The 112312-nt window shown below is 66.5% G+C and carries 107 protein-coding genes (2 of these 107 cut by a window edge); 61 read left to right on the forward strand and 46 right to left on the reverse strand.

Annotation, left to right across the window (positions count from 1 at the left end):
- Positions 1-313, forward strand: partial view of a GTP cyclohydrolase II gene (gene ribA, locus HWX14_RS10880; protein WP_006480964.1) — the end only. The gene continues 338 nt to the left of window position 1, outside the view; 313 of the gene's 651 nt are visible here — the last part of the coding sequence; its start codon lies off the left edge, out of view; the stop codon is at positions 311-313.
- 282 nt (positions 314-595) lie between these two features.
- On the opposite strand, the gene HWX14_RS10885 is transcribed toward ribA, so the two are convergent.
- On the reverse strand, positions 596-982 hold the full coding sequence (locus HWX14_RS10885) for a VOC family protein (protein ID WP_175882722.1): 387 nt from the start codon (positions 980-982) through the stop codon (positions 596-598).
- Positions 983-1286: 304 nt separating this feature from the next.
- Between HWX14_RS10885 and HWX14_RS10890 the strand changes: the two genes are divergently transcribed.
- On the forward strand, positions 1287-1577 hold the full coding sequence (locus HWX14_RS10890; RefSeq protein WP_175882723.1) for a hypothetical protein: 291 nt from the start codon (positions 1287-1289) through the stop codon (positions 1575-1577).
- Between the two features lie 204 nt (positions 1578-1781).
- On the opposite strand, the gene HWX14_RS10895 is transcribed toward HWX14_RS10890, so the two are convergent.
- The 3 genes from HWX14_RS10895 to HWX14_RS10905 form a co-directional block, all read right to left on the reverse strand.
- A complete protein-coding gene (locus HWX14_RS10895) occupies positions 1782-2537 on the reverse strand; it encodes a hypothetical protein (protein ID WP_175882724.1) in 756 nt (251 codons plus the stop codon).
- Between the two features lie 51 nt (positions 2538-2588).
- Complete coding sequence (locus HWX14_RS10900) at positions 2589-3197, reverse strand: acyl-homoserine-lactone synthase (protein WP_175882725.1); 609 nt, start codon at positions 3195-3197, stop codon at positions 2589-2591.
- A gap of 210 nt (positions 3198-3407) precedes the next feature.
- Positions 3408-3851 (reverse strand): DUF4902 domain-containing protein, encoded by a 444-nt coding sequence (locus HWX14_RS10905; protein WP_175882726.1) that lies wholly within the window; start codon positions 3849-3851, stop codon positions 3408-3410.
- 73 nt (positions 3852-3924) lie between these two features.
- Here HWX14_RS10905 and HWX14_RS10910 point away from each other — a divergent pair, with 73 nt between their 5' ends.
- Positions 3925-4644 (forward strand): autoinducer binding domain-containing protein, encoded by a 720-nt coding sequence (locus tag HWX14_RS10910; protein WP_175882727.1) that lies wholly within the window; start codon positions 3925-3927, stop codon positions 4642-4644.
- Between the two features lie 52 nt (positions 4645-4696).
- Here the strand turns inward: HWX14_RS10910 and HWX14_RS10915 are convergent, their stop codons facing one another.
- From HWX14_RS10915 to HWX14_RS10940, 6 genes are all read right to left on the reverse strand, one after another.
- On the reverse strand, positions 4697-5404 hold the full coding sequence (locus tag HWX14_RS10915) for an MgtC/SapB family protein (RefSeq protein ID WP_010089673.1): 708 nt from the start codon (positions 5402-5404) through the stop codon (positions 4697-4699).
- Between the two features lie 304 nt (positions 5405-5708).
- Complete coding sequence (locus tag HWX14_RS10920; RefSeq protein ID WP_175882728.1) at positions 5709-7253, reverse strand: TolC family protein; 1545 nt, start codon at positions 7251-7253, stop codon at positions 5709-5711.
- A complete protein-coding gene (locus tag HWX14_RS10925; protein ID WP_175882729.1) occupies positions 7240-9315 on the reverse strand; it encodes an FUSC family protein in 2076 nt (691 codons plus the stop codon). The genes HWX14_RS10920 and HWX14_RS10925 overlap by 14 nt, the downstream gene beginning before the upstream one ends.
- Positions 9296-10345 (reverse strand): multidrug transporter subunit MdtN, encoded by a 1050-nt coding sequence (mdtN, locus tag HWX14_RS10930; protein ID WP_175882730.1) that lies wholly within the window; start codon positions 10343-10345, stop codon positions 9296-9298. Before mdtN ends, HWX14_RS10925 begins: the two co-directional genes overlap by 20 nt.
- A complete protein-coding gene (locus HWX14_RS10935; RefSeq protein WP_011547413.1) occupies positions 10342-10635 on the reverse strand; it encodes a hypothetical protein in 294 nt (97 codons plus the stop codon). The genes mdtN and HWX14_RS10935 overlap by 4 nt, the downstream gene beginning before the upstream one ends.
- A gap of 298 nt (positions 10636-10933) precedes the next feature.
- A complete protein-coding gene (locus HWX14_RS10940) occupies positions 10934-11431 on the reverse strand; it encodes a LysR substrate-binding domain-containing protein (protein WP_175882731.1) in 498 nt (165 codons plus the stop codon).
- Positions 11432-11686: 255 nt separating this feature from the next.
- Here HWX14_RS10940 and HWX14_RS10945 point away from each other — a divergent pair, with 255 nt between their 5' ends.
- The 5 genes from HWX14_RS10945 (at position 11687) to HWX14_RS10965 (ending at position 16059) form a co-directional block, all read left to right on the forward strand.
- Positions 11687-12835, forward strand: coding sequence for a metallophosphoesterase (locus HWX14_RS10945; protein WP_175882732.1), 1149 nt, complete (start codon positions 11687-11689; stop codon positions 12833-12835).
- Between the two features lie 164 nt (positions 12836-12999).
- A complete protein-coding gene (locus tag HWX14_RS10950) occupies positions 13000-13599 on the forward strand; it encodes an alpha-ketoglutarate-dependent dioxygenase AlkB (protein WP_244130200.1) in 600 nt (199 codons plus the stop codon).
- Between the two features lie 304 nt (positions 13600-13903).
- A complete protein-coding gene (locus HWX14_RS10955; RefSeq protein ID WP_034204546.1) occupies positions 13904-14110 on the forward strand; it encodes a hypothetical protein in 207 nt (68 codons plus the stop codon).
- 285 nt (positions 14111-14395) lie between these two features.
- Entirely contained in the window at positions 14396-14875 is a 480-nt protein-coding gene (gene tecA, locus HWX14_RS10960; protein WP_175882734.1) for a type 6 secretion system effector deamidase TecA, read from the forward strand.
- 290 nt (positions 14876-15165) lie between these two features.
- Positions 15166-16059, forward strand: a complete 894-nt coding sequence (locus HWX14_RS10965; protein ID WP_175882735.1) for an IclR family transcriptional regulator — start codon at positions 15166-15168, stop codon at positions 16057-16059.
- A 105-nt stretch (positions 16060-16164) separates the two neighbouring features.
- Here the strand turns inward: HWX14_RS10965 and HWX14_RS10970 are convergent, their stop codons facing one another.
- Positions 16165-17244, reverse strand: a complete 1080-nt coding sequence (locus HWX14_RS10970) for a porin (RefSeq protein WP_175882736.1) — start codon at positions 17242-17244, stop codon at positions 16165-16167.
- 443 nt (positions 17245-17687) lie between these two features.
- Here HWX14_RS10970 and HWX14_RS10975 point away from each other — a divergent pair, with 443 nt between their 5' ends.
- From HWX14_RS10975 to HWX14_RS11030, 12 genes are all read left to right on the forward strand, one after another.
- A complete protein-coding gene (locus HWX14_RS10975; protein ID WP_175882737.1) occupies positions 17688-18005 on the forward strand; it encodes a non-heme iron oxygenase ferredoxin subunit in 318 nt (105 codons plus the stop codon).
- Position 18006: 1 nt separating this feature from the next.
- Positions 18007-18318 carry a recombinase-like helix-turn-helix domain-containing protein gene (locus HWX14_RS10980; RefSeq protein WP_175882738.1) on the forward strand — a complete coding sequence of 104 codons (312 nt, stop codon included), beginning with the start codon at positions 18007-18009 and terminating at the stop codon, positions 18316-18318.
- A gap of 65 nt (positions 18319-18383) precedes the next feature.
- A complete protein-coding gene (locus HWX14_RS10985) occupies positions 18384-19454 on the forward strand; it encodes an aromatic ring-hydroxylating dioxygenase subunit alpha (protein WP_175882739.1) in 1071 nt (356 codons plus the stop codon).
- Positions 19447-20217 carry an SDR family oxidoreductase gene (locus HWX14_RS10990; protein ID WP_175882740.1) on the forward strand — a complete coding sequence of 257 codons (771 nt, stop codon included), beginning with the start codon at positions 19447-19449 and terminating at the stop codon, positions 20215-20217. Before HWX14_RS10985 ends, HWX14_RS10990 begins: the two co-directional genes overlap by 8 nt.
- A gap of 34 nt (positions 20218-20251) precedes the next feature.
- On the forward strand, positions 20252-20779 hold the full coding sequence (locus HWX14_RS10995; RefSeq protein WP_011547424.1) for a cupin domain-containing protein: 528 nt from the start codon (positions 20252-20254) through the stop codon (positions 20777-20779).
- An 18-nt stretch (positions 20780-20797) separates the two neighbouring features.
- A complete protein-coding gene (locus HWX14_RS11000; protein ID WP_175882741.1) occupies positions 20798-21694 on the forward strand; it encodes an alpha/beta hydrolase in 897 nt (298 codons plus the stop codon).
- On the forward strand, positions 21691-22548 hold the full coding sequence (locus HWX14_RS11005; protein WP_175882742.1) for an IclR family transcriptional regulator: 858 nt from the start codon (positions 21691-21693) through the stop codon (positions 22546-22548). Before HWX14_RS11000 ends, HWX14_RS11005 begins: the two co-directional genes overlap by 4 nt.
- Before the next feature lie 79 nt (positions 22549-22627).
- Complete coding sequence (locus HWX14_RS11010) at positions 22628-23425, forward strand: SDR family oxidoreductase (protein ID WP_175882743.1); 798 nt, start codon at positions 22628-22630, stop codon at positions 23423-23425.
- A complete protein-coding gene (locus HWX14_RS11015) occupies positions 23418-25085 on the forward strand; it encodes a thiamine pyrophosphate-binding protein (protein ID WP_175882744.1) in 1668 nt (555 codons plus the stop codon). Before HWX14_RS11010 ends, HWX14_RS11015 begins: the two co-directional genes overlap by 8 nt.
- Entirely contained in the window at positions 25078-25899 is an 822-nt protein-coding gene (locus HWX14_RS11020) for an aspartate dehydrogenase (protein ID WP_175882745.1), read from the forward strand. Before HWX14_RS11015 ends, HWX14_RS11020 begins: the two co-directional genes overlap by 8 nt.
- A gap of 72 nt (positions 25900-25971) precedes the next feature.
- Positions 25972-27462 (forward strand): aldehyde dehydrogenase, encoded by a 1491-nt coding sequence (locus HWX14_RS11025; RefSeq protein ID WP_175882746.1) that lies wholly within the window; start codon positions 25972-25974, stop codon positions 27460-27462.
- Between the two features lie 18 nt (positions 27463-27480).
- On the forward strand, positions 27481-28443 hold the full coding sequence (locus tag HWX14_RS11030; RefSeq protein ID WP_175882747.1) for a VOC family protein: 963 nt from the start codon (positions 27481-27483) through the stop codon (positions 28441-28443).
- A gap of 13 nt (positions 28444-28456) precedes the next feature.
- Here HWX14_RS11030 and HWX14_RS11035 read toward each other — a convergent pair whose 3' ends face one another.
- Positions 28457-29509: an RNA-guided endonuclease TnpB family protein gene (locus HWX14_RS11035; protein WP_175882748.1), complete on the reverse strand. Its 1053-nt coding sequence runs from the start codon at positions 29507-29509 to the stop codon at positions 28457-28459.
- Positions 29510-29601: 92 nt separating this feature from the next.
- Between HWX14_RS11035 and HWX14_RS11040 the strand changes: the two genes are divergently transcribed.
- The 4 genes from HWX14_RS11040 to HWX14_RS11055 all read left to right on the forward strand — a co-directional run bounded on the left by HWX14_RS11040 (position 29602) and on the right by HWX14_RS11055 (position 33479).
- Positions 29602-30846: an FAD-dependent oxidoreductase gene (locus HWX14_RS11040; RefSeq protein WP_175882749.1), complete on the forward strand. Its 1245-nt coding sequence runs from the start codon at positions 29602-29604 to the stop codon at positions 30844-30846.
- Between the two features lie 23 nt (positions 30847-30869).
- Positions 30870-32270, forward strand: coding sequence for an MFS transporter (locus tag HWX14_RS11045; protein WP_175882750.1), 1401 nt, complete (start codon positions 30870-30872; stop codon positions 32268-32270).
- Between the two features lie 169 nt (positions 32271-32439).
- The gene (locus HWX14_RS11050; RefSeq protein ID WP_175882751.1) at positions 32440-32991 is read left to right on the forward strand and encodes a GNAT family N-acetyltransferase; all 552 of its coding nucleotides are present in this window, start codon (positions 32440-32442) and stop codon (positions 32989-32991) included.
- A 74-nt stretch (positions 32992-33065) separates the two neighbouring features.
- Positions 33066-33479 (forward strand): PPC domain-containing DNA-binding protein, encoded by a 414-nt coding sequence (locus tag HWX14_RS11055; RefSeq protein ID WP_175882752.1) that lies wholly within the window; start codon positions 33066-33068, stop codon positions 33477-33479.
- A gap of 125 nt (positions 33480-33604) precedes the next feature.
- On the opposite strand, the gene acnB is transcribed toward HWX14_RS11055, so the two are convergent.
- Entirely contained in the window at positions 33605-36190 is a 2586-nt protein-coding gene (gene acnB, locus HWX14_RS11060; protein ID WP_175882753.1) for a bifunctional aconitate hydratase 2/2-methylisocitrate dehydratase, read from the reverse strand.
- A 438-nt stretch (positions 36191-36628) separates the two neighbouring features.
- On the opposite strand from acnB, the gene HWX14_RS11065 reads away from it, so the two are divergent.
- A complete protein-coding gene (locus HWX14_RS11065; RefSeq protein WP_244130201.1) occupies positions 36629-37363 on the forward strand; it encodes a BPL-N domain-containing protein in 735 nt (244 codons plus the stop codon).
- 22 nt (positions 37364-37385) lie between these two features.
- Here the strand turns inward: HWX14_RS11065 and HWX14_RS11070 are convergent, their stop codons facing one another.
- From HWX14_RS11070 to HWX14_RS11080, 3 genes are all read right to left on the reverse strand, one after another.
- Complete coding sequence (locus tag HWX14_RS11070) at positions 37386-37859, reverse strand: nuclear transport factor 2 family protein (protein ID WP_175882754.1); 474 nt, start codon at positions 37857-37859, stop codon at positions 37386-37388.
- Between the two features lie 131 nt (positions 37860-37990).
- A complete protein-coding gene (locus tag HWX14_RS11075; RefSeq protein WP_126369257.1) occupies positions 37991-38239 on the reverse strand; it encodes an adhesin in 249 nt (82 codons plus the stop codon).
- Between the two features lie 478 nt (positions 38240-38717).
- Positions 38718-39152 (reverse strand): universal stress protein, encoded by a 435-nt coding sequence (locus HWX14_RS11080; RefSeq protein WP_175882755.1) that lies wholly within the window; start codon positions 39150-39152, stop codon positions 38718-38720.
- Positions 39153-39531: 379 nt separating this feature from the next.
- Between HWX14_RS11080 and HWX14_RS11085 the strand changes: the two genes are divergently transcribed.
- From HWX14_RS11085 to HWX14_RS11110, 6 genes are all read left to right on the forward strand, one after another.
- Positions 39532-41016, forward strand: a complete 1485-nt coding sequence (locus HWX14_RS11085) for an amidase (protein WP_175882756.1) — start codon at positions 39532-39534, stop codon at positions 41014-41016.
- Positions 41017-41371: 355 nt separating this feature from the next.
- Positions 41372-42058 carry a hypothetical protein gene (locus tag HWX14_RS11090; RefSeq protein WP_175882757.1) on the forward strand — a complete coding sequence of 229 codons (687 nt, stop codon included), beginning with the start codon at positions 41372-41374 and terminating at the stop codon, positions 42056-42058.
- Positions 42059-42184: 126 nt separating this feature from the next.
- The gene (locus tag HWX14_RS11095) at positions 42185-43015 is read left to right on the forward strand and encodes an arylamine N-acetyltransferase (RefSeq protein ID WP_175882758.1); all 831 of its coding nucleotides are present in this window, start codon (positions 42185-42187) and stop codon (positions 43013-43015) included.
- Between the two features lie 113 nt (positions 43016-43128).
- On the forward strand, positions 43129-43305 hold the full coding sequence (locus tag HWX14_RS11100) for a ribbon-helix-helix domain-containing protein (protein WP_175882759.1): 177 nt from the start codon (positions 43129-43131) through the stop codon (positions 43303-43305).
- Between the two features lies 1 nt (position 43306).
- On the forward strand, positions 43307-43657 hold the full coding sequence (locus HWX14_RS11105) for a VOC family protein (RefSeq protein ID WP_175882760.1): 351 nt from the start codon (positions 43307-43309) through the stop codon (positions 43655-43657).
- Positions 43658-43664: 7 nt separating this feature from the next.
- Positions 43665-44528 (forward strand): class I SAM-dependent methyltransferase, encoded by an 864-nt coding sequence (locus tag HWX14_RS11110; RefSeq protein WP_175882761.1) that lies wholly within the window; start codon positions 43665-43667, stop codon positions 44526-44528.
- Positions 44529-44550: 22 nt separating this feature from the next.
- On the opposite strand, the gene HWX14_RS11115 is transcribed toward HWX14_RS11110, so the two are convergent.
- The 4 genes from HWX14_RS11115 to HWX14_RS11130 all read right to left on the reverse strand — a co-directional run bounded on the left by HWX14_RS11115 (position 44551) and on the right by HWX14_RS11130 (position 51477).
- The gene (locus HWX14_RS11115) at positions 44551-49392 is read right to left on the reverse strand and encodes an NAD-glutamate dehydrogenase (protein WP_175882762.1); all 4842 of its coding nucleotides are present in this window, start codon (positions 49390-49392) and stop codon (positions 44551-44553) included.
- A 189-nt stretch (positions 49393-49581) separates the two neighbouring features.
- Positions 49582-49770: a 4-oxalocrotonate tautomerase gene (locus HWX14_RS11120; RefSeq protein WP_059500251.1), complete on the reverse strand. Its 189-nt coding sequence runs from the start codon at positions 49768-49770 to the stop codon at positions 49582-49584.
- Positions 49771-49835: 65 nt separating this feature from the next.
- Complete coding sequence (locus tag HWX14_RS11125; RefSeq protein ID WP_175882763.1) at positions 49836-50609, reverse strand: class II aldolase/adducin family protein; 774 nt, start codon at positions 50607-50609, stop codon at positions 49836-49838.
- Complete coding sequence (locus HWX14_RS11130) at positions 50587-51477, reverse strand: urea transporter (protein WP_175882764.1); 891 nt, start codon at positions 51475-51477, stop codon at positions 50587-50589. The genes HWX14_RS11125 and HWX14_RS11130 overlap by 23 nt, the downstream gene beginning before the upstream one ends.
- Before the next feature lie 363 nt (positions 51478-51840).
- Here HWX14_RS11130 and HWX14_RS11135 point away from each other — a divergent pair, with 363 nt between their 5' ends.
- Positions 51841-52395, forward strand: a complete 555-nt coding sequence (locus HWX14_RS11135) for a putative glycolipid-binding domain-containing protein (RefSeq protein ID WP_175882765.1) — start codon at positions 51841-51843, stop codon at positions 52393-52395.
- Here the strand turns inward: HWX14_RS11135 and HWX14_RS11140 are convergent.
- From HWX14_RS11140 to HWX14_RS11160, 5 genes are all read right to left on the reverse strand, one after another.
- A complete protein-coding gene (locus HWX14_RS11140) occupies positions 52356-53294 on the reverse strand; it encodes an alpha/beta fold hydrolase (RefSeq protein WP_175882766.1) in 939 nt (312 codons plus the stop codon). The two genes, HWX14_RS11135 and HWX14_RS11140, sit on opposite strands and share 40 nt — an antisense overlap.
- Positions 53295-53298: 4 nt before the next feature.
- Entirely contained in the window at positions 53299-54204 is a 906-nt protein-coding gene (locus tag HWX14_RS11145; protein ID WP_175882767.1) for a metal-dependent hydrolase, read from the reverse strand.
- Complete coding sequence (locus HWX14_RS11150) at positions 54201-55130, reverse strand: SDR family oxidoreductase (RefSeq protein ID WP_175882768.1); 930 nt, start codon at positions 55128-55130, stop codon at positions 54201-54203. The genes HWX14_RS11145 and HWX14_RS11150 overlap by 4 nt, the downstream gene beginning before the upstream one ends.
- A gap of 21 nt (positions 55131-55151) precedes the next feature.
- A complete protein-coding gene (locus tag HWX14_RS11155; RefSeq protein ID WP_175882769.1) occupies positions 55152-56732 on the reverse strand; it encodes an NAD(P)/FAD-dependent oxidoreductase in 1581 nt (526 codons plus the stop codon).
- Between the two features lie 245 nt (positions 56733-56977).
- The gene (locus tag HWX14_RS11160; protein ID WP_175882770.1) at positions 56978-57649 is read right to left on the reverse strand and encodes a lysoplasmalogenase; all 672 of its coding nucleotides are present in this window, start codon (positions 57647-57649) and stop codon (positions 56978-56980) included.
- A gap of 354 nt (positions 57650-58003) precedes the next feature.
- On the opposite strand from HWX14_RS11160, the gene speB reads away from it, so the two are divergent.
- The gene (gene speB / locus HWX14_RS11165; protein ID WP_175882771.1) at positions 58004-58972 is read left to right on the forward strand and encodes an agmatinase; all 969 of its coding nucleotides are present in this window, start codon (positions 58004-58006) and stop codon (positions 58970-58972) included.
- A gap of 79 nt (positions 58973-59051) precedes the next feature.
- Here speB and HWX14_RS11170 read toward each other — a convergent pair whose 3' ends face one another.
- The 6 genes from HWX14_RS11170 to HWX14_RS11195 form a co-directional block, all read right to left on the reverse strand.
- Complete coding sequence (locus HWX14_RS11170) at positions 59052-60032, reverse strand: sulfonate ABC transporter substrate-binding protein (RefSeq protein ID WP_175882772.1); 981 nt, start codon at positions 60030-60032, stop codon at positions 59052-59054.
- Between the two features lie 280 nt (positions 60033-60312).
- Positions 60313-60537, reverse strand: a complete 225-nt coding sequence (locus HWX14_RS11175) for a hypothetical protein (RefSeq protein WP_175882773.1) — start codon at positions 60535-60537, stop codon at positions 60313-60315.
- A gap of 280 nt (positions 60538-60817) precedes the next feature.
- Positions 60818-61021 (reverse strand): cold-shock protein, encoded by a 204-nt coding sequence (locus tag HWX14_RS11180; RefSeq protein ID WP_006485974.1) that lies wholly within the window; start codon positions 61019-61021, stop codon positions 60818-60820.
- Positions 61022-61412: 391 nt separating this feature from the next.
- Positions 61413-62258, reverse strand: a complete 846-nt coding sequence (locus HWX14_RS11185; protein WP_175882774.1) for a MerR family transcriptional regulator — start codon at positions 62256-62258, stop codon at positions 61413-61415.
- A 9-nt stretch (positions 62259-62267) separates the two neighbouring features.
- The gene (locus HWX14_RS11190; protein ID WP_175882775.1) at positions 62268-62828 is read right to left on the reverse strand and encodes a GNAT family N-acetyltransferase; all 561 of its coding nucleotides are present in this window, start codon (positions 62826-62828) and stop codon (positions 62268-62270) included.
- Between the two features lie 86 nt (positions 62829-62914).
- Positions 62915-63787 carry a LysR family transcriptional regulator gene (locus HWX14_RS11195; protein ID WP_175882776.1) on the reverse strand — a complete coding sequence of 291 codons (873 nt, stop codon included), beginning with the start codon at positions 63785-63787 and terminating at the stop codon, positions 62915-62917.
- Positions 63788-63924: 137 nt separating this feature from the next.
- Here HWX14_RS11195 and HWX14_RS11200 point away from each other — a divergent pair, with 137 nt between their 5' ends.
- Positions 63925-64923, forward strand: coding sequence for a quinone oxidoreductase (locus HWX14_RS11200; protein WP_175882777.1), 999 nt, complete (start codon positions 63925-63927; stop codon positions 64921-64923).
- A 63-nt stretch (positions 64924-64986) separates the two neighbouring features.
- Here the strand turns inward: HWX14_RS11200 and HWX14_RS11205 are convergent, their stop codons facing one another.
- A complete protein-coding gene (locus HWX14_RS11205; protein WP_175882778.1) occupies positions 64987-66501 on the reverse strand; it encodes an MDR family MFS transporter in 1515 nt (504 codons plus the stop codon).
- 232 nt (positions 66502-66733) lie between these two features.
- On the opposite strand from HWX14_RS11205, the gene HWX14_RS11210 reads away from it, so the two are divergent.
- Complete coding sequence (locus HWX14_RS11210; protein ID WP_175882779.1) at positions 66734-68293, forward strand: methyl-accepting chemotaxis protein; 1560 nt, start codon at positions 66734-66736, stop codon at positions 68291-68293.
- Positions 68294-68453: 160 nt separating this feature from the next.
- Here the strand turns inward: HWX14_RS11210 and HWX14_RS11215 are convergent, their stop codons facing one another.
- From HWX14_RS11215 to HWX14_RS11230, 4 genes are all read right to left on the reverse strand, one after another.
- Positions 68454-68825, reverse strand: a complete 372-nt coding sequence (locus HWX14_RS11215) for a hypothetical protein (protein ID WP_244130202.1) — start codon at positions 68823-68825, stop codon at positions 68454-68456.
- A gap of 26 nt (positions 68826-68851) precedes the next feature.
- Positions 68852-70069, reverse strand: coding sequence for a DUF6402 family protein (locus HWX14_RS11220; RefSeq protein ID WP_175882780.1), 1218 nt, complete (start codon positions 70067-70069; stop codon positions 68852-68854).
- Positions 70070-70261: 192 nt separating this feature from the next.
- Positions 70262-71935 (reverse strand): ATP-dependent helicase, encoded by a 1674-nt coding sequence (locus HWX14_RS11225; protein ID WP_175882781.1) that lies wholly within the window; start codon positions 71933-71935, stop codon positions 70262-70264.
- 126 nt (positions 71936-72061) lie between these two features.
- Entirely contained in the window at positions 72062-72916 is an 855-nt protein-coding gene (locus tag HWX14_RS11230) for a helix-turn-helix domain-containing protein (protein WP_006485970.1), read from the reverse strand.
- A 485-nt stretch (positions 72917-73401) separates the two neighbouring features.
- Here HWX14_RS11230 and HWX14_RS11235 point away from each other — a divergent pair, with 485 nt between their 5' ends.
- Entirely contained in the window at positions 73402-73611 is a 210-nt protein-coding gene (locus HWX14_RS11235) for a hypothetical protein (RefSeq protein WP_175882782.1), read from the forward strand.
- A gap of 176 nt (positions 73612-73787) precedes the next feature.
- Positions 73788-74063 (forward strand): hypothetical protein, encoded by a 276-nt coding sequence (locus HWX14_RS11240; protein ID WP_175882783.1) that lies wholly within the window; start codon positions 73788-73790, stop codon positions 74061-74063.
- 118 nt (positions 74064-74181) lie between these two features.
- Here HWX14_RS11240 and HWX14_RS11245 read toward each other — a convergent pair whose 3' ends face one another.
- Positions 74182-74829 carry a hypothetical protein gene (locus HWX14_RS11245; RefSeq protein WP_175882784.1) on the reverse strand — a complete coding sequence of 216 codons (648 nt, stop codon included), beginning with the start codon at positions 74827-74829 and terminating at the stop codon, positions 74182-74184.
- A 419-nt stretch (positions 74830-75248) separates the two neighbouring features.
- Between HWX14_RS11245 and HWX14_RS11250 the strand changes: the two genes are divergently transcribed.
- The 3 genes from HWX14_RS11250 to HWX14_RS11260 all read left to right on the forward strand — a co-directional run bounded on the left by HWX14_RS11250 (position 75249) and on the right by HWX14_RS11260 (position 77998).
- Entirely contained in the window at positions 75249-75425 is a 177-nt protein-coding gene (locus HWX14_RS11250; RefSeq protein WP_175882785.1) for a hypothetical protein, read from the forward strand.
- Between the two features lie 83 nt (positions 75426-75508).
- Positions 75509-76843, forward strand: a complete 1335-nt coding sequence (locus HWX14_RS11255; protein WP_175882786.1) for an FAD-binding oxidoreductase — start codon at positions 75509-75511, stop codon at positions 76841-76843.
- A gap of 60 nt (positions 76844-76903) precedes the next feature.
- Positions 76904-77998 carry a potassium channel family protein gene (locus HWX14_RS11260; protein ID WP_175882787.1) on the forward strand — a complete coding sequence of 365 codons (1095 nt, stop codon included), beginning with the start codon at positions 76904-76906 and terminating at the stop codon, positions 77996-77998.
- Positions 77999-78416: 418 nt separating this feature from the next.
- Here the strand turns inward: HWX14_RS11260 and HWX14_RS11265 are convergent, their stop codons facing one another.
- Positions 78417-79325, reverse strand: a complete 909-nt coding sequence (locus HWX14_RS11265) for a LysR family transcriptional regulator (protein ID WP_175882788.1) — start codon at positions 79323-79325, stop codon at positions 78417-78419.
- Positions 79326-79468: 143 nt separating this feature from the next.
- On the opposite strand from HWX14_RS11265, the gene HWX14_RS11270 reads away from it, so the two are divergent.
- The 5 genes from HWX14_RS11270 to HWX14_RS11290 all read left to right on the forward strand — a co-directional run bounded on the left by HWX14_RS11270 (position 79469) and on the right by HWX14_RS11290 (position 85826).
- Positions 79469-80341, forward strand: a complete 873-nt coding sequence (locus tag HWX14_RS11270; RefSeq protein WP_175882789.1) for an NAD(P)-dependent oxidoreductase — start codon at positions 79469-79471, stop codon at positions 80339-80341.
- 54 nt (positions 80342-80395) lie between these two features.
- On the forward strand, positions 80396-81913 hold the full coding sequence (locus HWX14_RS11275) for an aldehyde dehydrogenase family protein (protein WP_175882790.1): 1518 nt from the start codon (positions 80396-80398) through the stop codon (positions 81911-81913).
- Between the two features lie 48 nt (positions 81914-81961).
- Entirely contained in the window at positions 81962-83296 is a 1335-nt protein-coding gene (locus HWX14_RS11280) for a DUF3100 domain-containing protein (RefSeq protein ID WP_011547471.1), read from the forward strand.
- A 79-nt stretch (positions 83297-83375) separates the two neighbouring features.
- A complete protein-coding gene (locus HWX14_RS11285; protein ID WP_175882791.1) occupies positions 83376-84566 on the forward strand; it encodes a M20 aminoacylase family protein in 1191 nt (396 codons plus the stop codon).
- 57 nt (positions 84567-84623) lie between these two features.
- Entirely contained in the window at positions 84624-85826 is a 1203-nt protein-coding gene (locus tag HWX14_RS11290) for an MFS transporter (protein WP_175883556.1), read from the forward strand.
- Between the two features lie 241 nt (positions 85827-86067).
- On the opposite strand, the gene HWX14_RS11295 is transcribed toward HWX14_RS11290, so the two are convergent.
- The gene (locus tag HWX14_RS11295; RefSeq protein ID WP_208456183.1) at positions 86068-86526 is read right to left on the reverse strand and encodes an Lrp/AsnC family transcriptional regulator; all 459 of its coding nucleotides are present in this window, start codon (positions 86524-86526) and stop codon (positions 86068-86070) included.
- Positions 86527-86709: 183 nt separating this feature from the next.
- On the opposite strand from HWX14_RS11295, the gene HWX14_RS11300 reads away from it, so the two are divergent.
- Both HWX14_RS11300 and HWX14_RS11305 read left to right on the forward strand, forming a co-directional pair.
- Positions 86710-87807: a branched-chain amino acid aminotransferase gene (locus HWX14_RS11300; RefSeq protein ID WP_175882793.1), complete on the forward strand. Its 1098-nt coding sequence runs from the start codon at positions 86710-86712 to the stop codon at positions 87805-87807.
- A gap of 101 nt (positions 87808-87908) precedes the next feature.
- Positions 87909-89870, forward strand: coding sequence for an FUSC family protein (locus HWX14_RS11305; RefSeq protein WP_244130203.1), 1962 nt, complete (start codon positions 87909-87911; stop codon positions 89868-89870).
- A gap of 96 nt (positions 89871-89966) precedes the next feature.
- Here the strand turns inward: HWX14_RS11305 and HWX14_RS11310 are convergent, their stop codons facing one another.
- A complete protein-coding gene (locus HWX14_RS11310; protein ID WP_175883557.1) occupies positions 89967-90905 on the reverse strand; it encodes a response regulator transcription factor in 939 nt (312 codons plus the stop codon).
- Positions 90906-90972: 67 nt separating this feature from the next.
- The gene (locus tag HWX14_RS11315; RefSeq protein ID WP_175882794.1) at positions 90973-94410 is read right to left on the reverse strand and encodes an ATP-binding protein; all 3438 of its coding nucleotides are present in this window, start codon (positions 94408-94410) and stop codon (positions 90973-90975) included.
- A 224-nt stretch (positions 94411-94634) separates the two neighbouring features.
- Between HWX14_RS11315 and urtA the strand changes: the two genes are divergently transcribed.
- The 8 genes from urtA to HWX14_RS11355 all read left to right on the forward strand — a co-directional run bounded on the left by urtA (position 94635) and on the right by HWX14_RS11355 (position 102378).
- Positions 94635-95909: an urea ABC transporter substrate-binding protein gene (gene urtA / locus HWX14_RS11320; RefSeq protein ID WP_175882795.1), complete on the forward strand. Its 1275-nt coding sequence runs from the start codon at positions 94635-94637 to the stop codon at positions 95907-95909.
- Between the two features lie 55 nt (positions 95910-95964).
- Positions 95965-96882 carry an urea ABC transporter permease subunit UrtB gene (urtB, locus tag HWX14_RS11325; protein ID WP_089470593.1) on the forward strand — a complete coding sequence of 306 codons (918 nt, stop codon included), beginning with the start codon at positions 95965-95967 and terminating at the stop codon, positions 96880-96882.
- 71 nt (positions 96883-96953) lie between these two features.
- Entirely contained in the window at positions 96954-98123 is a 1170-nt protein-coding gene (gene urtC / locus HWX14_RS11330) for an urea ABC transporter permease subunit UrtC (protein WP_175882796.1), read from the forward strand.
- A 3-nt stretch (positions 98124-98126) separates the two neighbouring features.
- Complete coding sequence (gene urtD, locus HWX14_RS11335) at positions 98127-98870, forward strand: urea ABC transporter ATP-binding protein UrtD (RefSeq protein ID WP_175882797.1); 744 nt, start codon at positions 98127-98129, stop codon at positions 98868-98870.
- Positions 98871-98904: 34 nt separating this feature from the next.
- Positions 98905-99594: an urea ABC transporter ATP-binding subunit UrtE gene (urtE, locus tag HWX14_RS11340; RefSeq protein ID WP_175882798.1), complete on the forward strand. Its 690-nt coding sequence runs from the start codon at positions 98905-98907 to the stop codon at positions 99592-99594.
- A gap of 61 nt (positions 99595-99655) precedes the next feature.
- Positions 99656-100894, forward strand: a complete 1239-nt coding sequence (gene fmdA, locus HWX14_RS11345; protein ID WP_175882799.1) for a formamidase — start codon at positions 99656-99658, stop codon at positions 100892-100894.
- 37 nt (positions 100895-100931) lie between these two features.
- The gene (locus tag HWX14_RS11350; RefSeq protein ID WP_175882800.1) at positions 100932-101267 is read left to right on the forward strand and encodes a zinc ribbon domain-containing protein; all 336 of its coding nucleotides are present in this window, start codon (positions 100932-100934) and stop codon (positions 101265-101267) included.
- Positions 101268-101352: 85 nt separating this feature from the next.
- Positions 101353-102378: an aliphatic amidase gene (locus HWX14_RS11355; RefSeq protein WP_175882801.1), complete on the forward strand. Its 1026-nt coding sequence runs from the start codon at positions 101353-101355 to the stop codon at positions 102376-102378.
- A gap of 26 nt (positions 102379-102404) precedes the next feature.
- On the opposite strand, the gene HWX14_RS11360 is transcribed toward HWX14_RS11355, so the two are convergent.
- Positions 102405-103214, reverse strand: coding sequence for an alpha/beta hydrolase (locus tag HWX14_RS11360; protein ID WP_175882802.1), 810 nt, complete (start codon positions 103212-103214; stop codon positions 102405-102407).
- 117 nt (positions 103215-103331) lie between these two features.
- Here HWX14_RS11360 and HWX14_RS11365 point away from each other — a divergent pair, with 117 nt between their 5' ends.
- Complete coding sequence (locus HWX14_RS11365) at positions 103332-104249, forward strand: LysR family transcriptional regulator (RefSeq protein ID WP_175882803.1); 918 nt, start codon at positions 103332-103334, stop codon at positions 104247-104249.
- A gap of 39 nt (positions 104250-104288) precedes the next feature.
- On the opposite strand, the gene HWX14_RS11370 is transcribed toward HWX14_RS11365, so the two are convergent.
- Positions 104289-105182 carry a LysR family transcriptional regulator gene (locus tag HWX14_RS11370; protein ID WP_175882804.1) on the reverse strand — a complete coding sequence of 298 codons (894 nt, stop codon included), beginning with the start codon at positions 105180-105182 and terminating at the stop codon, positions 104289-104291.
- Positions 105183-105317: 135 nt separating this feature from the next.
- On the opposite strand from HWX14_RS11370, the gene HWX14_RS11375 reads away from it, so the two are divergent.
- The gene (locus HWX14_RS11375; RefSeq protein WP_175882805.1) at positions 105318-106319 is read left to right on the forward strand and encodes a zinc-binding dehydrogenase; all 1002 of its coding nucleotides are present in this window, start codon (positions 105318-105320) and stop codon (positions 106317-106319) included.
- Between the two features lie 165 nt (positions 106320-106484).
- Here HWX14_RS11375 and HWX14_RS11380 read toward each other — a convergent pair whose 3' ends face one another.
- Positions 106485-107357, reverse strand: a complete 873-nt coding sequence (locus HWX14_RS11380) for a LysR family transcriptional regulator (protein WP_175882806.1) — start codon at positions 107355-107357, stop codon at positions 106485-106487.
- Between the two features lie 96 nt (positions 107358-107453).
- Here HWX14_RS11380 and HWX14_RS11385 point away from each other — a divergent pair, with 96 nt between their 5' ends.
- The 3 genes from HWX14_RS11385 to HWX14_RS11395 all read left to right on the forward strand — a co-directional run bounded on the left by HWX14_RS11385 (position 107454) and on the right by HWX14_RS11395 (position 110816).
- Positions 107454-108854: an MFS transporter gene (locus tag HWX14_RS11385; RefSeq protein ID WP_175882807.1), complete on the forward strand. Its 1401-nt coding sequence runs from the start codon at positions 107454-107456 to the stop codon at positions 108852-108854.
- Between the two features lie 112 nt (positions 108855-108966).
- A complete protein-coding gene (locus tag HWX14_RS11390) occupies positions 108967-110169 on the forward strand; it encodes a hypothetical protein (protein WP_175882808.1) in 1203 nt (400 codons plus the stop codon).
- Between the two features lie 11 nt (positions 110170-110180).
- The gene (locus HWX14_RS11395) at positions 110181-110816 is read left to right on the forward strand and encodes an ABC transporter ATP-binding protein (RefSeq protein WP_175883558.1); all 636 of its coding nucleotides are present in this window, start codon (positions 110181-110183) and stop codon (positions 110814-110816) included.
- 221 nt (positions 110817-111037) lie between these two features.
- Here HWX14_RS11395 and HWX14_RS11400 read toward each other — a convergent pair whose 3' ends face one another.
- Positions 111038-111343 carry a DUF4148 domain-containing protein gene (locus HWX14_RS11400; RefSeq protein ID WP_175882809.1) on the reverse strand — a complete coding sequence of 102 codons (306 nt, stop codon included), beginning with the start codon at positions 111341-111343 and terminating at the stop codon, positions 111038-111040.
- A gap of 139 nt (positions 111344-111482) precedes the next feature.
- Between HWX14_RS11400 and HWX14_RS36425 the strand changes: the two genes are divergently transcribed.
- Positions 111483-111830 (forward strand): hypothetical protein, encoded by a 348-nt coding sequence (locus HWX14_RS36425; RefSeq protein WP_244130204.1) that lies wholly within the window; start codon positions 111483-111485, stop codon positions 111828-111830.
- A gap of 382 nt (positions 111831-112212) precedes the next feature.
- On the opposite strand, the gene HWX14_RS11410 is transcribed toward HWX14_RS36425, so the two are convergent.
- Positions 112213-112312: the end of a DUF4148 domain-containing protein gene (locus HWX14_RS11410; protein ID WP_175882810.1), read on the reverse strand. It continues 173 nt past the right edge of the window; 100 of the gene's 273 nt are visible here — the last part of the coding sequence; its start codon lies beyond the right edge, outside the window — the gene reads right to left on this strand; its stop codon occupies positions 112213-112215.

The following is a 112312-nucleotide window of genomic DNA, read 5'->3' on the forward strand; positions in this document are numbered from 1 at the left end:
CATCGGCCTGAGCAACAAGATCCGCGCGTACGCGCTGCAGGAGCAGGGGCGCGACACCGTCGAGGCGAATCTCGATCTCGGCCTGCCCGACGACGCCCGCGAATATGATTCGGCCGCTGCGATCCTGCGCATCCTCGGCGTGACGTCGGTGCGGCTGATGAGCAACAACCCGAAGAAGTTCGATACGCTCGTGAAGCACGGCATTCCCGTTTGCGAGCGCGTGGCGCTCGCGGTGCCCGTGCGCGAGGAAAACGAGCGGTATATCCGCACGAAGCAGACGAAGTTCGGGCATTACTTCGAAGAGAACGAGTAACAGGAGCGGGCGCGCTAGCGCCCGTTTCTCGTCATCTGTTGTCCCGATCGTGGCAGGTACACGCGACGATCGCGATCGTCTCCCCCTCATGCGTTCCAGTACCGGGCTTGTGACGTCAGCTGCGTTGCGCGCGGCGTCCGTCCGTTCCGTACTCGCGTAACGATCGCGCCGTCGAATCGAAACCGAATGCGTGGACGCTGCGTCGCTGACGACCGGCGGATGCACAGGCACGAACGCTCCGACGGCCACGCCGACGTGTAACCGCTCACGCGCGTCAGCCCGTCAGCGCCACGTACCGTTCTGCAACACGATCCGGTAGCCGTCCGCATCCTCGAAGGTCTGGCCTGATATTTCCCAGTACGGATTGAACGACGTCACGGGCATGAAGCCGTGCGCGGTCGCGCGCTCGCAGGCGGCTTCCCATTCCGGGCGATCGGGCAGGTAGAACACGATCAGATCCTCGGGCGTCGGCGACGGCGCGATCGGATGGTCGGGGCAGTGCGTGAACTCGAAGTGATAGTCGAGGCCTTCGCGTCCGAGCATCACGCCGGAAAAGCCGTCGTGATTCTCGAAGCGCGCCAGTACCGACAGATCGAGGCCGTCGCGATACATGCGTTCGGTGCGGGCGAGGTTGTTGACCGGGCGGGCAATGCGCAGATGGGCGTGCAAGATGACCTCGGCGGGAAGTGGCGGGCCGGTCAATGATAAGCCGGCCGATCAGGATTGCGCGACGCGAGCGCATCGTGTTTCGGGCGATACTCGCCGTATCGGACGATATCGATTCGCTCCGGCTAAAACGAATCGAACCGTCGAGCCTCGTCTCGTGAAAGAAGAAACATGACGCTTCTCGATCCAGTAGTGTGTGCACTCCGCGTCGCAGCGGTCACCCATCTGCAAGACCTTCGAATTCATGCGTTCGGCTGCGCCTGCCGCACGACGTGCCGAGACGCGCATACCTGGCGGGAGACGACGAATGGGTAAGCCGGATCTTCGTCGACCGGTTGCCGGACCTTATCGTCAGTCGCGATGGGCGGCGGGACTCGAGGCCGCTTTCGGATGGGTGGCAAAGGGAACGTTGGTACTGGCCGGACTGGCGATGGTCGCGTTGGCGGCGCTGACGGGCGACGTCGGTGCGCTGACGGACGTGCCGACGACCCGGAAAGGTTGGCTGTACCTGCTGCTGGCGCTTGTCGTGGCGGTCGCGCTGATATTTGCGGTGCACCACTACTGGTTGCGACCGACCGGGGTACGTCCACCGGGCTAGCCAGACGGGGCGCGTGATTTGGCCCCGAAAACCGTTCAGGCAATAAAAAAGCCCGCTGCTTGAGCGGGCTGAATCCATGTTTGGAGACATGGAGGAGACAGACGTAAATTTAAGGGAAAACCCGGACGTTTGTAAGCCCTCGTTGTATCCGCACAACTTGCCGCCGCGCACGCCGCGTTGCGGCGGCGCGCGGCACGGCCTCATTCATATGCCGGCGGCGCGTGCGGGCGCCGCAAACGCGCCGAACCGCTCCTGCGCGACGGGCAGCGCGTATTTGCTGCGCATCTCCGTCTCGATCCATGCACACGCCTCGCGCGCGCAGTCGGTCAATGCGTGCCGCGTCGCGTGCCCGTCGATGTCGTAGACGAAACGCACGCCGACTTCATCATCGTCGACCTGTCGTTCGAGCTGATTGAGCTGCAGTTGCGGCCCGTGCTGTTGCGACAGCGCGCGCAATTCGTCGAAGTGATATTCGAGCCAGTCCGCGAAGAACAGCGCGTCGCTGTGGCTGGGCAGGCGGAACGCCGCGCTGCGCGACGGGCGCGCCGCGATTTCGCCGGCCGCCGCCGCATGCGGTTCGCGGTCGGAGGCGACCGGCGAGAGCGGGTGCCGAATCTGCCGATACGGTTCGCGGTCGCGCAGCGCGTGCCACAGCAATTCGTCGCCGGCGGCGCCGGATGGCTGCATCGTCAGGTCGTGCCGGCCGTCGCCGGTCGCGGCGACGTCGCGGATTACGAGGCGCAGCGAGCACAGCGGCTCGTCCGCGACCAGCAGGGTTGCCGGGCGGGGCAGCCCGCACACGAGCGGCGCGGCGCCGGCCGCACGAAACACGAGCCCGCGGCGGTCGAGCCGCACGAGCGGCAACGGCCTGGGAAACGACGGGTAGGCGACCGTGATGCGGGCGCCGCCGGCGCTCGTCAACCCCGGCATCATCGCGCGAAAGACCTGGGACTGGTCCACGTTGGTTCTCCTTCGTTACGATGCCGCCCGGACGGAAACGTGCGTTCCGGCTCAGGCGGCGATAGCTTGCCGGGCGGCTTGCCCCGGCTCGATTCCTAGCGCAGCAAACGTTTGCGGATCGATGTCGATCCAGCACGCGACCACCAGGCGTCCGTCTACCTGCTTCGGCGGGCCTGCGCGGTGCGCGTGTATGCCGATCCGGCGGAACAGCCGCTCCATGCTCGCGAACGTCACGCCGATCAGCTGCCGCGCGCCGAGCTGCGCCGCGCATTCGACGACGGCCGCGAGCATCGGGCGCACGGCCCATTCGGCATTGCCCGGGCCGCCTTCGTCGTCGGTCGCCGCGAAGCGGGACAGTTCCCAGACGGCGGCCGATTGCGGCAGCGGCATGTCCTCGGCGACCAGGTCGGCGAACAGCGACTTCAGCAGGTACGGGCGCGTCGTCGGCAGCAGGCGCGCACATCCGCACATGTCGCCGGCGGCGTTTCGCGCGAACACGTAGACGGTATCGTCGCGATCGAACTGGTCACGCTCGAAACTCTCGTTCGCCGACGGAAGCGCCCAACCGAGCTGTTCGACGAATACGCGGCGCCGGTAGCGCCCGAGATCCGCCGCGAGTGCGTGCGGCAACCGCCCTTCCTCGTGAACGAAGGTCTGCATGGATGTCCTCGGATCTGTGCTTTTGTATGCACGCATTACAGCGCGCGGCACGAGGAGCCTGTAACTGGTAACTCTTACAGGGTGGCGGCGTAAAGACGCCATTTGCGGGGTGGTAACGGTTTCTTGATCGACGGGATTGAAAACCGGCCGGCTTTTGCTTATAAAGAGCGCCAGTCTTGCAAAATCGTCAGAGGAATGCGCGGCCAGTTGTCACTGGAGCGTGGGACCGGCATGATAGGCGTCGTTGTGCCCGAGCAGGGCGGACACGACCGCGGCGGGCCAGTCGATGGCGGCGAGCCGCGCGGCGAGCGCGGCGGCCGTGCGGAACATGCCGATGTCGGCGCCCTTGGCGTCGATGGCCATCACGTTGCTGCGGACGTCGCCGCCCGCGATCACGAACGTGCCGGTCGCGCGTTCGAGGTACCAGTCCCAGCCGACCGTCACGTAGGCGACGCCGGCACCGGCCGCGCGATGCCATTCGGTATAGCCGGCGAGGCGGGCGTCGATCGCGTTGTCGCGCAGTTCGGCCAGCAGCGAGGGATCGAGGCCGCTCGCGACATGGTCGAGCACGAGTGCGGCCAGTGCGCCTTCTGACAGGCGTACGTAGCCGTCCGGGGACGGGCCGGGGACAGGGTGCAGCAAGGGTGAAGTCATGCGCGGAATGTATCAGCCTCGAACGGGTGCTGGAACCTGACAAGTATGACAGCGTGACGTTGTCGGAGAAAGAATGGAACTGCGCTGGCAGGATGCCTACCAACAATTCAGCGCCGCGGAAGACGAGCAGCAGCTCTTCCAGCGGATCGCCGCCTATTCCAGGCGGCTGGGATTCGAATATTGCTGTTACGGCATTCGCGTACCGCTGCCCGTTTCGAAGCCGGCGGTCGCCATCTTCAATACCTATCCGGACGGCTGGATGGCGCACTATCAGGCGCAGAACTACATCGAGATCGACTCGACGGTTCGCGACGGCGCGCTCAGCACCAACATGATCGTCTGGCCGGACGTCGACAACATCGACCCGTGCCCGCTGTGGCAGGACGCGCGCGATTTCGGGCTGTCGGTGGGTGTCGCGCAGTCGAGCTGGGCCGCGCGCGGCGCGTTCGGCCTGCTGAGCATCGCCCGTCATGCCGACCGGCTGACGCCGGCCGAGATCAACATGCTGACGCTGCAGACGAACTGGCTCGCGAACCTGTCGCACTCGCTGATGAGCCGCTTCATGGTGCCGAAGCTGTCGCCCGCGGCGGGCGTCACGCTGACCGCGCGCGAGCGCGAGGTGCTGTGCTGGACGGCCGAGGGCAAGACCGCGTGCGAAATCGGCCAGATCCTCAGCATCTCGGAGCGCACGGTCAACTTCCACGTGAACAACATCCTCGAGAAGCTCGGCGCGACCAACAAGGTCCAGGCGGTCGTCAAGGCGATCTCGGCCGGGCTCATCGAAGCGCCCTGACGTTACGCGACGGCGGCGCGGGCGGTGCCGGATGCGGCGGCCGCGTCGCCGTTCATTCCATCAGCGGTTCCGCTTCCTTCGCGGTCCAGCTCACGCTGGAAATGCTTTTCTCCATGCTCATCCGGCTCGCGATCTGTTCGAGCTTCTGCTGATCCTTCGGATGCAGCTTCAGCGTCGCGGTCACCTTCAGCCGGTCCGGCTGGTCGGGCACGTCCTCGCTCGTGAGGCTCTGGAACGACAGCGGCTTCGCATACATCGAATTCGACAGCAGCGTGCGGATGTGCACTTCGTCGGCGGCGAGGCAGATCACGGTGATCTGGTATTCGCGCACGAGATCGGCATTCGAGACGGGCGTCGCGTTGATGGCCTGGCTGACGCCGCGCAGTACCGTATTGGTGAGCAGCACGACGCCGGTGCCGGCGAGCGCGGGTACGTAGTGGCCGGAGCCGGACAGCACGCCGACGGCGGCCGAGCACCACAGCGTCGCGGCCGTGTTGATGCCCTGGATCGAGCCCTTGTCGCGCATGATCACGCCGCCGCCGAGAAAGCCGACGCCCGACACGACGTACGCGGCGATCTGCGTGACGCCCGCGACGCCGTTGCCGGTCAGCACGCCGAGCGTGACGAACAGGCATGCGCCGCTCGCGACGAGCGTGATGGTGCGCAGGCCGGCCGTGCGCTGGCGCATCTGTCGCTCGAGGCCGATGGCGACGCCGCAGGCGAACGCGGTGAAAAGACGGAGTGCGAAATCGAAAGTCATGGGTTGTCCTGCCGTGCAAGAAGCGCATGCCGGCTCGCGTCGCCGCGGCGCAAGGCCGGAGGCGACGCGGCGCTAGCCGTCATCGCGCGGTACTGTACCGCGCGAATGCGTCATTCAGTGTGAAACGGATGGCGTGCGGCCCGCGGAACGCGAGCCGGGGCAGGAGAACTGCGGCGGACAGGCGTTCAGGCGGCAAGCGGCGCACGCAACGGAGTGCTGCAACTGTCCACGATGGTTCCTGAAGGAAGAATGGGCGGCATTCTAGTGGGCGGCGCGCGCCCGCGTCAACCGCGTCGCGGCGGCGCTACTGCGCCGAGCCGATCGTCCCCGTCGCGAGTGCGAGCGCGGCGGCGGCCGACAACGCGCCGGCATAGCTGTCGACTTCCGCGTTCCGCGCGGCGAGCAACTGGCTTTGCGCGATCGTCGCGTCAGTGACCGAGCCGACGCCGTTGCGGTACGCGGTCAGCGCCGCGTCGTAGCTCGTTTGCGCGGCCTCGACGAGCGCCTTCGCGGCGTCGTGCGACGCGAGGCTCGTCTGCACCGCGTTCTGCGCGGCGACGACCTGGCGCACCGCTTCTTCCTTGGTCCGCGTGAGGCGCGCGGATGCGCTTTCCGCGTCGTTGCGCGCCTGCATCAGCACGGCCGAGCGCAGGCCGCCGTCGTACAGCGGAATCGTCACGCCGAGGAACACGCCGCCGCCGTAGCGGCTGCCGTTCAGGTTGACGGTCGGCGCCTGGTCGCCGATCGCGGGCAGCGCGGAGATGGACGTGCCGCCGCTCGCATACGACGTCGACGCGGACAGGAAAACCTTCGGCATGAACGCGGCTTCCGCCGCCTTGATCTTCGCGCGATTGGCCTTTTCGACCGCGAATGCGCCCTGCAGATCGGGGCGGCGCGCGATCGCGTCCGACACGATCGCGTCGACCGACGAGCCGAGCGCGGGCGGCAGCGGCCGCTTCGGCAGCGCGGCGATCGTCGGCTTCGACAGCGGCGAGATGCCGAGCGCGGAGACGAGGGCGAGGTAGCTGTCGCTCTCGGCGCCGTTCGCCTGCACGAGCGCGAGGTTCGCTTGCGCGCGGTTCTGCGTCGCCTGCGCGAGCTCGACGACCGTGCCGACGCCGTGCTTGAGCCGCGCGCGGGACGCCGCGAGGATCGCATCCGCGTTCGTGAGGCCCTGTTGCGCGCTGAGCGCGCGCGAGCGTGCGGCTTCGTAGCGGTAGTACGAGACCGTCACGTCGTGGATCACCTGCTGGTGCACGGCCGTGAACGCGACGTTCGACGCGATCGACGCCTGTTCGGCCGCCTCGACGCGCGCCGCTCGGCCGCCGAAATCGAACAGCAGCCACTGCAGCGACAGCGCCGAAATCGTCCCGTGCGCGGTCGTGTTGCTGGACGAATCGCCGAGGATCGTCGACGTCGAGCCGTGGTTCGCCTGGTACGCGCCCATTGCCGTCGCCGACAGGCGCGGCAGATAGGCGGACTTCGCGAGGCCGACCGCGAGCGCCGCGTTGCGCGCGTCGTTCCATGCGATGCGGGTCAGCGGGTTCGCGGATTCCGCGAGATCGATCAGTTCGGGCAGCGTGTACGCATGCGCGGCATCGAGCGCGGCCGGCGGCGACACCGACGCGAGCGCCGGCGACGCAGGCAGCGTGTAGTCGTGTGCACCTTGCGCGGACGCGCGCGGCGGCGCCGCCACGATCTCGCCCGCGGCCGACGTTTGCGGCTGCCACGGGCGGTCGGACGCCTCCGGCGCCAGATCGATCGACGACGTCGCGCAGCCGGCCAGCGCGACGGCGGTCGCGAGCGCGGCGGCGGCGATCGACGCGGCCGGCGGTTCAGGTGGGCGCATGAGGGGCAGGCTCCTTCGGTGTGGCTTGACGGGCGGCGTCGGCGAGATGGGCGAGCCGCGCGTCGATCAGGTTCAGCAGCGCGTCGCGCGCGGGGTCGATGGGCGCGGCCCCCGACGGTGGTGTCGGCGCATTCGCGCGGCGCGCGGTTTCGTCATCGGCCGGTTCGGTCACGCGCGCGAGCTGCGCGCCGATCGCCGCGTCGCCCGGATTGCGTTCGGCGAGCAGGAACAGCGGGCCTTCGAGCGCACCGAGTTCCGCGAGTGCGCGCCGTCGCGTGGCCAGCCACGTCGCGGCCGGCCGCACCCACGACGGTTCGTAATGGACCAGCCCGAGTTCCTGCGAAATCGCCCCGTGACGCGCGAACGCGTCGGCGGCGAGCGCGCGCCGTTCGGCCGGCTGCGCGATCTGCGCGATGCGTCGCCACTGGTCGAGCAGCGCGGCGAACGCGACGTCGATCTGCTTGCCGATGCTGACGGGCCAGATGCGTGTGAACACGAGATACACGACGACGTTGCCGAGCAGGATGCCGATCGTGCGGTCGCGCGCGATCGTCAGGTCGAAGCCGGGGTCGGCGCCCTGGATCACGCACAGGAAAAACGCGAACGCGATCTGGAAGCCGGCATACGCGATGCGCGGCGAGCCGAACGCGACCCACGCGGACAGCCACGCGCCCGCGAACACCAGCGCCATCAGGTGGCCGACCGACGACAGCGCCGGCACGACGAACACGAGCGCGGCCGTGCCGAGCAATGCGCCGATCATGCAGCCGAAGATCCGCAGCGTGAGCTTCTCGACCGTTTCGGCCGTCGAGCCGAGCGACACGATGTAGCAGGTGACGACGCAGGTATGGATGCCCGACCAGTCGAGCTGCGAGTACAGCAGGTAACAGAAGATCGCCGCGGCGGTCGTCTTCAGCGCATAGCGGATGTGGTCGGGATTGGTGCGTGCGTCGGGCAGGAAGAAGCCGCCGCGTGGGGCCGGTGCCGGCGCGGCGACAGGTGCTTCGGGCGTGGCTGCAGCGGCGGCGGGCGTTGCGTCGGCCGAAGCCTGCGCCGCTGCATCGGCCGTCGGGGCCGTCGGCGCTGTCGCGCCCGGCTCTGCGAAATGGGTGATCGCTGCCTGGAGATCGGTCGCGGCGATGCGCGCGAGCGGCGGCAGCGCGTTGGCGGGCGGCAGCGCGAGCGTCACGTCGACCGGGTAGCCGCCGCGTTCGAGAATGGCGGCCATGTCGTCGAGCGTCGCGGCGATCGGCGTGGCGAACGCATCGGGCAGCCGCGCGTCCGGCTCGCGATCGGCCAGCGCGACGCCGACCATCAGCGCGGTGCTCGACGCGATGGCCTGGCGCAGCGCCGCGACGTCGGCGGCGCTCGACGAGCCTTCGAGCTTCGACAGCTTCAGCCACGTGAGCAACGGCTTGTCGCCTTCGCGCAGGCTCGCGTCGAACGCGGCACGCGCATCGTCGTCGCCGCGCAGTCGCCGTGCGGCGAGCCGCAGCCGCTTCGCGAGCTGCGCGTGCGCAAGCTTGCGCGGCGACGGCGCGATCAGCAGGTTGACGACGATCGCCACGCCGACGGGGATCGCGATCGTCAGCCAGATGTACAGCAGCGCGCGGGTGGCGGCTTCGCCGAACGGCGCGAGGCCGAGCTGGTCGAGCCCGAAGCCGACGATCATCGCGAGGATCGCGCCCACCGGGCGCAGCTTGCTGGCGGAAGTCAGGTACAGCAGGGCGACCGACAGCACGGCCATGCACGCGACCCGCAGGATCGAATAGTCGATGCTGAAGATCGCGATGCCGAGCACGAGCCCGATCACGATGGTGACGATCAGCAGCAGCGCGGCCGCGAGCACGACGCTCGTCACACGGTCGGCGCGGATCATGAAGAACACGACGTACGCGGACAAGGCGGCTTCGGGCGTGCCGTACGCGGCCGTCACGAGCGCAGTCAGCGCGCAGATCAGCGCGACGCGCACGGCGATGGCCATGCGCCCCGGAAACGGCGCGAGCAGCCGCAGGACTTCGCGCGGGCCCGGCGCGCGAACGTCAGCGGCAGGCTGAGCCATGCCGGACCTCGACGATCGCGCTCGCGCCGACACGCACGAGCTTGCCGTCGGGTTCGTCGAGCTTCACGCGTACGGGGAAGCGCTGCGCGACGTGCACCCAGTTCACCGAGTTCTGCACGATCGGCAGCGAGCGCGGCAGGTTGATGCGCGCGCTGTCCGCGATGCCGGCGCCGATGCCGACGACCTTGCCCGTCATCGGGCGGTCGCGGTCGATCATCGAATAGACGGTCGCGCAGTCGCCGACCGCGATGCGGTTCAGCGACGTCTCGCGGAAATTGCCGACCGCGAACCATTCGCTCGCGTCGATCAGCGTGAAGATCGACTGGTTCGGCGCGAGGGTTTCGCCGGGGAGCACGCTCAGGCCCGTCACGAGCCCGTTGTGCGGCGCGCGCACGACCGTGTCGTCGAGCGCATGCTGCGCGCGGGCCAGCGCGGCTTCGCGCGCATGCAGTGTCGCGATCGCGTCGGCATCGTCGCCGATCGTCTGCGCGGACGCGCGCTGCTGCTCCTGCGCCTGCGCGAGCGAGACCGACGCGTCGCGCTGGCGCACCTTCGCCTGGTCGAACTGCTGCGCGCTGACGTAGCCCTGCGCGGCGAGCGGCGCGAGGCGGTTCACGTCGCGCGTCGCGAGATCGTAGTTCTGCGTCGCGCGCTTGACCTGCTCGGCGGCGACGGACGCGTTCGAGCGCTCGCCGATCAGCGAACGGTGGCGCGTGTCGAGCGACGCGCGCGCGAGTTCGAGGTCGGCCTGCGCCTGCGCGACCGTCAGCCGGTACGGCACGGGATCGATCACGTACAGCAGGTCGCCTTTCGCGACGCGCTGGTTTTCATGCACGGCGAGCTGCACGATGCGGCCGCCGACCGGCGACGCGACGTGCACGACGTCCGCGTCGATCGACGCGTCGTCGGTGGACGGGTAGGCCGTCGTGCGGTGGTACGCGTACGCGAGCGCCGCGATGCCGAGCGCGACGATCGCGAGCGCGATCACGCGGCCTTTGACGGAGGGGCGGGCGATACCGGCGGCCTTCATGCGAACGGCCCCGTGCCGGTGAGCCAGACGATCACGGCGACCACGAGCCCGATCGCGGTGCAGACGGCGAGCTGGTAGGGCACCGTCGCGGCCCAGCCGGTCGCGACGAACACGCGGTGCGCGACGATCGCGCCGACGACACCGACGATCGCGCTGACGAGCCACAGCGGAAAATACGCGCCGAACAGCACGTAGGACGGTGCGCCGCGCGATGCGCAGCCCGCGAGCGGCAGGGCGGGCGCCAGGACGGCGGCGACGCGCAGGGGCGCGCGCGGCGTTGTTTTTCTCATGGTGTGACGAGCTCGACGTTGGGGGTGGATGCCGGGCGCGGCGCAATGCGGATCGTCGCGACCGGCCGGGCCGCGACGACGATTCCTGGATACGGAGCCGATCATAAATCAGCGCGATGTGGACCGCCAGCGATCCGGCACGCGTTCGCGGCATGGGCCGAGGCTGGTCGTGGCCGCGCCGGCGGTCATGCCGAACGGGCCGGCGGCGCGTCTCGACAGCGATGATCGGACCGCCGCGATTCTGCCAGTACCCCTCGCGCAGGGTTGCTAACGGACTGTAAAGGATCGTCAGACGAAATCATGCAGCGGAATTTGCTGTGCCGACGCGGCGGCAATCGACGCGCAAACCGCCGATTGCCGCTCGAACGCATGCGAATCCGGTCAGTCCGGCTGGCCGCGTGCATCCGCGACGCGCAGGTCGACGAGATCGCGCGCGAAGCGCGGCAGCGCATCGGGATCGGCGACGCAGATCTGCAACTGGCGGTCGGCCCAGTTGTCTTCGAGCGCGAGGAGACGCAGTGCCTTCGGGCAGCACGCCGACGTTCGCGTCGCTCATCCGGCAGGCCGTCTCGAAGTGGCTGACCGGGATGCGCCAGCGCAGCGTGCGCTGCACGTCGGCGGCCGCGCGTTTCAGGAAGGTATGGACCGCGTTCGCCTCGGGCAGGCCGATGAAGTCGTGGTCGAGCGTCGCGACGAACGGCGTCGACGACAGATCGGCGAGCGGGTGGCCGAGCGCGATGGCGAGCACGAGGCGGTCGCGCCGGGAGGGCGTCGCCTGCAGCCCGTCGGTGAGCACGTCTCCACGTCGATGCCGATGTCAATCGTGCTTTCCTGTACCGCGTGCGCGATGTCGGCGTTCAGCCGCTCCTGCATGTCGATCGTCACGTCCGGATGATCGACGAGAGCGTGGCGCTGCACCGCCGGCCGCGACCCGTCGTCGCGGCCGGGATCTGTGTACCATCGTGCGTATGGCGCGACGCGCGGCCCCGAGGCATCACGGCCCGTGCGACGCGCATCGGGGAAGCGGTACTGCAACGAAGGTGAACGTTCCATGCGAAGTTTCTTTGTCCGGTTCATTGCAATCGGCGTGCTGTTCCATCTGTATGTCGGGATGCGGATCATTCCCGACGCATTCGCGTCGCCGCTCGCGCGCACGATCGCGGCGCTCGTGCTGGCGAGTTTCGTCGTGCTGATTCCGGTCGGCATGTTCTCGCGCCGCTTCGACGAAGGTTGGGCGGCGACGCTGGTCGGCTGGGCCGGCGCGCTCGCGATGGGCTTCTTCTCGTCGCTGCTGGTGCTGACGTTCCTGCGCGAAATCGTGCTGCTCGGCGTGTTCGCGTGGCGGCATCTCGGGCATGACGGCGCATGGAGCAGCGCGGCGCCCGACACGGCGCTCGGCGTGCTGGCGGCCGCAGTGCTCGCGACCGCGATCGGGTTCGTCGGCGCGCGTCGCACGGCGGCGGTCAAGCGCGTGTCGATTCCGGTCGCCGGGTTGCCGGCCGCGCTCGACGGGCTGACCATCGTGCAACTGTCGGACATCCACGTCGGGCCGACGATCAAGCGGCCCTACATCGAACGGATCGTGCGTGCGGTCAACGCGCTCGACGCCGACCTGGTGGTCGTGACGGGCGATGTGGTGGACGGTTCGGTCAAGCGGCTGCGCGAACACACGGCGCCGCTCGGCCAGATGCGCTCGCGGCACGGCACCTTCCTCGTGACGGGCAACCACGAGTACTACGCGGGTGCGCATGCGTGGATCGACGAGTTTCGTCGTATCGGGCTGACGGTGCTGCTGAACGAGCACGTGCTGATCGAGCGCGGCGGCGCGCGGGCGGTGCTCGCGGGCGTGACCGACTTCACGGCGGGCGGCTTCGATCCCGCGCATCGCAGCGACCCCGCGCGGGCGCTGGCCGGCGCGCCGAGCGACGTCGGCGCGAAGATCCTGCTCGCACACCAGCCGCGCAGCGCGGAAGCGGCGAACCGCGCGGGTTTCACCGTGCAGTTGTCGGGGCATACGCATGGCGGCCAGTTCCTGCCGTGGCCGCCGTTCGTGCGGTTGCAGCAGCCGGTGATCGGCGGGCTGAACCGCTTCGGCGACATGTGGCTGTATACGAGCCGCGGCACCGGCTACTGGGGGCCGCCGAACCGCTTCGGCGTGCCGTCCGAGATCACGCTGATTCGACTGACGCGCGGCGAGTAGAGGGCGGGGCGGCGGCCGTGACGCGATACGAACGCGCGTCACGGCGCACGGCGGCTGCCTTTCGGCCTGTCGGCGGCGAATGACAGCGCATGGCGGTGCGCGGCGCCGTTGGCTAGTATGCAGAGATGCGTCGTTCGCTCCGTTCCCCGCCCGTTCCTGCCGACATGTCGACGCCCGATCTCTTCGCTGAAACGCCCGTGCCCGACGTGGACTGGTACCCGGACTGGCTGGCGCCGCCCGACGCCGATCGCGCGCTGGCCGCGCTGATCGGCGAGGTCGCGTGGCGGCAGGACACGATCCGCACGCCGCGCGGACGCATTCCGTTGCCGCGGCTCACCGCGTGGCAGGGCGAACCGGATGCCGTGTACGTGTACTCGGGGATCCGCAACGTCCCCGAGCCATGGACGCCGGCCGTGCTCGGGCTGAAGCACGCGGTCGAAGCGACCTGCGGCGTGCGTTTCAACAGCGTGCTGCTCAATCGCTATCGCAACGGGCTGGACAGCCTCGGCTGGCACGCGGACAACGAGCCCGAACTCGGCGGCGCGCCGGTGATCGCGTCGGTGAGCCTCGGCGCGATGCGCGTGTTCGATCTGCGCCATCGCGCGACCGGCGTCACGCATGCGTACCGCCTCATGCATGGCAGCCTGCTCGTGATGCGCGGACGCACGCAGGCCGAATGGCAGCACCGCGTGCCGAAGGTGCCGGGCGTGCAGGGCGAACGCGTGAACCTGACCTTCCGGCGCGTGTCGATGGCCGACGTATAGGTCGCGCCCCGTTTCCCTGATCCACGAAAGAGCGAGGCAGGCAATCAGCCGTTCGTGCGGCACGTTGCCACACGAACGCAATGCGGGGCCGCCCGACGTGGCGCTGAGGCCCGCCCAGCAATGCTTTCAGTCAAATTCGATCGACCGCCCGGTTCCGATAGGTGAGTGAAACCTCTGATGGTGCGTCGCAACAATTCTTGAATAAACTGTCGAATGACAGAAGTGCGTCGGCATGCCGGCGCGACCCTTTCGACATGTCTCCGTACGTTGCCGACGCAGCGCGCACGGAGCAGGAGCAAAACGCGTGACCGTACTCGACCCTTCCTTCGCACCCTCGCTGCACGTCTTCGAGCAAGACGGCGGATGGCAATGGGCGCTGACGGTGAAGCGGGCGACCGGCGTCGGCGTGAAAGTCGTGGCGTTCAGCCGGGAAGGCTTTCGCGGCGAAGCCGAGGCATACGCCGCCGGCCAGCTTGCCCGCGCCGAATATGACGCCGCCGTGACGGCCTGACGCCGTCGCGCCGATCCCGCCCGAGGATCGTCTTCCCTCTGTACCGCCCGTTGCGGGGCGGTGCTGTTCCGACTGTTTCCCATTTTTCGCTTTTCGCTGGTGGCGAGAGGCGACTGTCTGCTGGCGTTTTGCCGCGCCACATGGTTCGTGCCATTCGATGCTCGAGCATCGCGCCGACGATACGACGCGCGTAGCGAAAGCCGGTGTCGAGCTCTATCGTAATAAGATATGACGTTATCGCACCGGCGGGACGATGACGTCCCGCCTTCCTGAAAGGAGCTATCCGTGCAACTGACCCAGTTAGGCGGGCATGTCGCCCAATCCGGCATCGCCGAGCGGCAAAAACACGCGCAGGCGCTGATGTTCGGGATGGCGAACATCGACGAGTACGTGTCCGGCGGCGTCTGCTACGACGCCGCGGCGTATGTCCGGTATCTGCTGCGTGCCGACGCGATCATCGCGCCCGGCGCGCTGCTCGACACGATCGGCCAGTTGTGGAAGACGCGCTTCAACTTCGAGACCGGCGATCAATGGGACGGGCGCGCGAGCATTCCGGCGGGCACCGCGGTGGGCTTCGCGCGCGGCGCGAATGTCTTTCACGCCGCGATCGCCGTCGGCGGCACCCGGATTCGCGGGATCAACGGCGGCCTGCTGGGCGCCGGATGGCTGCATCCGGTCGATCTGACACGGGTGCTTCAGCCGGATCCGGCCGGCGGCTTTTCGTACGACCGCACGACCATTCGCGTCTATCTGTCGCGCCTGTAGGCTGTCCGGCGTCGAATCTCACGCTGTTTTCCCCCGCCAGCCGAAGGCGGTCGCGCGCCAACGCCGCGCGGCCGCCTTCCCGCCGTCCGGCGATTTCCGCATGGCGTCGCGCCGTCCAACGCTGCTATCCTCTCGACCTTGAATGACGCGTCATGGCGGCGTGGGCGCGCATGCTGCATCGCGACGCCGCGCGCCGGTGCGAGCCCACGCGCGCACTGAGGTAGCATGACTGAATATCCACGGCGATCCATGACCTGTTTCGTGACTGACTTCCTTCCGTCCATGTCCACATGGTCAAGACAACGATGAGCGGCGCACCCGATCCGGCGGTGCCTGGCGACGACGAGTCGTCGGGCGGCGCCTCGTCCTATCTGGTGCCGGGGCTCGAACGCGGGCTGCGGATCCTCGCCGAATTCTCCGCGCGCGAGCCCGTGCTCGGCGCGCCCGAGCTGTCGAAGCGCATCGGCATTCCGCGCACGACCACGTTCCGCCTGCTGCAGACGCTCGAAGCGCTCGGTTTTCTCGAACGCGTGAACGGCGACCGCTATTTCCGGCTCGGCGTCGGCGTGCTGCGGCTCGGCTTCGAATACCTGAATTCGCTCGAACTGACCGATCTCGGCGCGCCCGTGCTCGAACGGCTGCGCGACTCGACCGGCCTGTCGACGCACCTGCTGATCCGCGACCAGCGTGACGTGGTGTTCGTCGCGAAGGCGCAAAGCAATGCGTCGATGTTCGGTTCGGTGAAGGTGCACGTCGGCACGCGGCTGCCCGCGCATGCGACCGTGCACGGCCACGTGCTGATGGGCGACCTGACGCGCGATGCGCTGCGGCAGCTCTATCCGGAGAAGAAACTCGAGCAGTTCACCGAGCGCACGCCCGGCACCGTCGACGAGCTGTACGAACGCGTGCGTCATTACGCGCGGCTCGGCTATGCGGTCAGCGAGGCGGCGTTCGAGAGCGGCATTTCGGCCGTGACCGCGCCCGTGCGCGATCATTCGGGCTCGATCGTCGCGGCGATCACCGCGACGGTGCCGCGCTCGGAGATCGGCGACGCCGCCGAGAAGGAGCGGCTCGTCGAAGCCGTGTGCGGCGCGGCGGTCGACCTGTCGCAACGGCTGAACTATCGTCCGCTCGAAAACGACCCGACGTTCGCGCATGCGCGCCACAAGGTCGCGATGTTCTGACGCGCGCATCGATCCGGCCGCCGCGCGCGGCATGGCAAACGACAAGAGCGGCCCGCGGGCCGCTCTTGTCGTTTTCGGGCGCCGAAGCCCGGCGCCTGAACGCGTTCAGAACGAGTGATGAATCCCGGTCAGCACGATCACCTGGTTCGCGGTGCTCGACACGCCGGCCGTGAAGAACGCGGCCTTTGCGCCGCCCGAACCGTGTTCATAAAGCACGTTCGCATACAGCTGCGTGCGCTTCGACAACGCGTAGATGTCGCCGAGTTCGACCTGCGTCCAGCGGCGGCCGGCCAGCGTCGTGGTCGCCGCGCCGCCCGCGATCGTGTTGAACGCGCTGCTGCGGTAGTTCACGCCCGCGTCGTAGCTCTGGAACGTGTCGGAAAACCCGTTCGACTGCATCTTCACGCGCGTGTAGAGGCCGTGCACGAGGAAGTCGCCGATCTGGTACGACGCGCCCGCGCCGATGTTCTCCACCTTGTTCGCGAGGTAGCCGTTCGCGGTGTTCTGCCCCTGGAACGACGTGATGCCCGTCTGGCTGATCAGGATCGAGCGGTCATGCTCGTTCGAGTAGACGGCCGACGCCTTGAACGGCCCGTTCGCATAGTTCAGCGCGACGCCGACCGATTTGCCGGTCGAGAAGTTCGTCGTGTTGCCGAGCGCGAGCGTCGCCGCGGCCGAGAAGCCGGCGAAGGTCGGCGAACGGTACTTCACCGAATTGTTGTACGGCACGTTGCCGGTCGCGGCGAGCCCGTCGATGTTGCCCGGATGGAACGCGTACCAGCTCAGCGCAAGGTACGCGGTGCTGAGCGGATCGAGATAGTCGAACGACAGCGGCGTCTGGCGGCCGAGCGTCAGCGTGCCGTAGCGCTCCGACGCGAGGCCGACGAACGCCGCGCGGTTCCAGATCGTGTTCGCGGTCGCGAACTGGCCGTTGTTCGTATAGAAGCCGTTTTCGAGCTGGAAGATCGCCGACAGCCCGCCGCCGAGGTCTTCCTTGCCCTTCAGGCCCCATCGATCCGGCTGCGTATTGCCCTGGATCATCGCCCACTTCGCGTGGCCGCCGACGTTGTTCACGTACGCGACACCCGCATCCAGGCTGCCGTACAGCACCACGCTGCTCTGCGCCCACGCGCCCGACGCGGCGCCCATCCCGATCACTGCCGCTGCTACCGCATGCTTGACCATTTTGTCTCCTGACTCTCCAACCTGATGAAAACGTGTCGTGACGGCTGCGCGGGGACGGCCGGCCGTCGCGCATGTTCATCGCCAAGGGGCTTTTATTTGTTCCATATAAGGAACGATGTACCTTTGATGGAATGGAGTATAGAGGCGTCGAGCGCCGGATCAAAAATAAATTTTTCGGGACGGATGCGTGCCGTGCCGGGCGCTCGACCCCACGGCGTGATGTCCTGAAAAAGCCGATAAATCCCCGTCAAACAACAAAAAATTACATTCGAGAAGGCAAGCGAAAGCGTTCGTCGAGCTCGCGGTCGGTGTTTTCCCTAACGAATGCAGCTTTTTGTTTTACTCGTGGAGAGTCACTTCTATAATCACCATCCATAAACTGCTGTTCCGGATATGGAACAAATCGGAACAAACCGAGAGTCGATCAGAAGGAAGGGTGCGAGATGTCTGAACAATGGATTTGCGCCGGTCACGCCGGTGCGCTGTCGGAAGACACGCCGATCGAGTTCAAGCGGACCGACGGCGTGGAAATCGGGATCTACCGCGTCGGCGAGGACGTCTATGCGCTCGAGAACGTGTGCCCGCATGCATACGCGCTGCTGACGCAGGGGTTCGTCGACGAAGGCACGGTCGAATGCCCGCTGCACGAGGCCGTGTTCGACATCAAGACGGGCGAATGCCTGAAGGGCCCGGGCGGACGTGCGCTGAAGCAGTACGCGGTGCGCCTCGCCGGTGAAGAAATCCAGATCAAGGTGGACTGACATGAAAGAAGCGACCGTCAACTTCAATCCGTTCCTGAAGCCGTGGGTGGCGCCGCAGCCGAACAACGTCGCCGGCAAGGGGCAGATCGAGATCCCCGGCCAGGTCGAGAACCAGATCTGGCAGAACCGCAAGGCCGCACCGACCCAGTACGAAAACGACCTCGGCGATGCGCTCGAGCGCGTGTTCGAGAGCGGCGCGACCGAGCTGGACGACATTGTCGCGGGCCTGAACCGCATCGGTTTCCGCGCGCCGGACGGCTCGGTTTGGACACCTGAGCGTTTCCGCGCCGAAATGGCCTCGCTGGCGGAATGAGCGCACCGACCGCACCGCGCGCCTGAACGCCGACCCGACAACCGCACCGCATCCGGAGCACATTGATGACGTCCCCCGACCAACACGAAACCCGACACGACCCGGTCCGCGACTATCTCGATCGCGGCATCAAGAACTACTGGTATCCCGTCGCGCCGAGCTGGCAGGTGTCGAACGCGCCCGTCGGCCTCACGCGCCTGTCCGAGCAGATCGTGCTGTGGCGCGATCACGAAGGCAAGGTCCACGCGCTGGAAGATCGCTGCCCGCATCGCGGCGCGCGCCTGTCGCTCGGCTGGAACCTCGGCGGCAACATCGCGTGCTGGTATCACGGCATCGAAGTCGACGGCGGCGGCACGGTCAACCGCGTGCCGGCCGTGTCGAACTGTCCGCTCGAAGGCACGAAGTGCGTGAAGTCGTATCCGGTCGAGGAGAAGGCCGGCGCGATCTTCCTGTGGTTCGGCGACGAAGCGCACGGCGAGCCGGCGCCGCTGAACCTGCCGGAAGAACTGGTCGCCGATGAATACGCGCACTTCCTGTGCGTATCGAACTGGAAGTGCAATTACCAGTACGCGATCGACAACGTGATGGACCCGATGCACGGCGCGTATCTGCACGCGACGTCGCACTCGATGGCCGAAGGCGACAAGCAGGCCGACATGCGCGTGCGCAAGACGGACACGGGCCTGATGTTCGAGAAGATCGGCCAGCGCGACGTGAACTTCGACTGGGTCGAGCTCGGCGAAACCGGCTGCCTGTGGATGCGCCTCGCGATTCCGTACAAGCAGAAGTTCGGCCCGGGCGGCAACTTCGGGATCATCGGCTTCGCGACGCCGGTCGACAGCGACCACTGTCAGGTCTACTTCTGGCGCACGCGCAAGGTCAGCGGCTGGCAGCGCGACGTGTGGCGCTTCATGTACCGCAACCGCCTCGAAGGCCTGCACTGGGACGTGCTCGAGCAGGATCGCTACGTCCTCGAAAGCCTCGCGCCGCATGCGCGCGATCACGAATACCTGTACCAGCACGACGTCGGCATCACGCGCGTGCGCCGGATGCTGCGCCAGCGGGCGCAGGAACACCTGTCCGCGCTCGACGCGCATCGTGCGGCGCACGCCGCTTCGGAGCCCGCGAATGGCTGAGTTCGCTCCGGTCGTCGCGCTGCCCGGTCGCCGCGTGCTCGTCACGGGCGGCGCACGCGGTCTCGGCGCCGCGTTCGTGACGGCGCTGGTCGAAGCGGGCGCGCAGGTCGCGTTCGGCGACGTGCTGATCGAAGAGGGCCGCGCGCTGGCCGCGCAGCTCGCGCAAGCCGGCCACGCCGCGCATTTCCTCGCACTCGACCTCGCCGACCCGGCCAGCATCGACGCGTTCGTCGCGCAGGGCGCGGCGGCGCTCGGCGGCATCGACGCGCTGATCAACAACGCGGCGATCACGAATTCGGGCGGCAAGCTGTCGACGGAGCTCGACGTGTCGACGTGGGATGCCGTGATGAACGTGAACGTGCGCGGCGTGTGGCTCGTCAGCAATGCGGCGCTGCCGCACCTCGCGCAATCGGGCCGCGGCGCGATCGTGAACCTTGCATCGGACACCGCGCTCTGGGGCGCACCGAAGCTGCTCGCGTACGTCGCGAGCAAGGGCGCGGTGATCGCGATGACGCATGCGCAGGCACGCGAGTTCGGCCCGCACGGCGTGACGGTCAACGCGATCGCGCCGGGGCTCACCGAAGTCGAGGCGACCGCCTACGTGCCGGCCGAACGCCATGCGTTTTACCTGCAGGGTCGCGCGCTCACACGGGCGCAGGTGCCCGGCGACGTGACGGGCCCGGTGCTGTTCCTGCTGTCGGACGGCGCGCGCTTCGTGACGGGCCAACTGCTGCCGGTGAACGGCGGCTTCGTAATGAACTGATTTGAAGTTTTCACTCTGAATGAAGGAGAGGACGATGGCGGACGCCGATCTCGAACGCAAGTCGTGGGACCAGCCGGAAGGCGCAAGCTTCAATGACTGGATGGAAGGGCGCGTCGCGCGCTACGAAACGCGGCGCTACGACTGGGACGCGCTGAAGTTCCAGGCCGACTACGACCCGAAGTACCGCCGTGCGCAGATGCGCTATGTCGGCACGGGCGGCACGGGCGTCGCGAAGGACGTCAACACGGTGCCGGCCGGCAACTTCACGTTTTCGACGATGGTGATCCCGGCCGGCAACATCGGCCCGAGCCACATCCACATCGACGTCGAGGAAATCTTCTTCGTGCTGCGCGGCAAGATGAAGGTGATCTGCGAGCGCGACGGCGAGACCTGGGAAGCGATCCTCGGCGAGCGCGACCTGATCTCGGTGCCGCCGGGCGTGTATCGAACGGAAATCAACATCGGCGAGGAAGATGCGCTGATGTGCGTGATGCTCGGTTCGTCGAAGCCGATCACGCCGACGTATCCGCCCGATTCGCCGCTCGCGAAGATCAAGCGCTGAGACGGGGCGGATGAAGCAATGAGTGTCATCGACAAACGTGAACGCGACCGCACCGCGGCGTTCGCCGCGCTGCTCGGGCAGTTTCCCGAGCAGCGTTGCGAAGCTGGCGCGGCGGGCACGATCGGCTACCGTGAGGCCGGCGCGCAGCAGGCAGGCCATACGCTGCCAGTCGTGCTGCTGCACGGGATCGGCTCGGGCGCCGCATCGTGGGTGAGCCAGCTCGACACGCTGCGCGCATCGCGCCGCGTGCTCGCGTGGGATGCGCCAGGTTACGGCGTGTCGACGCCCGTGCCCGGCGCGTCGCCGGCCGCTGCCGATTACGCGGCGTCGCTGAACGCGTGGCTCGAGGCACTCGGCATCGAACGCTGCGTGCTGGTCGGGCATTCGCTCGGCGCGATCATCGCCGGTGGACTCACCCGCGTGATGCCCGCGCGGATCGCCGGGCTGCTGCTGATTTCACCCGCGGGCGGTTATGGCAGTGCGCCCGCGCAAACGCGTGACACGCGCCGCGATGCACGCCTTGCCATGCTCGCGGAACTCGGCCCGGCCGGGCTCGCCGAGCAGCGCAGCGGCAACATGCTGTCGGGTTTCGCGAACGAGGAAGCCCGCGCGTGGGTGCGCTGGAACATGGCGCGCATCGTGCCGGCCGGCTATGCGCAGGCCACGCATCTGCTCGCGAACGCCGATCTCGCAGCCGATCTCGCCGGCTTTCGCGGCCGCACGGCGGTGGCCGTCGGCGCGAACGACGCGATCACGCCGCCGGCTGCGTGCGAGCGGATCGCCGCGGCCGCGCACGTCGGGCTGCAGGTGATTCCGCAGGCAGGCCATGCCGGTTATGTGGAAGCGCCGGCCATCTACTCCGCGCTGATCGACACGTTCTGTCGTCAGTGCGATACGCAGCGAGGGCTGTCATGAGCGAACCGCTGCAACAAAACGACTCCGACAACGCGAAGGCCGACGCCAACTACGTGGTGCCGGGCCTCGAACGCGGGCTGCGGATTCTCGCCGAATTCTCGCCGCGCGAACCGGTGCTCGGCGCGCCCGAACTGTCGAAACGGCTCGGCATTCCGCGCACGACGGTGTTCCGTCTGCTGCAGACGCTCGAATCGCTCGGCTTTCTCGAGCGCGCGGACAAGGATCGCAACTACAAGCTCGGCATCGCCGTGCTGCGGCTCGGCTTCGAATATCTGAGCTCGCTGGAACTGACCGATCTCGGCCTGCCGGTGATCGAGAGCCTGCGCGACGCGACCGGCTTCACGACGCACATCGTGATCCGCGACGGCCGCGACGTGGTGTTCGTCGCGAAGGCGCAGAGCCAGTCGCCGGTGTTCAGCTCGATCCGCGTGAACGTCGGCACACGGCTGCCCGCGCATGCGACGACGCACGGCCATGTGCTGATGGGCGACCTGTCGCTGTCGGAACTGCGTGCGCTGTATCCGGAAGGTGCGCTGAACCGGATGACGAGCGCGACGCCGGAAACGGTCGACGCGCTGTACGACATGATCCGCGAGGATGCACTGCGCGGCTACGGCGTCAGCAATTCGTCGTTCGAGCGCGGGATCTCGGTCGTCACGGCGCCGGTGCGCAACGAGACGCAGAAGATCGTCGCATGCATCACGGTGACGGTGCCGCGCCCGGAGATCGACGCGGCGCTGATTGCCGACGGGCTGATCGACAAGGTGCAGCGCGCGGCGGCGGAATTGTCGCGGCGGCTCAATTACCGCTCGGATGACGAGCACACGTTCATGAAGGCTTTGGGATTGAAATGAGACCCCCACGCATGCTTCGCACGCTGCCCCCCGAGGGGGCGGTCAATCCTCTTGGGGCGGCCCGGCGAGGACCGACGACATGATTGAGATCGATCTGACCGGGCAAGTGGCGGTGGTGACGGGCGGTTCGTCCGGCATCGGCCTCGCGACGGCCGAACGGTTCCTGCAGGCCGGCGCGTCGGTCGCGATTTGCGGCCGCGACGGCGAACGCCTCGCACGCGCCGAAGCGATGCTGCGCGACAAGTACGCCGATGCACAGCTGCTCGCCGCGCGCTGCAACGTGCTCGACGAAGCCGACGTGACCGCGTTCGCGCAGGCCGTTTCCGACCGTTTCGGCCGTGCCGACATGCTCGTCAACAACGCCGGCCAGGGTCGCGTGTCGACCTTCGCCGACACGACCGACGATGCGTGGCGCGAGGAACTCGAACTGAAGTACTTCAGCATCATCCGCCCGACGCGTGCGTTCCTGCCGCTGCTGCGCGATGCGGCCGCGCCGACGATCACCTGCGTGAACTCGCTGCTCGCGCTGCAACCCGAGCCGCACATGGTTGCGACGTCGTCCGCGCGTGCCGGCGTGCTGAGCCTCGTGAAGTCGCTCGCGACCGAACTTGCGCCGCAGCGCATCCGCGTGAACTCGATCCTGATCGGCATCGTCGAGTCGGGGCAGTGGCGCCGCCGCTACGATACGCAGGCGCAGCCCGGCGAAAGCTGGGAAGACTGGACGGGCGCGCTCGCGCGCAAGAAGAACATCCCGCTGAATCGCTTCGGCAAGCCTGACGAGGCCGCCTGGGCCCTTTTTTATCTCGCAACGCATCTGTCGTCCTACACGACGGGCAGCCATATCGACGTTTCTGGAGGCTTTGCACGCCATGTCTGAAAAAACCACGGTTGGCGAGCTGATTGCCGCCTTTCTCGAGCAGTGCGGCGTGAAGACCGCATTCGGTGTCATCTCGATCCACAACATGCCGATCCTCGACGCGATCAATTCGCGCGGCAACATCCGGTATGTCGGTGCACGCGGTGAAGCCGGCGCGCTGAACATGGCCGACGGGCTGGCCCGCGTGTCGGGCGGCCTCGGCGTCGCGTTCACGAGCACGGGCACGGCGGCGGGCAACGCGGCCGGCGCGATGGTCGAGGCGCTGACGGCCGGCACCGCGCTGCTGCACATCACCGGGCAGATCGAGACGCCGTATCTCGACCAGGATCTCGCGTACATCCACGAAGCGCCCGACCAGTTGTCGATGCTCGACTCGATTTCGAAGGCCGCGTTCCGCGTGCGCACGGTCGAAACCGTGCTGCCGACGATCCGCGAAGCCGTGCGCATCGCGCAGACCGCGCCGACGGGCCCCGTATCCGTCGAGATTCCGATCGACATCCAGGCGGCCGAGATCGAATGGCCGGAAGATCTCGCACCGGCTCACGTCGCCGTGCGCGAGCATGACAGCACGCGCGTCGCGAAGCTGGCCGACGCACTCGCGGCCAAGCGTCGCCCGCTGCTGTGGCTCGGCGGCGGTGCGCGCCATGCACGCGACGAAGTCGAACGCCTCGTGAAGCTCGGCTTCGGCGTCGTGACGAGCGTGCAGGGCCGCGGCGTGCTGCCGGAAGATCACCCGGCGACGCTCGGCGCGTTCAACGTGCATGCGTCGGTCGAAGCGTTCTACAAGACCTGCGATGCGCTCGTCGTGGTCGGCTCGCGCCTGCGCGGCAACGAGACGCTGAAGTACAAGCTCGCGCTGCCGCAGCCGCTGTTCCGCGTCGATGCCGATGCGCTGGCCGACAACCGCGGCTATCGCAACGCACTGTTCGTGCATGGCGATTCGAAGCGCGTGCTGGCCGAGCTGGCCGATCGCCTCGAAGGCCGTCTGTCGGTCGATCCGCAATTCGCGGCCGATCTCGCGGCGGCGCGCGAGGAGGCCGTGGCCGACGTGGCGAAGGGCCTCGGGCCGTACAAGAAGCTCGTCGACACGCTGCAGGGCGCGGTGGGCCGCGACTACAACTGGGTGCGCGACGTGACGATCTCGAACAGCACGTGGGGCAACCGCCTGCTGAAGATCTTCGAGCCGCGCGCCGGCGTGCATGCGCTCGGCGGCGGCATCGGCCAGGGCATCCAGATGGGCATCGGCGCGGCGCTCGCGGGCGCGGCGGCGAAGACGGTCTGCCTCGTCGGCGACGGCGGCCTGATGGTCAACGTCGGCGAGCTCGTCACGGCCGTGCAGGAAAACGCGAACGTGATGATCGTGCTGATGAACGACCAGTGCTACGGCGTGATCCGCAACATCCAGGATGCGCACTACGGCGGCCGCCGCTGCTTCGTGCAGTTGCACCAGCCCGATTTCGCGCAGTTCTGCGCGAGCTTCGGCCTCGCGCACTACCGGATCACGTCGCTCGAACAGGCCGAAGCGATCGTGCGCGAAGGAATCGCGAAGGAAGGGCCGGTGATGGTCGAGGTCGACATGCTGTCGGTCGGCGCGTTCGCGTCGAACTTCGCGGGGCCGCCGGTGAAGAAGGAAGCGCCGACGGAGCGCCAGTATGCGTAACGGGCACAAGCGGGCACCCGTCGACGTCGCGATGATCGGCTTCGGCGCGATCGGCGCGGCCGTGTACCGCGCGGTCGAGCACGATGCGTCGCTGCGCGTCGCGCACGTGATCGTGCCGGAGCACCAGCGCGCGGCGGTGCAGGCCGTGCTCGGCGACGCGGTGGAGGTCGTGTCGTCGGTCGACGCGCTGGCCCGCCGCCCCGCGTTCGCGCTCGAATGCGCAGGCCACGGCGCGCTCGTCGATCACGTCGTGCCGCTGCTGAAGGCCGGCACCGACTGCGCGGTCGCGTCGATCGGCGCGCTGTCCGATCTCGCGCTGCTCGACGTGCTGTCGCAGGCCGCCGACGACGGCGGCGCCACCGTGACGCTGCTGTCCGGCGCGATCGGCGGGATCGACGCGCTGGCGTCCGCGAAGCAGGGCGGGCTCGACGAGGTGCTGTACGTCGGCCGCAAGCCGCCGCTCGGCTGGCTCGACACGCCGGCCGAGGCGCTGTGCGACCTGCGCGCGATGACCGAGGAAAAGGTGATCTTCGAAGGCACCGCGCGCGACGCCGCGCGGCTGTATCCGAAGAACGCGAACGTCGCGGCGACGGTCGCGCTCGCGGGCCTCGGCCTCGACGCGACGCACGTGCGGCTGATCGCCGATCCGGCCGTCGAGCGCAACGTGCACCGCATCACCGCGCGCGGCGCATTCGGCGAGATGTCGCTGGAAATGAGCGGCAAGCCGTTGCCCGACAACCCGAAGACGTCCGCGCTGACCGCGTACAGCGCGATTCGCGCGCTGCGCAACCGCGCGGCCTGCTGCGTGATCTGACCGGACCATCGAGCGTCCGTCCGCGCCACGGCGAGGGCGGATGTGCAGAGACAGATTTGTGGGACTTGTGACATGACTCCTTTCGATACGAGCCTCGTACCCGACGGCAACATCCTGATCGGCGGCGAGTGGCGGCGCGGCCGTGGCGCGCCCTACGCGAGCATCTATCCGGCCGACCAGTCGGTGAACATGGAAGTGTCGACGGCGAACGCGGAAGACGCGGCCGACGCCGTCGTGGCGGCCGACGCCGCGTGGCGTCGCGCCGACTGGGCCGGGCTCAAGCCGCATCAACGCGCGCTGGTGCTGTACCGGATCGCGGACCTGATCATGCAGCGCCACGAGGCGCTCGCGAACCTGCAGCGCCGCGACAACGGCAAGCCGATCAGCGAGACGCGCGTGCTGGTGGCCAGCGCGGCGAACACGTTCCGCTATTTCGCGGCCTGCCTCGAAACGCTCGACGAAGAGCTGACGCCGTCGCGCGGCGACTACCTGACGATGAGCGTGCACGAGCCGATCGGCGTGATCGCGGCGATCACGCCGTGGAATTCGCCGATCGCATCCGATGCGCAGAAGCTCGCGCCGGCGCTCGCCGGCGGCAACGCGGTGGTGCTCAAGCCGGCCGAGGTCACGCCGCTCGTGTCGCTCGCGCTGGCGCGCATCTGCGAGGAAGCGGGCGTGCCGAAAGGCGTGCTGAGCGTGTTGCCGGGCAAGGGCTCGGTGATCGGCGACGTACTCGTGCGTCATCCGCTGGTGAAGAAAGTGTCGTTCACCGGTGGTACCGAAGTGGGCCGCGGCATCGCGCGCATCGCGGCGGAAAAGTTGATGCCCGTGTCGCTCGAACTCGGCGGCAAGTCGCCGACGATCGTCTGCGACGACGCCGATCTCGATCACGCGGTCAACGGCGTGCTGTACGGCATCTTCAGCTCGTCGGGCGAGGCGTGCATCGCCGGTTCGCGGCTGTTCGTGCAGCGCGCGGTGTACGACGCATTCATGCAGCGGCTGGTGGCCGGCGCACGCAAGCTGCGCGTGGGCGATCCGACGCGGCCCGATACGCAGATGGGCCCGCTGATCACCGCGAAGCATCGCGAATCGGTCGAACGCTACGTCGCGCTCGGGCTGGAAGAAGGCGGCCGCCTGCTGTGCGGCGGCGAGCGGCCGTCGGGCGACGGGCGCGAGGACGGCTTCTTCTATCAGCCGACGATTCTCGAAGGCTTGCCGAACAGCGCGCGCATCTGCCAGGAGGAAATCTTCGGGCCGGTGCTGGTCGCGATGCCGTTCGACGACGAAGCATCGCTGATCGCGCAGGCGAACGACAGCGTGTTCGGCCTCGCGGCCGGCATCTGGACGCGCGACTACAAGCGTGCGTGGCGCATCGCGCGGGCGCTGGAGACGGGCACCGTGTGGATCAACACGTACAAGCTGTTCTCGATTTCCACGCCGTTCTCGGGCTGGAAGGAGAGCGGGATGGGCCGCGAGAAGGGGCGTCTCGGCATCCGCGAGTACATGCAGCAGAAGAGCCTTTACTGGGGCTTGAACGACGCACCGCTGCCGTGGGCGAACTGAGCGAAGAGGAATGACACAATGAGCATCTTGGGAATCGAGCAGATCACGTACGGTGTCGACGATCTTGCCACTTGCCGGCGTTTTTTCGCCGACTGGGGCTTGAAGGAAGTCGCGCACGACGACACGCGCGCACGCTTCGAAACGATGAACGGCTGCACCGTGCTCGTCGTGAAGGCCGACGATCCGTCGCTGCCGCCCGCGTTCGAAGCGGGCCCGACGCTGCGTGAAGTCACGTGGGGCGTCGCGACGCGGCAGGAAGTCGACGCGCTGCGCTCGAAGCTCGCCGGCCAGCCCGGCTATTACGCGCAGGACGACGCGGTCGGCTGCATCGATCCGAACGGGATGGCGATCCGTATCGAAGTCACGCGCAAGCGCGCACTCGACATCACTGGCTCGCCGTCGAACGTGTGGGGCCACACGCTGCGTGTCGACCAGCCGAGCCCGATCTATGTGCGCGCGGAGCCGGTGGAGGTCGGCCACGTGGTGTTCTTCACGAACTGCCTCGACGCGCAGGAAACGTTCTATCACGAGCTGCTCGGCTTCGAGACGTCGGACCGTTATCCGGGCCGCGGCGCGTTCATGCGCTGCGCGCCGCACGGCGGCCATCACGACCTGTTCCTGCTCGCGCTGCCGAATGGCAAACGCGGCCTGAACCACGTCGCGTTCACCGTACGCGACATCCACGAAGTGTTCGGCGGCGGCATGCACATCGACCGCTGCGGCTGGGAAACGCAGCTCGGGCCGGGGCGTCATCCGGTGTCGTCCGCGTACTTCTGGTACTTCCAGAATCCGGCCGGCGCGCTGATCGAGTACTACGCGGACGAAGACGTGCTGACGCCCGAATGGCAACCGCGCGAATTCGAACCGGGCCCGACCGTGTTCGCCGAATGGGCCGTCGACGGCGGCCTCGACGGCAACACGCGCCGGCAGAAGAACGCGAAGGCGCCGGAAGGCAAGTTCATGACGGAGCGGAAATCTTGACGTTCTCCTATGCCTAAAGGCACAGGATTCCCACACCTGGCGATGCACGTCCGCATCGGAGAATGTTCAACGCAGCGTTGATATCACGATCATGCACGACACCACAGCTACTGCACGTCCATTCCCTTATTCGCAGTCCCGCGATACCTTTCGGCCGCGTCGCGCTGTCTTTCGACCCGCACGACGAACAGGACTGGGTAGAACCGCTTTCGTCGACTTCCTCGAACGTGGCTCCGTGCGCGATCGCTTTGTAGCGGAGCTTGTTCCGGAAGGACGACCAGGATGCGTCGTAGACGCTTTTCGCCATCTTGGTTCTGGCGAGTTTTGCGGCCGACACGTTGCCGACCGCGATGTAATCGAAGCGCCGCACCAGATCGAGCACCAACTTGTGCTGAAAATCGGATCTGGCATTAGCGACCTTGGCATGCAGCTTCGCGATATGCCGCTTGTGCTTTCGTGCCCTTTGAGCCTTCGCGAGTTTCTCCGCCGCGCGCCGACCGAATCGGTCATTAGGCAGCTTCTCGCCCGTCGAAAGTGTGGCGAACTCTTTCAGGCCGAGATCGATGCCGACACCAGAACGAATCGGTCGAGCCTGAACATCGGGTACATCGATCACGACGTTGAGAAACCAGTTGCCACGCGCATCCTGCGCAAAGTTGGTCCCGTCCTTGATCTTGCCTTCGGGAAGCGGCCGGCTGTTGAACACTCGGAAGGTGTTGCCGGCAAAGCGGAACGCGTCGCCTTCACGCTTCAGGTCGCGCCCTTTCAGCGGTACCCAGCCGAGCGTTCTCTTGCCGCGATAGCGCAGGTAAGGGCGTCGGTGCTGGCTACGGGATTGTGCGTACTGCAAGCAAGTTGCGTTGATCGTCCCAGAGTGGATGCCAAGCTCCTTGCTGCTGCCGCTCGTCAGTCCACTCAGGTCGAAACCCGTCGGCCACTTTTTGCTCCACTTGAGCGCGTGCTTCTGCGTGTTGTTGCAGAAGTTCCAGACGTAGTTCACCGCGCGGCTCTGCTTGTTAAGCAGTCCGTTGAGCGATTTCACCCGGTAGCGGTAGACAAGGATCATGCCGGTGATCCTAACCCGTGGAAGAAGCTGCTTGTCAACAGCTCTCCTTTCTTTCCCGCTTTGGATGGTGGGGTTTCTTGGAGAAAAAACGGATGAACGAAGCAGACACGCAGGAGCAGCCCGCGCCGGGCACCGTCGTCGTGATCGGCGGCGGCCAGGCGGCCGGCTGGGTGCTGAAGACGCTGCGCGCGGAAGGCTTCGCGGGCCGCCTCGTGATGATCGCCGACGAGCCGCATCTGCCGTACGAGCGCCCGCCGCTGTCGAAGGCCGTGCTGGCCGGCGACGCCGACATTGAAACGGTGCGCGTCGTGCGCCCCGACGAATTCGACGCGCTGAACGTCGAGGCATGGCAGCCGGAACGTGCGGCGTCGATCGATCGCGCCCGCCGCGTGGTGAAAACCGAAAGCGGCCGCGAGATCGAATACGACCGCCTCGTGATCGCGACCGGCGGCACGTCGCGCCGCTTGCCCGATGCGCTCGTCAACACGCCTAACCTGCATTACCTGCGCACGCTCGACGAAGCGGCCGCGCTCGGCGAGAAGCTGCGCGCGAGCCGGCGCGTGCTCGTGATCGGCGGTGGCTGGATCGGCCTCGAAGTCGCGGCGACCGCGCGCAAGCTCGGCGTCGAAGCGGTGGTCGTCGAAGGTGCGCCGCGTCTGTGCGGTCGCTCGGTGCCGCAGATCGTGTCGGACTTCCTGCTCGATCTGCATCGCTCGAACGGCGTCGACGTGCGGCTCGGCGCGGCGCTCGCGTCGCTCGCTGCACAGCCGGACGATGCGTCGAAGGTACGCGCGACGCTCGCCGACGGCACGACGATCGACGCCGATTTCGCGGTGGCCGGCATCGGCCTCGCGCTGAACGCGTCGCTTGCGAGCGACGCGGGGCTCGCGGTCGATGACGGTATCGTCGTCGATGAATACGGCGCGACGAGCGACCCGGCAATCTTCGCGTGCGGCGACGTCGCGAACCATCACAACGGCTGGCTGAAGCGGCGCGTGCGGCTCGAATCGTGGGCCAACGCGCAGAACCAGGCGATCGCGGCGGCGAAGGCCGTGCTCGGCGTGCGCGCGCCGTACGCGGAGATTCCGTGGTTCTGGTCCGATCAGTACGACGTGAACCTGCAGATCCTCGGCGATCTGCCGGCCGATGCGCAGCTCGTCGTGCGCGGCGATCTCGCCGCGCGTCGTGCGACGCTGTTTTTCGTGGGCGACGGACATGTGAGAGGTGTCGTCGCCGTGAACAACGCGCGTGAGCTGAAGCTCGCGCGCAAGTGGATGAACCAGGGCCGGGCAGTGAACACGGAAGCCCTGGCAGACACGACCCAAGCGCTTGCCTGACCGAGATCCAGGAGACACCCCGCATGAGCACTTTCGACAACGTCGTGGCCGGCAGGGCCACGATGGAAGCTGCCGCCTCCACGCCCGGCGCGATCATCGCGCGGCTCGAGCGGCTTCCGGCCAACGCGATGCAGATCCGCGCACGCGTGCTGATCGGCACCGCGACGTTCTTCGACGGCTTCGACGTGATCACGATCGCGGCGACGCTGCCGCTGCTGATTCACAAATGGGGGCTGTCGCCGACACAGATCGGCATGCTGATCGCGTCCGGCGCGATCGGCCAGCTGATCGGCGCATTCCTGTTTCCCGCGCTCGCGGAAAAGCATGGCCGCGTGAAAGCGATCGCGTGGAGCTCGGCGGTGATCGGCATCACGAGCATCGCGTGCGGCTTCGCGCCGACGTTCGAGATCTTCGTGCTGCTGCGGATCTTGCAGGGGCTCGGGCTGGGCGGCGAGTTGCCGGTGGCGGCCACGTACATCAACGAGATTACCCGCGCGCATGGCCGCGGCCGGTTCGTGCTGCTGTACGAGATCGTGTTCCCGATCGGCCTGCTGGTATCGATGGCGCTCGGCGCGTGGCTCGTGCCGCGCTTCGGCTGGGAGATCATGTACTTCGTCGGCGGGCTGCCGGTGATCCTGTCGCTCGTGCTCGCGCGCCTCGTGCCGGAATCGCCGCGCTGGCTCGCGTCGCGCGGGCGGCTCGCGGAAGCCGGGCGGGCGGTCGGCGTGTTCGAAGGATCGGTGCGCGGCGAGCTGCCGCCGGTCACGCAGGCGGCCGCGTTCGACGAGATGGTGCGCCAGCATCCGAAGCGCAGGATGAGCGACCTGTTCAGCGCCGCGTATCGCAAACGCACGCTCGCGGTGGCGACGCTGTGGGCGACCTGCGGGTTCATCCAGTACGGGCTGTCCACGTGGCTGCCGACGATCTACAAGAACTTCTATCACGCGCCGCTGCAGCTCGCACTGAACCTCGCGGTAATCGGTTCGGTGATGGGCGTGCTCGGGTCGCTGGCCTCCGCGCTGCTGGTCGACAAGCTCGGCCGCAAGCCGGTGATCGTGTGGTCGTTCGTGCTGTGCGCGCTGTCGCTGGCGTTCGCGGGTATCTATCACGCGTCGTCGGTGTACGTGGTCGCGATCTTCTGTTCGCTGTCGCTCGGGCTGATGGCGTCGGGCTTCATTACCGCGTACGTCTACACGCCCGAACAGTATCCGACGAGCATCCGCGCGTCGGGCTGCGGGCTCGGCAGCGCGTGGCTGAAGATCGCGTCGTTCGCCGCGCCGATGATCGTGCCGCACGCGATCATCGGCGGGAACCTCGCGCCGGCGTTCTACCTGATCGGCGTCGTGCCGCTGATCGCGGCGGCGACCGTGCATTTCGTCGGGATCGAGACGAAGGGCAAGGTGCTGGAGGCGCTCGAGGCGTGAGTGTGGTCGGCAGTAGTGGATGAGGTGCTCGGGCCCGGGGGATGCTCCCCGGGCCTTTTTGTTTCGCGGTGAATCGGTCGTTCCATGTCGAGCGTTGCAAACGGGCGCCATGGCTGCCGCATGGGTCACGTGTTCTAATTCACGGTCCCGATTTTCATCATGCCGCGCCATGCCCCTGTTCGAACCCGTCACGTTGCATACCTCCCGCCTCGTCCTGCGGCCGCTTCGCGACGCCGACGCACCGGCCTTCTTCGAGATCTGGTCCGATGCGGAAGCGATGCGCTATTTCTCGTTCTCGCCGATGACGCAGATCGAGCAGGCCGAGGCGCGCGTCGCACGCAACGTGCAGACGTCCGCGAGCGGGGACAGCCTGGTCTGCGTGCTGGAACTGCGGGAAACTGGCGAAGCGCTCGGCGAATGCGCGCTGTTCCATGCGAACGCGCAATGCCGGCGTGCGGAGATCGGCTTTTGCCTGCGGCGCGCGTTCTGGCGCGGCGGATACATGCGCGAAGCGGCATCGGCCATGATCGAGCATGCATTCGGTACGCTGCGGCTGAACCGGCTCGAGGCCGATATCGATCCGCGCAACATTGCGTCGGCGCGGCTGCTCGAACGGCTGGGCTTCGTCCGGGAAGGGCTGCTGCGCGAACGCTGGATCGTCGGCGACGAAGTGTCGGACAGCGCGCTGTACGGGTTGCTGGCGAGCGATCGCGGCGCGTAGGCGGCCGACTTGCCGGATTCACGGCGCGAACGTACGCTTGGTCGATATCACGGTCCACCTACAGGTTCTCGACCATGCAAGCTCATCCTCTGCGTCTTTCCCCCGGCGACGATTTGCGCGGCGCCATCGAGGCAGCGCTACATCGACATGAAGCGCACGCGGCCTTCGTAATCCAGGGCATCGGCAGCCTGAGCGTCGCGCAGTTGCGCTTCGCCGGCGTCGATCGGCCGACCGAGCTGCGCGGCGACTTCGAAATCCTGACGCTGGCCGGCTCGGTGTCGCCGGACGGCGCGCATCTGCATATGTCGATCTCGGATGCAGCGGGCCGCGTGACCGGCGGCCATGTCGCGAGCGGCTGCGTGGTGCGCACGACGGCCGAGATCCTGCTCGCGCTGCTGCCCGCGCATCGTTTCTCGCGCGAGCATGATGGGGGCACCGGCTTCAACGAACTGGTGATCCGTCGCGAATCGGGCGGCGACGCCGCATGAATGCGTCGATGCATCGATCGCTGCGTCCTTTCCGCGCCGCATAAAAAAAGCGCCGAGGCCTTTCGGCCCGCGGCGCCTTTCGGTGCGCTGCGACGTCGACCACCCGCCGCAGCCCGACTGCGTGCTTACATCTGCACGGTGTCGGCGACTTCCTTGAAGTCTTCGATCTGGTCGAAGTTCATGTACTGGTAGATCTTGTCGCCGTTCGCGGTGAGCACGCCCATGTCGGCCATGTACTCTTCCTTGGTCGGGATCTTGCCCAGACGCGAGCAGATCGCCGCCAGTTCAGCGGAGCCGAGGTACACGTTCGTGTTCTTGCCGAGACGGTTCGGGAAGTTGCGGGTCGACGTCGACATCACCGTCGCGCCTTCGCGCACCTGTGCCTGGTTACCCATGCACAGCGAGCAGCCCGGCATTTCGGTCCGTGCGCCGGCCGTGCCGAACACGCCATAGTGGCCTTCTTCCGTCAGCTGCTTCTGGTCCATCTTGGTCGGCGGCGCGACCCACAGCTTGACCGGAATGTCGCGCTTGCCTTCGAGCAGCTTCGACGCGGCACGGAAGTGACCGATGTTGGTCATGCACGAACCGATGAACACTTCGTCGATCTTCGCACCGGCGACGTCCGACAGCGTCTTCACGTCGTCCGGGTCGTTCGGGCAGGCGACGATCGGCTCGTGGATGTCGGCGAGGTCGATCTCGATGACGGCCGCGTACTCGGCGTCGGCATCCGGCGACAGCAGTTGCGGGTCGGCCAGCCATTGTTCCATCGCGGCGATACGGCGCTGCAGGCTGCGCGGATCCTGGTAGCCCTGCGCGATCATCCACTTGAGCAGCGTGACGTTGCTGTTCAGGTACTCGATGATCGGTTCCTTGTTCAGGTGCACCGTGCAACCGGCGGCCGAACGCTCGGCCGACGCATCCGACAGCTCGAACGCTTGCTCGACCTTCAGGTCGGGCAGGCCTTCGATTTCGAGAATGCGGCCCGAGAAGATGTTCTTCTTGCCTTGCTTGGCGACCGTCAGCATGCCTTGCTTGATCGCGTACAGCGGGATCGCGTTGACGAGGTCGCGCAGCGTGACGCCCGGCTGCATCTTGCCCTTGAAGCGGACCAGCACCGATTCCGGCATGTCCAGCGGCATCGTGCCGGTGGCGGCCGCGAACGCGACGAGGCCCGAGCCTGCCGGGAAGCTGATGCCGATCGGGAAGCGCGTGTGCGAATCGCCGCCGGTGCCGACGGTGTCGGGCAGCAGCATGCGGTTCAGCCACGAGTGGATCACGCCGTCGCCCGGGCGCAGCGCGATGCCGCCGCGCGTGCTGATGAAGTTCGGCAGCGTCTGGTGCGTCTTCACGTCGACCGGCTTCGGATACGCGGCGGTGTGGCAGAACGACTGCATCACGAGGTCGGCCGAGAAGCCGAGGCAGGCCAGATCCTTCAGTTCGTCGCGGGTCATCGGGCCCGTGGTGTCCTGCGAGCCGACCGAGGTCATCTTCGGTTCGCAGTACGTGCCCGGGCGCACGCCCTGGCCTTCCGGCAGACCGCACGCGCGGCCGACCATCTTCTGCGCGAGCGAGAAGCCCTTGCCGCTGTCGGCCGGCTGATGCGGCAGGCGGAACAGCGTCGACGGCGCGAGGCCGAGCGCTTCACGCGCCTTCGCGGTCAGGCCGCGGCCGATGATCAGCGGAATGCGGCCGCCGGCGCGCACTTCGTCGAACAGCACGTCGGACTTCACCTGGAATTCGGCGATGACCTGGCCGTCCTTCAGCGCCTTGCCTTCGTACGGGCGCAGTTCGACCACGTCGCCCATGTTCATTTGCGACACGTCGAGCTCGATCGGCAGCGCGCCGGCGTCTTCCATCGTGTTGTAGAAGATCGGAGCGATCTTGCCGCCGAGGCACACGCCGCCGAAACGCTTGTTCGGGACGAACGGGATGTCTTCGCCGGTGAACCACAGCACCGAGTTGGTGGCCGACTTGCGCGAGGAGCCGGTGCCGACCACGTCGCCGACGTAGGCGACCAGGTGCCCCTTTTCCTTCAGCGATTCGATGAACTTGACCGGGCCGCGCTTGCCGTCTTCTTCCGGCGTGATGCCCGGGCGCGCGTTCTTCAGCATCGCGAGCGCGTGCATCGGGATGTCCGGGCGGGTGGTGGCGTCCGGCGCCGGCGATAGATCGTCGGTGTTGGTTTCGCCCGTGACCTTGAACACGGTGATGGTCAGGCTTTCCGGCACTTCCGGACGGCTCGTGAACCATTCGGCGTCGGCCCAGCTCTGCAGCACGGCCTTCGCGTGCGCGTTGCCCTTGTCGGCGAGTTCCTTCACGTCATGGAACTGGTCGAACATCAGCAGGGTTTTCTTCAGCGCGTCGGCGGCGACCGCGGCGACGGCTTCATCGGACAGCAGCTCGATCAGCGGCTGGATGTTGTAGCCGCCGAGCATCGTGCCGAGCAGCTCGGTCGCGCGTTCGCGCGAGATGAGCGGGCAGGCGGTCTCGCCCTTGGCCACGGCGGCCAGGAAGCCGGCCTTCACGCGGGCGGCTTCGTCGACGCCGGCGGGCACGCGATGGGTGATCAGGTCGACCAGCGTCTGCTCTTCGCCGGCGGGCGGGTTGGTCAGCAATTCGACCAGTTCGGCGGTCTGCTGAGCCGTCAGCGGCAGGGGAGGAATACCGAGCGCGGCGCGGGCGGCCACGTGAGCACGAAAGTTTTCAAGCATGGGGAGACCTGCTGATATTGCGTTTGAGGGGAAGGCCTTGCCGGCACTCCGGGGCTATTCCAGGCACTACTTTGAGCGGGATTCTAATCTCAATGATCTGGAACGTCAAATGTCTTATGTCTTATATAAGACTTGGTGGTGCGAAAAGACGGCACACGCGGCTCCATGACGGAGCGGGCCTTGTCGGGCGGGGGGCGGCGGGCGGATGCAGGGTGCCGGTTCAGGTCGTCGGTGTCGCACATATCTGCACAAGCCCGCAGGAAACGGTACACACCGGGCGGGCTCGGGCCGCTACGCTTGCTGCCACGCAGCTTGCAATCGGGTGCCGGAACGGGAGGCGGAAGTCGTCGAGCGCCTGTCGATTCGCCCCGGGCGGTAGCGATTCCTTTGACTCCGGCGATCCACGACATGCATTTCAGAGACGCGATTTTCCTGATAGTGGCGCTCGTCGCGTCGCCGGCCGTTCACGCGGCCACGCCCGGCGACGAAGCGCGGGATGCGGCGAGCCGGCCGGTCGCGCTGGTCTATCGCGGCCCTGCCGCATGCGACGGGTGCGCCGAAACCATCGCCAGACGCCTGCGGGAATCGGACTACCGGTTCCGGGTGATCTACGTGGGGCCGGCGGAAAAGCTCAAGATCACGCCCGCGGCACTGGCCGGTGCCGCGCTCTATGTGCAGCCCGGCGGCGGGCAGGACATTCCCGGCGCGGCAGCCAGCATCGGCCGAAATGAACTCCGGGCCGTGCGGCGATACGTCGCGAACGGCGGCCGATACCTCGGACTCTGCATGGGCGCCTACCTGGCCGGCGAACAGGGTTTCGGGCTGGTTGCCGGCGACATCGACGCCGAGGTCGACCGGCCGGGTTCGACGCTTCACGGCGTCGCCGACACGGTGACGCCGGTCGTCTGGCGCGGGAAAAAGCGCTGGATCTACTTTCAGGACGGCGCGAGGCTCCCGGTCGCGCCGATCGGCTCCGGCGGGATCGTGCTGGCGATCTACCCGAACAAGGACATCGCGGCCGCCACGTACCGCTACGGCAAAGGGCGCGTCGGCCTTGCCGGCCCGCATCCGGAGGCCGATGAAAGCTGGTATCGCCAGAACGGTCTCACGAACCCGGACGGCGTGGTGCCGGACATGGCCTACGACCTGATCGACGCGACGATGAAGCCGTAGCGGAGGTGCTGCGGCGCGCCGCTTATTTGTGTTTGGCGCGATACGCGTCGAGATTTTTCCGCGCCTGCGCGCGGATCGCGCGCTGCATGAACGGCGTCCAGCCGAGCAGCGCGCCTTTCATCCCGAGCGCCTGACGCGCCCAGCGCCACAGATCGAAGTGGTCGCGATGCTCGACGATGCGTCCGTCGCGAAACCGGAAGCGTGCGTCGATCCGGTTGACCACCGTCCGTCCGGTCGCGGCGAACCGGTACTGCGCGCTCCACTGCGCGCGCCCGGTTTGTTCGTCCGCGGCGACTTCGCCGAACGTCAGCGAGAACGCCTGCGCCCGCGCGACCAGCATCCGCCACATGTCGCGCGCGAGCTCGCCGCGCAGTTCGCCGAATGCGGGATCGCTGAACACGATGTCGTCGGCATAGCACGCGAGCATCGCGTCGACGTCGCGCTGCTGGAAGGCCGTGTAGAAGCGCTGGATCAACGCGGTGTTCGGATCGGTCATTTTTGGCGTGAAGGGGGCGGGGGACGGTGACGTCCGTCGAAACATCGATCGGGAAAGTGGAGCAGGCAGCGCGAGCCGACGCCCGCGCTTGCCACGTCGGGCGCGGCTGGTTTGCCGCCGGATGATACGCGTCAGCGGGCCGCCATCGCAACGTCCGGACTGCTGCGCCCCGTCACCAGGCAGCCCGACATGAAGGCCTCGCTCTGGCTGCCGGCGGCGGCTTCGCCGAAGCCGCGACCGAGCGCGTCGGCCTTCACCTGCGCGGCGCCTTGCTCGCACGCGAGCGGGCTGGCGTCGCGGCCCTGCGCGTGCAGGATCGCGCGATCGCCGATGAGATAGGCCAGCAAGGCAAAAACGGCGATATGTACGGCTCGTCTCATGGTTCGTCTCCTCGTCGCTCAAGCGTAACGCGGACATGTTCGACGAAGCACTTGGGGCTTCCCCCGGTAAACGTCTGCTGAAAGCGGCGGCGGGCACGGCGATCCTGTCCCGTTTTTCCGCCGCCAGCGCCCGGCGGGCGGCCAATGCGCGCGAGTTTGACGAATGTCAGGGTGCGGGCGGACGGCGGCGGTCGCGCGGCCGTTCAAGGCGATAGCATGAATGCATGAGTTGACGGAGCGCGATGCGGGACCCACGCATCGGTTCCGGCAAGCAGGCCGATGTTGAATATCGCTGTCTAAATAGTGAGGAATCCAAATGTTGAACGTCTCTTCCGTGCTGATCAGTCTTGCCCCGATGTGGGCCATCCTGCTGCTGGCGTCTTCGGCGGCCGCCTATTTCGTGTTCTGGCGCAAGGTCATCGACTAAACGCCGCGCGGCAGCCTGCGCACGGTGCGCACGCATGACGCGCCGCTGCCGTCATTGCACCGCCGTCACCGGCACATTCGAAATCCGCACCAGCCGGGCCATCACGCTGCGCCGAAACACCGACATCAACGCGTGCAGCGGATCGCGTCTCGGCGCGGCCACGACGATCTCGTCGCACCCGGTCTCGGTTGCCGCGGCCGCGATCGTGTCGGCCACCGGCCCGACCTTCATCACGACGCTGAATTTCACGTCCGCATCGCGCAGGATCCGCTCGGCCATTGCAAGATCGTCGGTCGCGAATTGCGTCTCGATCGCGCGCAACCGCGACAGCGGGTGATAGGCCTCGAGCCGCGTCGATTCGAGCGGCGGCTGCACGTTGATCAGCACGACCTCCGACGCGCAGCGCTCGCGATACAGGAACGTCGCGTGCCGAACGGCCTGTAGCGAGCGCGATGAATGGCCGACCGGAACCAGCAGCTTGAGCATGAGCGATGTCCGGGAAACGAGATGCTTGCAGCGTAGCGCGCGGGCGGGCGGAGGCATCTAAAGAGATCGCACGACCGCGTAAAAATGTCGTTAACGAGCACCGGCAGGCCGCCGGCACATGACGCACCTATTAGAAATATAAGAAATTTAAGTTTATGCGCATAAACGATTTCATCGGCCGTGACGGCCTGAGCAGCCAGACACGGACCGCCCGGATTCAGTCGGATCCTCAATGAATCGCGACGGAAAATATCGGAGGTCGACGATCCGGCGTCACGTAGAGTAGAGCATCGGCCGCGGCGCGGCCGCCTCCCGGCGGGCATGGGAGCGGGCGCCGTCGAACGGCCCGCCATTCGATTCCGACTTCAGGAGACCTCGCATGCCGCACGGCGCCCCGCAGTTTCTCGCTCCCGCTTCCATTTCCGTCGATCCGATCGTGCGTCTGTCGGCCGGCGAGCTCGCGTCGGCGATCCGCAGCAAGGCGGTTTCGTGCGTCGAGACGATGCGCGCGTATCTCGACCACATCGAGCGCGTGAACGGCGCGGTCAACGCGATCGTCGCGCTGCGCGACCGCGATGCGCTGCTGGCGGAAGCCGCGGCAAAGGATGCGGAGCTGGCGCGCGGCGAGTACCGCGGCTGGCTGCACGGGATCCCGCAGGCGCCGAAGGATCTGGCGATGACGAAGGGGCTGCGCACGACCTACGGCTCGCCGATCTTCCGCGAGAACGTGCCGCAGGCCGATTCCGTCGGCGTCGCGCGCATGCGCGCGGCCGGCGCGATCTTCATCGGCAAGACCAACACGCCGGAGTTCGGCCTTGGTTCGCACACGTTCAACGAGGTCTACGGCGCGACGCGCAACCCGTACGACCTGACGAAGAGCGCGGGCGGCAGCAGCGGCGGCACGGCGGCGGCGCTCGCGTCGCGGATGCTGCCGGTGGCGGACGGCAGCGATTTCGGCGGTTCGCTGCGCAATCCGGCCGCGTTCTGCAATATCTACGGCTTCCGGCCGTCGCAGGGCCGCGTGCCGCGCTGGCCGGGCGTCGACGTGTTCATGCAGCAGCTCGGCATCGAAGGGCCGATGGGCCGCACCGTCGGCGACGTCGCGCAACTGCTCGCGATCCAGGCCGGCTACGACCGCAACGATCCGCTGTCGCTCGCCGAGGATCCGGCCGTGTTCGCGCAGCCGCTCGACGCGGACCTGCGCGGCAAGCGCATCGCGTGGGTCGGCGACTGGAACGGCTATCTCGCGACCGAGGCCGGCGTGCTCGCGCAGTGCGAGCACGGGCTGGCGACGCTGCGCGAAATCGGCTGCGACGTCGATGCCGCGCTGCCGGCGTTCGCGCCCGACCGGATCTGGCGCCTGTGGCTCACGCACCGGCACCTGCTGTCGGGCGGCGGGCTGCTCGCGCACTATCGCGACCCGGCGCGCCGCGCGTTGCTGAAGCCCGAGGCGATCTACGAGGTGGAAGGGCTGCTCGCGATGCAGGGCGCGGCCGTGTTCGACGCGAGCGTCGAACGGACCGCGTGGCATCAGGCAGTGCTGAGCTTCTTCGACCGTTACGACTTCATCGCGGCGCCGACCGCACAGGTGTTCCCGTTCGACGTCGACCAGCGCTGGCCGAAGGAGATCGCGGGCCGTGCGATGGATACGTACCACCGCTGGATGGAAACGGTCGTGCCGTGGACGCTGGCCGGCTGCCCGGTGATCAACGTGCCGGTCGGCTTCAACGACGCGGGGTTGCCGATGGGGATGCAGCTGATCGGGCGTCCGCGCGCCGATCTCGCCGTGCTGCAGCTTGCGCGCGGCTACGAGCAGGCGGCCGACTGGGTAGCCCGGCGGGTGCCGACGTGGATGGCGGCGTAATACCGCGGCCGGCTGGCGGGTGGTAGCCGGTAGCCGGGTGACGAGAACGGGCGGCGACGTGCCGCCCGTTTCGTTTTGCATCGCCTGATGCGAAGCGCGGCGGCCGATGCGTTTCGTCGCACTGCCGCCGGCGCAGGCGCGAGCCTGCGTCCATTGATGCAACCCGAGAACGAATCGCGAGACGTGCGCGGCCTCTCACGACAAACACATGCGAATCCGCGTGACAGGGGCCGGCGGTCGCCGAATTGCAAGCGGCGCCGCCGCCCGATTTCGTTTCGATGTGTTTCAGTCGTTGCGGCGGCGCGCGACGCGCTTCGACAATATCGCCTCGACAATTCGGGCACGAGGGAAACACATGAAGCACATTCGCGCGACGGGCCGGCATCTGGCCTCGGCAGGCATCGCGTTCGGCATCCTGGCGAGCGGCGCCGCGCACGCGCAGCTCGACCTGCAGTCGATCGGCGCGTCGCTGCTCGGCGGCGGGCAGCAGCAGGCGGCGCCGGCGCAGGGCGGTGTCGCGCAGTTGCTGCAGGCCTATGTCGGCGCGAACCAGCAGGTGCTGAACGGCCAGTCGTCGCTCGCGTCGGCGATGGGGCTGACGGGGGCGGCCGGGCAGGCGCAGCAGGCCGCGAGCCAGTTGTCCGGCGGCGCTGCGCTGTCGCCGGCCACGTTGTCGCAGATGGGCGGCGCGCAGCAATCCGTGTCGCAGGCGCTCGGCCAGGCGTTCGCGAGCGGCGGCGCCACGCACGGCCCGATCGACAAGCAGGCGTTCAGCAACGGCCTCGCGTCGCTCGGGCAGGGGCTCACGCAGTATTCGCAACTGCAGTCGGGGCTCGGCAATCTCGGTTCGACGAGCGCGGCGTCGCTGCTGCAGTCGGGGCTGAATCCGCAGAACATGCAGGCCGCGTCGTATATCGCGCAAAGCGCGCCGGGCCAGTTGCAGTCGCTTGCCGCGACGCTCAGCCAGGCCGTGCAGTTCGCGACGAGCCAGGGCATTTCGGTGCCGTCGGTCGCGTCGTCCGCGCTGAAGCTGCTGCCGTAACGTAGTGCGACGGCGGGTGCGATGCGCGGCCGGCATCGCGCACGCCGGCCACGAACGATAGGCCCGCACAACATGGGGATTTCGCGCGATGCTATCGTGACGGGTCCCTTTCATCGGTGCCGGTTCATGACTGACTCGTTCGACCTCTCGCGCTATTTCTCCCGCATCGGCTACGACGGCCCGGCCGAGCCGACGCTCGACGTGCTGCGCCGGCTGCATCTGCTGCACCCGCAGGCGATTCCGTTCGAAAACCTCAATCCCCTGACCGGCGCGCCCGTCGCGCTCGACCTGCCCGCGATCGTCGACAAGGTGATCGAACGTCGCCGCGGCGGCTACTGCTTCGAACTCAACAAGCTGTTCTACACCGCGCTCACGACGATCGGTTTTCGTGTGACGCCGCTGATCGCACGCGTGCGCTGGATGCGGCCGCCCGAGATCGTCACCGCGCAGACGCACATGCTGCTGCGCATCGACCTCGACGGCGCGGCATGGCTCGCGGACATCGGCTTCGGCAGCGCGACGCTGACCGCGCCGCTGCGCTTCGTGCCGGGCGAGCGGCAACTGACGCCGCACGGCGCGTTTCGCGTGATCGATGCGCCGGTCGACGGCGAATTCGACATGCAGTTCGAGATCCCCGACGGCTGGCACACGACCTACCGCTTCTCGCTGAAGCCGGCCGAATGGATCGATTACGACGCCGCGAACTGGTTCACGTCGACGTATCCCGAATCGATCTTCGTGAACGACCTGATCGCGTGCCGCGTGCTGCCGGACGGCCGCGCGGCGCTGCTCAATACCGTGCTGACGCTGCGCGACGCGGCGGGGGCCGGGCGCACGGTCGCGTTCGACAATGCCGCCGACTGGGCCGCGTGCCTGCGCGATACGATCGGCATCAATACGGCGGGATTCGATCTCGACGCGCTGTTCGCGCGGCTCGCGGCGCGCAGCGCGAGGTAACGCGGCGGACGATGCACTGCAAGCGGCCTGCTCGCGGGCCGCACGCCGATTCAATCAACTCGTTTCATCGCCCCGCATTTGACTTTTGCTAGATTGCTAGCATACTAGCCTCCATGACCGACGAAGAAGTGAAGCAATTCAACGTGTACCTGCCGCTTTCCCTGATCCGGCAGGTCAAGCATCGCGCCATCGAGACGGAGCAATCGCTGTCCGCGCTGGTGGCCGATGCGTTGCGCGCGTATCTGGCCGCGCCGCTGCCCGGCGCGGGACCGTCCAACCAGGAGGAGTGACATGTCATCCGAGCGAATCGAAGCCGTGTATCTGACCACGCACAACTGGGGCAAGTCGGCGAAGTTCTTTCAGGCGCTGGGCTTCAGGCTGGAATTCGAAACCGATCACCACTCGGGCCAGTTGCGCAGCGGCGACGGCCCGTTCCTGTTCATCGCCGAAGTGCCGCCGAGCGAACAGCCCGACATGCAGGTCGTGCTCAAGGTGGCCGACGAGCAGGCGCTGCAGCCGCAGCCGATCGTCGATGTCGTCACGCCGTTCGAGGACACGCACTGGGGCACGCGCGACATGACCGTGCGCGATCCGGACGGCAGGGTGTGGCGCCTGCAGGCGCCCGGCAAGCAGCGCGCATGAGGTCGACATGACGGATATCCGCGAAGACGACGCGCCCGACAGTACGGCCGCCCGTGTCGCGCTGTGGCGCGCGCTGCACGTCGAACTCGACGCGCCGCCGCATGTGCTCGCCGACGCAATCGGGTTGCAATTGCTCGCGCCGGCACCCGGCTGGCAGCAGCGCGGCGACATGGATCCGCAGTTTACGCGGCCGTTTCGCGCGTCGATCGTCGCGCGGGCGCGCTTCATCGAGGATCTCGTGGCCGAGCAGGCCGCGCGCGGCGTGAGCCAGTACGTGATCCTCGGCGCGGGGCTCGACAGTTTCGTGCAGCGCCGGCCGGACATGGCGTCGCGCGTGACCGTGTTCGAAGTCGACCAGCCGGCGCCGCAGCGCTGGAAGCAGCGCCGCCTGGTCGAACTCGGCTTCGGCGTGCCCGACTGGCTGCGCTTCGTGCCGGTCGATTTCGAGGCGAAGCAGTCGTGGCGCGACGCGCTCGTCGGCGCGGGCTTCGATGCCGGCCAGCCGGCGGTCGTGGTGTCCACCGGTGTCAGCATGTACCTGACGCGCGAGGCGAATGCGGTCGCGCTGCGCGAAGTCGCGTCGCTCGCGCCCGGTTCGACGTTCGCGATGACGTTCCTGTTGCCGCTGGAAAATGCGGATCCGGACGTGCGCCCGGGCCTGGAAATGGCCGCGAAGGGCGCGCAGGCGAGCGGCACGCCGTTCATCAGCTTCTTCATGCCGGACCAGATCCGGGCGCTTGCACGGGAGGCCGGCTTTAAGAAGGCCGAACACGTGTCGGCTGCCGAGCTGACGCGCCGTTATTTCGCCGATCGCACGGACGGCCTGCGGCCGCCGAACCACGCGGAGGAATTGCTCGTCGCGACGGTTTGACCCGTCGCGACCCTCACGTCCCTCACGCCCGTTCGAGCACGGCCATTTCCCGCACGACCACGAGCAGCACCGCGAGGCTCGCGCCGCCGGATGCGCGCAGGTCCGCGAGCAGGTGCTCGTAGCGTACGAGCGCGGTCTCGCGGCGCACGCGCCACGCGCCGACGATCGTGTCCGGCGTGGTCGAATCCGGCGATTCCGCGAGCGCGCTCGTCGCGAGCGTGCGCTTGAGCCGCGCGACTTCCGCGAGCGCGGCGGCGCGCGCGAGCATGTCCCAGTGCGTCGGCGTCGGCAGGTTCGCCGCGCGTTCGCCGATCCACCCGTAATTGAGCAGCGTGCCGAGCGAGAAATACACGCCCGCGACGAGTTCGAGGCTGCGATTGCAGGTCGCCGCCACTTCGGCGATGTCGAGCAGCGCGGCTGAAATATCGCCGCTCGCGACGCGTACCGCGAGCGCGCTGTCGACGCCGGCGTCGACCAGCACGCGCTGCCGCTCGGACAGCGCATCGAGATCGTCGGCCGGCAGCAGCGACGGCAGTTGCGGCGCGATGCGCTGCACCGCGTCGCGGCAGCGCGCGATCAAGCCGGCGACGCCGCCGTCGGCCACCGCGCCCGACTGCAGATGCCGCAGGAACCACAGCGCCGCACGCTCCAGCAGCCGCGCGACGTCGACGAACATGCGCGCCTGCACGTCGTCGGCGACGCGGTTGTCGAGCGCGTCGATGTCGCGCCATACCGCATCGAGGTCGAACACGTCGCGCGCCATGATGCACGCGCGCACGATGTCGCCGGGCTTCGCGTCGGTTTCCTCCATCAGCCGGTGCACGAACGCGCAGCCGACGCGATTCACGAGCGCGTTGGTCAGGTGCGTCGCGAGAATCTCGCGGCGCAGCGGATGGCGGCGCATCGGTTCGCTGAAGCGCTGTTGCAGCGGCTTCGGGAAGTAGTCGACGAGCATCGCGGCCACCAGCGGATCCTCGGGCACGTCGGATTCGAGCAGCGCGTCGTACAGCCACATCTTGCTGTACGCGAGCAGCACCGCGCGCTCCGGCGACGTGAGGCCGAGCTTCGCGGCCTGCCGCTCGGCGACTTCGTCGTCGGTCGGCAGGAATTCGATCACGCGGTTCAGGCGGCCCGCGCGCTCGAGCCAGCGCATCAGGCGTGCCTCGGCGTCGAGCAGTTCGACCGCATAGCGGCCCGCGATCGACAGTGCCTGTGTCTGGTAGTAGTTGTCGCGCAGCACGAGCAGCCCGACTTCGTCGGTCATTTCCGCGAGCAGTGCGTTGCGCTGCTTCTCGGTCATCTCGCCGTCGGACACGACGAGCCCGAGCAGGATCTTGATGTTGACTTCGTGATCCGAACAATCGACGCCGGCCGAGTTGTCGATCGCGTCGGTGTTGATGCGGCCGCCGCGCTGCGCGAATTCGATGCGACCGAACTGCGTGCAGCCGAGATTGCCGCCTTCGCCGACCACTTTGCAGCGCAGGTCCGCGCCGTTTACGCGCACCGCGTCGTTCGCGCGGTCGCCGACCTGCGCGTGGGTTTCGCGCGCGGCCTTCACGTAGGTGCCGATGCCGCCGTTGTACAACAGGTCGACCGGCGCCTGCAGGATCGCGCGGATCAGCTCGGTCGGCGGCAGCGCCTGCGCGTCGATGCCGAGCACGGCCTGTACGGCCGGCGACAGCGGGATCGTCTTCGCGGTGCGCGGATACACGCCGCCGCCCGCCGAGATCACGGACGTGTCGTAGTCGGCCCAGCTCGAGCGTTCGAGCGCGAACATGCGCTGGCGTTCCGCGAAGCTCGTCGCCGGGTCGGGATTCGGGTCGAGGAACACGTGACGGTGATCGAATGCGGCGACGAGCCGGATATGCGGCGACAGCAGCATCCCGTTGCCGAACACGTCGCCCGACATGTCGCCGACGCCGACCACGGTGAAGTCGGTCGCCTGCGTGTCGACGCCCATCTCGCGGAAGTGCCGCTTCACCGATTCCCACGCGCCGCGCGCGGTGATCGCCATCTTCTTGTGGTCGTAGCCGACCGAACCGCCGGACGCGAACGCGTCGTCGAGCCAGAAGCCGTATTCGTGCGAAATCGCGTTCGCGTAGTCGGAGAAGGTGGCCGTGCCCTTGTCGGCCGCGACGACGAGGTAAGGATCGTCGGGGTCGTGGCGCACCACGTCGGGCGGCGGCACGATCGCGTTGCCGGCGAGGTTGTCGGTGAGGTCGAGCAGCCCGCGCAGGAACGTCTGGTAGCACGCGATGCCCTCGCGCATCCAGGCTTCGCGATCGCTCGGCGGCGGCGGGTTCTTCACGACGAAGCCGCCTTTCGACCCGACCGGCACGATCACGACGTTCTTCACCATCTGCGCCTTCATCAGCCCGAGCACCTCGGTGCGGAAATCCTCGCGACGATCCGACCAGCGCAGGCCGCCGCGCGCGACGCGCCCGCCGCGCAGGTGCACGCCCTCGACGCGCGGCGAATACACCCAGATCTCGAACATCGGCTTCGGTTCGGGCAGGCCGGGCACCTTCGCCGGGTTGAACTTGAACGACAGGTACGGCTTCGGTTCGCCGTTCGCGTCGGCGAGGAAGTAGTTCGTGCGCTCGGTCGCGTTGATCACGCCGAGGAACTGGCGCAGGATGCGATCCTCGTCGAGGTTCGGCACCTGGTCGAGCGCGCCTTCGATCGCCTTCAGCAGCCGCTCGGCCTGCACGTCGCGCGTGTCGCCGATGCGCGGGTCGAAGCGCAGCAGGAACAGCTCGACGAGTTGCCGCGCGATCGCCGGATTGCCGGTCAGCGCGCGTTCGATATACGCGTCGCTGAAGGTCGAGCCGACCTGCCGCAGATATTTTGCATACGCGCGCAGAATCGTCACTTCGCGTGCGCTCAGGTGCGCGCGCAGCACGAGGCGGTTGAAGTCGTCGTTCTCGATCCGGCCGCTCCAGATCCGGTCGAACGCATCCTCGAACAGGCCTTTCACGCGTTCGATGTCGAACTCGGTATCGTCGGCGAGCTCGAGGCCGAAGTCGTGCACCCATGCATGCGCGCCATCCTGCGTCTGGATCCGGTACGGCCGTTCCTCGTCGACGCGCACGCCGAGATGTTCGAGCATCGGCAGGCTGCGCGACAGCGCGATCGGGTCGCCCGCGCGATACACCTTGAAGCGGAACGCGCGCGGCTCGGCCTCGATCGGCCGGTACAGGTTCATCGCGAGCTGGCCCGTGTCCTTCACGCGCTCGATCAGCTCGATGTCGCGCACGGCCGTGCGCGCCGGATAGTCGTCGCGATAGCCGGCCGGGAACGAATCGGCATAGCGCTGCAGCAGGCGGTTGCCTTGCTCTTCGCCGAATGCGTCGAGCAACGCGTCGGCGAGATCGTCCTGCCAGCGGCGCGTGACCTGCACGAGCCGCGTTTCGAGTTCGCGCGTGTCGACGTCGGGCATCGTGCCCGGTTCGGCATGCACGACGAAATGAATCCGCGCGATCGCCGATTCCGACAACAGTGGCGTGAATTCGACGTTCACGCCGTTGTACGCATCGACGAGCAGCTTCGCGATGCGGCGGCGCAGGTCGGTGTTGTACTTGTCGCGCGGCACGAACACGAGGCACGACACGAAGCGGTCGAACCGGTCGCGCCGCACGAACAGGCGCGTGCGCTGGTGTTCCTGCAGCCGCAGGATGCCGAGCGCGATGTCGTAGAGCTGGTCTTCGTCGGCCTGGAACAGTTCGTCGCGCGGATAGGTTTCGAGCACCGTCACGAGCGACTTGCCGAGATGGCCCTTCGGCAAGAAGCCCGCGCGCCGCACGATGTTCGCGCACTTGCGGCGCACGATCGGGATCTCGGCGCTCGACACCATGTACGCGGTCGACGTGTAGAGCCCGATGAAGCGGCGCTCGCCGGTGACCTTGCCGTCGGCGCCGACGAGTTTCACGCCGACGTAGTCGAGGTAGCCGGGGCGGTGCACGGTCGCGCGCGAATTCGCCTTGGTCAGGAAGATCGGCCAGGGGCCGGTGATGATCTCGGCGGCCGCCGGCGGCAGCGGCGTCACGTCGGGCGCGCCGGACGTGCGTAGCGATTCGCGCAGGATGCCGAAGCCCGAACCCTCGATGCCGCGCAGCCCGAAGCCCGTGCCGTCCGATACGAGCGCGTAGTCGCGCTGACCGAGGAACGTGAAGTGATCGGCGGCCATCCATTCGAGGAACGCGCGCGCCTCGATGTCCTCCGCGGTCGCTTCGCGCGCCTTCATTTCCTTGATCGTCGCGCGGGCGATGTCGACGATCTTCGGCCAGTCCTCGACCGATGCGCGCACGTCGCCGAGCACGCGCGCGATGTCCTCGCGCAGCGTGTCGAGCAGCGCGGCGTCGCCGCAGCGGTCGACCTCGAAATGGATGAACGACGCGAGTTGCGACTGGCCGTCGCTGGAGGTCGCGCCGCCCGCGTCGACGCGCTCGATGCCGCCGCCGGCGCCGCGCCAGATGCGGAACACCGGATGCAGCGCCGAATGCAGCGCGAGCCCGAGACGGTTGATGGCCATCGTCACCGAGTCGACCAGGAACGGCATGTCGTCGTTGACGATCTCGATCACCGTGTGGTCGGAATGCCAGCCGTGCTGTTCGAGGATCGGGTTGTACACGCGCAGGCGTTCGCTGCCGGGCACGAATTTCTGGGCGGTCTGCCAGTGCGCCATCGCGGCGCCGTACAGGTCGGCGATGCTGCGGTTCTGCAGATCGTCGGCATCGACGAAATCGTAGTAGTGACGCAGGAAAGGTTCGACGATCCGGAACGTGGCTTCGGGCAGCCGCCCGCGCGCGAATTCGACGACGTCGGAGAGCAGGTGTGCGACGACTTCCTCGTTCTTCGCTTCCATGGCGGTCTCCGTCGGGTGGCCATTGGCTGCTGCGTCTGTCCGGCATTATGCGCCGATTGCGTGACAAAGCGATGTGCGGGCGCACAAGGGCGGCGGGCGGAGAAACCCGCATGCAGCGCCGCTCGCGGGCACCGCGGTGCAGGGTTCAGCGCAGGGCGAACGACGCGGAAGCGACGCGGCCCTCGACGCTCAGCGCTCGTCGCTCCACAGCTTGCCGGCCGTCGCCCAGTTCTCCTTCTTCACGTCGGTCAGGATGATGTCGACCGAGCCCGGCGTGCAGCCGAGCGTCTCGCACGTGACGCGCGTGATTGCTTCGACGAATGCGCGCTTCTGCTCGACGGTGCGGCCTTCGAACAGCTGGATATTGAAAGTCGGCATGACACGGGCTCCGGTTGGGATTGAACGATTGGCGATGAACGATTCGGTCGGGTGCGGAGGCAACGTCAGTCGCGATACGACGGATCGATCCGGTCGAGCCGGCGCAGCAGCGCCGGCCATTCCAGTTCGCCTTCGATCGCGCCGCCGTCGCGCAGTTGTTCGGCGGTGCGCTCGGCGATGGCCGGCTCCGGCAGCACGAGCGGGCCGCCGCCTGCTTGCGCGCGCACCTGGATATCGCACGCCTTGATCAGCGTATCCATCAGCACGTACGCCTCGGCGACCGTCCGGCCGACCGTCAGCGTGCCGTGGTTGCGCAGCAGCATTGCCGATTTCGCGCCGAGGCTCGCGGTCAGCCGCGCGCCTTCGGCCGGCGAGAACGCGAGCGCTTCGTAGTCGTGATACGCGAGATCGCCATGAAAGCGCAACGCGTGCTGCGACGCCGGCAGCAGCCCGTCGCGCTGGATCGACACGGCGATGCCGGCCGTATTGTGCAGGTGCATCACGCAGACGGCGTCGGCGCGCGCGGCGTGCACGGCCGCATGCAGGGCGAAGCCGGTCACGTTGACCGCGTGCTCGCCGTCGCCGATCCGGTTGCCGGCCACGTCGATCTTCACGAGGTTCGATGCGCGAACCTCGTCGAACGTGAGGCCGAACGGGTTGATCAGGAAGTGACCGGGCTCGCCGGGCACGGTCGCGGACAAATGCGTGTAGATCAGGTCGTCCCAGCCGTTCAGCGCGACGAGCCGGTACGCGGCGGCGAGGTCGACGCGCAGCTTGCGTTCGGCGTCGGAGATCGGGCCGCCGGGCTTCACGGCGTCAGGACGGTGTGCGAATGACATCGGGTGCTCCGAGGGTGAAGCGGCGTGCGACGGCTACGGACACCCACGCCGCGAGCGCGAACGGGGCCGTGAACACGGGGAGGCCCGCGCGCATCGCGAGCCACTGGATCAGCGCGGCGAGGGCGGCGGCCGCGAACGCCGTACGCGGCCCGCGCGGCATCAACGCGAGCGCGGCGAGCGCGCCGTTGAAGCCGAGCAGGCCGTCGGCGAGCGACGCGTCGCTCGCGCCGAGCGCGACCAGCAGCACGGTCGACACGATCGTACCGCCAAGCGCGAACGCGGCCGCGCGGCGTGACGCGACGGCGAGGCCGGCGACGACCAGCGCGCCGGCCCATGCGCCTTGCGCGAAGGTGGTCTGGGCGATGCCCGACAGCAGCGCGTCGGCGGCGCAAGCGAGCGTCAGCACCGGGCCGGCGGTCGCGCCGTCCGCATGCTGCGATGCGACAAACGGCAGCCACAGCGCGGTGACGGCCAGGCACGGGCTCGAATACGGGCACTGCCGCCAGCGGGTGAGCGACACCCGCATCGCGCGTTGCACGAGCGCCGCGCCGATCGCGACGAGCGGCGCCAGCGCGACGGCGGCAAGTTGATGGGGCGCGAACAGCACGGCGATCAGCGCGGCCAGCGCGCCGTTGAAGCCATGCAGCCCCTGTTCGACGTCGCGGCGTTCGGCGCCCGTCAGCACGGCCGTCATGGTGGCGGCGGCCGAGCCGACCAGCGCCGCGCACGCGAGCCGCAGGTCGGTCAGCGCCAGTGCGGCGAGCAGCAGCGCGCCGGTGAGCGCGTTCGCCTGCAGCACGACCTGCCCGATGCCGCGCAGCAGGATGCGCAGGTCGATCGACGGCGAGGCGGGGCGGGCGGTAGGCATGGCAGCGGCGGAACAGGGATGAGCCGCGAGCATAGGACACTCCGCGATGCACCGGAATAGGGAATTCTGGATAGTCAGGATTTGGGGTGGATGCCCTGAAACGGTGCATCGAGAAGTGCGGTGCGCATACTTGGGATGTTTTGTTGGCGTTTTCGCGAGATTCTGGCGATTCGATATCAAATTTGCGTCATCGCTATTGTTTTCGCGTGCACGCTGGGCTGCCGCCACGGAGGTGATCCATGCGCGTCAGTTTCAACGCGCTGGAGACCGGCCAGCCGAGCTGGACTCAATCGACGGTGACATTCCGGATAGCGATGATTTATGTGACGATGCCCCGACACGGGATACCAAGGAGGTGGAACGATGCGTGAGGTGCGTTGGGCGTCGCTCGAAGGCGACGGGGTCGAACATCTGACGTTCGACCGGAGCGGCGGCGCGATCGTCGTCGAAAGCGCCGTGGTCGGTCAGCGGTACGGCCGTGCGTACGGGCTCGCGTACCGGGTCGAGTGCGATCCGCAGTGGCGGGTGAAGTACGCGGTGCTCAAGGTGATGGGCGGCGGCACGCTCGAACTGCACGGCGACGGGGCCGGGCACTGGCGCGACGGTTCAGGCCGCGAACTGCACGAGCTGGACGGCTGCGTCGACATCGACATCGCCGCGACGCCGTTCACGAATTCGCTGCCGATCGGCCGCCTGGGCCTCGCGCGCGGCGAGCGGCGGCCGATCGACGTCGCGTACATCTCGACGCCGGACCTGAAGGTCACGCCGGTCAAGCAGGCTTATGCGTGCATCGAACCGGGCCGCCGCTACCGCTACGAAGGCATCTTCCGTAATTTCACCGCGGAGATGGACATCGACGACGACGGCCTCGTGATCGACTACGAAACGCTGTTCAAGCGCCTGCCGCCGCTGCGTTGAACCGCGGCTCCCGGTGGCGCGGCCGGTGCCGCCGCCGGTACTGCGGCGAGCGCGGGCCGTTCATGCGCGGACGCGAAGCGGTCGATCCGCGACGCGATCATGTCCGGGTGACGCAGCACGATCCAGTGCGTGCCGTCGATTTCCTCGCGCACGTGCTCGCCGAGCCAGCGGTCGAGGTCGACCGACATCTCGGGCGTCACGTAGCGGTCGCGCACGGGCACCAGGATCTGCACCGGCGCCTGCGCATACCGTTCACGCGGCTGGCGGGCCCGCGCGAGAAAGTTCGCGCGGTACATCTGCATCCCGTGCAGCGCGTTCTTCAGTTGCACGGGATCGCGCTCGGCGCGCACGCGTTCGGTGAGCTGCAGCCAGCGCGGCCACAGCGCGGCGCCGCCGAGCCGCCACACGAGCGACGGCACGACCGGCAGATGAAAGAACGCGATGTACCACGACTTCAGGCTCTGCTTGAGCCGCATCTTCGCGCGGAACACGTGATCGAGGCACGGGCCGGAGATCGACGTGTACGACGCGATGCGGCCGCGGAACGCGGGGTCGGTCACGGCCTCCCAGCACTGGATCGAGCCCCAGTCGTGGCCGACCAGGTGGAACGGCCGGCCGCCGCAGGTTGCGTCGGCCACCGCCTTCAGGTCGCCGGCGAGCCGTTCGAGCGTGTAGTCGGCGCGGCGGCGCGGCGCATCGGACGCGCCGGCGCCGCGCACGTCGTACGCGATCACGCGGTAGCGCTTCGCGAGCCGCGCGCGGATCGGCGCCCACACGGCCGCCGAGTCGGGATAGCCGTGCACGAGGATCAGCGGCGGCGCGCGACGCGACCCGCTGACGTAGACGGCGAGTTTCACGTCGCCGGACTGGACGGTCAGCATCTCGTGAGCGCGCGCCATGGCGTCATGCCTGCGCAACCGAATGCAGCGGCACGCGGCGCGGGGCGGCTTGCGCCGCATAGCGCGCGTTGGTTGCGTCGATGTTCTCGAGCAGCGTGTCGAGCGCCTGCAGGTACTGATGGTTGTCGTGATCCCACGGGTGGAAGCCCGGGCGGAAGTAGTCGAGCCATTCGCGCGCGATGCTCGGGAACACGCCGTTCTTCGGGCTGTACAGATACTTCACGAGGCGCCACATGCCGCCGAACTTGCCGTGTTCGCGACGGTGCGCGCGCATCAGCCGCACGTGGAAGTCGAACACGATGGCCCAGAAGAACACGGTCGTCGTCAGCATCGTGCCGGTGCGCAGCAGGTAGCTGCCGAGGCCCGGCTTCATCACGGTGCGCCACACGTCGTAGGACACCGCCTTGTGCTCGGTTTCCTCCATCGCATGCCACATCCACATCTGCTGGTAGCCTTCGACCGAGCCGTCGATCCGGTGCTCGTGACCGGACAGCAACTGGTTCGCGAGGATCGCCGTGTAGTGCTCGAGCGCGATCGTGATCGCCAGCTGCATCGAGTGCGGCAGCACCTTCTTGAACCAGCCGAGGATCGTCCACAGACGCTTGTCGAGCTTGTGCGCGGGCAGGCCGGACGCCTGCAGCAGGTCGTTGTACTCGATGTGCTCGCGCGTGTGCATCGCTTCCTGCCCGATGAAGCCGATCACCTGCTTCTTCAGTTCGGGGTCCTCGATCCGGTCGCGGTAGTTGCGCACCGAATCCATGAAGAAGCGTTCGCCGGCCGGGAACAGCAGCGACAGCGCATTCATGAAGTGCGTGACCGGCACGCCCTGCACATGCCAGTCCTTCGCGCGTTCGGGCGGTAGCGCGAAACGGATGTCGCGCCGTACGGGCATCATGTTCGGTATCGTCATGATTGTTCTCCCTGATTGCCTGCATTGTTGTAGGTGGCGTGCGCCGGGGCCGGCGCCGGCGTGCCGCGTGCGGCACGGCGGGCCTTGGCGGCCTCGCGGCGGGTCGCGAGCACGACGAGCGCCTGGTACGCGGCCGGCAGGATGCGCGCCATCCAGTCCGCGCCCTTCGCGTCGCGGCCGATCAGCACGCGGCGCTTGTTCCTGCGCACGCCGGCGAGGATCGTGCGCGCGGCGTCGTCGGCGGTCGTGATGAAGAACTTCTCGAAGCTGTCCTTGCCTTGCTGTTCGCTCTCGACGATGAAGCCGACCATGTTCTTCGCGACGCGGCTCGACTGCGCGATGTTCGTGCGGATGCCGCCCGGATGCACGCAGGTGGCCGACACGCCGCACTTCATCATGTCGAGTTCCTGGCGCAGCGATTCGGTGAAGCCGCGCACCGCGAACTTGGTCGCGTTGTAGCCGCTCATGCCCGGCTGCGCGAAAATCCCGAAGATGCTCGACGTGTTGATCACGTGGCCGTCGCCCGATGCCTTCAGGTGCGGCAGGAACGCCTTCGTGCCGTGCACGACGCCCCAGAAGTTGATGTTCACGATCCACTCGAGATCGCTGTATTCCATGCCTTCGATCGTGCTCGACAGCGCGACGCCCGCGTTGTTGAAGATCAGGTTGACCTTGCCGTGCTCCTTCGCGGTGTCGTCGGCCCACGCGAACATCGCGTCGCGATCGCCGACGTCGAGCACGCGCGTCGACACGCGCACGTTCGGCGCGATCGCGCGGACGATCCGCTCGGTTTCCGCGAGGCCGACGCCGTTCTTGTCGGCGAGCGACACGTGGCAGCCGGCCTGCGCGAGGTGGATCGACAGCGCGCGGCCCATGCCCGAGCCGGCACCCGTGATCGCGGCGACCTTGTTGGCAAAATCTCTCATGTCGGTGGCTCCTTGTCTGGCTCAGGCCGCTTCGGCGGACGTGGAAGCGGAAGCGGCCGGCGCGGCGGCGGGCCGCGCGGTCATGTCGGGTTGCGCGCGATACGCGTGGTAATCGGCGATCGAGAACTGCGCGGTGGCCTGACGGAAGCGCCACGTGAAGCCCGGCCACAGCGTCGTGTTCTTGCCGGTGCGCGGGTCGAGGTACCAGCTCTTGCAGCCGCCGGTCGACCAGATCGCCTTCTTCAGCTTGCCCTGCAGGTCGCTGTTGAACTGCGCTTCGACGAGCGGGCGCACCTCGATCGCCTCCGCGCGCTCGCGACGCATCGCCTGCAGCGCGCCGAGGATGTATTCGATCTGCGACTCGATCATGAACACCATCGAGTTGTGGCCGAGGCCCGTGTTCGGGCCGACGATCATGAAGAAGTTCGGGTAGCCCGGCAGCGTCGTGCCGAGATACGCGTGCGCGCCATCGCGCCACGCGTCGACGATGTCGAGGCCGCCGCGGCCGATGATCGCGCCGCGCGGATACGGGTCGGCCACCTGGAAGCCGGTGCCGTAGATCAGGCAGTCGACTTCATGACGCTTGCCGTCGGTCGTCACGACCGCGTCGGCCTCGATGCGATCGATGCCGGTCGTGATCACGTCGACGTTCTTGCGCGACAGCGCCGGGTAGTAGTCGTTCGAGATCAGCACGCGCTTGCAGCCGAGCGTGTAGTTCGGCGTGACGACCTTGCGCAGTGCCGGATCGGGAATCTGCTTGCGGATGTGGCGCAGCGCGAGCTTCTGCACGTTCTTCATCAGCGACGGATGGATCGCGAAGCCGAGCACGCGCGATTCGAGCATCCAGTAGATGCCGCTGCGCACGACCTTCTGCGTGAACGGCAGCGTGCGGAACAGCCATTTCTCGAAGCCGGTCAGGTTGCGGTCGGGCTTCGGCATGATCCACGGCGGCGTGCGCTGGAACAGCGCGAGCGTCTTCACGCGCGGCGCGATCTGCGGCACGAACTGGATCGCGCTCGCGCCGGTGCCGATCACCGCGACGCGCTTGCCTTCGAGCGGGTAGTCGTGATCCCACTGCTGCGAATGGAACGCGCGGCCCTGGAAGGTTGCGACACCGGGAATCGCCGGCAGCGCGGCGCGCGACAGCCCGCCCATTCCCGACACCAGCACGCGCGCGGACAGCCGCTTGCCGTTCGCGAACGTGAGGCGCCAGCGTTGCGCGGCTTCGTCGTACTCGGCGCGCTGCAGCTCGTGATTCAGCCGCAGGTGCGGGCCGACGCCGAAGCGCTGCACGCAATCTTCGAGATACGCGCGGATCTCCGGCTGCGGCGCGAACATGCGCGTCCAGCGCGGATTCGGCGCGAACGAGAACGAATAGACGTGCGATTGCACGTCGCATGCACACCCGGGGTAATGGTTGTCGCGCCACGTGCCGCCGACCGTCGCGGCCTTCTCGAGGACGACGAAGTCGGTCACGCCCGTTTGTTTCAGGCGGATCGCCATCCCGAGGCCGGCGAAGCCGGTGCCGATGATGGCGATGTCGATGGTTTCGTCCAGGCCGTCGTGGCCGGGTGGACCGAAAGGCAACGTGCGAGCATTCATCCGGGTGTCTCCGATCTGGCTCATTTTTTAATGTTACATTGGTTGATGTAACGATAGTGGGTGAACCCGGAAACCGCAAGAGGCTAGAAGCAGCGCTCTAAGGGCCGCAAGCCAGGCGGGAAAAGGCTGAGCGGGGTTTGGAACGGGCCGCTTCCGCCATGCGGGATGCGCGGAAAGGGCCGTCGGCAGGGCGGGAGAGGGAAAAGGCGGGACCGCCGGCGCGCGGCGGCCTGTTTGAAACGGTATCAGGGTCGGATCGATCGGCTGGCCGTCTCATGGAAAACCCCGGCCACGATCGTGACCTGCGCGAGCGCATAGAGGCCCCAGATCAGATAGTCGATGCCCGGAAAACCGCCGAGGAACCGGCCGACGCCGATCAGTGTGTCGGAGCCGACGAAGATCAGGCTGCCGATCGCGACCAGCGGCCCGCGCGTGCGGGCGGCGAGCGCGAAGCTCGCCATCGCGCACAGCACGAGCATATAGACGGCGACCGGCGCCATCAGCTCGCCGAGGTGCGGGAAGAACGCGACGTAGAACGCCGGCGCGGCGATCCACAACGCGATGAGCGCAACGATGCGCCAGCCATGCGGCCGCGCGCGCCACCGGAAGAAGATCGCGCAGTAACACAGGTGCGTGAGCAGGAATGCGCCGAGGCCGAACACGAACGACAGCGGCCAGTCGGGCAGCGCGAGCAGCACGTCGCCGAGCACGGCGGTCGCGAGCGCCGCGCACAGCCACGCGCGTTCGCGCGGCGCGCCGCAGGTGCTGCCTGCCGCGAGCAGCAGGACGCCCATCGAGGCTTTCGCGGCGGCCTGTCCCGGATAGGGCGCGGCGGCGAGCGACAGCCCGTACAGCAGCGCCGCGGCGATGGCGAGCGGCCAGAGCCGGCGGTAGGTGGCGGGAAGCGTGGCGATCAAGGCGGGTGTCTCCGGTTTGTTGTTGTCTGCGGTGGACGGCGCGCCGTCGACAGCGCGGCTGCCGGCCATTATCCGGAAGAACGGGTGCGCGAAAACCGGCGAATCCTTCTAGGAAACGACGGTGACGGGCAGCAGTGCCGACACCGGATTTTTCCGCGCGTTGCCCCGGCTGAACCGGGGCAACGGCGCTGATTCCGCTTGCTATGATCGCCGCGGTATTGCCGTTGTCGTTGTCTCGCCTGGCCGCGCGACCGGATGCACGAGCCGGGGCGCGTCCGATGAATCCATGCCGTGCACGGCCCGCGTGCGTAGTCGAAGCGGGGCGGCCCGGTCACCACGCAAACAGGTCCGACCATGACCGAACTTCTCCACGGCGACGGCGCGATCCGTCGCGCGACGCCGTACGGCTCCTCGATCGAAAACACCTATGCGGGCGTGCTGTCGTTCATGCGCCGCAATTACTCGCGCGCGCTCGACGGCGTCGACGTCGCGATTTCCGGCGTGCCGCTCGACCTCGCGACGACCTATCGTTCCGGTGCGCGGCTCGGGCCGGCCGCGATCCGCGCGGCGAGCGTGCAGCTCGCGGAACTCAATCCGTATCCGTGGGGCTTCGATCCGTTCGACGATCTCGCGGCCGTCGACTACGGCGACTGCTGGTTCGATGCGCACAACCCGCTGTCGATCAAGCCGGCGATCGTCGAGCATGCACGCACGATCCTGCGCTCGGGCGCGAAGATGCTGACGCTCGGCGGCGATCACTACATCACGTATCCGCTGCTGGTCGCGCACGCGGAGCGCTACGGCAAGCCGCTGTCGCTGATCCATTTCGACGCGCACTGCGATACGTGGGCCGACGACGATCCGGACAGCCTCAATCACGGGACGATGTTCTACAAGGCGGTGAAGGAAGGACTGATCGATCCCGCGACGTCGGTGCAGGTCGGCATCCGTACGTGGAACGACGACTTTCTCGGGATCGAGCGGCTCGATGCCGCGTGGGTGCATGACCATGGTTCGCGCGCGGCGGTCGAGCGGATCGTCGAGATCGTCGGCGCGCGGCCTGCGTATCTGACCTTCGATATCGATTGCCTCGATCCGGCGTTCGCGCCGGGAACGGGTACGCCGGTCGCGGGCGGGTTGTCGTCCGCGCAGGCGCTGGCGATCGTGCGCGCGCTCGGGGCGGTGAACCTGGTCGGAGCGGATGTGGTGGAGGTGTCGCCTGCGTACGATCACGCGGACATCACGGCGATCGCGGCCGCGCATGTGGCTTGCGATCTGCTGTGTCTGTGGCGGCAGAAGAAGGTGGCGGGGGCGTTGCGTTGAGCGCGTGCCGCGCGGGATACGAAAACGGCCGGCGTGGCATTGCGCCCCGCCGGCCTGCCGATGGATGGAGCCGCGCGCGTTACTTCGCCGCCAGCGCACTCGCCACGTTCTTGTCGACCCATGCGTTGTCGGCCACGCTCAGCTTCTGCGGAATCAGCTTCGCCGCGTAGAACGCATCGGCCACGCCTTGCTGCGCGGCGACGATCCGCTCGTCGATCGGCACCGCACCGAACGGCACCCGCTTGATCCACGTCTCGACGAGCGCCTCGGGCAACCCGACCTTCGGCGCGAGCAGCGCGGCCGTGTCGGCCGGATGCCCGTTGACCCACTGGCCCGTTTCGCGCGCCTGTTTCAGGATCGCGCCGACCACGTCGGGATGCTGTTGCGCGAAACTCCGCGTCGCTTCGTAGAAGTTGTTGGTCGCCGCGAGGCCCGTGTAGTCGGACAGCGTGCGCACCTTCAGCGCGTTCTGCGCGGCCGCGTAGTACGGATCCCACACGGCCCACGCATCGACGTTGCCGCTTTCGAACGCGGCGCGCGCGTCGGCCGGCGCGAGATACACCGGATGGATTTCGTCATAGCGCACGCCGGCTTTCTTCAGCGCCTCGAGCAGCAGGTAGTTCGCGCTCGAGCCTTTCTGCAGTGCGACCTTCTTGCCGCGCAGGCCGGCCACCGTCCGGATCGGCGAATCGCCCTTCACGAACACCGCTTCGTTGTGCGGCGCAGGCGGTTCCGCACCGACATAGACGAACTGCACGCCGGCCGCCTGCGCGAACACGGGCGGCGGCGCGCCCGTGTAGCCGAAGTCGATGCTGTTCGCATTCAGCGCTTCGAGCAGTTGCGGGCCGGCCGGGAATTCGAACCATTGAACGTCATAGCCGAGCGGCTTGAGTCGCGCTTCGAGCGCGCCCTGCGCCTTGACGATCGACAGCAGGCCGGCCTTTTGATAACCGATGCGCACGATCTTGTCGGCGCCGCCTTGCGCGAATGCCGACGCGGCAGATACGGCGACGAGCGAGACGGCGGCGGCGCGGGTGATCCAGCGGGTGAAACGAATCATCGAATGAACTCCATGCGAGGCATCTTCGGGGAGCGGCCGGTGCCGCTCGGTTGGAAGAATCGTCGCATGGACGATCGTGTCCGCAAACGAAGCATTGCCGATATGGATATGACCGCGGCGACCCTATGCTTTGTCGTCGTGGCCTGCCGGATCGGGCGTCTCGCTCGTGCCGGACTGCGGTGAAGTCGGTGAACGGGCGTGTCATGCAAAAAACCGGCGGGCACGTTGCCCGCCGGTTTCTTTATGACCGTCTGCGCTGATATCGACAGTAGCGCTGCCGTTAACCGCGCGTATCGACCCAGTTGCGCGCCCAGCGTGCCGAATGCGCGAGCGCTTGTGCTTCGCTCGAGAAGTAGTCGAGCGAATAGAACTGGTAGCGGCCTTCGTCGCGCGCGCTATCGGCGCGTTCGAGCAGCAGGTTGGATGAAAAACTCCCGTCGGGCAGGCGATGCGCCGAGGGTTGGACGGCATAGCCGTTGTACTGTTGAATTCGTTGGTTGTGCATTTTAATTTTAATGATGATCGAGTGCGCGGCGTGCCATGCGATATACGCACGGGTATGCCGATTCCAAGCCATTGCGAGCTGAATCTGACGCAGTCGGAAAGCGAAAATGAGGCGTTGCGGCCGGAGGGGGGGATGAAGTGCAACGAGACGTGTGGCGCCTGGCAAGCTGCTCATTGAACAGAGGCAGCTGAAGCCGATCGCGCCAACTTTGGGAGACGATGCTCCGTGGGGATGTCGCTGCGACCCGGCGTCCGTCGAGGGAGGCCGGGCCCTTCAAACTTTACAGCGGCTTGATGTTCGCCGCTTGCAGACCCTTCGGTCCTTGCTTCGTTTCGAAGCTCACTTTTTGGTTTTCAGCCAGCGTCTTGAAGCCGTCGGCGCGGATTTCCGAGAAGTGCGCGAACAGATCGTCGCCACCGTTGTCCGGCGTGATGAAGCCAAAGCCTTTGCTGTCGTTGAACCACTTGACGATACCGGTATCCATGAAGATTCCTTGAGAAAAAAATATGAAGTTTTGCTCTGTTGAAGAGCGCGCGAAGCGTCAAGGAGGGAGAGGACAACGAATACCGCTTGGAGAGAGCAGCAATTGATGAACAGCAATCGGACTTCTTGGACTTCGGCGCATACACTAACCGGCGGGCGGGGTTAGCGTCAACCATTAACTTGTAACTGTGTCGCAGCGCGGCCCATTGGGATGGACGGGGGTGGGCGGCGCGGGCGCGATGCAGCGGTTTGAATCGGGAGCGAACCGCGCTTCCCGGCATTCGCCGACCCCGGGAACGGTGGGGCTCGCCAACGACGGTCGCCGGTCTTTCCCCGAACCGCGCACTCGCGCGGGGCAGCGAAACATCGACGCACGCATGACGGCCGAGCGCCTATCCGTTGTCGCCGTCGCCTTGCGTTTCGCTCGCACCGGACTGCCGCGCGGCTTCGGCTTCGTCGCTGAGCTTCTTGTCGAGGATCGTCGCGACCCGCCCGCCGAGATACGCGCCGGCCGCGGCTTCGAGCGCGCGGTTCGTCTCGCCTTCGACGAACACGGCCGCGAGCGGGCGCAGGCGCCAGATCGCGTCGACCAGTTCGGGCACGTCGGTGGCCGGCGGCAGCGTGCCGGCGTCGTAGCGGTCGAGCCGCTTCACGACGAGATCGACGAGCAGCCGCGCGATCGCGTCGAAATGCGGCCGCGCGAGGCTGATCACGTCGAGCAGCTCGCGCGGCGGAATCCCTTCCTTCGTCATCGCGGCCGCCGCCTCGAGCAGCGCGGGGCTCTTCGCGACGAACGACAGGCCGCGCCGTTCGAGCAGCCCGAGCTCGGTCACGCGCGACAGTTGCGTGGTCGCCTGCGGGCCGAACATCTGCGCGAGCGCGGCGAGCGAATAGGTTTTCGGCAGTTCGTGCGACCAGCGGCCGCCGATCGCGTTTTCGAGGCCGAGGATCGAGCGCAGGTCGTGGCCTTCGTCGATCGCCTTGATCAGATCCTGGATGTTCGACAGCGTGTAGCCGCGCGCGAGCAGATGGTTGATCAGCTTCAGGCGCGCGACGTGCGTGTCGTCGTAGATGCCGACGCGCCCGCGTTTCTCCGGCGGCGCGAGCAGCCCGCGATCCTGATACGCGCGGACGTTGCGCACGGTGGTGTCGGACACGCGCGCGAGTTCGTCGACCGTGTACTCGTTGCGGGCATCCGGCGCAGCCTCGTCGGGCGTGGAATGAGTCTGTTTTGGCATGCGGCCATTCTAGCGCGCCGGGGCAGGCTCGGGCGAGGCGGGGTGCGTGTTCGCGCCGTCGCCGAGCGGGCGCTGCATCAGCGCCGTGTCGATCCAGCGGCCGTGCTTGAAACCGACCGCTTTCAGCAGGCCGGCCGGTTCGAAGCCGAACGCGCGATGCAGCGACGTCGAGCCGCCGGTGCCGCCGTCGGCGATCACCGCAATCATCTGGCGCCACGGGCCGCCTTCGCAGCGCGCGATCAGCGCCTCGAGCAGCGCGCGGCCGATGCCGCGGCCGCGCTGCGCGTCGTCGATGTAGATCGAATCCTCGATCGTGAAGCGATACGCGCTGCGCGTGCGGTACGGCGTCGCGTACGCGTAGCCGGCCACGCGGCCGTCGCATTCGGCGACGAGATACGGCAGCCCGTGGTTCAGCACTGCGTCGCGGCGTACGCGCAGTTCGGCGGCGTCGGGCGGCGTTTCCTCGAACGACGCGACGCTGTGGTGAACGTGGTGTGCATAGATCGCGTGGATCGCGTCGAGGTCGGCGTCGGTCGCGTCGCGCACGACGCAGGCGGGAGCGGTGGACATGGCGGCAGGCCTGAAGTCAAAACGCTACTATGCCGGCCGCCGACGCGCGTGGCAAAGCCGTTTGCGGTTTCGGCGATTTCGGCGGCTTACAGCCGGCCGTCCGCCGCATGAACCGCATCGGCGATCGCGTCGGCGACGCGCTGCACGCGCGGCGACCGGCGCACGTCGGGGTGAACGACGAGCCAGATCTCGCGCTCGATGTCGCAGCGCGGTGCGTCCGTGAGTTCGACGAGCGGTGCGCCGGCGTGCGCGGCCGGATCGTCGACGAGAAACCGCGGCAGCAGCGCGACACCGGCCCCGGCGGCGCAGGCGCGATGCTGCGCGGCGAGGTCGTTGGCGATGAACGCAAAACGGCGGCCGGCCGCGAAGCGTTCGAGCCATTGCTGCTGCGGCGTTTGCGCGAGCGCGTCGTCGTAGCCGACGAACGGCCAGGTGTCGGGCGGCGCGTCCGCCCATTCCGGGGCCGCGCACAGCGCGAAGCGCATCGTGCCGAGCCGGCGCGCGGCGAGCCCCGGCTCGCTCGGCCGCGACAGCCGCACCGCGAGATCGGCTTCGCGCGCATACAGGTTCGCCGCATGCATCTCGCCCATCAGGTCGATGCGCAGCGCCGGCCACGCGCGCTGCGCCCGGGCCAGGCGCGGCGCGAGGAAATGGCTGGCGAACACCGGCGACGCCGATACGCGCACGACGCCGTCGAGCGCGGCCGCGCCCTGCGCGGCACGCGCGAACGCATGCGCATCGGCTTCGAGGCGCGCGGCGTGCTCGGCGAGGTGCAGCCCTTCGTCGGTCGGCGGCCAGCCGCGCGGCAGCCGGTCGAACAACCGGATCCCGAGCGCCGACTCCAGCGCGTCGATGCGCCGCGCGACCGTCGAATGCTGGACCTGCAACGCCCGCGCCGCGGCCGACAGGCTGCCGCCGCGCATTACCGCAAGGAAGTAGCGGACGTCGTCCCAGCTCATCGGCAGCACGGGTGCGCCGGCAGAATCAACGTCGTGTTCGGTCGAATTTTGCACAGTAGATGGGCGTTCAACATGAATTCCGTTCGATTATGCACGATGGGATGATCGTGTCACTTCATTCGATAGCGAGAAACGTCATGCCCCAAACTGCCAATGCCATCCGGATCGGGATCGACCGTTACGGCGACGCCGGCGTGCTGCGCCGTGTCGATGCGCCCGTCGCGCCGCCCGGCGCCGGCGAAGTGCGGATTCGCCAGACCGCGATCGGCGTGAATTTCGTCGACATCTATTTCAGGACGGGCGCGCACGCATTGCCCGCGCTGCCGCAGGCGCTCGGCGTCGAGGCGGCCGGCGTGATCGACGCGGTCGGGCCGGGCGTGACGGCGCTCGTGCCCGGTCAGCGCGTCGCGTACGCCGGTCTGCCGACCGGCAGCTATGCGAGCCTGCGCACGATGCCGGCCGAGCGTGTGCTGCCGATTCCCGACGGCCTGAGCGATGAAGCCGCCGCCGCCGGACTGCTGAAGGGGATCACCGTCTACATGCTGCTGCAGCGCGTGCGGCAGGTTGGCGCCGGCGATACGGTGCTCGTGCATGCGGCGGCCGGCGGCGTCGGGCTGCTCGCGACGCAGTGGGCGCGTGCGCTCGGCGCGCGGGTGATCGGCACGGTCGGATCGGCCGCGAAAGCCGCGCTCGTGCGCACGCACGGCGCCGAAGCGGTGGTCGATTATCGCGAGGAGGATTTCGTCGCGGCCGCGCGTGCATTCGGCGGCGGCGCGGGCGTCGACTACGCGATCGACGGAATCGGCGGCGACGTGCTGACCCGCACGCTCGGCGCGATCCGTCCGTTCGGCATGGTCGCGAGCATCGGGCAGGTGGCCGCGATCGGCGCGCGGCAGACGTTCGATCTCGACGAACTCGGCCCGGCCCGTTCGATCGCGCTTGCGCGGCCGAGCGTGCTCGGTTTCATCGCGCGCGACGTCGGCGCATATCGGGATGCGGCGCGTGCGACGCTCGACCGGCTGGCGGGCGGGATGCACGTCGAGATCGGCGCGCGGCTGCCGCTCGAACAGGCGGCCGACGCGCACCGGTTGCTGGAGTCGCGTGCGACGACGGGCGGTGTCGTGCTGCTGGCGTGACGGCAGGGTGCGGTTGGCGGTTCGCGACCCGGCCCGACGGGCGCGTCGCGAGCCGCCCGCCGCTCAGTGGTGCTTGCGCAGCGGCGCGTCCTCGACGAACCACGCGAGCACGAACGCGATCGCGATCACCGTCGCGGCAGACAGATAGACGACGTGCAGCGAGCCGGCGAACGCGTGCAGGTACGCGTCGCGCACGGCATCCGGCAACTGGTGCACGGCGGCCGGGCCGAGCGCGGGCGGCAGCTCCGTGCCGGCCGGCAGCGCATGCATCATCCGCGACTGCAGCCCGTGCGAGAACAGCGCGCCGAACGCGGCGACGCCGAGCGAGCCGCCGATCGAGCGGAACAGCGTCGCGCCCGACGTCGCCACGCCCATGTGCCGGAATTCGACGGTGTTCTGCACGGCGAGCGTCAGCACGGGCATCACCATCCCGAGGCCGATCCCGAGCAGCGCCATGTACGCGTACATCGTGTGCAGCGGCGTATCGAGCGTCAGCGTCGACAGCAACCCCATCGCGACGCCGCCGATCAGCGTTCCCGCGATCGGGAACGGCCGATACGAGCCGAGCCGCGAGATCAGCCGCCCGCTGACGATCGACGTGACGAGCATCCCGCCCATCATTGGCAGCAGCTGCATGCCGGCCTGCGACGGCGTCGAGCCCTTCACGACCTGAAGGTAGAGCGGGATGAACGTGACCGAGCCGAACAGCGCGATGCCGACCACGAACCCGATCAGGCTGACCAGCACGAAGGTGCGATGACGGAACAGGTCGAGCGGCATGATCGGCTCGGCCGCGAGGCGCTCTTCGTAAATGAAGCCGCCGATCGCGACGAGGCCGAGCACGAGCGTCATCCACAGCTGCGGCGACGTCCACGGCAGCAGCGAGCCGCCTTCGCTCGTGAACAGGATCACGCAGGTGAGGGCGGTCGCGAGGAACGCGGCGCCCATGTAGTCGATCCGGTGCTTCACGTGCGCGGTGTGCGGCCGGAACGCCATGCCGATCACCGCGAGCGCGAGCAGGCCGAGCGGCAGGTTGATCGTGAAGATCCAGCGCCACGAAAGATGCTCGACCAGGAAGCCGCCGAGCAGCGGGCCGACGATCGTCGCGAGTCCGTAGACGCCGCCGAACATCCCCTGGTAGCGCGCCCGGCGATCGGGCGGGACCAGGTCGCCGATGGCGGCCATCGTGACGACCATCAGGCCGCCGCCGCCGAGCCCCTGCAGCGCGCGCAGCACGATCAGTTGCGTCATGTCCTGCGCGACGCCGCACAGCGCGGAGCCGGCGAGGAACAGCACGATCGCGGCCTGCAGCACGATCTTGCGGCCGTACAGGTCGCCGAGCTTGCCGTACAGCGGCAGCACGACGGTGGACGACAGCAGGTACGCGGTGACGACCCACGACAGCTGATCGAGGCCGCCCAGTTCGCCGACGATCGTCGGCAGCGCGGTCGACACGATCGTCTGGTCGAGCGCGGACAGCAGCATGACGAGCAGCAGCGCGGCGACGATCAGCCCGGTCGGCGCGTCGCGGCGGGCCGCGTCGGCGGCCGGTGGCGTGAGGAGGGTGTCGGTTGTCATCGAAATATCTGCCATGGCAGGGATTTGCATCGAAATATAGCCATGAATGATTGACTAGTCAATTTCTGCCCAGCCTCGATATGTTGCAGTCGTAACGGGAGATTGCCCGGCTCAAAAATTGACCAGGATCAGCTGCCAGGCAGGGACGGACTCAAGTTTTTTGCAGGCAAACCGTAATACAGCATGCTGCGGACCGATTTGCCGCGGCATTTTTCATCGCTCACGTGCCGTCATGAACCTGAACGCCTTGTTTTCCCGTTTCTCGATCCGTACGCGGATTTTCTCCACGCTCGGCCTCGTCGCCGTGCTACTCGTCGTGTCGGGGCTGATCGGCCTCGCGGGCATGCAGAGCTCGAACCGCGCCCTCGATGAAGCCTATACGCGGCAACTGGCGGCGAAGACCGCGCTGTCCGCGGCGAGCCTGAACCTGACGATCGTGCGCACGACGCTCGACCGGGCGCTGTTGCATCCGGACGCGCCGGAGGTGCCCGATCTCGTCAAGAAGGCCGAGGGTTATCTCGCGAAGGCCGACACGGCGTGGCGCAACTACGCGGCGATGCCGCACGACGGCGACGAGGGCCCGCTCGCGAGCCGCCTCGATGCCGCGCGCCAGGCGCTGATCGGACAGGCGCTGAAGCCGATGATCGATGCGATCCGCGAAGGGCGGCGCGACGAAGCCGACCGGTTGCTGATGACGGTCGCACCGCCGCTGTCGGTCGCGCTCACGCAGGCGACCGACGCGCTCGATGCGTACCAGGCCGCGCGCGGCAAGGCCGTGTACGACACCGCGCAGACCTATTACGGCTGGATGCGCATGGGCGCGATCGCGGGCATCGCATTCGGCCTCGCCGCGTGCCTCGGCTGCGCGATCGGCCTGCATTTCGCGATCACGCAGCCGGTGAATCGCCTGCTGTCGCATTTCCGCCGGCTGTCGGACGGCGACCTCACGTCGGAAGTGCGGTGGTCGTCGCGCGACGAGATGGCCGAACTGGTCAAGGGCGTGACCGGCATGCAGCGCAGCCTCGCGGATACGGTGCGTCAGGTCAGCCAGGGTACCGAAGCGATCTCGACGGCGACGCACCAGATCGCGGCCGGCAACACCGATCTGTCGCAGCGCACCGAGGAACAGGCGTCGGCGCTGCAGCAGACGGCCGCGAGCATGGAGCAATTGACGGCGACCGTGAAGCAGAACGCCGACCACGCGCTCGAGGCGCAGGCCTGCGCGGACAGCGCGAGCGAGATCGCGACGCGCGGCGCGACGGTCGTTGGCGAGGTGATCGGCACGATGAACGAGATCGACCGGAGCTCGCAGAAGGTCGCCGACATCATCGGCACGATCGAGGGGATTGCGTTCCAGACCAACATCCTCGCGCTGAATGCGGCGGTCGAAGCCGCGCGCGCGGGCGAGCAAGGCCGCGGCTTCGCGGTGGTCGCGGGCGAGGTGCGCACGCTGGCACAACGCTCGGCGTCCGCGGCGAAGGAAATCCGTACGCTGATCGGCGAATCGGTCGAGCGTGTCGCGACGGGCTCGCGGCTCGTCGGCACGGCCGGCGCGACGATGCAGGACATCCAGCAGGCGATCGGGCGCGTGACGGGCATCATGACGGAGATCGCGGCCGCGTCGAGCGAGCAGCGCGACGGGATCGAGCAGGTGAACCGCGCGGTGTCGCAGATGGATCAGGTGTCGCAGCAGAACGCGGCGCTGGTCGAGCAGGCTGCCGCGGCGGCCGCGTCGCTGGAGGAGCAGGCGGATGGGCTGCGGCGGGCGGTGGGGGCGTTTCGGGTGGCTTGAGCGTGAGGAGGTGAATTGCCGCGGATCTGTGGGCTGATGCGGCCTGTTTCGCGGGCTGGTCGATGCTCTCGTCGGTGATCCGAGCGCGCAGTCTGTCGAGAAACAAAGCCCCGCTAGCGGGGCTTTGTTTCTTATAAATCAAAAACTTAGGTTATAACCTTTAGAACAAAGGCAATCTGGCGCGAAGCCAATCCCACTTGGAGGGGGGGATCATCAGATGTTTTTTTATATTCGATTCATCGGTCAAGTCGATATAGCGAACCAGGTTGCCCTCGTAACGCAGGGGCGGATGAGAGCTATCTCCGTGATACCAGTTGACGGAGAAATATCGTCTCGCAAGAAGCTCGCCATTTTCACTAAACACGCTTAGTTCGATGTTGTCGTCGGTCGCGTCCTGATCATTCCCGCCAGTGCCACACAGCTTGAATCGATACCAAACGCCATTCATGTTTTTTGTGCCGCCATCCAATGTATCCGCGCGATCATAGAAATCGCATCGTCCGTAGGCGGGGCGATTGAAATGAATGATCAAACCTGCGCATACGGAAATGGCAATGGCTAAGCCAATGTATCTGATGGCTCTATTCGGCATATTTCACCAAGGTTAAGATCGATCGGCTTCTTTAGCTTCAAATAGACTGGACTTGAATATATCATGAAGTCTCTGCCTCTGTGATGCTTCTCTCGCCAGCGACTGTAGTCTGCGTTGTAGATCGGAAAGTAAACGTCGGACGCTTTGAATTTTCCGAACATGCTTCTTCGTGTGTCGACTGGTTTGTTGATGTTTTTTGACCAAATATCAATGTCGAACTCTCGCTTTGGCGAGCTTGAGCCGGTGAGAAGCGACCCAGTGGCGATGACCACTCCATACTTGTTCCAATGGCCTAAATATTGTTTTCCGTTGAATGAGTAGTTGTCTTTCACGTAAATATAGATGTGCGTGATTTTCCCGGTGGCGCTTAGGCAATAAAAGGTGCCTGCTTTTTCATATTTGAAATATTTTTCACTGGAGATTTCAATATTTCCAATGGCTGCATAAATATTGAAATTGGCCAATGCTCCTGTGAGATCGGTCGGGGAAAGATTTTCCAGTGTGTCAAAATTTCCTATCTTCGATAGTTGAAATTGCCAGTCGTTGTGAAATTTGCGCAAATTTCCTATAAATGCGGTGGTGTTGAAATTGAATGTCGGATTTCTATCAAAAAATAGCTCTTTGACAAAGGACTTCGTGATATCTGTTGCTGTGCGTATGGAGCGCTCGCTGTAGATATCGCTCGCGAGAAGTTTCTCGTATTTTTTTCTGACGTTTCCGAATTTCAGGACCCAGTCAAGGGTAACGTCGTCGTCATTCAGCGGCTGGGCTGACGTTGGATCGTCATTGTAGGTATGCGCAGCGCCCGCAAACCAGATCCGCGCAAGCCTGGCTGAAACCTTCCAGCCCAGATTGTCCATCGCAATCGGCACGTCCTGGAGATCGAAAGGCGGCGGGTTTTCGCAAACTTCCGATTCTGCCTGCGTCGGCGGTCCTTTGGTTATTGCCCGATCGGCTTGCGGCGGCGGTTGAGGTGCTGCTGGCGGCTTCGGGGCATTCGAGGGCCTGGAAATCGGTTTCGGTTTCGGTGGCGGCGGTTTTTCCCCCGGTGCAAGCCTGTCGATCGATACGCTCCTTTGCGTATCAAGCGGAACGCATCCTTGAGAGCCCTTGTATTCCCTCAACTCCGATCCGAACAACCCCTTTTTCGGTTTGTAGTACGGCAGCTTTTTTACATCGGCCATGGACTATCCCGTTTGCAACGAATGGCCAGGCATCGTAAAAGCCGGCTGCAAACGGACAAACCGTCAGGTATTGCCGAAACACGTCGAAACGAGCGTGAACAAGGGGCCGGGGCATCGAGAAATGTGTCCGATTGTGTCAACAACCACGATCTCGGGGAGTGTCCCGGGGCAGGCGTTCGCCCGCCCGCCGCGTCAACCGGCCGCGTCCGCGAGTTGCCCGGCCGCGCGCGACGACGCGACGATCAGCAGCTTCATCGTCGCGCGCGTCGCGCCGACGAACAGCTTGCGCGCGGCCCGCGCGTCGAGCGTGTCGAAGTCGACTTCGGTGAGGATCACGCACGGCGCCGACTGGCCCTTGAAGCGGTAGATCGAATCGAGCAGCACGTCGCCCTCGCGATACTCGGGATTGCCGAACAGGTCGTACTTGCCGGTGAAGCGCTTGATCCGGTGCGGGCCGAGCTGGTCGAGCGGCGCGAGCACCGAGCCTTCGCGGCCGCGGTACGACAGCACCGCGATGTCCTGCTTGCGGAAACCGAGCGACAGCGCCTGCGTGATCGCACGCTTGGTCGCGTCGATGCAGGCTTGCGCCAGTGCGTCGCCCGACGCGCCATCTTCCCCGTAGGCCGACACCGACGGGTCGGAGCCGTCGAACGGGCTGCCCGAGCGCAGTTCGGCCGCGAGCGGCTCGACCCGGCCGACGACGTCGCGCACGAATTCGAGCAGGTCGCGCGGGCTGCGGTAATTCGTGAGCGCCTTCAGCGTGACCCAGCCGGGCAGCGCGACGGGTTCGCGCATGTACAGGTTCTGCAGCGGATCTTCCAGCCACCACCATGCGCCATCCGGCGCGAGCAGACGCTCCAGCGCGGCCGCCCACGGCGCGTGGAAATCCTGCCCTTCGTCGACGATCAGCACGTCGAAGCGCCAGCGCTCCGGAATCGGCGCCTCGGCGAAGCGCGCCTCGAGCCGTTCGAATTCGCCGGGCACCTGGAAGTCGGGCGTATAGCCGCCGTCACGCGCGACCCAGTCGCACAGCTGGTGGTAGTTCGCGATCTTCGCGCCGGGCGGCGCGATGCGCGCGATGTAGTCGGCGAGCGGCCGGTTGAAGCATACGTAGAGCACGCGCCGGCCGGCCGCGACGGCATCGCGCATCACCTGCACCGCGAGCTGGGTCTTGCCCGACCCCGCGGTGCCGGTGACGCGCAGCCGGAACGGCGTGAAGTCGAGCTGGCGCGCCCATGCGGCGAGCCCGCCCGACAACCGGGTGACGAGTGTGCCGGCCTGCCCGACGAGCGCGCTCGTGTCGGGCGTGAGCGCGAGCTCGTCCGCGAGGAAATGGTGGAGCTTCGGCGCGTTCGGAAAGAGTTCGTCGTCCTCGGGCAGGATCTGCAGGATCACTTGCGCGAGCTGCGCCTTGCGCGACGCGTCGACGATGCGGTCGGGCGCGACGCCGGCGATCGACGCGTCGCGGATCGAGTAGTCGGGGCAGTACAGCAGCGCCTCGACGCCGTAGACGCCCGCGCCGAGCGCGGCCGTCAGGCGCCGGTGCAGCGTCTCCTGCGTGCGCGCGAGCTGGATCGGAACGTTGCGCTCCTTCTGCAGGTAGACCTTCACGAGCCCCTTCGGGGTTTCGCGCAGGAAGCCGGCCTTCTGCTCGATCAGCAGCACGCGGCCGGCCGGGCTCACGACGACGAACGCGGCTTCGCCGAACACCGAGAACGCCTGGTCGGCGCGCGTCCAGTGGACGCCGTGATACACGGTGTAGCTGTCGGGCAGCGCGTGTTCGAGCGCGGCGAGCGTTTCGCGCTCGCGTTCGGCCGCGCCGGTCGCGGCGAGGCTTTTCCAGTCGTCGGGGATGAGGCGGGCCATGGAGTCGGGCGGCGGATGCCGGCGTGGGCGTGAACGGGTGCGGCTATTGTACTGAGGAACCCGTTCATGCCCGCGGCGCGGCGCGTGCGTTGGCCGTTTGCCAGTCGGGCGGCCGGCCCGGCGACGTCAGCCGCGCGCGAGCCGCTTCGCGAGATCGGCGCTGAGGATCGCCATGCGCGCGGGTTTTTCGTAGCACACCACGTCGAACGCGCGGATCACTTCGCTGATGTCGGCTTCGCTCGCGCGGCCGGTGAGCAGGTCGCCCGTCAGCACGAAAATCGGCGCGCCCGGATTGTCGGACGTGCGCACGGCCTTGATCGCGGTGGCGGCCGTGCTGTCGTCGAACAGCCATTCGGTCAGGACCGCGTCGAAGGCTTGGCCCTGCAGCGCGTCGACGAACGGGGCGAGACCGTCGAATGCGGCCGTCGCAAAACCCTGCCGTTCGAGATAGCGGCACAGCTCGGTCGCGCTGACGCGATCGGGATCGATCACCGCGACGACCAGCTTGTCGCTCTCCGCGCGGCGCGGGTAGATCTCGATCTTGTGCACGTCGTACGCGTTCTGGTACAGCACGCCGGTATGGCGCAGCACGCGCCAGCGGCCGTTCTGCTCGTACGCGACGAACTCGGGGCGCGCGCCGGCTTCGAGCGGCGCGCCGATCCAGGCGGTGCACGGAATCTCGGCGACGCCCGCATACAGGACGGCTTCCTGCGAATAGGCGCCGACCATGCCGGGGTCGAGCGTTTGCGCGCCGAACAACTGGGCGGCGGGTTCGCCGTACGCTTCGGCGACTTTCTTGATCTGCGCGAGCGTCCAGGGGCTGCTGCCGCGCAGTTTGCGGTGGCCTTGCGAGAAACTCAGATCGAGGATGCGGCACAGCTCGGTGGTCTGCTGGCGCTTGCCGATGCCGTTGCGGGTCATCAGCTCGCGCACGCGCTCGGCAACCGCGAGGGAATCCGTGGTGATTGCTTCAGTGGTCATGCTACGGGGACGGATCGTGACGTTCAGAACGACGCCTTGCGGCAGTCTCGGCGGACAGTCTTCATGACGTCCAATGGCGAGCCGACCGGCCACGCACGGAAAAGATAACTTTACCGCAAAATGGTCGTCATTCAGTGTGGTGAAAGGTGCGTTTGTGTGAAAGGTGTGTCATGACGTTACGCCCGGCCTGCCTCGGCGCGAGCGCGCGAAAGGGCGTTCGACAGCTTCGGGTTGGGATTTCGACGGCCGGGGCGCGATTCCCCCTGAGACGGAAGGTAATCGCCGCGCGGTGCACCAACGCAGGGCGCGTAGTCGCCCCGACCGAGGTATCGGGCCAGCACGGCAGGATATCGCGCGACGGATGGCCGAAGCCGTTTCAGGACGACCGATCGACGGTTTACTCTAGTGAAACCAACGCGGATACATTTTTTGGGTGTGCGCAGCTGCGTGCTACGATTTCGCCGTCTCAAAAAAGTGTTGAACCGATGCAGAAGAAATTCTTGATGCGCGGATACGAAATGAACTGCGAGCCGCGTGTGACGGAGGACGGCAAATACGCCGCGCAGGTCGAGGTCACCAAGGTGGGTTTCAGCCGTGAGGCTGCGTTCCGCAAGCTGGGTGAATTCGAGACCGAAGCCGAAGCGGTCGCGTACGCGAGACGATTCTCCGAAGAATGGCTGAGCCGCTATGCGTAGCGGCGCGTGCCCTGCCCATGGCCGTGCAATGCGGGCATCGGGCTAACCGGCGGTGCTGCGGGCCGAACGAGCGGAATTCCTGCCTGAATATTGCGAATGCGTCCGGAAATTTGTAGATTGACGACTCCTGTTGTGAGATGTCGATCGTCCGAAGGCAACGCAATCGGAGACTGCGAATGTCCACTCTGTGCATGCAGACCGTCGTTCACGGCAAAACTGTCCAGGTCGTGCTGTCGCCCGAACGGCGTACAGCCAGGATCGACATCGTCGATGACGAAGCCGGCAGCTATCCGCCCCGCACGATGAGCATCGAGCGGTACGTCAACGCCGGCATGGCCGACGACGAAATCGCGCGGCATGTTCTCGAAGTCGTCACGATGTCGATCGAGCAGCTTGCGAGGCTGCAGCCGTTCGAGCGCACGGCAGGTGCCCAAACGCGCTATTCGCACTGACGGTGCTTGGGTAGCGGCGGCCCGTGCAGACCGCGAAGTCTTGCCTGAACGGCCGCGTGATCGATCGGGCGTTTGCCGTGTCGCCGTCGAGCCGATACGTATCGATTGCGCGTTCGCGCTACGCCGGCATATACATGAACGGCTCGCCGTCTTCCCGCTCGACGGACAGCAGCCGCTGGAGCTGATCCAGCGCGAACAGCTGTTTTCCATCGGCCGCCGCTTCGGCGATCGCGGCGTCGACCAGCTTGCGCGCCCGCGCAAGGATCACGGATCGCTGACGGGCGATCTCGAGCACCATCCGTTGCTCGACGTTCTGCCGATTCGATTGCTTGTCGCTCAGGTGGCGCCAGCGATCGCGCAGCTCGGCCCAGGTGATGCGCTGAAATTCCGGAATCGTGCGCGGCAGCGTGCCTGCCTCGGCCGGCTCGGGCGGCCCGCGCAACGCGCAGCGCAGCGCCGCGCGGGCGCGCCATTCGTCCGAAAACGGCGCGTACACGTCGCGCGTGCGCCCGATCGGGTTGGCGCGCTCGATTTCCTTGTCGAGCAGGTAGCCGAGCCGCCGAAGCGCGGACCCATGCGCGAGCATGCCCGGATCGAGCACACGGATGCGGCGCGATGCGTCCGCGACGTGGGCTTTCAACTCCCACAGCGTCAGCCGGAGGTGCTGCACTTCGAGGATCAGACGCTGTACGTCCGCGTAGGTGCACTTCGTCCACCATTCGGTGAGGTCGTTCAGCTTGGGGGGATCGAATGGAGGGAGGATCATTTTTACTGCGATGACACTGTATGGATATACAGTTTATCGTGCGGCGCGCCGGGGGCGTCAAGCCGAAAAAACGGGGCCGGTCGACAGGGCGAAATTGGCGTGACGTTTTTTTCCCCGCGACAGACTGCGTCCGCTCGTTTGTTCGCTTTGTGCAGACGATTACCCGTCGTGGTGGGCAAGAGCACGGACATGAGCAAGAACATAGTCGGTCGCGCTGAATCGGCCGTGGTTCCGGCAGCAGGAAGCGACCGTTGCAATCGCTAGATGTGACCGGCATCGTCTGTCATTGCATTGGCAGTCCTATCGAATTAAATAATCCGAGGGCGTGAGAGAACGATCGCATCGGGCGTCGAGTCCATTTCGACGCAGCAGTTCATGTCGCGCTCTGCGGCCTCGCATCGTCGAATGGAATTTCAGCAATGGTGTTGGGTATCGGCGCGCCGGCGTCGGCCGACAGTTTCATCTCTGCCCGTATCGACGCGCAAGCGCCGGCAACCGTCAATGCAACACGCGGCTCGGGCGCCGTGGCTTCGGCAGCCCACGCCACGGCAGTCGGCGTCAATGCGATGCTGGACCCGGAAGGGTTGGCCGAATGACGGCTTTCCGCATTTATCGCTTCATGCGACGACGTTGCCGCGATAAGCTTTGCCGGTCATGCATCGACACTCGACAGAAAACAATGACCACCACCTATCCGCTGCACGACGCATTGAGTCACGCCGATACGGCGTTTCCGCCCGAAGTCGACGTCGTGATCGCCGGCGCCGGCATCATGGGCTGCGCGGCCGCTTACTACCTCGGCCTGCGCGGCCTGAAAGCCGTCGTGCTCGACAAGTCGCGCATCGCCGGCCAGCAATCGACGCGCGCATGGGGCTTCGTGCGACAGCAGGGGCGCGAATCCGCCGAAGTGCCGCTGATGATGGCCGGCATGCGGATCTGGGAAGGCCTGGAGCAGACGCTCGGCTTCGATCTCGAATGGCGGCAGGGCGGCTGCCTGTACATGGCGGACAACGAAGACGACTGGGCGTCGTTCCAGGCGTGGCTCGCCGTCGCGCGCGAGCACGGACTCGACACGCGCACGCTGACGCGCGCCCAGATCGACGAGCGCGTGAGCGGGCTGTCGACGCACGCGCGTACCCTCGGCGGCCTCTATACGGCGACCGACGGGCAGGCCGAGCCGCGTCGCGTGGCCGCCGCATTCGCGGCGCGCGCGACCGAGGCCGGCGCGCGTTTCTTCGAAGGCTGCGGCGTGACCGCGATCGAGACGGCCGGCGGCGCGGTCGTCGGCGTCGCGACCGAACGCGGTACGATCCGCACGCGGCGCGTGATCTGCGCGGCCGGCGCGACCAGTTTCCGGCTGCTCGACGGCGTCGGCATCCGGCTGCCGCAGCACGCCGTGCGCGGCACCTGCATGCGCACCAACGTGCTGCCCGACGTGTCCGCGTCGACGATCTGGGGGCACGGCCTCGGCATCCGGCAACGCAAGAACGGCGCGATCAATCTGGCCGACGACATGCAGGTCGACGTCGATCTGACGCTCGGCCATCTGCGCGGATTGAGCCTCTTCTGGCCGGAATTCTGGTCGCAGCGCGACAAATTCCGGCTGCACCTGGGTGCGTCCGCGTGGCGCGACGTGCTTGCCCGCATCAACGGTTCGACCGGGCCGATCGAGCCGCGCGATCCGCAGCCGCAGCCGAATCGCGCGCATGCGCCGCGCGCGCTCGCGAAGCTCAAGGCGATCTTTCCCGCGCTGAAGGATGCGCAGATCGTCGAGGCGTGGGCCGGCCTGATCGACGTGCTGCCCGACGGCATCCCGGTGATCGATGCACCGGGTACGCCGTCGGGGCTCGCGATCGCGACAGGGTTCTGCGGGCACGGATTCGCGATGGGGCCGATCGTCGGCCGGCTGCTCGCCGAATGGATCGACACGGGCGCGCCGTCGCTCGACCTGTCGGCGTTTCGCGCGCGGCGTTTCGTCGACGGGACGATGGTGCGGCCGCGCAGCATGCTGTGACGGCCGGGCGCACGCGTTCCCGTCGTAGAATCGAGCCCGCATCCTTCAGGAGATTCCCCGTTGGCCACGCCATCCGATCAGCGCCGCTCGTTGCGCCTGCGCCTGCGTCGTGCCCGCAATCCGTGGCAGGCGCCGCGCGCACGCACACTGTTCACGCGCCCCGCGACGTCGCCGCTGCGCACGCTGCTGTTCCGTCTCGGCGCGGTCGTGCTGTTGTGCACGCTGGCGTTCCTCGTGCTGTATCTCGATCGCGACGGCCTGCGCGATTCGACCAAGAGCACGCCGATGACGGTGGCCGATCTCGTGTACTTCACGATGGTCACGGTCGCGACGGTCGGCTACGGCGATATCGTGCCCGTCACGGCGCGGGCGCGCCTGCTCGATGCGTTCTTCATCGTGCCGATCCGCATCGGCATCTGGTTCATTTTCCTGGGCACGGCGTATCAGTTCGTGATCCAGCGCGTCATCGAGGAATTCCGCATGAAACGCCTGCAGAAGCAACTGTCCGATCACATCGTCGTGTGCGGTTACGGCCTGTCGGGGTCGATCGCGGTGCGCGAGTTGCTGGAAAGCGGCGTCGATCCGGCGACGATCATCGTGATCGATTCGCAGCAGCAGGCCCTCGAGGCGGCGACGTCGCTCGGCGTGACGGGATTGCTCGGCGATCCGGCGCACGAGGACCTGCTGCAGCAGGCGCAGGTGCGCGCGGCGAAGGCCGTGATCATTTCGGTGACCGACGATCCGACCGCGATCCTGCTGACGCTGTCGGTGCGCAGCATCGCGCCCGATACGAAGATCGTCGTGCGGATCCAGGAGAACCTGTACCAGCGGCAACTGCGGCAGGCCGGCGCGGACGTGATCGTGTCGTCGACGAAGATCGGCGCGCTGTTGCTCGCGGACGCGGTTCACAGCCGCTACATCGTGCCGTTCGTGAACGACATGCTGTCGACGCGCGGGCGCGCGACGCTGCTGGAGCGCGAGGCGTTGCCGCATGAGATCGGCTGTCTGACGAACGTCGTGCCGGGCGCGATCGTGGTCGGGCTCGATCGCTGCGGGAAGATCCATTCGTTTTACGAGGATCCGCCGTGCAGGATCGAGGCGGGCGATACGCTGGTGGTGATCCAGTCGGCGCGGATTCCGGATCCGGAGGTGTGAGTGCGTTTGACTTTGGTTATGTGCCCATGAGGGCACGAGCGCGTAGCGTTATCTTTTCTTCGGTGACCATTAAAGGTCACCGACCCATTGTCTTAAGCGGAACGAGGACTTCTCGTGGGGCGTCATTTACCGAGCTCCGGGAGAGCAACCTGACTTTGGAATAGCCGGGTGTCCCAGGTACAGCGCGGCGTGACGAATACGTATCGCCCCGACATCGGGCAATGCGAAATTCGAAGGTGAGCGAGCCGGTTCAAAGTGCGCCGGACGTTGTGTTCTCATCCATGAAGCTTTTCTCGAATTCGGCTGCTGCTTGATCTGCCGGAACACCTTGCAGCGGAATCAGCGGTCTTGGGGAAACCGTCTCCAAGCCCGGCCTCGCGTCGCCGGAAGGAGCAGGGGCACGGGCCAACGCAGCCCCCTAGCGGAACGCCCGCATCTGCCCCGTCATCATCTGCAGCATCTTGTTGGCGGCCACCGAGAGCTTGCGGCCCACGCGCGTGACCATGTGCGCCTCGGCGTTCTCGAGGATCGGATGCGCGATCTCGATCGCGAACAGCTCCCTGGCCTGCAGTTCGGCCGTTACCGCGAAGGCCGGCATCACCGCGATGCCGAGCCCCGATTTCACGAACTCCTTCAGGATCGCGAAGGAATTGGTGGTGACGATCGGCCCGAGCCGCACGCGCTCCGCGTATTCCACGGCCTCCATCATCTGCCGCGTGCCGTAGGACGGGTGGGTGGCCGCCAGCGGGTAGGTGGCGAGCTGCTGCACCGTCAGCACCTTGTGGCTGCGGCGCGGGAAGTCGGGGCCGACGATCGCCATCATCGGCTGCCGCTTCGACGCGCGCGACACCAGCTTGGGCTCGGTGGGCGGGTTGTAGACGAGGCCGATCTCGCCCTCGTCGTTCGAGATCTTGCGGATCACGTCGTTGGTGCTGCCCACGTCGAGGTTCACGTGGATCCCGGGGAACTGCCGGCAGAACTGCTGCATGGGCCCGGCCAGCAGGTCCGAGACGAAGCCCTCGCCGAGCACCAGGCTGACCTGGCCGGTCTTGAGCCCGCGCAGTTCCTGCAGGCGCGAGATCAGGTCGTCGCGGTGCGCGAGCTGCTCGCGGAAATACTCGATCACGCAGCGTCCCGCCTCGGTGGGCGTCACGCCGCGCGCGTGGCGCTCAACCAGGGTGGCGTCGAGCTCCTTCTCCAGCAGCCCGATCTGGCGGCTCACGGCCGAGGGCGCCACGTCGAGCCAGTCCGCCGCGGCGCGGATCGTGCCGCAGCGCACGGCCTCGTAGAAATAGACGATGCGGCTGTCGGTCAGGGTATCGCTCATGATCCGGGTGTTCTAAAAAAGAGAACAATATCAATATTGGCGTTGATTGATTATACGGGTCGCCGGACCGAACATCGTTGCCATGCAAGGCGGGTGCAAGCTGATGCGCCGGCCTCGAACCAACAGCTATCGGGAGTCGTCGGATGAAAACGGTGGGCGTGATCGGTTTGGGCAACATGGGGCGCGGCATGGCGGGTTCGCTGCGGCGCGGCGACTATACGGTGCTCGGCTACGACGCGGCGCCGGGCGTGGCGCTCGCGCTGGCCGAGCAGGAAGTGCTGTCGGCGCGCGATTCGGTGGCCGAGATCGCGCGCGACGCCGACGTGCTGCTGCTGTCGCTGCCGACCTCGGCTGTGGTCGAGGCGGTGGTGCTGGGCGCGGGCGGCGTGCTCGAGAACGCAAAGCCGGGCAGCATCGTGATCGACACCACCACGGCCGATCCGGACAGCACGCGGCGCGTGGCGGCGGCCCTGGCCGAGCGCGGCATCGGCTTCGTCGACGGCCCGGTGAGCGGCGGCCCGAAGGGCGCGGCCACCGCCGCCATGACCATGGTGCTGGGCGGCTCGGACAGCGATATCGCGGCCATCGAGCCGATCCTCGCGGCGATCAGCGCCAAGCGCGTGCATGTGGGCCCGGTGGGCGCCGGCCACGTCACCAAGCTGCTCAACAACCTGCTGACCGGCGTGCACCTGCTGGTCGCCAGCGAGGCGGTGCGCACCGCGCGCGCGGCCGGCGTCGATCCGGAAAAGCTGGTCGAGGCGCTCAACGGCGGCTCCGGCCGCAACAGCGCGACGCTGACCAACTACCCGACCTGGATCTTCAACGGCAAGTTCGATTCCGGTTTCACCATGAAGCTGATGCGCAAGGACGTGCGGCTCGCGCTGGGCCTGCTCGACCAGTTCGACAGCGTCGCGCCGGTGGCGCGCGAGGCGGCGCGCGTGTGGGCCGCCAGCGAGGGTTCCGTCGCCGACGGCGAGGACTTCAACCGCATCGTCGACTTCCTCGACCCGGCCTGAGGCCGGGCAGCCCGCGCCACGATCCCGCTCGACCCACCTGTACGGAAACCTGACATGACCCAGCACGCAGACCAGTTGCTCGCCGCGTTCGCGCATTTCTTCCCCGGTGCCGCGACGATCGGCTCGTATATCGACGGCGAACTCGTCGCCGGCCAGGGCGACACGATCCAGCTTGACGATGCGGCGACGGGCGAGGCCACGCTCGCCTATCGCGACGCCGGCGCAGCCGTTGTCGACCATGCCGCCGACAGCGCGCGCCGCGCGCAGCGCGAATGGTGGGCGCTCACGCATGCCGCGCGCGGCCGCGTGATGCAGGAGGTGGCGCGTGCGATCCGCGCCGAGGCCGACGCGATCGCGCGGCTGGAGGCGCTGGGCTCGGGCAAGCCGATCCGCGACTGCCGGGGCGAGGTGGCCAAGGTCGCCGAGATGTTCGAGTACTACGCGGGCTGGACCGACAAGTTCTACGGCAGCGTGATCCCGGTGCCGACCTCGCACCTCAACTACACGCGCCGCGAGCCGGCCGGCGTGGTGCTGCAGATCACGCCGTGGAACGCGCCGGTGTTCACCTGCGGCTGGCAGGTGGCGCCCGCGGTGGCGATGGGCAACGGCGTGCTGCTCAAGCCGTCGGAGCTGACGCCCTTTACCTCGCTGGCGGTCGCGAGACTCGGCGAACGGGCCGGGCTGCCGCGCGGACTGGTCAACGTGCTGGCCGGCTTCGGTCACACCGCCGGGCAGGCCGCGATCGCGCATCGCGTGGTGAGCAAGGTGGTGTTCGTCGGCTCGCCGGCCACCGGCGCGCGCATCGCCGAGGCCGCCGCGCGCCGCGTGCTGCCCTGCGTGCTGGAGCTGGGCGGCAAGTCGGCCAATATCGTGTTCGCCGATGCCGACCTCAAGCGCGCCGCGCTGACCGCGCAGGCGGCGATCTTCGCCGGCGCGGGCCAGAGCTGCGTGGCCGGCTCGCGCCTGCTGGTGCAGCGCGCCGTCTACGACGAATTCGTCGCGATGGTGGCTGCCGGCGCGAAGAAGATCCGTGTCGGCGCGCCGCTCGACGAGGCGACCGAGGTGGGCCCGATCAACAATCGCAAGCAGTACGACCACGTGATGTCGATGATCGCGAGTGGCGTGGCCGCCGGTGCCACGCTTGTCAGCGGCTCGGCCGAGCGCGTCGGCGAGGGCCGCGGCGGCTACTTCGTGGCGCCCACCGTGCTGGCCGGCGTGTCGAACGCGATGGAGGTGGCGCGCACCGAGATCTTCGGGCCGGTGGTGGCCGCCATCCCGTTCGACACCGAGGAGGAGGCGATCGCGATCGCCAACGACACCGACTTCGGCCTGGCCGGCGCGGCCTGGACCACCGACGTGGCGCGCGCGCATCGCGTGGCCGCGCAGGTGAATGCCGGCACCTTCTGGGTCAACGGCTACAAGACCATCAACGTGGCCTCCCCGTTCGGCGGCTACGGCATGAGCGGCTACGGCCGCTCGAGCGGGGTCGAGGCGCTGTACGAATACACGCAGACCAAGAGTGTGTGGGTCGAGACGGCCGAAGCGCCGCCCACCGCATTCGGTTATCTGTAACCACCGGCCCGCATTCGACGGCAGCCGGGCTTCAAGGGGAGATTCGTCATGGAACACGCACTGGGTATCGAGCGCCGCGAGCTTGGCGGCGCGGCCACCGCCAAGGTCCTGCTTTACGCGGCCGGCATCCTGCTGGTCGCCGAATGGATCGGCTCGTTCACGTTCAAGCTCGGACCGGGCAAGGTCGTGCTGCTGCCGATGATCTGGGCGCTGCTGCTCGGCGCCGCGGTGGGGCTCGCCAGCGCGCGCTGGAACAGCAGCGCGCGCCTGAGCGTGCCCGACCAGTTCTTCGCGGCCGCGATCCTGCAGCCGGCGCTGCTGCTGTTCGTCTCCAAGCTCGGGCTGATGGTGGGCAGCGCGCTGCCCAAGCTGGCGTCGGCGGGCTGGGCGCTGGCTTTCCAGGAGTTCGGCCACTTCGTCGGCACCATCCTGCTCGGCCTGCCGCTCGCGTTGCTGCTCGGCATCAAGCGCGAGGCGATCGGCGCGACCTTCTCGGTGGGCCGCGAACCGAGCCTGGCGATCATCGGCGAGAAGTACGGGATGGATTCGGCGGAGGGCCGCGGCGTGCTGGCCGAATACCTGACCGGCACCGTGTTCGGTGCGGTGTTCATCGCCGTGTTCGCGGGTTTCGTGAGCAGCCTCGGCATCTTCGATCCGCTCGCGCTGGCGATGGGCTCGGGCGTCGGCTCGGGCAGCATGATGGCGGCCGCGTCGGGCGCGATCGCCGCGCAGCAGGACCCGGAGACGGCGAAATCGGTGCTCGCGTTCGCCGCGGCCAGCAACCTGATCACCACCACCATCGGGACGTACTTCACGCTGTTCATCTCGCTGCCGCTCGCGGTCTGGGGCTATCGCGTGCTGGAGCCGCTGATCGGCCGCACCACCAAGGCATCGGCGCAGCCCGAGGCGGCCAGCCCGTCGCTGGGCGAAGTGCGGACCGAGGCGCCCGCGCTCGGCTACGGCGGCAAGCTGCTCGCGTGGATCGTGACGGCCGCGATGGCGCTGGTGTGCGACTGGATCGCCCACGGCACCACGCCGCTGGCGGGACTGCCGGGAATCGCGATCATGGTGGGCGCGACGATCGTCGGCGATGCGCTGGCGCGGGTGACGGGGCGACGGATTCCGGCGGTCTGCTGGGTATCGGTGGTGGCGATGTTCCTGACCTCGCCGTGGTCCCCGTGGGCTTCGCAGATCGCCGCGCTCAGCTCGCACAACGATTTCCTCGGGGTGACCACGCCGATGCTGGTGTTCGCGGGGCTGTCGATCGCGAAGGACATCCCGGCCTTCCGCCGGCTCGGCTGGCGCATCGTGCTGGTGTCCTTCGTGGCCAATGCCGGCACCTTCATCGGCGCGACCCTGGTGGCGCAGCTGTTCCATATCTGATGCCTCGCGGCGCGGCGGCGGGCGGCATGGACCGATTCGCCGCCGCGCCGCGACGACCGACAAGAGCGCTCCCTTCCGCATGAAACTGATCGATTCCATCGTCGCGCATGCCGACGAACTGACGGCGATCCGCCGCGATATCCATGCCCATCCCGAGGTGGGCTACGACGTGTTCCGCACCGCCGAACTCGTCGCCGAGCGGCTCGCGCAATGGGGTTATGCCGTCACGCGCGGCGTCGGCCGCACCGGCGTGGTCGGCACCTTGAAGCGCGGCGGCAGCGCGCGTGCGATCGGCCTGCGCGCCGACATGGATGCGCTGCCCGTGCACGAGGCCAACACCTTCGCGCATCGTTCGACGGTGCCCGGCGCGATGCATGCGTGCGGCCACGACGGGCACACCGCCATGCTGCTCGGGGCCGCGCGCCATCTGGCGCGGCATGGCGAGTTCGACGGCACCGTGCAGCTGTTCTTCCAGCCGGCCGAGGAAGCGGGCGGCGGCGCGCGCGCGATGATCGAGGACGGGCTGTTCGAGCGTTTCCCGGTGGATGCCGTGTTCGGGCTGCACAACTGGCCCGGCATCGCGGCCGGCGATTTCGCGGTGCGGCCGGGGCCGCTGATGGCCTCGACCAGCCTGTTCCGGATCAATTTGCGCGGCGCCGGCTGCCACGCGGCGATGCCGCACCTGGGCCGCGATCCGGTGTTCGCGGCGGGGCAGGTGCTGAGCGCGCTGCAGGGGATCGTCACGCGCAACCGCAATCCGATCGACGGCGCGGTGCTGTCGGTCACGCAGGTGCATGCGGGCGAGGCGATGAACGTGGTGCCGACCGATGCGTGGCTCGGCGGCACGGTGCGGACCTTCTCCGACGCGACGCTCGACCTGATCGAGACGCGCATGTGCGCCGTGGTGGCCGCGACGGCCGCGGCCTTCGACTGCGAGAGCGACGTGGATTTCCAGCGCCAGTATCCGGCTACCGTGAACGACGCCGAGCAGACGGCGGTGGCGGTAGCGGTGATGCGCGAGCTGGTGGGCGACGCGCATGTGAACGCGGCCGTCGATCCGACCATGGCGGCGGAGGATTTCTCGTTCATGCTGCGCGAGAAGCCGGGTTGCTATGCGTTCCTCGGGAATGGGGCGGGCGATCATCGCGTGCATGGGCACGGCGGCGGGCCGTGCCTGCTGCATAACGCGAGTTATGACTTCAACGACGCGTTGCTGCCGGTGGGGGCGAGTTATTTCGTGCGGTTGGTGGAGCGGGTTTTGGGGCGGTAGGGCGGGGGGCTGGCATACTCGGGGCGTTCCGATCAATCTTGCAGGGACATACGCGTGATGCGCGCCGATCAGCCGGCCTTTCTCGGTTCTCTCTTTCTGTCGCGGCTCGCCGATCAGATGCTGCTGTTTCTGGTCCCGCTCGTCGTCTTTCAGGTCACGCAGAAGGCGACGTGGTCCGGGCTCGCTTTTTTCATCGAAGCGTTCCCGCGATTCATTGCCTTCCCGATCTGCGGTGCATTGAGCGACCGCGTGTCACCGATTCGCGTGCTGCGAGCGAGCCAGGCCAGCCGGGCCGTTGCTTGCCTGATCGGCATCGTCGGCTATGTCGCCTGGAGCGGAATCGGCTGGCTGATCGCGCTGTCCGCCGTATGCGGCGTACTCACGAGCCAGGGCATCGTTGCCCGGGAGGTGCTGCTGCCGCAGATTTTTCCGCAGCAGCGCTTCGAGAAAGTGCTGGCCCATACGCAGCTCGCCGATCAGTTGGGCGTCGTGCTCGGGCCGATCGTCGCGGCGGCGCTGCTGGGATGGCGCACCTGGGAGTGGGCCGTGGCTTGCGCGGCATTACTGTTTGTCGCGGCGGATATGTCGATGTTCGTATGGCAACGGACCAGCGCGGCGAGCATCGCGCCTCCCGAACACCCGGTGGGGCCGTGGTATGCACCGTTCGCCGTGGCGCTGACGCATGTCGCCACGCTGCCGGGGCTGTCGCGGCTGGTCCTGCTCGCGGCGGCGGAAAACCTCGTGATCGGGACGACACTCGCGACGTCGGCTGCGATGGTCACCGGCGCGTTTCGGCAGTCCGCCGGCTTCTATGCCGGACTGCAGGTCGCGGGCGCCGTCGCGACGGTCGCGATCCTGTTGTTCGTCGCGCGTATCGAGGTATCGCGCGTGCGGCTCGGAGTCGTCGCATTCGTGGCGATCGCGGCGGGCGGCCTCGTGATGGGCATGTCGGGCTCGATCGCGATGTACGTTGCCGGTTTCCTGACGGTCATCGGCTTCGACAAGATGTTCAACGTGTACATACGCAGCGCACGGCAGGCCATCATTCCCCGTCGGGACTACGGCAAGACGACCGGCGTCATCGTTCTGCTGAACAACGCGACGCAGCCGCTTGCCGGCTTGATCGTGGGGCTCTTCTCCGGCCACGGGCGCGTTGCGCTCGTCGTGACGCTGACGTCGATCGGCATGGCGATCCTGGGCGGCGCGGTCGTTGCCGTCGGCGCGGTCCGGATGCGATCGACCGCACGCGTTTCGGACTGACACCCAGGCCGGCGAAACATGGGGAGCATCGGCCTACGCGGCGGGCGCCACCGATGCGCTGGTCATCTTGTGCCGCGCGACACGACAATGGAAAGGGATGCTCACCGTCGGTGCACCGATTGGTGCTGTCAATTCGTGCGTGTGGCACACGAATGGCCCTTGGCATGCGAACGGAAATCCTCTCGATGGCGGTATGCCGATTGCCGGCGTTTCACATGCGACGTGCCGCAGCACCGCGCGCTCAAAGCGGCAGCACGGAAGTCTGCTTGATCTTCTGCATCGGAATCTCGGTCTTCACGCTCTGCACGCCGTCGATCCGGGTCAAGTGGTCGATCTGCAGTTTCCGGTAGGCGTCGATATCGGCGGTCACGACACGCAGCAGGCAATCGCAATCGCCCGCCATCAAGTGGCACTCGAGCACCTGGGGAAGACGTTGAACGGCCTCGGTGAAATGGTCGACGGTTTTCGCGTCCTGGCTCGTCAGCCAGATGCGGACGAAGACGGTCAACCCCGCGCCGATCTTCGATGCGTCGAGCAGCGCCGCGTAGCGCTCGATGACGCCGGCCTGTTCCAGCTGCTTGACGCGACGCAGGCACGGCGACGGCGACAAGCCCACTTTCTGCGCCAGTTCCACGTTCTGGATTCGCCCCTCTTCCTGGAGCATTCTCAGAATGCGGCGGTCCACTTCGTCCAGCTCGATCACGGCCATTGATCCGACCTATTCGGTTGAGGCACGCGGTGCCCGAGTTTTCGATTTTTGAAGCATGGAATTGCCAAACCGCGTCCATCTTAAGGCGAACACGCAACCTGAAATTATTTTTTCTACGATAAATTTTGGCCCGTAGCAGCCGGGACGGTCCCGCTGCCGATCAAGGGGCAAAAGATGAGCACCGATTCCGTCCAGCCGTTCGAATTCGAAAAAAATCCTCACCCCGTCGCGGCGGCCGAACGCGCCGCGCTGCTCGACAATCCCGGGTTCGGCCGGGTCTTCACGGATCACATGGTGACGATCCGGTACTCGGCGGAACAAGGGTGGCATCACGCGAAAATCGGGCCGCGCGAAGCGTTCCGGTTCGACCCGGCGACGCTCGTGCTGCACTACGCGCAGGAAATCTTCGAGGGCTTGAAAGCCTACCGGCTGCCCGACGGCGGCGCGGCGTTGTTCCGTCCCGATGCGAATGCGCGGCGCTTTCGCCATTCGGCCGAGCGGCTCTCGATGGCGCCGTTGCCGGAGGAGATGTTCGTCGAATCGGTACGTGCGCTGGTCCGGGCCGATCGCGACTGGATCCCGGCGTTCGACGGCGCGGCGCTGTATTTGCGTCCGTTCATGATCGCGACGGAGGCGGTGCTCGGCGTGAAGCCGTCGCCGGAATATCTGTACTGCGTGATCGCGACGCCGGTCGGCGCGTACTTCAAGAGCGGCGCGGCCGGGGTGACGTTGTGGGTGTCGGAGCACTACACGCGGGCGGCGCCGGGCGGCACGGGCGACGCGAAATGCGGCGGCAACTACGCGGCGAGCCTGGCCGCGCAGGCGGAGGCGACCCGCGAAGGCTGCGAGCAGGTGGTGTTTCTCGACGCGGTCGAACGCCGCTGGATCGAGGAGCTGGGCGGAATGAACGTGTTCTTCGTGTTCGACGACGGGTCGATCCAGACGCCGCCGCTGAACGGGACGATCCTGCCGGGCATCACGCGCGCGTCGTTGATCACGCTGGCCCGGGAACTGAATTACACGGTGCGGGAGGAGGGCTACACGATCGAGCAGTGGCAGGCGGATGCGCGCAGCGGCCGACTGGTCGAGGCGTTCGCGTGCGGCACGGCGGCGGTCGTGACGGCGATCGGCCGGGTGAAGGGCCGTGCGTACGACTTCACGATCGGCGAAGGCGGCGCGGGGCCGGTCACGCAGCGCCTGAAGGCGGCGCTGCTCGATATCCAGAACGGGCGCGAAGCCGATCGCCACGGCTGGGTGGACCGCGTGTTTTGAGTTCGGCAGAGCGGCCGTCGCGACTCGCGACGGCCGTCATGAAAGCCGCGGCCGGTATCCCGGCCGGAAGCAGCCGCGCCGTCTCCTGGAATTCTTCGATCATGTCAGCTGTTTCGTTGTCACGCGCCATTGACCGCCTGTTCATCGTCGACCCCGGCCTTCATCGGCTGCTGGGCGGGGCGCGCGCCGCACTGGCGAGCTTGCTTGCCGGCGCGCTCGGCATTGCATCGGCGCTCCATCTCGGTTTGGCGATCACCACCGGCGCCGTTGGAATACTCTTCGCGATGATCGCGCCACTGTTCCTGCGCGACGCTCACCGGCTGGACTGGTATGAGTCGCTTGCATGGCAGTACGGCGTCGCATGCGCGAGTTTCGCCGCGGCCGCCTTCGTGAGCGCGTGGCCGGCCGTCGGCAAGGCGGGTTTCGTGATCGTCCTGTTCTGTTCGATGCTGTGCCAGACCCGGGGTCCGCGCACGATCGGATGTGCGTTCCTCGCGATCGCCATGTACTACCTCGGTCTTTATCTGCATCCGACCGCGCTGCAGGTCGGCCACATGCTGGCGATGTCGATCGCCGGGCCGGCGAGCGTCGTGCTCGTCTGCCGGATGCTGTTGCCGACGCATGCGGCGCCCACGCCGCGGCTCATCGCGCGCTCGGTATCGCTGCAGGCGGCATGCGTCGCACGAAGTGACGGGTCGGACGCCGGCGCACTGGATGCGATGACGCATTTACTCGCGCTGAACGAAGCCGCCATCGCGCTCGAGCATCACGCGTCGACCCTCGATGAAGGCGACGCGCATGCTTTGCACGCCGCGCTGGTCGCATTGGAGATCGCAGCGGCACGACGCGTGCTGAACCACGATCGGACCGACGCCGCCGCCGCGGCGCTACGCGCGGCGATCGCTCGCTTCGATGCCGTCGCCAACGACGTGGCGGCGCGCCCGAGCGACGCACGTTCGCCCGCGATGCCGCGGCACGCGCGTGCGGTTCCGTCGGCCGCCAATTGGCGCACGCTCGCATGGTTGCCGGCGATCCGCGCGGCTGCTGCCGCGTGCGCCGCCATGCTGATCGGCGAGACGCTGTCGTCGGAGCGGTGGATGTGGGCGGTGCTCAGCACGTTCGTCGTGTTCTTCGGCACCTATTCGTGCGCGGACACGATCTATCGCGGCGCGCAACGCGTCGCCGGCACGCTCGCCGGCGCGCTCGCGAGCGTACTCGTCGTCGGCGCCGCTCATCATGCGAATGCGCTCGTGGTCATCGTGATGGGCGTGTGTGTGTTTGCGTGGGCGTACCACATCCTGCACGCCTATGGGCGCGGCGTTTTCTTTCTCACGGTGCTGATCGGCCTCGTCTATGCGCAACTGGGGTTCGAGATCGGCGCGCTCGCGGAACTGCGGATCGGCGAGGTATTGATCGGCTGCGCGGTTTCGCTCGCGGCGGCGCTGCTGGTGATGCCGCTGGCGGCGTCGCGCCACATCGCGACGCGCTCGCACGGCCTGTTGGCCGCGCTGCGCGAACTCGTGCACGAACGCGACGACGGCACGCGGCCGGGGCCGGCGCAGACGCGCGCGGCCGATCGCCGTTTTCACGACGTGCGCATGGCGATCAGGCCGCTGGCCGCGTGGCGCATGTTCCGCGTATCCGGCGATGCCCGACGGCTGTCGGACACGCTGCTGTCCTGCTGGCTGCATGGCCGAATCGTGGCGACGCTGCTGCCCGTTGAAACCGGCGGCCAGGTTGTCGGATTCGAGCGGCATGCGCGCGCAGCCATCGTCACGCGCATCGATGCGTTGATCAGCGATCTGGATCACGGCCGCTCGATGCGACTCGATGCGGCTGCGAGCGTCGGGCACGGAACGCTCGAGGTATCCGGCGATCATCCGTTGCCGGCTCATCGGGAACTGGCTCAGCTGGACGCGAAGCTGACCGACCTCAACCGGGCATTCGAGCACGCGCTGTTCGGAAAAATACGGGCGACGAACGGTGGCGGAGATGACTGCGGCGCTCGCATCGTTCACCCGTTGACCGCCGACACGCGTTCAGCTGCGACAGGAATCGACTGATCTCCGACCCGCTATCCGCGGATCATTCAGGCGGTCGTTCAGCGCATCGCTCCGCAGCAGCGTTCGCGCCACCGATGTTCGGCACGCGATACCTTTTCACGTGCGGTCGAGCATCTTGATCGCTGCGGCGGCGGCCCCCGCACGGGTCTCGACATGCAACTTGCGGAACAGATGTTCGAGATGCTTGTTCACCGTGCGCGGCGCGATACCCAGAATGTCGCCGATATCGCGGTTCGTCTTGCCGTGCGACACCCACAGCAGCACTTCGGCCTCGCGCAGGGTCAGGCCGAAGCGCTCGGCCAGCGCATTGCAATGCACGGTGTCGTCTCTTTCCTTGAGGACCACGATCCATTCGCCCGGTTCCGGCCCCCGCGTCGCGCTGGCCGAGCGGCGTATCTGGCCCGAGCTGAATTCGTGCACGGCGTCACCCTGGGCGCCGCGCGCGAGCCAGTCGACGAACCAGGTGCGCAGCGGCGCAGGCAGCTTCGGCGGCACATCGGTATCGCGCGCGTTCGTGGTTGGCCCGGCATCTGCGGCGCCATCATGCGCGGTCGTGTAGGCAGCGATATGACGTGCAGCCTGCGGGCTCTGCCATCGAATCGTGCCGTCCGCGCCGACGATCAGCGCCGCGCGCGTGTCGAGCGACAGTGCCGCCTCCGCGTACAACTGCGCGCGTGAACGCCGCACGTGCGCACCGATGCGCGCGCACAGCTCCTCGGGCTGCACCGGCTTGGTCACGTAATCGATGCCGCCCACGCGAAAGCTGCGTACCACATGCTCGCTCTCCGTCAATGCCGTCATGAAGATGACGGGCAGATGCTCGTGCCGTGCGTCCTGCTTGATACGCACGCATGTTTCGAAGCCGTCCATGTCGGGCATCATCGCGTCGAGCAACACCACGTCGGGCGTCACGCGCGCGAGGCGTTTGAGCGCGTCCTCGCCGGACAGCGCGACGATCACCGCGTAGCCGTGCGCGTGCAGCGTATCGGAAAGAAAGGCGAGGTTCTCCGGCGTGTCGTCGACGATCAGGATCATCGGCCGCTCGCGCAGCCACGCGGCCGGGGCGTCGACGATCGGCGAGGCCGCGATCGGGGTGTGCGTGTCACGCGTCCGCGCCGCGCGCGAGTCGGTCAAGTTCATGCTCGAGTTCCCTTAGCTGAAAACGTTCCGCCAACGAGCGCAACGCGTCGATTTGATCCCGCAACTCGGGCCAGGCGTCGCGGGCCGCGTCGAGCTGTTCGATCACGCCCTGTACGTAGCCGACTTCGAGATGCGCAAGCAGATGTTCGACGAGTTCGCGTGGCCACACGGCGGGTGTGAGCGGCGGTGTCGCGGCCGGCCCGCTCGCCGCCGGTAGCGCGTTCGCGCCGGTATCGGATGCAATCCAGTCGAGTGCGAGCAGTTGCGCAAGCTTGTCGAGCAGCAGATTCACCTGCAGCGGCTTCACCAGATAACCCTTGCATCCGGTCGCGCTCGCGCGATCGCGGTCGTCGGCGAACGCGTTGGCGGAGAGCAGAACGATGGGCGCGTCCGACAACTGATTCTCGGAGATCAGGCGGCTGGTTTCGTAGCCGTCCATCAACGGCATCGAAATGTCCATGATGATCGCGTCCGCCGTGTGCATCGCCAGCCAGCGCAGCGCATCGGTGCCGCTGGCCGCTTCGGCGACGTCGAAGCCGAGTGGCGTGAGCAATTGCACGACGATGTCGCGCTGATCGTCGAGGTCGTCGACCACGAGAATGGCGCGGCGCGCACCCGTATAGCCGCGAATCGACGCGAGTTCGGCGTGCGTTTCGGCGGCTGCGTCGACGGCGGGCGCGAACAGGCGCACCACGAAGCGCGTGCCGTGCCCGACTTCGCTGTCCACTTCCAGGCTGCCGCCGAGCGCTTGCGTGAGCAGGCGGCAGATCGTGAGCCCGAGGCCGGCGCCGTGATCGTACGCATGGGCCGCTTCGCCGCGTTCGAACGGCAGGAACAGGCGCTCCATTTCGGCGGGCGGGATGCCGGGGCCGGTATCGACCACCTCGAACTTGAGCGTATCGAGCACGTGACTCACGCGCAGCGTGATCGAGCCGCTCGACGTGAAGCGGATCGCGTTGCCGATCAGGTTGGTGAGGATCTGGCTCATGCACTTCTGGTCGGTGCGCACGGTGGCGGGCAGCCGGCCGACCGTCTGCACGTCGAAGGCGAGCGCTTTTTCGAGCGCCTGCGGACGGAGCATCGACGTCAGGTGCGCGACGAAATCGGCGAGCGATACCTTGGCGATGTTCAACTGCAGCTTGCCGGCCTCGATGCGCGCGATGTCGAGCAGGCCGTCGACGAGCGCGAGCAGATGCTCGCCGCTGCGATGGATCGTGCGCACGGCGTTGTAGCGCATCGGCGTGAGTTCTTCCTTCGCCTGCAGCAGTAATTGTGCGTAGCCGAGAATGCTGTTCAGCGGCGTGCGCAGCTCGTGGCTCAAGCCGGACACGTAACGGCTCTTGGCCTGGTTGGCCGATTCCGCGGCGGCGGTCGCGCGCTTGAGCGCTGCGTCGGTTTTCTGGTGCGCGTCGATTTCGAGCATCAGCAATTCGTTTTGCCGCTGCGACTCTTCCTGCGTGACGCGGCGGTTTTCGCGCTCCAGCACGAACCACCAGGCCGCGATGCAGCCCACCAGCGAGAGCGCGAGGAAGATCTTCAGAAAGCTGCCCGACAGCGCATGGCCGATCGACGGCCCGGCCGCGAGCATCGACGTCGCGCTCTGCGACCAGATCAGATAGAGCACGCTGCCCAGCACCGCGAGCATGGCGAACACGAGGCTCGCATAGTGGATGAGGCGTAGCGCGGCGGGACCGAGCCGCGCACCGGGCAGCACGCGATGCAGCGCGCGGTCGGCCTGCGACGCGAAGCGCGCATGCGGCTTGCAGCGATCGTGGCAGCGCGAGTCGAGCGAGCAGCACAGCGAGCAGATCGTGCCGCCATAGGCCGGGCAATGGGCCGTATCGTCGGGCTCGAAGGTGTTTTCGCAAATCGCGCAGCGCAGCGAAGTGGCGTCGCCGGTCGGTTGCGCGGCGCGGGCAATGTAATAGCGGCCGCGTGTGAGTACGGCGAGCAGCGGCGCGCACGCGAACGCCGCACCGAACGCGATGAACGACGACATCGCCTGGGCGAGCACGCCGAACAGGCCGCTGTGCGCGAGCATCGCGACGGCGGCCGCGATCAGCATCGCACCGACGCCCACGGGGTTCACGTCGTAGAGATGCGCGCGCTTGAACTCGATATGTCGCGGGCTATAGCCGAGCGGCTTGTTGATGACGAGATCGGCGAACAACGCGCCGATCCACGCGATCGCGATGTTCGCGTAGAGCGACAGCACCTTGGCGATCGCATCGAACACGCCCATTTCCACGAGCAGCAACGCGATCATGACGTTGAACACGAGCCACACCACGCGGCCCGGATGGCTGTGCGTGAGCCGCGCGAAAAAATTGGACCACGCGAGCGAGCCCGCATAGGCATTGGTCACGTTGATCTTCAACTGCGAGACGATCACGAACAGCGTCATCGCGGGCAACGCCCAGCTCGCGAGCCCCAACGGATCGAGCAGCAGGTGATAAGCGACGAGGTACATCTGCGTCGGCTCGGTGGCATGGCTGGCATCGACTTCGTACTGGAGCGCGATGAAGGCGAGCAGGGCGCCGCCCAGCATCTTGAGCGCGCCGGGTACGATCCAGCCCGGCCCCGTCGAGAGCAACGCGAACCACCAGCGCGTGCGGTTCTTCGCGGTGAGGGGCGGCAGGAAACGCAGATAGTCCACCTGTTCGCCCACCTGCACGATCAGCGCGAACACGACCGTCGACGCCTGACCGAAGGCGATCAGGCTGAACGCGCGGCCCTGCGGCGCGAAGCCCGCGAAGGTGGTCCATTGCGCGATCAGGTCGGGATGACGCCACAGCACGGCGGCGTACGGCAGCACGAACAGGACGAGCCACAGCGGCTGCGTCCAGCTTTGCAGGCGGTTGATCAGCGTGATGCCGAACATGACGATCGGAATCACCACGAGCGAACTCACGACGTAGGCGATCGCCAGCGAAATATGGAAATAAAGCTGGAGCGCCAGCGACATGATGGCCGCTTCGAGCGCGAAAAAAATGAACGTGAACACCGCGTACAGCAGCGACGTGACCGTCGAGCCGATATAGCCGAAGCCCGCGCCGCGCGTGAGCAGGTCCATGTCGACGCCGTAGCGCGCCGCGTAATAGCTGATGGGCAAACTGGTGAGCCAGATCAGCACGGAGACGGCCGCAATTGCCCAGACCGCGTTCGTGAAGCCGTAGTTGACGACGAGACTGCCGCCGATCGCTTCGAGCACCAGAAACGACACCGCGCCGATCGCCGTATTGGCCACGCGCAGCTCCGACCAGCGCCGAAACGAGCGCGGCGTGAAGCGCAGCGCGTAGTCCTCGAGGGTTTCGTCGCCGACCCACGCGTTGTAGTCGCGGCGCACCTTGACGATGCGTTGCGTGCCGGGCGCGCCCACTGACGGGTGACTCTGGGACATGAAGATGATCCGAATTGGTGCGAAAGCGGCACGAGCGCTGTGCGAACGGCGTAACGGCGGACCACGGCGCTCAGGATCGCCTTGCAATGCAAATTACATTCCAGTGCGCGCACCGGGAATACGTCGATTGACGTATTTCGAACGCCAATTTGGCTTTCTACATTGCGTCCAACCTCGACCCAGCCCGCAGCGACCCGCGCCGGGCACCCGATAAGGAGAACGTGATGTCCGCAGACGATCGACTCGATGACGATGCCCGGATGCCTTCGCCGCTGCGCCGGAAAATGCTCGGCGGCCTGGCCGCCGCGCCGCTGATGGCGCTGGGCCTGCCGCGCGGCGCGTATGCGCAAACGCCGCCCACGGCGAAGATCAACACCACGGGCCTCGCGGTCACGGACACCACGGTGACGGTCGGCCAGCTCCACTCGGCCACGGGCACGATGGCGATTTCCGAAACCGGCTCGATCCAGGCCGAACGCCTCGCGATCGAGCAGATCAACGCGATGGGCGGCGTGCTGGGCCGCAAGATCCAGATCATCCAGGAAGACGGCGCGTCCGACTGGCCGACCTTCGCCGAGAAGTCGAAGAAGCTGCTGGAGAACGACCACGTCGCGGCGGTGTTCGGCTGCTGGACCTCGGCGTCGCGCAAGGCGGTGCTGCCGGTGTTCGAGAAGGACAACGGCCTGCTGTATTACCCGACCTTCTACGAAGGCCTCGAACAGTCGAAGAACGTGTTCTACACGGGCCAGGAAGCGACCCAGCAGATTGTCTGGGCGCTCGACTGGGCGTCGAACACGAAGAAGGCCAAGACCTTCTTCCTGATCGGCTCCGACTACATCTGGCCGCGCACGTCCAACAAGATCGCGCGCCGCCATATCGAACAGCATCTGCACGCGAAGGTGGCGGGCGAGGAGTATTACCCGCTCGGCACGACCGAGTTCGCGTCGCTGATGAACAAGATCAAGCTCGCGCGCCCGGACTGCATCTTCGCGACCGTGGTGGGCGGCTCGAACGTGGCGTTCTACAAGCAGCTCAAGGCCGCGGGCATCACGCCGCAGAAGCAGTTCCTGCTGACGCTGTCGGTGACCGAGGACGAAGTGCTCGGCATCGGCGGCGACAACTTCGCGGGCTTCTATTCGTCGATGAAGTACTTCCAGTCGCTCGAGAACGAGAACAACAAGAAGTTCGTCGCGGCGTTCAAGGCGCGCTACGGCCAGAAGTCGGTGATCGGCGACGTGACGCAGGCCGCCTATCTCGGCCCGTGGATCTGGAAGGCCGCGTGCGAGCGCGCGGGCAGCTTCGACGTGGACAAGGTGGTCGCGCACTCGGCCGGCATCGAAGTGGCGAACGCGCCGCAAGGCTACGCGAAGGTCGATGCGAACCATCACCTGTGGAGCCGCTCGCTGATCGGCGAAGGGCAGGCGAACGGCCAGTTCAAGGTCGTCGCGCAGTCGGAGCAGCCGATCCAGCCGAATCCGTTCCCGAAGGGCTACATGTAATCCGTCAACCGCAGCGGCGCGGCGGCCGATGACGCCGCCGCGCGAGGAGCGTTCGATGTCCGCTACCGATATTTTCAACATCACGCTGATGCAGGGCTTCGCCGGTCTGAGCCTCTTCAGCGTCCTGCTCCTGATGGGGCTCGGTCTCGCCGTGATCTTCGGCCAGATGGGCGTGATCAACATGGCGCACGGCGAATTCATGACGATCGGCGCGTATACCGTCTACATGTTCTCGTGGTTTTCGCAGAACGTCTGGCACGCGCTCACGCCCGTGTATTTCTTCTTCGCGATTCTCGCGGCGTTCGCGCTGGCCTTCGCGGCGGGCTGGCTCGCCGAATGGGCGCTGATCCGTCATCTGTACAAGCGCCCGCTCGACACGCTGCTCGCCACCTGGGGCCTGAGCCTCGGCATGCAGCAGGTGTTCCGCTCGACCTTCGGGCCGAAGGAAGTGAGTCCGGCGCTGCCCGACTGGCTGATGGGTTCGTGGGAGCCCACGCCCGGCCTCGACATTCCGGTGAGCGGCATGTTCGTGATGGGCCTCGCGCTGCTGATGACGGGCGGCCTGCTGCTCGCGCTCTATCGGTCGCGCTGGGGCTTGCGCGTGCGCGCCACGGTCGCGAACCGGCCGATGGCGAACGCGGCGGGCATCAACACGCGGCGCACCGACCGCATGACGTTCGCGATCGGCTGCGGGATCGCGGGCGTGGCGGGTGCGGCCTTCACGGCGATCGGCTCGACCGGGCCGACGAGCGGCTCGCTCTATATCGTCGATTCGTTTCTCGTCGTCACGTTCGGCGGCGCGGCGAGCCTGCTCGGCACCGTGGCGTCGGCGTTCGGCATCGCGCAGATGCAGTCGATCAGCGAGTTCTTTCTGTCGGGCTCGATTGCGCGCGTGCTCACGCTGCTCACCGTCGTGGTGATTCTCATGCTGCGTCCGCAGGGCCTGTTTGCGTCGAAGGTGCGGCGCGTTTAAGCGCCGCGGCTCGCGTGAGCGCGTTCACGCACCAGCGTCATTCACAGCTTCATTCGACTGGAGAGAGGGACATGGAACCCATCCAACCCGCGGCGGGCGGCGTATCCCCGCGATCCGGCCCGGGCGCGCGGCCGGCCGGCTGGCGCGCGCGCGCGGCACGGCTCGACGCGTCGGGCTATGCGGGCATCGTGCTGCTCGCGCTGCTGATCGTGGTCGTGTTTCCGCTCGCGCTCGACACGTTCCGCCTGAACCTGATGGGCAAGTACCTGACGTACGCGTTCGTGGCGCTCGGCCTCGTGATCGCGTGGGGCTACGGCGGCGTGCTCAGTCTCGGCCAGGGCGTGTTCTTCGGCCTCGGCGGCTACGCGATGGCGATGTTTCTGAAGCTGGAAGCGTCCGATCCGGCCGCCACGCACACGCAGACCACGCCGGGCATTCCCGACTTCATGGACTGGAACCAGCTCACCGCGCTGCCCACGTGGTGGAAGCCGTTTCACTCGTTGCCGTTTTCGATCCTCGCGGTGCTCGTCGTGCCCACCGCGCTCGCGTTCGTGATCGGCTACGCGATGTTCAAGCGGCGCGTGGGTGGCGTGTACTTCGCGATCATCACACAGGCCGTCGCGCTGATTCTGTCGGTGCTGATCATCGGCCAGCAAGGCTATACGGGCGGCGTGAACGGCATCACCGACCTGCGCACGCTGCTCGGCTGGGACATCCGCACCGATCACGCGAAGCTCGTGCTGTATTTCGTGAACGCGGCGCTGCTGATCGGCGCGCTGCTCGCGGGCCGCTGGGTTCAGCGCAGCAAGCTCGGCACGCTGCTGCTCGCGATGCGCGACAAGGAAGACCGCGTGCGCTTCTCGGGCTACGACGTCGCGATGTTCAAGGTGTTCGCGTTCTGTCTCGCGGCGATGCTCGCGGCCATCGGCGGCGCGATGTTCACGCTGCAGGTGGGCTTCATGTCGCCGTCGTTCGTCGGCATCGTGCCGTCGATCGAAATGGTGATCTACGCGGCCATCGGCGGGCGCATGTCGCTCGTCGGCGCGGTATACGGCGCGATTCTCGTCAATCTCGGCAAGAGCTGGTTTTCGGAGAGCTTTCCGAACCTGTGGCTCTACCTGATGGCGGCGATGTTCATCGGCGTGGTGATGGTGTTTCCGAACGGGCTGGCAGGGCTCTATGACGAGCATGTGCGCCCGCGCGTGCGGCGGCTGCTCGGCGCGGCGAACGAGGAGGCGTGAAGCATGAGCAATACCGACTTTCTGCTCGCGATCGAGGACCTGACCGTGTCGTTCGACGGCTTCAAGGCGATCGATTCGCTCAATCTGTATCTCGAACGCGGCGAGTTGCGCGTGGTGATCGGGCCGAACGGCGCGGGCAAGACCACGCTGCTCGATCTCATCTGCGGCAAGACGAAGGAAACGGCGGGCAGCATCAAGTTCCGCAACGAGGAAATCACGAATCTCGCGGAATTCCGCCGCGTGCGTAAGGGGATTGGCCGCAAGTTCCAGACGCCGTCGATCTACGAAAACCTGAGCGTCGCGCAGAACCTCGAAGTGTCGTTTCCGCGCGGCCGCAGCGTGTTCGGCGCGCTTGCCTATCGCGAAGATGCCGACGTGGCCGATCGCGTGCGCGACGTGGCCGGTGAAATCGGCCTCGCCGCCGCGCTCGACCTGGAAGCGGGGCTGCTTTCGCACGGCCAGAAACAGTGGCTCGAAATCGGCATGCTGCTCATGCAGGATCCCGAACTGCTGATGCTCGACGAACCGATTGCGGGCATGAGCGTGCGCGAGCGCGAACTGACCGCCGATCTGCTCGACCGCATCTGCCGCAACCGCTCGATGATCGTGATCGAACACGACATGGCCTTCGTGGAGCGCATCGCGCACAAGGTCACGGTCATGCATCAGGGGAAGATTCTCGCGGAAGGGCCGATGGCGCAGGTGCAGGCCGATCCGCGCGTGATCGACGTCTACCTGGGCCACTGAGTCGGCCACCGAACGACAACACGGAGAACACATCATGCTGGAAGTCGACGATCTCGTCGTCAGCTACGGCCAGAGCGAGGTGCTGCACGGCATCGGCTTTTCCGTTGCGCAAGGCGAAAGCGTGGCCGTGATGGGCCGCAACGGCATGGGCAAGACGACGCTGTTCAAGGCGCTGATCGGCATGCTGCCCGCCAATCGCGGCACGGTGCGCGTGGCCGGCGCCGACGTCTCGAAGGACGAGAGCTACCGCCGCGTGTCGAAAGGCATCGGCTACGTGCCGCAAGGACGGCAGATTTTCGCGTCGCTGACCGTCGAGGAAAACATTCAGACGGGCCTCGAAAACGCGCAAAGCCAGCGCGTGCCCGACGAACTTTACGCGTTGTTTCCGGTGCTGTTCGACATGAGAAAGCGCAAGGGCGGCAATCTGTCGGGCGGCCAGCAACAGCAACTCGCGATCGCCCGCGCGCTCGCGACCGACCCGAAAGTGCTGCTGCTCGACGAGCCGACCGAAGGCATCCAGCCGTCCGTCATCAAGGACATCGCCAAGGCGCTCAACCAGATTCGCACGAGCCGCAACATCGCCATCGTCGTGTCGGAGCAGGTGTTGAGCTTCGCACTCGACGTGGCCGACCGCCTGTTCGTGATCGAGGGCGGCCGCTTCGTGCACCAAAGCACGCGCGATGCGGGCGATACCGGCCGCATCCGCGAATACCTGTCCGTCTGAGCGCGGCGCGGCGTTCGCCCGCCGCGCCGTTTGTCAATCCGCGAACCCAGGAGCGAACGCCATGCCCGAAACTCTCATCAAGGTCGATCTGAACCAGTCGGCCTACGAAAACGAACAGGTGCACAACCGCTGGCACCCCGACATCCCGATGGCCTGCTGGGTCAAGCCCGGCGACGATTTCATCCTCGAAACTTACGACTGGACCGGCGGCTTCATCAAGAACGACGACAGCGCCGACGACGTGCGCGACATCGACCTGTCGATCGTGCACTTTCTCTCCGGCCCGGTGGGAGTGCACGGCGCGGAGCCCGGGGACCTGCTGGTGGTCGACCTGCTCGACATCGGCGCGAAGGCCGATAGCCAATGGGGCTTCAACGGCTTCTTTTCGAAGACGAACGGCGGCGGCTTTCTTACCGATCATTTCCCCAGCGCGCAAAAATCGATCTGGGATTTTCACGGTGTCTACACGCGTTCGCGTCATATTCCGGGCGTGAATTTCGCGGGCCTGATTCACCCTGGCCTGATCGGGTGCCTGCCCGACCCGGCCCTGCTCGAGACCTGGAACGCACGCGAAACCGGCCTGATCGCCACCGCGCCCGATCGCGTGCCGCCGCTCGCGAATCCGCCGTTCGCGGCCACCGCGCACATGGGCAAACTCGCGGGCGAAGCGCGCGACCAGGCCGCCGCGCAGGGCGCACGCACGGTGCCGCCGCGCGAGCATGGCGGCAATTGCGACATCAAGGATCTGTCGCGCGGCTCGAAGGTGTTTTTCCCGGTCTATGTCGACGGCGCGGGCCTGTCGGTCGGCGACCTGCACTTCAGCCAGGGCGACGGCGAGATCACGTTCTGCGGCGCGATCGAAATGGCCGGCTGGGTGCATATGCGCGTGAATCTGATCAAGGGCGGCATGGCGAAATACGGGATTCGCAACCCCGTCTTTCAGCCCAGCCCGATCACGCCGAACTATAACGACTACCTGATTTTCGAGGGCATTTCCGTCGACGAGCAGGGCGGCCAGCATTATCTCGACGTCACTACCGCGTATCGCCAGGCGTGCCTGAACGCGATCGAGTACCTGAAGAAATTCGGCTATTCGGGCGCGCAAGCGTATTCGCTGCTGGGCTGTGCGCCGGTGCAGGGGCACATCAGCGGCGTGGTGGACATTCCGAACGCGTGCGCGACCTTGTGGCTGCCCACGCAGATCTTCGACTTCGACATTCGCCCGAATGCCGACGGCCCGATCCGGCACATCCAGGGCGGCGTGGATCTGCCGTGTTCGCCGGATCTCGCGAACGCGTGATCGACACACTGACATTACGCGGGAAAAGGAGGCCGTCATGCCAATCTACGACTTCGAATGCGCGAGCTGCGGGCCGTTCTCGGTCATGCGTCGCATCGCGGATCGCGACAAATCGTGCTGCTGTCCCGACTGTGGCGCGGAAGGCGGACGCGTCGTCAGCGCGCCATCTCTGGCGCTGATGGGGGGCGCGCGCCGCGCCGCACACGCGACCAACGAGCGTGCCGCGCATGCGCCGCGTCAGTCCGGCGACGGGCCGCCGCTGCGCCATCGCGCCGGTTGCAGTTGCTGCCCGGGCGGCGCGGCGAAGCTTGCGGGCACGGCGTCGGACGGCCTGAAGCGGCCGGCAGGGCGGCCGTGGATGATCAGTCATTGAGGTGTGTGCCGCGCGCGAGCCGATGCCCATGAGCAGCGGCCGTCGCGCGCGGCGTCAACGTGTACGTGTTCGAGGAGGAAGCGTCATGCGACAGGGTGATATTTCGAGTAGCCGAGATTGTGTGGGTGTCGCGGTGGTCAACTACAAGATGCCGCGTCTGCACACGAAGGCGGAGGTGCTCGACAACGCGCGCCGTATCGCCGACATGGTGGCCGGCATGAAGCAGGGTTTGCCGGGCATGGATCTCGTGGTGTTTCCCGAGTATTCGACGCACGGCATCATGTACGACCGCCAGGAGATGTTCGATACGGCGTCCACGATTCCCGGTGAAGAGACCGACATTTTCGCGGCGGCGTGCCGCAAGGCCAACGTGTGGGGCGTGTTCTCGATCACGGGCGAGCGCCACGAGCAGCATCCGCGCAAGGTGCCGTACAACACGCTCGTGTTGATCGACAATCGCGGCGAGATCGTGCAGAAGTATCGCAAGATCATGCCGTGGACGCCGATCGAAGGCTGGTATCCGGGCGACCGAACCTATGTGACGGACGGGCCGAAGGGCCTCAAGATCAGCCTGATCATCTGCGATGACGGCAATTATCCGGAGATCTGGCGCGACTGCGCGATGAACGGCGCGGAGCTGATCGTGCGCTGCCAGGGCTACATGTATCCGGCGAAAGAGCAGCAGGTGATGGTCGCGAAGGCCATGGCATGGATGAACAACACCTACGTGGCCGTGGCCAACGCGACGGGCTGGGACGGCGTGTATTCGTATTTCGGGCATTCGGCGATCGTCGGGTTCGACGGGCGCACGCTCGGCGAATGCGGGGAGGAGGAAATGGGCGTGCAGTATGCGGAGCTGTCGCTCGGCATGATTCGCGACGCGCGGCGCAACATGCAGTCGCAGAACCATCTATACAAGCTCCTGCATCGCGGTTATACCGGCACGATCCATTCCGGCGATGGCGCGAATGGCGTCGCCGAGTGCCCGTTCGGCTTCTATCGCGACTGGATCGCGGATCCGGACGCCACGCGTCGCCGTGTCGAAGCGCTCACGCGTGCGACCCCTGGCACGCCGGAGTGTCCGATCGAAGGCATTCCGCATGAAGAGTGAGTACGCGCGCCGGGGGGATCGGGTGTTCATTGTGCGGCAGGTGCAGCACGCCATTCAGTTTTTGCCGCGGCAAGGAAGTTCTCAATGATTCGCGCAACTTCGGTCGGCGCCTCTAGCGGCGCCAAATGGCCGACACCAGGAAGAATGTGCATGGTCGCTTGCGGAATACGCGACAGCAGTTCCGCCCGCAATGTGACCGCGCGATCCACCTGGTCCAATTCGCCGGAGATGACGATCGTCGGAACGTCGATCGAAGTTACCGCCGCACTGATATCTTCGCGCATCGCCACCTCCGGCCAAGCGGCTTTAGCCTGCGGAGCACCCCTCAGGCTATCCTCGATGACCATTTCGCGGCAGGCGGCGTCGAGCGGTTTGGCGGTCAGTACGTGGTCGATAACGAATTCGACCGACTCGCGCGATTGATAGGCGCCTGTCAGCGTCGCACGTTCTTCCGCGGAAAGCAGCATCGGTGAGGGTGGTGATGGCGCGACCAGCACCAGACCTTGAAGCCCGTTCGGCCGTCGCGACGCGATGAACTGCGCGACCTTGCCACCCATCGAATGACCGACGAGTACGTAGCGTTGCAAACCCAATGTCTTGATGATGCCCTCGGCGTCTGCCGCGAGATCGGCAATACGGTAGCCATCTGCCGGTGCATCGGACTTGCCCCAGCCCCGATGATCCGTGGCAACGGTGCGATATCGGCTCGATAGCTGGTCTGTCACGCGTTGCCATGTCCGCGACGAGCCGCCGTAGTAATGCAGGAACACCAAGGCCGGGTCGCCCTGGCCGGCTTGGGTCACGTGGATTCGCGTGCCGTTCACTTCGATTTCCATTTGCGCTGCCTCTTCTCGGTTGGATGGGGGAATCGTAGCGTCGAGCCTGTAATTTGATAATTGTGCGCAGGATAGCGGCAGTCGATAATGGCGTTATCGAATCAGGTGAACGCGAAAATGGACCGATTGACCAGCCTTGGCGTATTCGTCGCCGCGGTCGAAGAAGGCAGTCTGGCCGCGGCCGCGCGGCGCTTCGGATTGTCGCCGGCGATGGCCGGAAAGCACGTGAGTGCGATCGAGGCTCAACTGAATGCGCGACTTCTGCAACGCACCACGCGGCGTTTGAGCCTGACCGATATCGGCCAGACGTACTACGCTCGCAGCAAGCAAATTCTGGAAGCGTTCGAAGACGCCAACCGGGAAGCGCACGATTCGCAACGCACGGCGCGCGGCGTTCTACGCATTGCGGCGCCTGTCACCTTCGGTGCGATGCACTTGGGCGAGGTCACTGCCCGCTATCTCGAGGACCACCCGCAGGTCAACGTGGAAGTGCTTCTCGGTGACCGCTATGTCGACCTCCTGGAGGCCGGTATCGACGTCGCCATCCGAATTGGGAAACTGCAGGGCAACGCGCTCGTCACGAGTCGCATCGCGCCATGTCGAATGGTCATATGCGCATCACCCGCGTACATCGAGCGGCATGGAATGCCGCGTAAGCCAAGTGATCTGCGTCATGCACAGCGGCTCGTCTTCAGCGAGGCCGTCTCAGCCGGAGATTGGACGTTATTCGATGCGAAAAACCGCGCGCATGTTATCGAAGGGCCCTGTCGAATCGCTGCCAACAACACCCAAATGCTTCTGTCTGCTGCGCTGGCAGGCGCTGGCGTCGCGTACGGCCCGACTTTCGTCTTCGGGGAGCATGTGCGACGGGGCGAGCTCGTCGCGCTACTGCCAAACTACCGAGCAACCGAGTTGACGATACAGGCTGTCTACCCGAGTGCTCGGCGCATACCGCTCAAGGTTCGACGGTTCGTTGACTACCTGACTGCAACGTTTGGCAATGAGCCTCCTTGGGATCGAAGTATGAAAGGGTAGGGTAGTGACAAGCCACGATGCGCTATCGGCTTGCCTGGTTCAGGGAGAAGTGGTTCCGAGTGCCGACATCAAATAGTCGATCACCACCCGAACTCGCGTCGGTACGCGTCGACCGGCTGGATAGACGAGGTGGGTTGCCATGCGTTCCGGCTGAAACTCGGGCAGGAGGGCCTCGACTTGCCCGGTATCGATTTCCGCTGCGAAGAGCCATCGTGGCGCCTGGGCAATGCCAAGCCCGTGCAGTACCGCGGCGCGCACCTGCTCTGCGTCACCCGTAAAGAAAGACCCCTGAGGAACGCGATGGACGGTTTCCCGCCCGACCTTGAAGCGCCAAGGGCGGCGCTCATGGTTTCGAGCGAAGACGACGCCCGTATGTCCGTCCAGATCGGCCAGCCGGGCAGGCCTGCCTTTAGCGGCGATATAGCCGAGACTGGCCACGAGCAGCGATTCCGTCTCCAATAGTTTTCTCGCTGTCAGCGAGGAATCCACCAGCGGCCCGTGGCGGATTGCCAGATCCACTCCTTCCCCGACCAGATCGACTTGTCGCTCGGATACGGACAATTCGAGCGCAACGTCCGGATATTGTCGAAAGAACCCGGGAAGCAGCGGCGTCACGCACAGGCGGCCGTAGGCAGGCGCGGTCGTCAATCTCACCAAGCCTTGCGGAGAGTGCTGTCGCGTCCCGACCGACGACTCCAGCGAATCGAAGTCCTCCATCAAGGGCTTGGCCGATTCATAGAACGCCTGGCCCGCCGCGGTGATCACCACCTGACGCGACGTTCGCAACACCAACTGAGCGCCGAGATACTGCTCCAGCGCGGCAATCTGCTTGCTTACGGTCGGTTGTCCAATGCCTTCCTCGCGCCCTACGGCAGAAAAACTGCCACATTCGACTAGTCGGACAAACAGGCGAATTGCATCCAGGCGATCCATGAGTACTTGTATCGATCCATTCTGTATTGGAATCGATGGTATGCCGGGCGGCTGCGTTTCGGCAACGGGCTTACTTGTTTAAGTTACCGGCTGTGCAGTTACCGCCATCACTGTTTACCGCTGGAGAAACGCGTCATGAAAGCTATCTGCGTTACCGCTGAACGCTCGTTGGAAGTTCGTGATATCCGGCCGCCGAGCCGGCCGGAAGCAGGTCATGTGCTGATCGACATGGAGGCATCTGCAATCAACCATGGCGACAAGATATTTTTGCGTATGCGGGCTGACGATGGCAAAGCGCTGCCGGCGAGCCAGCGCGACGTGTGGGGCGCTTCCGGCGCCGGGACGGTGGTGGCGACGGGTGCCGGTGTCCCAGAGCGTTATATGGGGAGACGCGTCGCTGTCTACCGATCGCTGAACCGTAGCGCGTACAACATCGGGCTTTGGTGCGAAAAAGCGCAGGTGCCCTACACGAGTTGCCTGATCTTGCCCGAACACGTCAGCGCACGGGACTATTGCGGGTCGCTCGTCAACGTGATCACTGCCTATGCGTTTCTCGAAACGATTACCGAGGCCGGGCATCGGGGCGTGATTGCCACGGCGGGGAACTCGGCAACCGGGCTGGCGCTCGCGGCGCTCGCTCGTCAGCGAAATATGCCGGCGATCTCCATGGTGAGGAGCCAGGCTGCGCAGGAGGCGCTGCAACGCCATGGTATCGAGCATATCGTGCGCGTCGATGAAGACTTTACCGACACATTCGGAAAGCTGTCCTCCGAGCTTGGCGCTACGGCTGTATTCGATGGGGTGGGCGGTGCACTGACCGGCCAGCTGGCAACCTGTCTGCCGATGCGCTCGTCGGTATATTTCTACGGCACGATGGCCCGAGCCGTTCCGTTTCCCGTGTCGGCGCCGCTCTTCATGATGAAAGATCTGTCGATGCAGCGTTTCAGCAATTTCGAGAGCCGCACGGTGAGAGAACATGCAAGGTTGGTGGCTGCGCTGAGTGCGCTCGAGAGCGTGATCGGCGACCCCGTGTTCAGGACGAGCCTCGGTCTGGAATTCAGTTTTGATCTGATTGACGAGGCTATGGCCTACGAACCCATCGATGGACGAAAGGCGATACTGATAAGCGAATCGTGAAGCGTCGATGGGGCGTATCGGTTTCGTGTCCGCCCTTTCAAGGCCTGCCACGCGATAGTCGGGAATGCCAGTGTTTCGTGGAATCGAGAAGCCGGTGGGTGAATGTCCGTTCGGCGTCGCATCGGACACTTGCCCCGACGTTGCAAGCCCGCGTTGCAGCTGTCGTTACTGCTGAAAATTCGGGGCGAAGGTCCTGCCGACCACGCCCGAGATGAAGTCGATCACCGCGCGAATCAGCGGCGCATGCCTGAGATCGGCATGTACAACCAACCAGATTTCGCGAGAGAACGACTCCCCATCGAACGGCAGGCGCTGCAGATCAGGATCGCTGTCACCCATGAACATCGGCAACCCAGCCACGCCGACACCCGTTCGGGCTGCCACCTGCTGCGTCGTGATATCACTGACTTCGCAAACGATCGGGCGACCTTGGGCAATCGACTCAAGCCACTTCTGGTGCGGCATTTCCGCGAATTGCGCTTCGTAACCAATGAATGCCCAATCGGCGGGAGTGGACGCGTGCTCATATCCGTGGCTCGCATATAGCCCGAACGTCATCTCACCCAGCTTGCGCGTGACGTTTTGTGGTTCGTCGGGGCGAGCGAGGCGCACCGCAAGATCCGCTTCACGGCGGCCAAGCGAGATTCGCTGCGCCTGACTGGCCATCGACAGCCGAATGCCCGGGTGTAATCGAGCGAATTCATGAAGGTGATTCGCGAAGAGGTTGTTCGCGAGCACCGGCGGCACGCTCATGGTCACCATGCCGTGCATCGGCATGTGTTCCGCGAGCGCAAGGCGCTCGATCGCAAACGCGTGCTCTTCCATTTGCTCGGCGAGTTGCAGAATCTGCCTGCCTGCCGACGTTGGTCGGCACGCGCGCGGCAATCTGTCGATCACACGTAACTTCAGTTCAGCTTCGAGCGCGCCGATGCGACGACTGACCGTCGCATGATCGACATTCAGTCGTCGTGCCGCGGCCGAGAGGCTGCCGGTTTGCGCAACGGCAATGAAGCAGCGAAGGTTTTCCCAGTCGAACATCGGTGCATTTTCTCCGGGTTGCTGTGCGATTTTGCGGAATATTCTCACAGACCGCGATCCTCTACGCTTCGACCTTCCCCATTCGAAGGATTGTCGATGCCGTCACCCTCCAAACATCACGCATTGCTGGTTCAAGTTGCGGCATGCCTCGGTTTTGTCGTCGTTCTGGTCGACGTCAGTGTCGTCAACGTCGCGCTCGACACGTTGCGGACCGTGTTTGGCGCAGACGTCACGGACCTTCAATGGGTCGTCAATGCGTATGCGCTCGTCTTCGCGTCGTTGCTGCTGTTCGCGGGCGCGCTGGGCGACCGGCTTGGCGCAAAGCATGTGTTTATCGCGGGTTACGCGGTATTCACGCTGTCATCGATCGGCTGCGGCTTGACACGAACCATGCAGGCGTTGATCGAGTGGCGCCTCGTCCAAGGGGTAGGCGCGGCGCTGCTGGTGCCGAATTCGCTGGCCGTTCTGCGTCTGGCGTTTCAGGATACGACGGCGCGTAGCCGGGCGATTGGCTGGTGGGGCGCGGGCGGCGGTATCGCCTTGGCCGCGGGACCGCTTGTGGGCGGGCTGCTTGTCGCCGGGATCGGCTGGCGCAGCATTTTTCTGATCAATGTGCCCGTCGGCGTTGCAGGCATCTGGTTGACCTGGAGATTCGCGCCTGATACGAAAGCCCAGCGTGGCAGGAGCCTGGACCTTCCCGGGCAGCTCACCGGTGCGTTCGCGCTGGCGTTGCTCACGTTCGCATCGACCGAAGTCAGCGCGCTGGGCTGGACCAGTCCTATCGTTCTCGGCGCCTTCGCACTATGCATCGGGCTGAGTATCGTGTTCATTCGATTGGAAGCACGCAATCCGGCCGCGATGCTGCCGGCCGCATTGTGGCAGGACCGGACCGTCCGCAGCGCGACGGTTATCGGCATGATCGCGAATCTGGTCTTCTACGGCATCGTCTTCACGTTAAGCCTGCTCTTTCAGTCCGTCTGGCACATGACACCCGTGCGCTCCGGAGTCGCACTCTTGCCGATGATGGGTATTTTGATGCTGATGAACATCGTTGCCGGGCGACTGGCGAGTCGGTTCGGCGCGCAGGCGTTGGCGACGGTCGGCTTACTGATTTCCGCAGCCGGCTATCTCGCGATGTGGCCGGCAATCGCCGCAGAATCTTTCTGGCTGCTTGCAGTCCCGATGCTGCTCGCAGGAAGTGGCATCGCCCTGACGATTCCCACTATTACCGCTGCGACGCTCACCGCCGTGAGTAGTGCGCACTCGGGTGTTGCATCGGGATTGTTGAATGCGGCCCGTCAGGTCGGTGGCGTGATGGGCGTCGCGATATTCGGCTTCTTCGTTCGGCAGACAGCGTGGGTGCCGTTCATGCACGGGATGCAGCGGGCATTGGTCGTTTCGGTACTCCTGCTGGTGGTCGGCGCCGCAACGGCCTGGCGAAATTTGGACCACACGCCGGCTCTGGCACGAAGACAGAACGGCCATTCACCGTCCTGACGCTGACGATCGGGCGCCGGGAGGTCGCCGCACGAGTTGTGCCATGCCGGCCGACATGGCAGGATACCGCTTCGATCACGCGGGGCCGCGTGGTGCGTGACGGGAATAAAAAATGATGCTTTCGTGGCGATTGCGATGGTACGTGCTGACGACGGCGCGGGTGCTGCATCGGCACTGGCAGGCGCTATCCCTTGGTGTCCTGCTGTTGCTGCCTACCATGCCCGTGTTCGCACAGTCCCGCCTCCTGGGCGCGCCCGTACTCGCGCCTTTGGCCGCAGGGCACGGCTTCGAATGGCGGTTCGTCTGGGTGCATATGCTCGAAGCCATCGGCATGCTTTGGGTGCTGATCCAGCGTACGGCCATTAGCGGCGGCCCGTTCGCCGTCTTCGCCAAATCATTGCCTGTTTCGGATCGGCGTCAGCGTACGCTGGATGCAGCCGTCGTACTGATCGCCAGTACGCCGCTGCTGTTACCCGTCATTTCTGCGGCGATCGCGTTCGCTTACTTGCCGGATAAGGCCTCGAACTATCTGTACGTTATCGGTTTGATGACGATTACGCTTGGGTGGCAATTGGCCGCGTTGTCGCGCAATATCCGCAACGGAACTCCTTTGGTGGTCGCCAATTTCATTCTGATCGGCGCGCTGCAGACAGGTCATGCCGTGCGGACGACGCTGCTCGTAGCGTCGTTGATCATTGCAGCGTTCGCGTTGGTCCATACGCCTGCGGCATCGTCTTCGCATGCGAGGCGGTTCGGTATAACGTGGCGTCGAGTAGCCGGTCACATGTTCGTCGATGTGGCACGCCGGCTTCCGGCTTTCGTAAAACTTCAACTCGGTATTCTGGGGTGTCACTTCGCAGGGACCGTCAGCCGCTGCGTAGTCATGGGCACAGTCGCTGTTTCCACTTGTTACGTGGCTCGCCTGTGGGGTTTCGACACACGCGTCGTGCCCTTGACGCTGATCGCGCAGGCCGTGATCGCGCTGATCGCGGCGACGACCTATCGCGATTTGCGCGCGAGTCATGTTCGGGCGGCCCATTTTGTGCGATCGCTCCCACTGCGCGCCATTGTGCAGGTTCGTGCGGATGTACTGACGGTCGCCGCGATTGCACTGCCATTTGCGGCGGCCACACCACTGCTTCTGATAGCGCACGGAGTCCTGTCGGTACAGGTCGCCGTTGCCATCGTATTGGCAGGGGCGCCGCTGCTCGCACTGCTGCGTTTGCCACAACGCTATGCGCCGAGAGAATCCGTATTGTTCGGCGCAATACTCGCCGTGGTCTGGATCGTCGCCGCATGGCAAATCTTCGTCTGATTGACTTCACGATGCTTCGAATTGAAAACATCCGAAAACGTTATGGTGAACGCGTCATATTCCACGGACTGCATCACAGGTTCGGGGCGGGGTGTGTGGCGCTTTGTGATGAGAATGGCAGCGGCAAGTCGACCTTGCTTGGCATCCTGGCCGGGACCATCGATGCCGATGAAGGCGATGTCTGGATCAATGGTTATTCGCTACGTGAAGCGCCGCTCGAGGCAAAGTCCTCACTAGCGTACGTGCCCGACGATTGCATGGCGTATCCGTTCCAGACCGGGCGCGAGTTTCTCGAACTCGTCGCGTCGACCAAAAAGACGGTCGTCGACCACGTCACGCTCGATCTGGCGCATCGTTTCGGGTTGGCGCCACACCTGGAAAAGCGCTTTGAGCAGATGTCGCTCGGCACACGCAAGAAGATTTTCTTGAGTGCCATCACACTCGGGAAAGCCTCGGTCGTCATTGCGGACGAGCCCAGCAACGGGCTCGACGCCGCTGCACGCGGCGTCCTCATGGATATGTTCCGCACGCTGGCAAAAGATCGGGTGGTGTTCTTTTCGAGTCATGATCTCGAGTTCACCGAAGGCTGCGATGCGAGAACAATCAGTTTTGCCGATCTGGGCGCGGTGGGTACGGCGGGCATCTGACACACCGGTCACGCCGGTCGCAATGGTTTGGCAGCCCATGATGTTGATTCGCGTCCAATCCTGATTCGTGGGGCGAAATTCCTGGATCGGTTTATGCTGCGCCCCCGCCGGCCGATAAACGGTAACGCGTGCTGTCGACGATCGAGTCGCATCAACCCCAAAAAACGCGCGCGACCCCGAGGCTCGCGCGCAAACTCGCAGAAGGGTTGCCGCGGGGCGATTCAGTTACCGCTCGACGCGACGGTATTGGCTGCCCCGGCACAATCGCGCCGGTACTTCTGCATCAGGCGCGCCTGCGCCGAATCGATATCGTCGGGATAGCTGCTCTCGTCTCCGGACGACGGGTTGTAGCCGACGGACTCCAGCTCGTTCAGTTCGTTGACGAGCTGTCGGTGGGAGACCTGGCCGTTCGTGTGCACGAACGGATAGTCATGGCATTGCGCCGACGTGAGCTTCGTCTCGGCATACGCGGAGACGCTCAATGCGAGCATGGCGGCGCAGACGAGGTAACGGGCGGGATGATGCATCTTCGGCTCCTGGATAGCGTTGGGTCGAGGCCGTCCGGCAGGATGCCTGCGTCGGCCGCGGGACGAAGATTAGGCATAGCGGACTATCCAAACAGCAGCGCGATGATGAAACATGTTTTAGGAAAATCCGGATCGGGTCATGCACTGGCTGCTGACTGCATTGAAAGTTAAAGAATCCTTCATGCGCGTGTTCCCGGATGGTCAGGCGCCGCGGCGTATCGTCGAGCGATGGATCAATCGATGCCGCGCACGGCGCGGCGCGCTCTGGAGCAACGCAATGAAATCAACCGTCATGATGGCTGGACTGATCGCGCTGGCGTGTTCGTCGCTGCCGGCGTTCGCGAAGGTGCAGGGAACAGGGCTCGCGATCGCCGATGTGACGCTCGCGCACGTAAAAGCCGAACATCGAGATCGTGCGATCGATGCCGCACGGAATCTCGCCTCGCATCGCGCGGATAGATCGAGCACACAATCGCACCAGGGCTGATCTGCCCGATGTCCGAATCGATACGGTGAGCCGCTACGGCTACCCGGTGACGCTGCCGGACGCATGAACGCGCGGTTCCGGCCGCGCAATGAACATGACGGGCGCCTGCCGATGGCAGCGCGCCCGTCATGTTCGTTTACGCGCCGAAGAACGGCACGCAGAAGTCGGGCGGGCCGACACAATCGCCGGGGCCGTCGGGCCGCGCGGAGGCACAGCCGGACAACATGACGCCGGCCGCAATCGCGACGAGTGCGATACGGGCAGAACGAGCGAGCAACGGACGAAGCTTCATGGAGGGTGAGCAATTCGGTGGACGGGTGGCGGAGCGGATGGCGCGTGCGGTGTGAGCCGGGCACCACGCCCGGCCGCACGGTCGTGCGCATCAATGCGAATAAAGCGTGGAGTTCAGGTACTTGAGCTGCCCGTCCTGTTCGGCATGCACGAGCTCGGCATGGACCTCGGCGCGCGTCTTCTCGTGGATC

Source organism: Burkholderia sp. BCC0044 (assembly GCF_902832955.1).
GTDB lineage: Bacteria > Pseudomonadota > Gammaproteobacteria > Burkholderiales > Burkholderiaceae > Burkholderia.

Bases quoted from the DNA above. Each gene is read 5' to 3' on its own strand.
- HWX14_RS11365 (WP_175882803.1), top strand. From the start codon at position 103,332: ATGGACCGATTGACCAGCCTTGGCGTATTCGTCGCCGCGGTCGAAGAA.
- HWX14_RS11355 (WP_175882801.1), top strand. From the start codon at position 101,353: ATGCGACAGGGTGATATTTCGAGTAGCCGAGATTGTGTGGGTGTCGCG.
- urtB (WP_089470593.1), top strand. From the start codon at position 95,965: ATGTCCGCTACCGATATTTTCAACATCACGCTGATGCAGGGCTTCGCC.
- HWX14_RS11235 (WP_175882782.1), top strand. From the start codon at position 73,402: ATGCAGAAGAAATTCTTGATGCGCGGATACGAAATGAACTGCGAGCCG.
- HWX14_RS11350 (WP_175882800.1), top strand. From the start codon at position 100,932: ATGCCAATCTACGACTTCGAATGCGCGAGCTGCGGGCCGTTCTCGGTC.
- urtE (WP_175882798.1), top strand. From the start codon at position 98,905: ATGCTGGAAGTCGACGATCTCGTCGTCAGCTACGGCCAGAGCGAGGTG.
- HWX14_RS11095 (WP_175882758.1), top strand. From the start codon at position 42,185: ATGACTGACTCGTTCGACCTCTCGCGCTATTTCTCCCGCATCGGCTAC.
- HWX14_RS11305 (WP_244130203.1), top strand. From the start codon at position 87,909: ATGTCAGCTGTTTCGTTGTCACGCGCCATTGACCGCCTGTTCATCGTC.
- HWX14_RS11375 (WP_175882805.1), top strand. From the start codon at position 105,318: ATGAAAGCTATCTGCGTTACCGCTGAACGCTCGTTGGAAGTTCGTGAT.
- HWX14_RS11315 (WP_175882794.1), bottom strand. From the start codon at position 94,410: ATGTCCCAGAGTCACCCGTCAGTGGGCGCGCCCGGCACGCAACGCATC.
- HWX14_RS11175 (WP_175882773.1), bottom strand. From the start codon at position 60,537: ATGCACAACCAACGAATTCAACAGTACAACGGCTATGCCGTCCAACCC.
- HWX14_RS11075 (WP_126369257.1), bottom strand. From the start codon at position 38,239: ATGAGACGAGCCGTACATATCGCCGTTTTTGCCTTGCTGGCCTATCTC.
- HWX14_RS11395 (WP_175883558.1), top strand. From the start codon at position 110,181: ATGCTTCGAATTGAAAACATCCGAAAACGTTATGGTGAACGCGTCATA.
- HWX14_RS11140 (WP_175882766.1), bottom strand. From the start codon at position 53,294: ATGGCGCGCGCTCACGAGATGCTGACCGTCCAGTCCGGCGACGTGAAA.
- HWX14_RS10970 (WP_175882736.1), bottom strand. From the start codon at position 17,244: ATGGTCAAGCATGCGGTAGCAGCGGCAGTGATCGGGATGGGCGCCGCG.
- HWX14_RS11025 (WP_175882746.1), top strand. From the start codon at position 25,972: ATGACTCCTTTCGATACGAGCCTCGTACCCGACGGCAACATCCTGATC.
- HWX14_RS10905 (WP_175882726.1), bottom strand. From the start codon at position 3,851: ATGACTTCACCCTTGCTGCACCCTGTCCCCGGCCCGTCCCCGGACGGC.
- HWX14_RS11255 (WP_175882786.1), top strand. From the start codon at position 75,509: ATGACCACCACCTATCCGCTGCACGACGCATTGAGTCACGCCGATACG.
- HWX14_RS11020 (WP_175882745.1), top strand. From the start codon at position 25,078: ATGCGTAACGGGCACAAGCGGGCACCCGTCGACGTCGCGATGATCGGC.
- HWX14_RS11080 (WP_175882755.1), bottom strand. From the start codon at position 39,152: ATGCTCAAGCTGCTGGTTCCGGTCGGCCATTCATCGCGCTCGCTACAG.
- HWX14_RS10975 (WP_175882737.1), top strand. From the start codon at position 17,688: ATGTCTGAACAATGGATTTGCGCCGGTCACGCCGGTGCGCTGTCGGAA.
- HWX14_RS11015 (WP_175882744.1), top strand. From the start codon at position 23,418: ATGTCTGAAAAAACCACGGTTGGCGAGCTGATTGCCGCCTTTCTCGAG.
- HWX14_RS11400 (WP_175882809.1), bottom strand. From the start codon at position 111,343: ATGCATCATCCCGCCCGTTACCTCGTCTGCGCCGCCATGCTCGCATTG.
- HWX14_RS11380 (WP_175882806.1), bottom strand. From the start codon at position 107,357: ATGTTCGACTGGGAAAACCTTCGCTGCTTCATTGCCGTTGCGCAAACC.
- urtA (WP_175882795.1), top strand. From the start codon at position 94,635: ATGTCCGCAGACGATCGACTCGATGACGATGCCCGGATGCCTTCGCCG.
- HWX14_RS10995 (WP_011547424.1), top strand. From the start codon at position 20,252: ATGGCGGACGCCGATCTCGAACGCAAGTCGTGGGACCAGCCGGAAGGC.
- HWX14_RS11225 (WP_175882781.1), bottom strand. From the start codon at position 71,935: ATGGCCCGCCTCATCCCCGACGACTGGAAAAGCCTCGCCGCGACCGGC.
- HWX14_RS11360 (WP_175882802.1), bottom strand. From the start codon at position 103,214: ATGGAAATCGAAGTGAACGGCACGCGAATCCACGTGACCCAAGCCGGC.
- HWX14_RS11270 (WP_175882789.1), top strand. From the start codon at position 79,469: ATGAAAACGGTGGGCGTGATCGGTTTGGGCAACATGGGGCGCGGCATG.
- HWX14_RS11200 (WP_175882777.1), top strand. From the start codon at position 63,925: ATGCCCCAAACTGCCAATGCCATCCGGATCGGGATCGACCGTTACGGC.
- HWX14_RS11030 (WP_175882747.1), top strand. From the start codon at position 27,481: ATGAGCATCTTGGGAATCGAGCAGATCACGTACGGTGTCGACGATCTT.
- HWX14_RS11170 (WP_175882772.1), bottom strand. From the start codon at position 60,032: ATGATTCGTTTCACCCGCTGGATCACCCGCGCCGCCGCCGTCTCGCTC.
- HWX14_RS11180 (WP_006485974.1), bottom strand. From the start codon at position 61,021: ATGGATACCGGTATCGTCAAGTGGTTCAACGACAGCAAAGGCTTTGGC.
- HWX14_RS11040 (WP_175882749.1), top strand. From the start codon at position 29,602: ATGAACGAAGCAGACACGCAGGAGCAGCCCGCGCCGGGCACCGTCGTC.
- HWX14_RS10990 (WP_175882740.1), top strand. From the start codon at position 19,447: ATGGCTGAGTTCGCTCCGGTCGTCGCGCTGCCCGGTCGCCGCGTGCTC.
- HWX14_RS11035 (WP_175882748.1), bottom strand. From the start codon at position 29,509: ATGATCCTTGTCTACCGCTACCGGGTGAAATCGCTCAACGGACTGCTT.
- HWX14_RS11085 (WP_175882756.1), top strand. From the start codon at position 39,532: ATGCCGCACGGCGCCCCGCAGTTTCTCGCTCCCGCTTCCATTTCCGTC.
- HWX14_RS11185 (WP_175882774.1), bottom strand. From the start codon at position 62,258: ATGCCAAAACAGACTCATTCCACGCCCGACGAGGCTGCGCCGGATGCC.
- HWX14_RS11240 (WP_175882783.1), top strand. From the start codon at position 73,788: ATGTCCACTCTGTGCATGCAGACCGTCGTTCACGGCAAAACTGTCCAG.
- HWX14_RS11110 (WP_175882761.1), top strand. From the start codon at position 43,665: ATGACGGATATCCGCGAAGACGACGCGCCCGACAGTACGGCCGCCCGT.
- HWX14_RS11210 (WP_175882779.1), top strand. From the start codon at position 66,734: ATGAACCTGAACGCCTTGTTTTCCCGTTTCTCGATCCGTACGCGGATT.
- HWX14_RS11290 (WP_175883556.1), top strand. From the start codon at position 84,624: ATGCGCGCCGATCAGCCGGCCTTTCTCGGTTCTCTCTTTCTGTCGCGG.
- HWX14_RS11220 (WP_175882780.1), bottom strand. From the start codon at position 70,069: ATGGCCGATGTAAAAAAGCTGCCGTACTACAAACCGAAAAAGGGGTTG.
- urtD (WP_175882797.1), top strand. From the start codon at position 98,127: ATGAGCAATACCGACTTTCTGCTCGCGATCGAGGACCTGACCGTGTCG.
- HWX14_RS10945 (WP_175882732.1), top strand. From the start codon at position 11,687: ATGCGAAGTTTCTTTGTCCGGTTCATTGCAATCGGCGTGCTGTTCCAT.
- HWX14_RS10900 (WP_175882725.1), bottom strand. From the start codon at position 3,197: ATGCAGACCTTCGTTCACGAGGAAGGGCGGTTGCCGCACGCACTCGCG.
- HWX14_RS11250 (WP_175882785.1), top strand. From the start codon at position 75,249: ATGGTGTTGGGTATCGGCGCGCCGGCGTCGGCCGACAGTTTCATCTCT.
- mdtN (WP_175882730.1), bottom strand. From the start codon at position 10,345: ATGAAGGCCGCCGGTATCGCCCGCCCCTCCGTCAAAGGCCGCGTGATC.
- HWX14_RS11370 (WP_175882804.1), bottom strand. From the start codon at position 105,182: ATGGATCGCCTGGATGCAATTCGCCTGTTTGTCCGACTAGTCGAATGT.
- HWX14_RS11070 (WP_175882754.1), bottom strand. From the start codon at position 37,859: ATGACCGATCCGAACACCGCGTTGATCCAGCGCTTCTACACGGCCTTC.
- HWX14_RS10925 (WP_175882729.1), bottom strand. From the start codon at position 9,315: ATGGCTCAGCCTGCCGCTGACGTTCGCGCGCCGGGCCCGCGCGAAGTC.
- HWX14_RS11120 (WP_059500251.1), bottom strand. From the start codon at position 49,770: ATGCCGACTTTCAATATCCAGCTGTTCGAAGGCCGCACCGTCGAGCAG.
- HWX14_RS11265 (WP_175882788.1), bottom strand. From the start codon at position 79,325: ATGAGCGATACCCTGACCGACAGCCGCATCGTCTATTTCTACGAGGCC.
- HWX14_RS11010 (WP_175882743.1), top strand. From the start codon at position 22,628: ATGATTGAGATCGATCTGACCGGGCAAGTGGCGGTGGTGACGGGCGGT.
- speB (WP_175882771.1), top strand. From the start codon at position 58,004: ATGACCGAACTTCTCCACGGCGACGGCGCGATCCGTCGCGCGACGCCG.
- HWX14_RS11105 (WP_175882760.1), top strand. From the start codon at position 43,307: ATGTCATCCGAGCGAATCGAAGCCGTGTATCTGACCACGCACAACTGG.
- HWX14_RS11310 (WP_175883557.1), bottom strand. From the start codon at position 90,905: ATGATCCTGATCGTCGACGACACGCCGGAGAACCTCGCCTTTCTTTCC.
- HWX14_RS11230 (WP_006485970.1), bottom strand. From the start codon at position 72,916: ATGACCACTGAAGCAATCACCACGGATTCCCTCGCGGTTGCCGAGCGC.
- HWX14_RS10965 (WP_175882735.1), top strand. From the start codon at position 15,166: ATGGTCAAGACAACGATGAGCGGCGCACCCGATCCGGCGGTGCCTGGC.
- HWX14_RS11300 (WP_175882793.1), top strand. From the start codon at position 86,710: ATGAGCACCGATTCCGTCCAGCCGTTCGAATTCGAAAAAAATCCTCAC.
- HWX14_RS11115 (WP_175882762.1), bottom strand. From the start codon at position 49,392: ATGGAAGCGAAGAACGAGGAAGTCGTCGCACACCTGCTCTCCGACGTC.
- HWX14_RS11150 (WP_175882768.1), bottom strand. From the start codon at position 55,130: ATGAGAGATTTTGCCAACAAGGTCGCCGCGATCACGGGTGCCGGCTCG.
- HWX14_RS10985 (WP_175882739.1), top strand. From the start codon at position 18,384: ATGACGTCCCCCGACCAACACGAAACCCGACACGACCCGGTCCGCGAC.
- HWX14_RS11195 (WP_175882776.1), bottom strand. From the start codon at position 63,787: ATGAGCTGGGACGACGTCCGCTACTTCCTTGCGGTAATGCGCGGCGGC.
- HWX14_RS11280 (WP_011547471.1), top strand. From the start codon at position 81,962: ATGGAACACGCACTGGGTATCGAGCGCCGCGAGCTTGGCGGCGCGGCC.
- acnB (WP_175882753.1), bottom strand. From the start codon at position 36,190: ATGCTTGAAAACTTTCGTGCTCACGTGGCCGCCCGCGCCGCGCTCGGT.
- HWX14_RS11145 (WP_175882767.1), bottom strand. From the start codon at position 54,204: ATGACGATACCGAACATGATGCCCGTACGGCGCGACATCCGTTTCGCG.
- HWX14_RS11205 (WP_175882778.1), bottom strand. From the start codon at position 66,501: ATGACAACCGACACCCTCCTCACGCCACCGGCCGCCGACGCGGCCCGC.
- HWX14_RS10920 (WP_175882728.1), bottom strand. From the start codon at position 7,253: ATGCGCCCACCTGAACCGCCGGCCGCGTCGATCGCCGCCGCCGCGCTC.
- HWX14_RS11135 (WP_175882765.1), top strand. From the start codon at position 51,841: ATGCGTGAGGTGCGTTGGGCGTCGCTCGAAGGCGACGGGGTCGAACAT.
- HWX14_RS36425 (WP_244130204.1), top strand. From the start codon at position 111,483: ATGCACTGGCTGCTGACTGCATTGAAAGTTAAAGAATCCTTCATGCGC.
- fmdA (WP_175882799.1), top strand. From the start codon at position 99,656: ATGCCCGAAACTCTCATCAAGGTCGATCTGAACCAGTCGGCCTACGAA.
- HWX14_RS11285 (WP_175882791.1), top strand. From the start codon at position 83,376: ATGAAACTGATCGATTCCATCGTCGCGCATGCCGACGAACTGACGGCG.
- urtC (WP_175882796.1), top strand. From the start codon at position 96,954: ATGGAACCCATCCAACCCGCGGCGGGCGGCGTATCCCCGCGATCCGGC.
- HWX14_RS11125 (WP_175882763.1), bottom strand. From the start codon at position 50,609: ATGTCATTCGCACACCGTCCTGACGCCGTGAAGCCCGGCGGCCCGATC.
- HWX14_RS11000 (WP_175882741.1), top strand. From the start codon at position 20,798: ATGAGTGTCATCGACAAACGTGAACGCGACCGCACCGCGGCGTTCGCC.
- HWX14_RS11245 (WP_175882784.1), bottom strand. From the start codon at position 74,829: ATGATCCTCCCTCCATTCGATCCCCCCAAGCTGAACGACCTCACCGAA.
- HWX14_RS11155 (WP_175882769.1), bottom strand. From the start codon at position 56,732: ATGAATGCTCGCACGTTGCCTTTCGGTCCACCCGGCCACGACGGCCTG.
- HWX14_RS10890 (WP_175882723.1), top strand. From the start codon at position 1,287: ATGGGTAAGCCGGATCTTCGTCGACCGGTTGCCGGACCTTATCGTCAG.
- HWX14_RS11390 (WP_175882808.1), top strand. From the start codon at position 108,967: ATGATGCTTTCGTGGCGATTGCGATGGTACGTGCTGACGACGGCGCGG.
- HWX14_RS11005 (WP_175882742.1), top strand. From the start codon at position 21,691: ATGAGCGAACCGCTGCAACAAAACGACTCCGACAACGCGAAGGCCGAC.
- HWX14_RS11190 (WP_175882775.1), bottom strand. From the start codon at position 62,828: ATGTCCACCGCTCCCGCCTGCGTCGTGCGCGACGCGACCGACGCCGAC.
- HWX14_RS10910 (WP_175882727.1), top strand. From the start codon at position 3,925: ATGGAACTGCGCTGGCAGGATGCCTACCAACAATTCAGCGCCGCGGAA.
- HWX14_RS11100 (WP_175882759.1), top strand. From the start codon at position 43,129: ATGACCGACGAAGAAGTGAAGCAATTCAACGTGTACCTGCCGCTTTCC.
- HWX14_RS11385 (WP_175882807.1), top strand. From the start codon at position 107,454: ATGCCGTCACCCTCCAAACATCACGCATTGCTGGTTCAAGTTGCGGCA.
- HWX14_RS10935 (WP_011547413.1), bottom strand. From the start codon at position 10,635: ATGAGAAAAACAACGCCGCGCGCGCCCCTGCGCGTCGCCGCCGTCCTG.
- HWX14_RS11130 (WP_175882764.1), bottom strand. From the start codon at position 51,477: ATGCCTACCGCCCGCCCCGCCTCGCCGTCGATCGACCTGCGCATCCTG.
- HWX14_RS10980 (WP_175882738.1), top strand. From the start codon at position 18,007: ATGAAAGAAGCGACCGTCAACTTCAATCCGTTCCTGAAGCCGTGGGTG.
- HWX14_RS11090 (WP_175882757.1), top strand. From the start codon at position 41,372: ATGAAGCACATTCGCGCGACGGGCCGGCATCTGGCCTCGGCAGGCATC.
- HWX14_RS11275 (WP_175882790.1), top strand. From the start codon at position 80,396: ATGACCCAGCACGCAGACCAGTTGCTCGCCGCGTTCGCGCATTTCTTC.
- HWX14_RS11045 (WP_175882750.1), top strand. From the start codon at position 30,870: ATGAGCACTTTCGACAACGTCGTGGCCGGCAGGGCCACGATGGAAGCT.
- HWX14_RS11055 (WP_175882752.1), top strand. From the start codon at position 33,066: ATGCAAGCTCATCCTCTGCGTCTTTCCCCCGGCGACGATTTGCGCGGC.
- HWX14_RS11050 (WP_175882751.1), top strand. From the start codon at position 32,440: ATGCCCCTGTTCGAACCCGTCACGTTGCATACCTCCCGCCTCGTCCTG.
- HWX14_RS10915 (WP_010089673.1), bottom strand. From the start codon at position 5,404: ATGACTTTCGATTTCGCACTCCGTCTTTTCACCGCGTTCGCCTGCGGC.
- HWX14_RS10950 (WP_244130200.1), top strand. From the start codon at position 13,000: ATGTCGACGCCCGATCTCTTCGCTGAAACGCCCGTGCCCGACGTGGAC.